We start from the raw sequence: 115,343 nt of genomic DNA on the forward strand, positions 1-115,343 counted from the left end.
ATGCAAGAAGATCAGGTGACTGTATGGAACAACTGTCTCAAAACTATCCGCGAGCACGTGGGTGAGCAAGCCTTTAATACGTGGTTTGCCCCTATTAAACCGCTTCGGTTGGCCGATAAGACACTTACCATCCAGGTACCTAGTCAATTCTTTTATGAGTGGTTAGAAGAGCATTTCGTATATGTACTCCGTAAAGCAATTGATGCTGAGATTGGTTTAGACGGACAGTTAGAATATTCAGTAGTTGTAGATAACGGTGATCAAAAGAATAAGCCGGTTGCTATTAAACTCCCTACTGCTCCCAAAGCAGAAACTAAAAGAAACAATTCGCGCTACCAAACTCCCTCTACTGATTATAAAGGTCCATTCTCATTCCCCGAGATGGAAAACCTAAAAGTAGAAACAAACTTAAATGATAAGTATAGTTTTGATTCATACATTGAAGGAGACTGTAATCGGTTAGCCCGATCGGCTGGCTTTGCGGTAGCCCAAAGTCCGGGAAGCACCTCTTTTAACCCACTTATGATTTACGGGGGTGTTGGTCTGGGAAAGACGCATCTTGTGCAAGCAATTGGCAACGAGATTAAACGCAAGCAAGGTCATCAGTTTGTGGTCTACGTCTCTTCTGAGAAATTTACCAGCCAGTTTATTGAGGCACTAAAAAACAATAACGTTCAGAAGTTCACTAACTTCTACCTTCAGGTTGATGCACTAATTCTGGATGACGTACAGTTTCTGGCCGGCAAGGAGAAAACGCAAGAGATATTCTTTCATATTTTCAATCATCTTCAGCAGTCGGGCAAACAGATTATTATGACCAGCGATTGCCCTCCCCGAGACTTGCACGGTTTAACCGAACGCTTACTCTCGCGCTTTAAGTGGGGACTGACCGCCGATTTGCAAACCCCTGACTTCGAGACTAGAATTGCCATTATTGAACGTAAATTGCAAGCGGAAGGAGTGAGCCTCCCCTACGAAGTGGTAGAGTACCTCGCCTACAACGTAGATACCAATATTCGCGAACTAGAAGGAATCTTGATCTCACTGATGGCTCACGCTTCTTTAGATAAGCAAGAAATTTCGTTAGCACTGGCGAAAGATATTCTGCGAAACATTATTCAGAACAGCGTTCCGGAAGTAGACATTGACCTGATTATTAAAACTGTATCTCGGCACTACAACGTTACCCTTCCTGACCTAAAGTCTAAGACCAGAAAAAAGGAGGTGGTAGTTCCTCGTCAGATTGCGATGTACTTCTCCAAGGAATACACCCAGCACTCGCTGAAAGCTATCGGCTATCATTTTGGTGGGCGTGATCATGCCACGGTTATTCATGCGTGCCGAGCCGTGCAAGAACATATCAAAAGCAATGCTGATTTCTCGCTGGAGATAAAAAGTCTTCAGAAGCAGCTACAGGGGAAAAGCCCTCGCCGTTAAATTACGCCCGAACTAATTCCAGCATCGTTATCTCCGGGCGAATCCCTAACCTCCCAGGATAACCAATATAGCCGAACCCTCGGTTCACGTAAAGATGCTGGTTACCCTCCTGATAAAGACCTGCCCACTGCTTATAGCGATACTGCACAAAGCTCCAGCGTAAGCTCCCCCACTCTATCCCCACCTGTCCACCGTGGGTATGTCCTGAAAGCGTTAGTTCAATATCTTCGTGTTGAGACCGCACTTGAGCGTCCCAGTGGCTGGGGTCGTGTGATAATAAAATACGAGTATCAGTATCTTCCGCACCTTGGTACGCTTCGTTAAGGTGCCCGTACTGAGCAAACCCACCCGTGCCCCAATTCTCTACTCCGATAATTGCCAGACGGTTATTATCAATGGTTAGAATTTCATTTTCATCTAGTAAGAGTTTCCAGTTCATTAACTGATGCGCTTGTTTCAGATTTTCCAGATTTGCCCGTTTCACCTGGGGAGACGACCAAGAAGTATAGTCACCGTAATCGTGATTTCCTAGAATAGAATAAATACCTAACGGTGCTTTAAGCTTACTGAAAACCGGAATATAATCTTCTACTTCCGTTGCTTTGTTGTTCACTAAGTCGCCAGTAAAAAAAATCAGATCAGGCTTTTCAGCTAGTAGCATTTCAATGCCGTGCATCACCGCTTTTTTATTAAAAAAGCTGCCTGAGTGAATATCCGAAAGCTGAGCAATCTGCATACCCACTAAACCTTTGGGTAAGTTAGCAATGGGCACCTTCACCCGATGAATTCGGTAATCGTGGGCACCTGAGGCAATGCCGTAGCTCAAACCAATAGCCGGAACCACCGTAGCAACTACCGAGGCTTTCACCAAAAATTCGGAACGGCTAATGCCGGTTGCACTTTCATTGCTAGCCTCGCTTACATTAGGGGAAAACTGAGTGTACGCCCACTGGCCCAGACGAACCACATCATCAATCACCAGCACCAGACTTCCGAAAAACTTGGCAGCGTAGTTCACAAATATCCAGGCTAAAAGAAAAGTGCGTTGATTTTCAGTTATTACACCTTTCCCGCCCAAGTTGTAGAAGAGAAACCCACCTAAGGCAGATAAGCTGATGGCCCAGTACACCGCGTAAATTGTGCGCCGGGGGTAGGTTGCCAGATCATCTATGAGCACCCGAAATGCCTGAAAAGCATAGTAATCTAGTAAGAGAAAAAGTACAGCGAATATGAGAAATGAAAACATTCGTGGCATGTGGTTAAATCAAAAAACCCAACGTATACTGTTGGGTTTTAAGACGATTACTAATACGCTTTATTTTGCGACAGCTACCGGTTTTTTACTGGATGTCCGCATTTTGATTTTATCAACTAGCAGGTACATGACCGGCACTACCACCAAAGTAAGGAAGGTAGCGAAGATCAAACCGAAAATTACCGTCCAAGCCATCGGCCCCCAAAAGTCGGCATTAAAGCCTCCGTAGTAAATCTGGGGATCAAAATCAGAGAGCATCGTAGCAAAGTTGATGTTGAGCCCTATTGCCAGAGGAATAAGCCCTAAAACCGTGGTAATGGCAGTAAGCAACACCGGGCGCAGACGCGTTTGCCCTCCCTCAATAATACTGGTAACAATTTTTTCGTAGGGAAGTAGTTCGTCTTCTTTTAAGCTAAGTTCAGCGCGATGCCGCTCCCGAATTAGGTTGGTGTAATCAATAAGCACAATCGCATTGTTTACTACTACTCCCGCTAGGGAAATAATACCAATCCCGGTCATGATTATTACAAAGTTCATATTAAATACCACCAGCCCTAAAAATACACCGATAGTACTTAGCAGCACCGACATCATGATAATGAACGGAGTAGCAATGGAATTGAACTGAGCCACAATAATCAAGAAGATCACCATCACAGCAATGAACAAAGCTTGCAGAAGAAATTGACCAGATTCCTCTTGCTCCTGTTGCTCTCCGGTAAATTTCACTTCATAGCCTTCGGGAATGTCTAAGTCGTCTACGAGTTCTTTCAGATCGTTTACAATTTCAGTGGCATTGTAGCCTTCCAGCACATTAGATGATAGTGTAATTACCCGATCCAAGTCTTTCCGCTTTACCGAACCGTAAGTAGAAGAATAGTTTAAGTCTGCTACTGATGAAATCGGAATCTGACGCAGGTTTCCAAATTTATCGCGGAAGGTAATCTTCTGATTAATTAATGCGTCAATATCGTAACGATATTCGTCTTTTAATCGGAGCTGAATGGGGTAATCATCTTCTCCATCCTTAAATTTAGATACCTCAGAGCCAAACAGCGCCGTTCGCATTTCAGTCGCGATAGTGGCGGTAGACAAACCAAAGCGCCGGGCTTTATCCCGATCGATATTCACGATTACTTCGGGCTTTCCAGTTTCTAGATCCGATTTAAGTTCTTCAATTCCCTGAATACTGGAATTCTCAATTTCAGCTAGTAAACGCTCAGTGAAAGAGATTAATCCACCGTAGTCTTCTGATGATACTTCAATGCTAATGGGCTTACCAACTGGCGGTCCAGTGGGTGGTGCAGACACTGTGACTAATACTCCTGGATAGCCACTCACCGCTTCCCGCACTTCTTCCATTACGTCGGTGGTAGAAATTTCACCGCGCAATTCGTAGTCAATAAAAGATACATTCACTCGAGCCTTATTCGGAGTTTCGCCCGGACTTGCTCCTTCAGCCGGATCATTCGTGTTTTCACCTACCTGAGAAATTACGGCCTCTACAATATGATCGTAGGGCTGTAAGGTCTCAAAAATATTTGCTTCCATTCGTTTGGCAATGGTATTGGTCGCTTCAATATCAGTACCCACTGGAAGTTCTACAAACACATTGAAGTAATCAGGGTCACTGCTTGGGAAGAACTCCACTTTCGGCTGCTTGACCCCTACCAACATAATGGAAAAGATAAGCAGACCTACGGTGCCAAAGAAAACAAAGTAAGGCGTTTTGCCATTTAGCGCCCAGCGTACCGTGCGGGTGTAAGTTCGCTCCAGACTAACTAGAAACGAATCTTGAAACCACTGGATAGCCGGAGTAAGTACATAAAGGTTAAATGGGATAAGCAGTGCTCCAATAGTTAGCAGATTAGCAATAGTAAAGCTTCGGAAAATGTAGAATAGAATGGCGACCAAGATCATACTGCCGGCAATTATCACTAACCGTCGTTTCTTCTGAGCAGTTGTAGTACTTTCCACTTTCATAAACATAGAAGTGAGCACCGGATTTATGACTAGCGCGACAAACAACGATGATGATAGGACGATAATTAGCGTGATAGGCAAGTACCGCATAAACTCGCCGATGAGTCCTGACCAAAATGCTAGCGGAAGAAAAGCGGCCAAGGTAGTTGCCGTAGAGGTAATGATCGGCCAAGCCACCTCACCTACTCCTTCTTTAGCGGCCTGCACCGAAGAATATCCTTCTTGCATTAATCGGTAGATATTCTCCACTACCACAATTCCATTATCTACGAGCATTCCTAATGCTAATATCAGGGCAAACAGCACCATGAGATTAATTGAAATACCAAAGAAGCTAAGTAACATGAACGATAAGAACATGGAAAGAGGAATGGCAATTCCTACGAACAAGGCATTCCTTAGATTGAGAAAAAACATCAGCACCAGAATTACTAATATCACTCCCATGATAATACTATTCTCCAGATTGCTCAACTGAAGCCGGGTATATTTGGATTGATCGTTGGTAATAATGATTTGCAGATCGGCTGGAAACCGATTTGCCTGAGCATCTTCTAAAATCACCTTGATTTGATCTGAAGCGGATAGCACGTTTTCACCTTTTCGTTTTACTACCGAGAGCGTGACCACCGGATCGCCATAGTTACGCGAGTAGCTGGAAGCCTCTTCGTACGTATCGCTCACTTCGGCCACGTCGCGGAGATATACTATTCTATTCTCTTCATTTTTTATGATGACATCTTCGAGCTGATCTACCTCCGTAAACTCTCCGATTACCCGCAGCGAACGGCGAAAATCATCGGCTTTAATATTTCCACCGGATATTGTCACGTTCTCCGCAGCTACTGCGTTCTCGATGTCGGAAAAGGTGACTTCCCGCGCATCCATCTTGTAGAGATCCGCATCAATTCGAATTTCCCGCTCTAGCGTACCACTAATACTGGCCTCCTGCACCTCCGACAGAGCTTCAATTTCATCTTGAAGATATTCGGCGTAATTCTTCAGTTCATCGATGCTATAGTCACCCGAGATGTTGATGAACATAAACGGTAAATCTTGCAGGTTAACCTCAAATACGTTGGGGTCTTGATCTAAATCAGTAGGAAGTTCGCTCTGCGCTTGGTCTACTGCATCTTTCACATCCTGTAGGGCCTTCGATATATCAACATCAGGATTAAACTCAACGATAACAGTAGAAAAGTCCTGAATAGAAGTTGAGTTAATCTGATCTACTCCGGTTACTCCTTTAATTTCTTTTTCAATGGGACGGGTAATCAGATTCTCAATATCTACCGGAGAGTTGCCCGGATAAGGTGTGCCTACGTAAATGGTGGGAATCACCACCTCCGGGAAGTTCTCCTTCGGCATAGAGAAGTACGAAGTAACTCCCAGCACAACAATAATGAAAGTAAGAATCAGGACGCTGGTACGATTATTAACGGCGCCGGAACTTATGCCAAAGTTGCGAACAACGCGCTTAGAATTTTCTTGACTTGTCATGTGGTATTATTTGTTAAGCGAGAGATTTGACGCCTCTTCGGTCGCTATACTGATTCGTACTCCCTCCGCCACCTCACGAAACCCTTTGTCAATTAGCGTTTCATTACCTTGCAGGCCTTCGGAGATTACCGTTTCATTGTTATAGGTTTGTCCCCGATCAATATGTTGCTTACCGGCTACTTTTCCCTCGCCTTCTTCAGCGTTTTTCGCCACAAACAGAAAGTCACCTTTGGCATCTTCCAAAATAAGTTTGGTGGGCACCACTATAGCATCTGGCTTTTGGTAATCCATAATCCGCAGTACCGATAGCAAATTAGGACGTAGCAAATCCATATCGTTAGGCAGTTTCACTTCAATTTTAAACGTTCGATTATTTTGATTAATCACCTTACCTACTGAGCTAATGGTACTTTGAAGGGATTTGTCTAAGGACGGAAAATCAACATCCACACTATCTCCGCGCTGAAATTCACCCAGAAATGCCTCCGAAATATCGGCTTCAATAAACATATCGGTCAGGCTTACCAACCGCAAAACCGGCACTCCGGGTTGAGCAATCTCTCCTTCTCTAACGTATATTTCGTCGACAGTACCCGAAAAAGGAGCACGAATAATGTAGTTGTTCAACTGTGCTTGAAGAGAGGCAACGCGACGCTCCAACGATTTCACTCCATTTTCAGCCTCCAGGTACTGAAGCTCCGTACCAATATTTTGATCCCACAAGTTCTTTTGCCGATCATACCGGGTTTTGGCTAGCTCCAGTGATGTTTGTAATTCCTGAATATTCCGGCGGATGGTCTCGCCATTCTGACTCACCAACACCTGTCCCTGCCGAACGGATTCGCCTTCGGATACCGATAACGTGGTGACCATAGCGGGTGCTTCGGCACTGATAGTAATATTTTTTCGGGAAGTCACCGAGCCTCGCACTTCAATATAGTGCTCAAATGTTTTTTTAACCACTGGGAGGGTAGTAACCAAGGTGGTTTTTTGCGTTTGTTGCGCGAATGAAGGATCAGCTTCCGCGATCTCATTCTCCAATGTAGCGATCTGATCTTCCAGCGATTTTAACTCCTGCTGGTACGTTTTCAATTGCTGCTTTTTTTCGGCAAGCTCACTGTTGTCGCTTCCACAAGCCAGGAGTAGGCTTATCGCAATCAAGCTTACTAGTACTGTTTTCATAAGTATATTATAAGGGCGGTAATTATGGTTGAACTAAAATTCCTAAGGCTTTCTGTAAGTCTACTTTAGCAATTAACGCATCGTAGAGAGCGGTAAAGTAGTTGGTTTCCGATGCTTGAAGCGCATTATCAGCCTCAATTACTTCGAGGTTAGAACCTACGCCTTCTTGATATTTGATGTTAGTAATTCGGAAAACTTCTTGAGCCAGAGCCAGATTTTCTTGTTGCACCTGCAGTGCCTCTACTCCATTCTGCAAAGCTACCCGAGCTTGAGCAATTTCCAGGTCAATTTGGTTGCGTAAAAAGCGTGATCGTAGCTCAACCTGTTGAGCCTGCACCTTATTTTTCTGAATTGTATGGTGCTTTCGTCGTCCAGCAAATATGGGAATATCCATCGTAATTCCCCAAAAACCGTACTCAAACCATAGCTCCTCAAAGTTGGTGATTTCACTGAAGTCATTTACTCCGGTATTGTAGCCAAAAGCAGCGTTTGCCGTGAGTTTAGGCAGGTACTGAAATCGATTGTTTTTCATGTCTAGTTGCACGAGTTCCTGATTAATTAGCACCTGAGCGTACTCAGGACGCCGCTCATACTTGAACTCTGACTCAGCCGCTATTTCAGGGTCAAAATCAATATCAGCAATATCATCTGCAAGCGTTATTGGCTGCTCAACGGGTACGCCCATCTGAAATTTTAGCAGATAGTAGCTCAATTCTGTTAAGCGATCAATATTGCTTCTTTCAGTTTTAGCGTTGTTAAACTGAACCGAAAGCCGGTCCACATCTATCTTTTCTACAAACCCATTCTCAAACATCAATTTTGTCTCCCGAAGTAGTGTATCTAATCGATTATAGTTACTGGCTATCAGCTCCTGCCGCTCACGGTTGACTAAAACCGAGTAATAGGCTTTAGTAACTTGTTCAGCTACCTGCGATTTGTTCTCCTCAAAACTCTTCTGAGCCAACTCTGTGTAAGTGCGAGCGGCCTGCAAGCCTACGAAATAGGAACCATCAAACAGCATTTGGGAAAGTGTAACTCCTGCCGTACTGGAATGCTCTACTCCGAACGCAGCCGGAACAATACCTGGTTCAGGAATCTGGCTTCCGTCCGGAAGCAATTGCTCTTGTAACAAAACCTGATAAACTGTAGGTGAAATGAAGTCCGGAAAAAACTGTCGCTGTATTGCAAAGTTATTATTATAGTTAATAGAACCATTGAGCTGAGGTAATCCCTGAGCCTTTGTAATACCCACATCGGCTTGAGAAATTTTGTTTTCCAGATCAGCAATTTTAATAGTTTCGCTGTTCTGAAATGCATAGCTCAGACAATCGTCTAATGTTAACGATTGAGTAATATCAACTTCGTTGGTTTGGGAGTACCCGTTGTAACTGGTAACCAGCCACAATAAGACCCCAAGAATACTAATTTTTGGTAGCATGAGTGGTGAGAGTTTTAGCGTATTTTTCAAAAAGTTCAACTCCTTCGGTGGTCAGTAAGCCATAGCAGAAGTTGTAAAAGATTTGGAGGTGGACTTCAGTCCAATCAAATTCATGTTTAGGAAATATTTCATTATTAAAGGCGAGATTTACCTGCTCAATACGTAGTTTCGCTAGTATTTCGGGTTTTATATCGGCACGGAAATGCCCCTCTTCCATACCTTTACGAATAGAGCTTTCTATAGTCTGTAAAAACACCGAACCTTTGAAGTCTTGGTAAATTTTCCAGGCCCCACGGTGGTATTTTTGAATATCGAATAAAATAGATGGATTGACTTCTACAATATGTTGCCGGATGTACCTGGTGAATAAGTACAATTCATGAATGGCGTTCTCTGATCGCTCTTGAACCTCCGCCAGTAACTTCTTTTCTCGTTCCAATATCCGAAGCGTAGCCAATTCAACTACTTCATCCTTATCCGCAAAGTACTGATAAATTGTTTTCTTAGAAATGCCTAGCTGTTTGGCGATATCATCCATGGTGACACTACGAACGCCGTACTTTAAAAAAAGCTGCTCAGCGGCGTTCGCTATCTGTTCTTTACTTTCCAATACTTTTACTTATGAACGAAGGAAACTTTTAAAATTTCGTCAGTTTCCTATTGCCAACGACGGAGAGTAGATTAGGTTGGGCTTTTTGAGAAAATTTTCTCAAAAATTTTGGGTGCTTGGGGCTAAGCAGCGGATAGAAACAGTTGAAAACCTCAACCGAGCAACCCAAGCAGGAAATATCGGCCTCAGTTTCTGATTTCTACCCTAAAGTAGAGGATATAATCTATTTTTTCTTCTTATCGGTGCTTTTGCCCTTATGACTCATCTCGAATAAGTCAAAAGAAAAAAGGTAAGCACAAGAAAGTGAAAAGCCATGAAAGGTATGATCCAAAGTCATGTCATAAAATACGAAAGGTGTATAAGTGGAGTTAGATTTTGCCATATTGGTATGTCCCCACTCAAACCGTGCATCTACTTTTAAAGAATTTCGCTGAACCGGAATTGTGGTTCCCAGCCCAACTTGTAGTCCTAATTGCCATCGATTGGGGTCAGAAACTAAGAAGCGATCGTTCTCTGGTATCCCATCGTACGCGATGGTATAACGCTGTCCACCTTCTAAATCACCTTCTACCAATTCAGGCACTAAGGCCTCCCCTCGCCCCGAAATCCAGTAGTTAATGGACGGGCCAACCATAAAGTTTAATTTGTAGTATCCTACCGGATATGAATATTGAAATAATACCGGAGCTTTTATAAAGTTGAGTGACTCTCTAAAATAAGAGAACCCATCATTGCCATTGATAGTCTTTCGCTGATACTGGTACAGTACCTCAGTAGAGAGACTAAAAGAATTATTAGCAATAAAAATGGCCGAAATACCACCACCGCCCCCCGGAGCCCACTGACCTTGGTTATTTTGCGCAATCACTGGATTGTCAAAAACCGGACGGGTAAGCAAGGCTGATACCACGGGGCCGACCTTGATTTGCTGAGCGTGAACCGTCAGAGAAATAAATAAGAATAGTACAATTAACAAATATCTCATTTTGCCTTCGTATCTAAACAAAGATATAGATTCTTTACCTAGATTATGCATTCTTGCTCGTGCGGATCACTACTGGGGAGTCATTTTTTAAGTGTCTTAGTTCGTAAAAATCTACAAAAAATGACTATTCACTAGTATTTAGTCTATTCTAAGTACAGAAAATATGATCTGTACTTGAGTGAAGAAGCAGGCTAAATAGCTTACTAGCACGCCTATTCGCATTTAATCTATCTATTTACCCCAGTAAAGCAGTCATTTTTCTACAAAATTCTAACATTTCTCACATTGTCTTATTACAATCATTTTATGTATTTATTCAAGATTTAATTATACCGTACTTTACAATATTCCAAAGAAGACATAAATATTGATACGTTTTCTTTTGCAAAGTAGGGATTATGAAATATTGGTATATCGTACTCGTAACTTTCTCATTACTTACTGTAAATCAGCAGCTGAACGCTCAAACAATTAACCCTAATTGTTTTGATCCTGGTCATCCTGAATATAGATCTACCCGTTGCGTAGTTCAGCGGTTTGAAGGTGATGATGGTAATGGTAACCTCTTCAACTGCGACGATGATGTTGATAACGACGGTAATGGATTAACCGATTGTGAAGAGCCTAGTTGTAATTGTACTCCACCTCCTCAGCCTGATACTGAAACTGACTGTGGCGATGGAATTGATAACGATGGTGATGGTGATATTGATTGCCAGGATCGATTGGATTGTGGTGGTTCAGTTCTTTGCGAAAATGACTGTGGCGACGGAATTGATAACGACGGCGACGGCTTTTTTGACTACTATGACGGTGACTGCCTAGCTGATCCCGATAATCCCAATAACTTTATTGTTATTCAACCCGATTGCGAAGCTGTACCTACCGGTAATGCATTTAGCATTCAAGTAGCCGATTCGTCGGCTAACCGAACTAGTGCCGCGCTGGGTATGCCTATGGTGGCCGACGTAGATAACGATGGCACTCCCGAAGTAATTACAGCTAATAGCGAAACTGGAAGGATACATGTACTGGATGGCTCTGATCTGACAAGTATTGAAGCCCAGGCAAATTTTGGTTCAAATGTTCGGGCGTACCCAGTTGTAGCCGATGTTGATGGCGATGACTTGGGTGAGATATTTATTGTAGGCAATAATAATTCTGTCCGCGCCTATCACCATGACCTTACTCCTTACTGGAACCAAGCCTCATCGGGATTCCCGAGTGGGCGAGTTATTAATGTGGCGGACTTTAACCTGGATGGAACCCCTGAATTATATCAAGTTAACGAAATACGGGATGCTACTACCGGTGCCGTGCTAATTGCCGGTAGTCATGGATCAACCACGTATCCATCGGCCAATAATTGGCAAAATGACTTAAACTCGGCTTCGGTTGCCGTCGATATACTTCCTGATGCTGCTTGTGCCGATTGTAGCGGATTAGAGCTAGTAGTAGGACATATTATCTATTCAGTCGATATTGACAATAATCAACTTACTGAGGAACTGAATATGGATGATGCTACCACCCTTCCGGCAGATTATCGGGCTGGGGGATATCACCCTAAAAATGCTAACTTTACTAATCAAACGTGGAGCACTACTAGCACAGTAGACTTTAACCAAGACGGTCATCTGGATATACTGATGGGGGGAACGACTGGCAATCAGAACGGTCCAACTTCAGTCTTTTTCTGGGATATACAGAATAGTGAAGTCAGCATGTTTATTGTTGCTCGCCCGGGCAATACAATCGCAGCTAACCGAGGAAATTTTCGGGACTTGAACGGCGGTGGCTGCGGAAATTCTAACGAGCTATGTACTTGGCGAAGAGGAGTAGGAACACTAAATATTGCGGATATTGATGCCGATGGCCAGCTAGAAGTCACCTTTATGTCCGGTTCCAGCCTGTACGCACTGAACAGTGACTTTAGTTTGCAATGGGAAAACCACGATGAGTTTTGGGAGTCATCATCCGGCTTTACGGGTACTACTGTATTCGACTTCGATGGCGACGGTGCTTCTGAGGTAATTTACCGTGATGAAATCAATCTCTACATTGTGGATGGTGTCTCGGGGCGAATCGTAAGTGGGTTCTTAGACGGCTCATTCTGTAGCTCACAAACCCAAGGTGAGTACCCCATTGTAGCCGACGTAGACGGCGACGGGGAAACTGAGATTATTGTCTCTTGTGGACAGGAGAGAAATGAATATGGAGAAGATCCGGTGACCTCCGGTACTCGTACAAACGGTCATATCAAAGTGTATAAAGCGGCTGATAATAATTACTGGGTACCGGCTCGCCAAGTGTGGAACCAGTTCTCGTACTTCAACGTCAACATTAATGATGACTTGAGCGTACCGAGGTTTGCCCAACCACATCATTTAAGCTTTTCTCAGCTATGTAATGATCCAACCGCTGCCACTGCTTTTCCACTCAATAAGTTTCTAAACCAATCTCCTCGCATTAGCTATTGTGGCGATTTGGTATTTCCGGCGGCTAAACTAGACTTTGCGCCCGACAGCACTCGTATTTTCCCTCCTGAATGCCCTAACCAAGAATTTAGGGTTCGTTTGTTCTTTGAAAATAATGGTGATGAAGAAGTATCTTCTCCCATTCCCATTTCCTTTTATAGCGAAAACCCCGAACAAGCCTACGCTGATACCGATCAAGACCCACATTTTTCGGTAATTGAGATTGACCCACCCGCAGGTGGTTTACTGCCAGGAAGTTTTATTGATACCACCCTGACGGTGACTGGCCCTCGAGGGGATTATACGCTGTATGCTTCCCTGAACGATATTGGTCCTTATGATGAACTAGGCAATAAAATTGCCAATTCGGCATTTTACCCGCTAGATGAAATCACTGGCCCTATCCGGGAATGCGATAATACGCCTACTATTGTTTCAATTGACGTTACTCCCACACCCTTTAGCGTGCAGGTTCAAAAGATTCAAGATAACCGTAACTGCCCCGGTGCCATCACTACTGAAAATAATGGTGAGGCCCAAGTACGCGCAGCAGATGGTTCGGCCTTACCCGAGTCTGAGTATAATTTTACTTGGACCAATATTGCTGATGGTACTGTTGTCGGTACATCTTCGTTCGTAAACCAACTCGATTCGGGTACGTACGAGGTAATGATTGAATTTGATAATGGTGTGTACACTTGTCAAGGTGTACCCGACACCGTACGTATTGAGCGCTTGGAGGATTGGCCTACGGCTGATTCGGTAACTATTGAAGAAGTGCAAGCGGTATCAAGCTGTGCCCCTGGTATAGCCGACGGCCATTTACGAGCGTTGCTCAACGGAAGCCCCCCTGACCTTACCAACTACAGCATATACTGGACGGATGAGCAAGAAGGTGATACTTTAGCAATAGGTGCTGAAGCAACCAATTTGGTGCCTTTACTTTACAAAATTGTTGTAAACAACCTACTTACCGGGTGCTCGGAAACGGTTACCTATGATTTAACGCTGGATATTCCCCAGATTGATAGCTTGACCGCCACGGCTAATACCAATTGTACCAACCCCAATGGGACAATTGCAGTGGAAGTAGTAGGTGACGAAGCTGATTATGACTATATGCTCATTCAGCTAAGCCCCGCCCAAGATACTACTTTCAGTACCGTTCCTTCGTTCAGCAACCTCAGCGAAGGTATCTACGAAGTACGCGCCTACAATCCTAGTAACGATTGTGGTTTATACACCCAAGGCGAGGAAGTGACTGTTGAAAACACGTCTACCATTAACAATATTCCGTTGGTGGTAGAGCGAGAGCAAACGGCTTGCCGGGCTCCGTTCAACGGACAGTTACGCGCCAATGTTCCTGACCCTGCCCAATACAGTTGGGTATGGTACCGGGGTACCGATACTTCTAGCCCTTCGGCAGTGGTAGTGGGTAATAACCATATCACGCCAGATACCTTGAGTACCAATCTTACCATTAGGTATACCGTGGTTGTTACGGATACCGTAACTGGTTGTACTTTCACTACTTCTATTGATCTACCGAATAACCCTACTCCGCCTGTAGTGTCTAATGTTAATGTTTTGCAAAATCAGACCACTTGTAATCCAAACGGGCAAGCGCAAGTTACCGCTTCTGGCGGAGGGGCTACCCCCGGCTATCGCTACACTATCCGACGGGGAAGTGTAGATATTGCTACCAATACTTCGGGACTGTTTACCGGATTAGAAGCGGGGCCGTATACTGCGGTAGTGGAAGATACTACTACCAACTGTGTATCGCCAGCCTCTAGTATTTTCAGCATAAATGCCAATATCGTTCCTTTTGGAAATGTAGCATTCTCCCCTACCCCGCAGACTAATTGTAATGCTACTAATCCTGATGGTGCATTGAGCGTAACGGTTGACGGTACTACGACGGGATACACTTTCCGCTGGTTTGTAGGAGTAGACACATCTTCCGCCTACAGCCCTCAGCCAAATTCTAACCAGTTGACCGGAATTGCTGCGGATGACTATGCAGTACGCATCTATAACCAGACCACAGGCTGTGATACTGTAGTGTATACTACTTTGGCAGATAATTCAATAGATTATCAGGAAACGATTACAGCGACAAAACTAAGTGATCAGATTTTTTGTAATGGCACATTTAGTGGCAGTATTGAGGCTGGTTTACAAGCTTCAACCTCAGGCGGAACACCTGATACTGCTAACTATACGTATTACTGGTACCAAGGCACAAAAAATGATGTTCGAAATGCAAGTGCTACACTCATCACCGGACAGAATAATTCCGTAATTACCGGATTAGACGTAGGTTGGTACTCGGTGCGAGCCGTTCGTAATGATGGCTTTGGGTGTGCCGCTCTGGATACAGCCGAGGTATTTATTCGTGATGAACGAGACTTCCCAATTTCTAATATCAACGTGACTATTATCGAACAGACCTCCTGTGATTCTAATGATCAAAACGGTGGATTACGTGGTGATGTAAGCGGCAATACTACTGGCTACACCTTCCGATGGTATCAGTTAGATAATGGCGTAGATATTCCAGTGACCACTAACAACCCCGGTGCGGTAGCCAGCGGAGCTAGCCTGGATAATATTGGGGTTGGCACCTACATTTTAGAGGTAGAAAACGACTTAACAGGTTGTACTGGACGAGCCCAAGTATACTTAGGAGATAATATTATTAGTGGTGATGAAATACGGTTGAATTTGGCTTCTACTGATGCTACTAATTGTACTCCACCAAACGGAGTAGCCCAGGTCACTTCGATTGATCTTTCGGAGGATGATGGAGCTACATTTACCGACACTGGTAATTTGGCCGACTTCACGTACCAGTGGTACCGGGGCGATGATACCACCGATCCGATTTTATTAGGTGAAAACGCATCGGCTCAGTCGGCTCAACTAGTAAATGTTGAACCGGGTGAGTATACCGTAGTTGCTACTAATATTAATTCTACTTGTGTATCCACTGCGTACACTGTGGAGGTAAGTAGCAACTTAATTAATAATTTAACCTTTGACTTCAGCGTTGTACAGCAGCAAAGTGACTGTATCAATCCTGACGGTGGATTAGAAGTAATTAATGTAGCGGGCGGTTCTGGTAACTATTCGTACCAGTGGCACCAAGGGGCTACGCTTGATTTTCCAATCACTGGTGCTAATACGACCTTATTAAATAATATTCGTTCCAACCAGTATACAATTCTAATAACTGATAATAACACAGGCTGTACTAAAGATAGTACCTTTACGCTTCCTTCCAGTGTTACACCTATTCCACCTCCAACACTTACAATCACTGATGTAGATACTTGTGTTCCTGGAAATACAGGGCAAGTAGTTGGTCAGGTTGACCCAACTATTTTGTCGGGTATTCCTAGGTACTCGGGATATAGTCAGGATGACTTCTTCTACTACTGGTTCGAGGGGCGAGTGGAAGACGGAGCGGTTCAATACAATGACCCATTGGGAGATTTAAATGACCCCACCAATTATCAAACCTTCGGGCCTGCCCCAACGTTGGGTGGTGGTAATAATAACCGAAGAACCCTTAGTGGGCTGGAACCGGGCTGGTACACGGTAGTAATTGTTGATGCCCGAAACTATATTCTCTCGGGTGGCACCGACCCTTTTGAGTGTCAGTCTGACCCACGTTCATTTGAGGTAAAGGCTATTGCTCAGTCGCCGCTAGTAACTGAGAACCTAAACGCAGCCGACTCGCTTTGTGTTGGTAATAGTGGACGTACCATTCTAGAAGTAACTAAGCGAGCTACTGATGTTACTGCTTATGGTAATTACCAATTAACCTCTGCCCAGAAAGATGGAAGCACATACACTTTTAATACTGGCGATGTGACCGAGAATCATACTGATCCAGTATCTACTTTCACTATTATTAATTTAGAGTCGGGAACTTATGACTTTGAATTCCGAGATCCAACCACACAATGCGATACGGTAGTGACCGTAAATATTGCTGATAACAGAGTACCGCCTGTGCTTGCGCCAGATAATATCCAGGTAAATAGTGATCAGACTCAGTGTAACCCTGCCAATGGCGAAGTAGAAGTTATCGCTTCGGCAACAACTGGGGTTACCAACTTGGCTGATTATGACTTTTACTGGCACGATCAAATTGCCACTACCTCGGCTGATATTATTGACCCATTAGTCTATGTTGGTGACAATGCTGTGCTCTCTAACTTAGATAGCGGCACCTACTATGTCTATGCAGTAGATCGGGTTACCGGATGTATCTCTAGCTACCAAAGTATTGACGTTGACTTCAATGTAACAGAAACCCAGGTAGAAATTACGGCTACTTCTCCAGTAGTGGATTGTACACCGGGAGCTACCGATGGAAGTATTTCGGTAGTAGCTAGGGATATTGATAACAGTGGAACGGTAACAACCCCATTGGCTACCTATTCATTTACTTGGACTATGAGTGATGGCTCTCCGCTACCGGGATCAGCTATTGTCAGTCCGCCAACAGCTAACCCAAATACCCTATCGAATGTACCCGTAGGTATCTACCGAGTAGCAGTAAGAAATCAAGACGTAGATTGCGAAACAGTGTATGCTTACGATACTATCCGCTTTGAGCCAGTTTTTCCAGAGTTCACTGCCGCTAGTGTAAGCAAGCAGAACGTTACTACTTGTACCCCAGGTGATGGTATGATTACCATTACGGAAATTAGAGAAGGGGGAACCACCATCCAAAGTACCGATGCTAATTTTAGCAATTACGATTTTACTTGGTACCGAGGTAACACCAGTACCGTAATTTCAGGGGAAACTAGCAACGTATTAAGCAATCTCACAGTAGATACTTACTTCGTGACGGTTACCAATACTAGCACCGGATTCTGTGGCTCACCCGATACCCTACAAGTGGTACTGGTAGATTCTATCGTTCAACCTCTGATCTACGAATTAAATGTGGAGGATTTTATCGATTGTACTGGAGCGTTTGAAGGAGTAGTCAGCGTTAGAGGAGAGGAAGCCGACGGAACAACTCCGGCTGGTGGCTATACCTTTAGCTGGAGCTATAATGGCAACCCTACTTTACCGAGTTCGCATATGTTAGACACTTCAGTACCTAATACTGAGACACTAAGTAACCTACCGCCCGGACAGTATGAAGTAACCATACTAAACCCGCTCACTGGCTGTGATGTAACAGATACCTTCCAGGTTCGCACTCAGGTGATTAGACCTATTCTAACGGCTACTAAAACCTCCGATCAGTTCAATTGTGATCCAGCCGGAGGGGCGGCCGAAGTGGTAAACGTTACGCTTAACGGAAACGTAGAGGCTTCGGGTGATTATCAGTATGTTTGGTATACCAATGATCCTACTGATCCGGCAAATGAATTCGGGACTGCCGATGGATATGGCTTGGCAACTGATTCACTATCAGCCAATGCCCTTCCAGCCGGAACGTATTTTGTAAGAGCTGTAAGCCGACTTCCCGGAGGATGTGCGTCGTTACCTGTGCAGATTACTATTGCCGACTCTACCCAAGATGTAGTAGTAGTGCTTGATAATATTGCTGACCCCATTGTGGCTTGTGAGCCTTCCGATGACCCCGAAGGGTTTATTGAAGTAGAAGTACGCAATAGTACGGATGTTATTACGCGCTGGTACGAAGGGGCAGTAATTACTAATCCGGCTGATAGCTTGATCGGACTCAGCAATCTGCTCGAGGTAGAGAATTTGGTTCCGGGCACCTATACTGTCTGGGTACAAGACATGCTTACTGGGTGTGAAACCACCCGCACGTACACTATTGAGGGAGTTGCCATACCACTAATTTTGAGTGCTTCTTCCTCGCCGTTTACTAGTTGCGTGGCTCCTAATGGTCAGGTAGCTGCCAATGTAAATGGAGGTAGTGGTAACTACGTATACCGCTGGCTCGATAGCAGCGGGAACGCCGTCTCATCGTCTGATGATCAAAACTTAGTAGAAGGTCTGGAAAATGGTACCTATACCGTGCAAGTAAGCGATCGGGATGAGCCAGATTGCGAAGTGGTAACAACCACCGTTACGGTAGATGATTTGCGCGGCAACGTTATGACGGTAGAGGTGAGCAATGACTTTAACATGACCAACTGCGATGAAGGGAATCCGAATGGGCAGCTATCAGCCACTGTAGCGGGCAATCCTTCTCGCTACGATTTCTTCTGGTACGAAGGCGAGGATATTTCTAATCGCCCAATCGCTCAAGGACCTACTGCGGCTGAACTAGTGCCGAACACCTACTCAGTGGTAGCTAGAGATAAAATTACCGGTTGCTTGAGTGATCCGGTCACGGGGATGGTCATTGCCGAAAATACTGATTTCCGCTTACCCATTCCGAGTACGGAAGTACTTTCGGCGGTTACTCACTGTGTAACTCCCAATGGTTCGGCCATCGCGGTACTGGATAGTACCCAGCTAGATTCTACAGCAGTGTATCAATACACTTGGTACAATGAGGAAGGTGACGAGATATTCCGCAGCACAAACACCAATATCATTACCGGATTGATGGCCGAAGAATACTCAGTTGTAGTAATGAACTTGGTAACCGGTTGCTACTCGGAACCTGCAACGGTAGAAATTCCGGAAGATATTCGGGTTCCTGATTTTGAAATTGTCACCACCCCGTCTACCTGCTTTGAGGCTAGTGGTTCTATCACCGTTCGCTTTAACGAAGAGGTAAGAGTGGCTGACATTGAGTGGCTCACCCCCAATGGCTTCGTCAACGGATTCTTCCTTACCGATCAGCCACCGGGAGTGTACGAGGCTACTATTATTGACGATAAGGGCTGTAGGTTTACCCAAACCGGAGAAATTGAAAGCACTATTTATACCTTCAATGGTATCTCCCCGAATGGTGATGGCAACAATGATCGCTTCATTATTAGCTGTATTGAGAATTTTGAGGGCAATATTGTGCGGATTTACAACCGGGCAGGCACGCTGGTCTACGAAAATGAAAACTACGATAATGAGACGTCTTACTTTGAGGGGTACGGTAATAAAGGATTGTACATTGCGGGAGATAAACTGCCCGACGGTACTTACTTCTACATTATTGATAAGCAGAACGGAGACGAACCTAGCTCAGGCTATCTAGAACTGATTCGGTAATAGCCATTTCGCAACCTAGCCACTGGAATGCTTGCACCACTATGGTGCAGTATTCCGTACTGCATATATTTTATATTATGAAGAGATTACGTTATAGAATTAAAATATTATTATTCACTATTGGATGGATTGGTCTGTTACTAGGTCTTGTATCTAATGAAGGATACGCCCAGCAGCGACCAATCTTCTCTCAGTATATGTTCAACGGCTTGGTGCTCAATCCGGCCTACGCTGGTAACCAGCAGCAATGGGAAGTAAGCTTAGTTCATCGAGACCAGTGGGTAAACGTAGAAGGCGCACCTAAAACGCAGAGCTTAGTAACCCACACCGCTTTGGAAAATCGCCCAATGGGGGTAGGTCTAATAGTATCTCGCGACCAGATTGGTATTCACGATGACTATAGCATATACGGAAGCTACGCTTATAAAATTAAGCTCTTGGTCGGTACGCTTTCGCTAGGACTACAGGGCGGGTTTAATTACACGCAGTCCAATTTTGAAAAGTTAAGGAGAGCGAGTCCCTTTGACCCTGTACTTTCGGGAACACAGACTCGGTTTAGCCCTAATTTTGGTACGGGTGCCTTTTACAGTAATAGTAGAACCTACGCCGGAATTTCCGTGCCTTACTTACTGAATAATGATGTATATAATGCCGCCGATGTGCTTAGCGAAGCGAGGGAACGGCGGTACTACTTCCTTACAGGTGGACATGTTTTCACGCTCAGTCCATCAATTAAGCTCATGCCATCTACGCTTATTCGCTACCAAGAGGGACAGCCCGTTAACATGGATTTGAATGCTAATGCTTTCTTTCAAGATGTTATCAATCTGGGCGTATCGTACCGTAGTGGAGATTCTATGATCGGTCTGCTGGAAATTATACTGAACCGAAACTTTAGCTTCGGTTACACCTACGATCATACCATTTCCAGAATTAGTACCTTCACCGATGGAACGCACGAATTTATGCTAAGCTACCGACTAAATATTGGTAACAGTAAGTGTCACAGCTATTTCTAGCCGAGCTGCTTCCAGCCGAGCTGCTTCTAGCGGGTAGCTAGCAGGCTATCTTCTTTCAACAGGGTTTGCCTTCGCTTAGGCCCTAAAGAAACAAGGTTGATGGGCACCTTTACAAAATCTTCAATAAATTCGATGTAGTGGTGAAAAGAAGCGGGTAGATCGGCTATGTTGCTGGCGTTGTTTAGATCAAAACTCCAGCCCTTCATGGTTTGGTAAATTGGCTTAACTTCTTCTTCCCTCAAATCATACGGAATATAATCAATCTCACTTCCATCGGATAGTTGGTAGTGGGTACACACTTTAATTTCATCCATACCATTCAACACGTCGGCCTTCATCATGAAGAGCTGAGTCACTCCGTTTAGCTTCACTGCGTAGTTCAGCGCGGGCAAATCCAACCAGCCACACCGCCGGGGTCGACCGGTAGTTGCCCCGAATTCGCAGCCTTTTTTTCGCAGTTCTTCCCCGAGTGAGTCATGTAGCTCAGTGGGAAATGGGCCAGAGCCTACCCGAGTACAATAAGCCTTAAATATACCGAATACCTCGCCAATATGACGAGGAGCAATACCTAACCCAGTACAAGCCCCGGCTGCCGTGGTGGTAGAGCTAGTTACAAAGGGATAACTTCCAAAATCGATATCGAGCAAGGCTCCCTGCGCCCCTTCCGCCAGAATAGGAATTTGTTGATCTAGCTGGTCGTGTAGGTATATCTCACTATCGATTAAGTTCAGGGTCTTGAGAAAATCTGCCGCTTTCCAGAAGGCTTGTTCCAGTGGCTCCAAATCGTAAGAATAATTGTAGGAAGCCAGTTTCTTTTTATGTTCATCTACCCGAGAGCGATAAAATTCTGCAAAGTCATTCCGCAGAACGTCCCCTACACGCATTCCCAATCGACCAATTTTATCTTGGTAGGTAGGGCCAATACCTTTCAGCGTTGATCCAATTTTTTTATCACCTTTAGCTTGTTCATAAGCCGCATCAAGCAGCCGATGCGTAGGCAAAATCAGTTGGGCTTTTTTAGAAACATAGAGATTTTGGGTAGGGTCAACTCCCTTGTTCTGTAAGTCTACAATTTCCTTTTGCAAAATTACCGGATCAAGCACTACTCCGTTGCCAATCACGTTTTTGGCTTCAGGGCGAAAAACTCCCGATGGAATTTGGTGAAGTACATGTTTAGTTTGATCGAACTCTAGGGTGTGCCCCGCATTAGGCCCACCTTGGAAGCGGGCAATCACATTGTATTTGGGGGCTAGATAATCTACTATTTTCCCTTTTCCTTCATCTCCCCACTGGAGTCCTAGCAGCACATCGACGCTCATATTGTATTAGTTGACAGTTGAAAATGTAAAATTGATAGCGGTTTCTAAGAGTTTAAGAAGAAGTGCTTTTCGAAGACCCGGTAGCGAAACTACCTAACTTGATTTTTCTACATCCGACAAAGGTTCAGCCGGGCGTTTTTCGCAATTTTCTTTATTGCAGCTTCCGTACAGAATTAACGAATGATGATCTACCTCGTAACCTAATAATTCCCCCACCATTTTCTGAATATTATAAATACGGGGATCACAGAATTCCAGTACCTGATTACAGTCGGTGCAAATTAAATGATCGTGTTGCTTATACCCATAATTCTTCTCGTACTGCGCTAAGTTCTTCCCAAATTGATGCTTGCTCACCAAATCGCACTCCACCAAAATATCTAAAGTATTGTATACCGTTGCTCGGCTCACTCTAAACCCTTTATTTTTCATATTGATATAAAGAGACTCTACATCAAAATGACCGCTTCTTGAGTAGATTTCTTCCAGAATAGCAAAGCGCTCAGGTGTTTTTCGGTACCCTTTCTGCTCCAGATAAGCAATAAACGTGTTTTTAACTTTTGAAAATACTTCGGGGTTTAATGCCATAACCAGTCTCTAAATTGCAAAGATATAATTTTCGGGCGTAGTGCCACAACAGAAACGAAATTAGCGATTACAAAGATACGTTACGAGTGACTTTCTCTACGCCAGCGACTCGCTCTAACCGCTTAATCAACTTATCAAGATGCCGCCGATCGTGTACGTACAACATGATGTTTCCTTCAAAGATTCCTTCGTCTGTATCCATCTGGAAGGAGCGCATATTTACTTTTAGTTCTGAAGAAATAATATCGCTGATGTCGCTAATTAGACCCACCCTATCGGTTCCGTTAATGCGTAGGCCAGAAAGGAAAGCGGACTCTTTTTTCTGGGTCCATTCTGCCTGAACAATGCGGTAGCCATAATTTGACATTAGCTCAGGTGCATTGGGACAATCAGTACGATGAATTTTAATGCCTTCGTTTACAGTGACAAACCCAAACACATTGTCACCCGGTATCGGATTACAGCATTTAGCAATTTTATAGTCTACAATATCCTGATCTTCGCCGATCAGCAGCATCGCCTGCGCCTCACCTTTTAATTTGGAAACTGTCTTCTTAAAGGTTTTAGCATCATTGATCTGACCATTGGTCTTGGCTTTTTCTCGTTCGGTATCTTCTTTAAATCGCTTCAGCGAAGTACTAGGAATTACCCCCTCTCCTACCTGATAGTATAATTCTAGTGGCGTCTTCACATTAAAATAGTCGGTCATTTGCTCAATCACCTGACTATTCATTTCCATTTTCATTTGCCGAAGCTTACGCCTAATAATTTCTCGGCCTTCGGCTGCTTCCGCTTTTTTCTCTTCTTTTAGTATCTCCTTGATTTTCCCCTTCGCCTTTGAGCTAACCGCAAAGCGAAGCCATCCTTCATTGGGTTTCTGCTTGTTAGAAGTGATAATCTCGATCTGGTCACCGTTCTGGAGGATGTAATTGATAGGCACCAGCTTTTGATTCACTTTAGCCCCCAAACAATGAGCCCCCACTTCCGTGTGGATGTCAAACGCAAAGTCGAGAGCCGTTGCTCCACCGGGTAGTGTTCGTAGCTCGCCTTTGGGCGTAAACACAAACACCTCCTCGTTAAAGAGATTAGAGCGAAAGTCATCGACAAACTCAATGGCCGAAGCAGCATTCTCACTTTTGGCTTGCTCTAAAATAGTACGCACCTGCGCGATCCACTCTTCTAAGCCCGATTGACGGCTAGCCGTAGGCTTGTCTTTGTACTTCCAGTGCGCGGCGTAGCCTTTCTCCGCAATTTCATCCATTCGCCGGGTTCGAATCTGCACCTCCACCCACTGCCCACTAGGGCTCATCACCGTAGTATGCAACGACTCGTAGCCATTTGACTTGGGAGTACTAATCCAGTCGCGTAAACGCTCGGGGTTGGGGTTATAAAAATCAGTAATCACTGAATAGGCTTTCCAACAAGCGGCTTTTTCTTCCTCAATAGGCACGTCCAGTATAATGCGAACGGCGAACAGGTCATACACCTCCTGAAACGGAATTTTTTTGGTGTTCATCTTATTCCAGATAGAATAGATGGACTTAGGGCGACCCAAAATAACGAACTGATCTTTGCTAAAATGCTGCCGCCCAAACGCAGATTCAATGGGTTCAATGAACTTACGAATAAACCGGCGACGGGCATCTTTACTGCTACTAATAGCTTTAGCAATATCACGATAGACCCCGGGCTGGGTATACTTTAAATATAAATCTTCTAGCTCTGATTTAATAGCGTAGAGCCCCAGTCGGTGAGCCAGTGGGGCGTAGAGGTAGATAGTTTCGGAAGCGATCTTCAATTGCTTATCCTGGGGCATACTATCCAAGGTTCGCATATTATGCAGACGGTCGGCTAGTTTTACCAAAATCACTCGAACATCATCCGAAAGTGTAAGCAACATCTTACGGAAGTTCTCCGCCTGCTGAGAGCTCCCGTAATCAAAAACTCCCGCAATTTTGGTAAGACCATCAATAATCCGGGAGATTTTCGGACCAAACTCCCGTTCAATATCTTCCAGTTCTACGTGCGTATCTTCTACCACATCGTGCAGTAGGGCAGCAATAATAGAGGTAGTTCCCAGGCCAATTTCCCGAACGGATATTTCCGCCACCGAAAGAGGATGGTAAATATACGGTTCACCAGATTTACGGCGCATATCTTTATGAGCCTCTACCGAGAGGTTAAACGCTCGCTTAATCTGCTTAGCATCGTCTCCGTTCAGATAAGGCTTAGCTAAACGTAACAGACGACGGTACCGCCGAAGAATCTCTTTCTTTTCTGCTTCTTCGTTAATGGCCTGCATAATACTCCTTTTTAGAGGGTTTGCTTTAATGAAGATAATGAACCTACTGGCAAATAATAACAAAAAATATGATTAATTCATTCGAGAATGAAGTGTTCTGGTGTTTGGGTGTTTAAAGTGTGTCTATTACTAAAACACATGAATACATAAACACCCGAACACAACTTAAATAGAAACTCTCCTCAATATTTTTACGTTTGCCCATTGAAATAATGGCAAATAACACTAGATTTGCATTCTATTTTTCTGGAAGGCGGATGTGGCGAAATTGGTAGACGCACTAGACTTAGGATCTAGCGCCGCAAGGCATGGGGGTTCGAGTCCCTCCATCCGCACATCTTTCTGCAACCCTCTTCTCATTAGCCCATTGTTGAGAAGAGGGTTTTTGTTTCATACCAAAAACCTATTGTGTTGGATATTACACTCGACAAAAAAGAAAATAACGAAGCTACCCTTAACATTCGCCTTTTTCCGGGAGACTACGAGCCTAAAATAGAGCAAAAGGTAAAGCAGTACCGCAAACAGGTAAACCTTAAAGGCTTTCGGCCCGGTAAAGTTCCGGCGGGAGTGATTAAAAGAATGTACGGTAAAGCCATTAAAGTTGAAGAGATCAACGAATTACTTTCTCAGTCGGTGCCCCGCTACATACAGGAAAATGACTTGAAAGTAGTGGGCGAACCGCTACCCGACCTGAGCGATGCAGAAAACATTGACTGGGACAACCAAAGTGAGTTTTCTTTTAGCTACGACTTAGGTCTAGTCAATGACTTCTCATACGACTTATCCGATCAAGTATCTATTACTAAGCATACCATTGAGTTGACCGATAAAACTGTTGATGAGTCTATCGACAATTTACGTAAGCGGTTTAGCACTAACGAAACAGTAGAAGAAAGTCAGGCGGAAGATACGCTCATTGGTGCTATTCAGGTAGATGAAGAAACCAGCCACGAAACTGAGATTAATATCAACCTGGTGCCCGAAGAAAAGCGAGAGCAATTTACGGGCTTAAAAGCGAATGACTCGGTAACGTTTGATATACGGTCGGTTTTTCCCGAAGATACTGATGTTGCTTTTCTGCTGGGTAAAGAGCACGGAGAGGTTGCTGACATTACCGGTGATTTTACTTTTACTGTATCGGAAATCACCCGCCCGGCTCCGGCTGAAATCAACCAGGAGTTCTTCGATCAGATTTTCGGAAAAGATGCTGTAAGTACCGAAGAAGAGTTTCGCAATAAAGTGAAAGAGAATATTAAAGAAAACTACGATCGCGAGAGTGATGCCCTATTATCCCGTAGCATTCGTAATCATTATATCAATCAAACTGATATTCAGCTTCCTGCTGACTTCCTCAAACGCTGGATACTATCGCGCCAGGACGAAGAAGTGAATGAAGAGCAAATCAACGAGCAGTTTGATGATTACTTGCAAGACCTACGGTGGAGCCTAATCAGTGAGAAAATTGCGAAGGACGAAGAAATACAGGCCAACCATGAAGATGTAAAAAAGAAAGCCCGCGAACTAGTTTTATCGCAGTTTGGTATGTACGGCTCAGAATTTGGCGAAGACGAACGTTTTGACCCAATTGTAGATAACTACCTCAAGGGTGAAAATGGCAACAATTACATGCAAGTATTCAGTCAGGTACAGGCTGAGAAAGTTTTCGATTATATAAAAGAGAAGGTTACCGTTGAAGAAAAGGAAGTGAGCATAGATGACTTTAACCAAGTTGCCGAAGAGACTAAATAACTTCTAACCTAGCCGCGCGTTACAATATGCATATCACGTAGTCGTCCTACTGAATAATATTCTATTTAAAACCACTATTTCATGATTAACAAAGAAGAGTTTCGCAAATATGCCGTAAAGGGCCAAGGCATTAATGGGCTTACATTCGATAGCTACGTGCAACGGGTAGAAAACATGACTCGAGCGGTTATTGAAGAGCGTCCTACTAACTTCCGGGAGATTGATGTATTCTCGCGTCTAATTATGGACCGAATTATCTTTTTGGGTATGCAGGTGGAAGAGGGAATTGCTAACATCATTACCGCCCAGCTACTGTTCTTGCAATCGGTAGACCCGAAAAAGGATATTTCTCTGTACATTAACAGCCCCGGTGGTTCGGTATACGCCGGATTAGGCATGTACGATACCATGCAGTTCGTTACCCCCGATGTAGCTACTATCTGCACGGGTATGGCTGCTTCTATGGGAGCGGTGCTTTTATCAGGGGGAGCACATGGTAAGCGTGCGGCACTTCCTCACGCCCGTATTATGATTCACCAGCCCAGTGGTGGAATGCAAGGGCAGTCGAAGGACATGGAGATTACGCTACGTCAAACCCTAGAACTCCGAAAGGATCTATACCAAATTCTGGCCGACCATAGCGGACAAACTTTTGAGAAAATTGAACAAGATTCGGATCGCGACTACTGGATGCGGCCTACCGAAGCCAAGGAATACGGTCTGATTGATGAAGTGCTTGACCGGGGTGTTGCCTCGAAGGTTCGGAACGAATCGTAAATTTTACTAACTTACCAGTCCAGTGAACGGGAGATTATTTTCTCGTTCACTGATTTTACCGATTAACAATCGCTGAGATTATGCCCCAGCAAATTACGTGCTCCTTTTGTGGCCGGACAAAGAAAGACGTTGACCTGATGATTTCCGGCATCAATGCCCATATCTGCAATTTCTGCATCAACCAAGCCCAGCAAATTTTAGAAGAGGAATTAAAGATCAAAGGAAAGACCGCTAATCCGGAGTTTTCACTGATTAAGCCTAAAGAAATTAAGAAGCACCTCGATGAATATGTAGTCGGTCAGGATGATGCCAAAAAAGTGATGTCGGTGGCCGTTTACAATCATTACAAGCGGCTTATGCAACGCGACGACAACGAAGAGATTTCTATTGAGAAGTCTAACATTGTAATGGTAGGTGAAACCGGCACCGGAAAAACCTATTTAGCCCGCACGTTAGCCAAGATCCTTCAGGTTCCGTTTTGCATTGCCGATGCTACGGTACTCACCGAAGCCGGTTATGTGGGCGAAGATGTAGAAAGTATTCTAACTCGCCTGCTGCAAGCAGCCGACTACGAAGTGGAAGCCGCCGAACGGGGAATTGTGTATATTGATGAGATAGATAAGATTGCTCGTAAATCTGATAACCCTTCTATTACCCGCGACGTGAGTGGTGAAGGAGTGCAACAAGCATTGCTTAAACTCTTGGAAGGCACTAGCGTGAATGTTCCCCCGCAAGGTGGCCGAAAGCACCCGGATCAAAAAATGATCGCCATCAATACCGAACATATTTTATTTGTGTGCGGGGGAGCCTTCGACGGAATTTCTCGCCTAATTGCCAACCGTCTGAATACCCAACCTTTAGGTTTCACCGGAGCAAAGGCCAACCGTGATGACGTTCGGATTGATAAAGATAATTTGTTACAGTACGTCACGGCTCAAGACCTAAAGCAGTACGGATTAATTCCCGAATTAATTGGTCGCTTGCCAGTACTTACCCATCTTGATCCGCTGAGCCAAGATACACTTAAAATGATTTTAACTACTCCTAAAAATGCGCTAACCAAGCAGTACCACAAGCTTTTTCAAATGGAGGGTATTGAAGTTACCTTCCACGATTCAGCGTTGGACTACATTGTAGATAAAGCTATTGAGTACAAATTAGGTGCCCGAGGCTTGCGTTCTATTTGTGAGGCGATTATTACCGATGCGATGTACGAATTGCCGTCTCAAACCGAAATTAAGGAATTTACTATTGATCGGGACTACGCGCAGAAGCGTTTTGAAAAGTCCAAATTTAAACAGCTTACTGCTGCTTAATTCACCAGCTTAATTAAATATCTCTACCCATTTAACAAAAAAAGGAGCTCTAAGGCTCCTTTTTTATTGAACGAAAGCAGTACTGGGTATCAGAATTTAGAGTTAATTGGCCTTATTAGACTGATTTGCTAATTTTTACTTAAAAAAGTGGGTAGATTAACTCAAATTCAATAGATTGCATTTTTACTTCCCACTGTTTACTTCTTCATTACTGGGAAAATAGGTAGTGCATTCGCCTACCTATTTTTTTTACAAAAACCGCACCATATCCCGAATCTGGTTTATTTATTTTCAGCCACAGTATATTTTTCCAAACTGGTCAGTTCTGGGCCTCCTCCTCGGTCTCCGCTACCAGCGGCGATGTAAAGACTCTCCTTGTGGAGAAAGCCTTGAGTTCCATGACGCCCTTGTTTCAGCGAAGGCCACACTCTCCAGACGAGTTTCTTGAGGTCTAAAGCTTCAACCTCACTGTGAGCAGGAACTTGCGAGCCACTTTCACCTCCAATAACAATGAGTTGATCGTCAACGACAATTGAGGTAGCCCCCGCTCTTTCGGTAGGAAGTTGGTTCTCTAGGGTCATCCACTCACCAGTAGAAAAATCATAAACGTCTACTTCATCGATGGTAAGTTCCATGGTCTGCTTGGTTTTCGCGGAGGTGTTTCGTCCACCAGCCGCATAAAGTTTAGTCCCTTTCACTGCGCCCTGAAAGTGGTCGCGAGGGCGTGGGGCATCGGGTAGCTCTATCCATTCTCCCGTAGCCGGGTTATATTCATCAAGCCAAGCAACGTGTCCGTCGTAGTGTCCGTCCTGAATACCACAAAGCACATAGATTTTGTCTTGGTAAGCAACAACTCCGGCAGCCCCTCGTCTTCGGCTTTCAGGAATACTTGCTACCTTTTCCCACTGGTTAGTAGCTGGAACATAGGCGTACACATCGGGGATCGGAGTTTCGTGGGGGAAGCCTCCTGTAAAGGCACCCAGCACGTATATTTTATCTTGAAATGGCAGTGCCTGAAAATGATGCATTTCTAAGGGCGGCATTGCTCCTTCCGACCACTTATTAGTTGCTGGGTCATAAATATTGATTGGCTTATTCTTTCTTCCTCCAATTAGATAGAACTTACCGTTAAGTTCAGTAAAAGCATTTTCATGACGAGCTAAGGGTTCTCCTTCGGCGTTAATTGTTGTCCATTCGCTTTCCGCTACGGGCTGAGTAACTGGTGGATCTTCTGTTTCAGTCTGAGAGGAGTCAACCGATGTACAGTTGATAAGAAAAAGTATTCCTAGTAAAGGAAAAAAAGTCTTCATAGATAGGCTATTAAATTAACATGAATTATTACTCGGATGCAGTCATTATGCACCTAACTTACTGATTAGTATAAGTTTGCCCTACCCTGGCTATCTATCATTATCCTAACTATCTGGGCTGATAATTTCAACAAACACCGGAAAATGATCTGACGGATAAGTGCCGCCTCTTTCCTCACTAATTATTGCCATGCGGGATACCTTTAGTGAGGCACTCACAAAAATATGGTCAATCCGATCGCCGGGCAAGTCGGGCGTTACCGTAAAGCCACTAAAACTTTTTTCTGGTCCCACCGGAGGTAATTCACTTTTTTTCCAAGCGTCTTGCAGTGCTTCACTCTCGTCAATAATGCGGTACGGAGCCGACTGCGGATTGCTGTTGAAATCGCCCATCAGAATAATGGGAATGTTGGAAGCTAGCTCAGGAAGCTTGCTGGCAAGTAATTTAGCACTTTCCTGGCGAGCGGTATCGCCCCGATGATCAAAGTGGGTGTTACAGACTAGTATTGTATCAGAAGTAGACCTATTTCTGAGCATAACCCAGGTCGCAATTCGGGGTAACGCAGCATCCCAATCTTTGGTTGGCATATTCGGGGTAGTAGATAGCCAAAAGGTGCCTTCTCCCGTACTTTCAAAAATAGTATTATTGTAAAAAATAGGCGAATACTCTCCAGCCTCTTTTCCATCATCTCGCCCTACTCCCACTCTGCTAAAATCCGAGAAGTTTTCTTCTAGGTAGGTGACTTGGTGGTGCAATGCTTCCTGCAACCCAAAAATATCAGCTTGGTAAAATTTAAGCAGATTCACTACCCGTTCTTTACGATTATCCCAGCGATGCTCACCATCTTGCGGATTATCATAGCGAATATTGAACGTGATAACTTTCAGCGTTGAAGAAGGCTCAACGAAGCTCATGGTGAGTAGTAAAAAGAGAAGTAAAATGATCTTACTAAACATACGGTTGGTGGTTGTTAAGTTGGTTTCGCAAATTAACAATCTCCTGAAAACTGGCTAACCGATATTCGTCCGGCTTTAGTTTCGAGAATGCTATTTTGCTAGTAGTAGTGGTTTGCGAAACGGGTTGCCGAGCCGAGGCATGGACCTCAGCAATTCCGGCATCCAAGAGCTGAGTCACGTTTTGACTGATGACACCTCCCCCAGCTAAAATCTTAACGTTTGATGGCTGCTCTTTCAGTCTTTTGAGCAACGGAATTCCGTCAATAGCGGCTGATTTCTGCCCCGAGGTCAGTACTCGAGCCATATCTAGCTCATTAAGTTGCTTAAGAGCTTTTAGCGGGTTCTCTACTACATCGAAAGCGCGATGGAAGGTTATTGACATTGATGAGGCAACCTCTCGCATCTCTAGCAAAAAATCTTGATCCAGTTCATTCTTCGGGCTGAGCGCACCAATCACTACCGCATCAGCCCCGTGCTGACGGCAATACTCAATGCTTCTCAAAATAACCGTCTGCTCTACCGCAGTGTACACGAAGTTTCCGAGCCGAGGCCGAATGAGCACGTGAATGGGAATTGATAGCTTTTCTCGAGCGAGTGAAAACAAAGCTGCATCAGGCGTAAGACCACCTACTTCCAAGCAACTGCATAACTCAATACGATCTGCTCCAGCTTCCTGAGCGATCAGGGCTGATTCTAAAGAATCCACACATATTTCCAGCACTCTCTTCATAATGCTTTAAAATTAAAGCAAAGAAAAAGGGAAACCAACCTAAGCTGATTTCCCTTGCGTAGTGGCGTGAGATTATAGCCTACTATATTCTCAGATCTGATTTTGTGCCCACATTTAGTTAGCCTCACTAAACCACATCGGTCTGGTCTGGTAGTCATTATCAAAGCCCCCGATAGCCTCCAGGGCCTCCTGGTTCCAGTCGTACTCTGAGAACTGCCGGGGTAGCCACCGTTCTGAGGGCAATCCGTTATTATCGGGAACTAAATTATCCGGAAGGGTGAATCCAGGAAACACTTCGCTGCTCCAATCGTAGCGGCGCAAATCCGACCAGGTTTCGTTGTTGGTGTACAGGGCAATGTACTTTTGCCACATAATATCGCTGAGGGTCAGTGCTTCAGCCGTAGCGGGTAATACACCAACGATGTAGGCATTAGCCTCGTCGGGAGCTACGCCCACCATATCCACATGGGCCTGCACTGCCGTCAGGAAAGCGGAGTGGGCTGTAGCGCGGTCGCCCTTAATGAATGCTGCTTCACTCTTAATAAACTGCATCTCGGCGTAGGTCATCAGCGGGTAGGGCACATCATCCTGGAAGAGGTATTTTCCGTAAAGAAGGGGGGCTATCCCGGCGGTGTCCCCCGCGGTAGGTGCAATGCCCACGTACACGCTATCTTCGTTAGTATTGAACATCAGCGGTAAGCGGGGGTCTTCTGTTCCACCAGCATAGGTGCCATCTAGGTAACTGATAATAAGTTCCGAGGCTAATCTTTCCTCAAAATTGGCTCGAGTGGGTCCCATAAAACTACTGTTAGCCGAGCCATCCCCGGCAAAAATCACACTGGCGTTATCGTCGTTGCTGGTAAAAGATTGGTCTACAAACGAGATAACCTCATCGGGGTTATAACTCGCTTTATTAGACAGGTGGTGGGCGTTACGAGCTTTTATAGCGTAGGCAAATTTCTCCCATTTAATTAGATCTCCCTCGTACATGAAATCGTTACCGGCTAAGCGGGAGTCTACGGCAAACTCAGGCTCGTTCAGTAAGGCAATCGCTTCGTCGGCCAAGGTTTGAATTTCTCCGTAAATAAGTTCCTGCGAGTCGTATTCAAATTTGGTTCGGGTATTATCCCAAGCTTGCCGGTAGGGCAATTCACCGTGGTGATCGGTTACTACCTGCCAGCTCCAGGCCCGGACCGCCTTAGCAATGCCCTGATAGCCACCTAGCTGCCTTTCCCGAGCCTGCTCTACCATCTCGTTTAAGTTAGACCCCGTAGACCAGTAATGGTTACGAAATTTTTGAGTACCACTTCTAGCACTAAAGCCATGACGGTCAAAGTACTCGTTAGGATCTAGCGAAACCCAGTTTTGGGTGTAAGCTCCTACATAGCGACTGTCAAACATTTCCCCTTCGGCCATAGAGTAGACAATCTGCGGCAAGTAAAGATGCGGTGAAGCCGTTTGGGGCAAATACGGGTCATCGTTAATATCCAGGTAGTCTTCGCAAGAAGCTAGGAATAATACGGTCAGGATTAAGTATATCTTATAGATTTTCATAGTTGCTGAATTTAGAAGGTTACTCGTAAACCGGCTGAATATACTACCGGAGCTGCTAAGGAGAAGAAATCAAAACCACCAGCGTTGCTTCCCCGCCCCGAAGCATTTAGCCCGTTCACGTCGGGGTCGGCCCCAGTATAGTTGGTAATCAGCAGCAAGTTGTTACCGGTAATGTGTAATGAAGCCTGGCTTAGAAAGGTATTTTGCAGTAAGGCCTTCGGAAATTCGTAGGCCAGGGTAATATCCCGGAGGCGAACCCAGTTGATATCTTTCTCTATGAATAAAGACTCTAAAGCACCCTGACTGCTAGTTTGGTAGTAGTCCTGGTCTAGCACCACTTCTTGGGTGTTTACTTCGCCACTCTCGGTCACTCCTTCAAATACGACCGTCTCGCCCCGGTTAGCCGTGCGCGGATCTAATCCGTTAACGGTAAGGCTTCGGGCGGTGGCGTTATAAATATCGCCGCCTCGGCGCATATCTAGCAAGAACGATAATCGCCAGCCTTTGTACTCTAAGGTATTGGTGAACCCTAGGGTAAAGTCCGGTTGACGATTCCCTATCTGGTTGAAATCCGTGTTTTCTACCGGATAACCATTGTCACCCATAATAAATTGGCCGGCTTCGTTTACCTCGCGAGAGTTACCAGTAATAGTATAGAATGTTTCGCCAGGCACATACCCCCCGCGGGCATTACCCGAGAGCCAGGTATCCGATAGATAGAACTCTTCAAAATCGCCAGGCAGAGAAAGCACTTTATTCCGGTTGAGAGAAAAGTTGGCAACTGCGTTCCAGCGAAAACTAGAATTCTTTACAATATCAGCGTTAATCATTAGTTCTACTCCTCGGTTTTCAATGGCTCCGGCATTCAATAACTGTAGAATGTAACCTGTGGCGTAACTCAAGCGGGGCGAAACAATTTGGTCTTCGCTCTTCACATAGTAGTAGGTAGCATCTACTCCAATACGGTTCTCAAACATCCGCAAGTCTAGCCCAAATTCGTAAGAGGAAGTAGACTCAGGGAGAATGTTTTGGTTAGCACCGAAAAAACCTACGTTAAACCCACCGCCAGTACGGGTAAACTCATTGAGCGAAGGCTGAGTACGATGGGGAGGCGCATCTTTACCCACTTCCGCGTAAGAGGCTCTTAATTTCAGAAAGCTAATCGGGGTATTCACATCAAAATCGAGCATTTCTGAGAGTACTACACTAGTGCTGATGGATGGGTAGAAAAAGCTATTGTTTTGCTTGGGAAGCGTAGACGACCAGTCGTTACGGGCGGTAATATTCAGAAAGATCATGTTTTTATAATCTGCTCTAAAATCTCCGAATACCCCGATCAGTCGGCGCTGATACCCACTAACACTCACCTCCCGAGTGTCTTGCTGCGTATTTACAATGGTGTACAAATCTGGTACTAGGATATTTTCGCCGTAGCGGGAATCTACCCGGTAAGTACGGTCTTCCAGATTGTGCCCTAGCGTTAGTGAAGTGGTAAAATCCCCAAATGTTTTATTCGCGTTGAGTAGCAAGAATGAGTTAATCAGGCGACTACGGGCTTCATATTCAGCCATCAGCCCGCCTACCGAGGCCGCGATGCTTCGGTTAGGATACCGCTGGAAAGACTCATCGTCGTAAGCCGTAAGCCCCAAAGTATTGTACACGTCGGCCCCAATCCTTCCGGTAACGCTTAACCAATCCAGTAGCTGATAGTCTACACTTCCGTTAAGCAGGAATCGATCAGTTTCATCGGTATTGATGTTGCGGTTGGCTGTAAAGTACGGATTATCAAAATTATCATTGCCATTTTCAAAGAACCTTCGCGGGGTACCATCCGGGTTAAGATAATTGCTCATGTTATCGGTCACTGGCCAAAGCAACGCACTCTGGTACAAGCTACCGTTGCCCTTTGAGGTACGGTCGGCCTGTGATTTTATGTAGTTAGCCGAAGCGGTTAGCGAAAGTCGCTCACTGGCTTTTGAGGTAAGATTCAGCCGAAATGAGTTACGATTGAACCCGGTATTAGGCACAGTACCCTCCTGATCTAATAGATCGGCTGAAGCCCGGTAGGTAAGGTTGCCTGAGCCACCACTAAGCCCTAAGCTGTGGTTTTGGGTAAATCCGGTCTCAAAGAATTCTTCTACATTGTTGTACACCGGGGTACCGGCTTCAATGGGTGCCCCCCAGTGCGAACGGGTTAAATTATTGTTGATCCCCTCTTCTCCCGTATTAAAAGTGGTGAGCCGGTCGGGAAAGCGGGTCATGTTTTCCAGCCGGAAATCATTGGTATAGGTGATAGTTGATTGGCCAGCTTTCCCTTTTTTAGTGGTGATTACAATAGCACCGTTGGCGGCATCAATTCCGTACAGCGCTGCCGCAGCAGGCCCCTTTAGCACCGTAATACTTTCAATGTCTTCCGGATTAATATCCGACCCCCGGCTGGTGTAGTCAAAGTTACGATTAGGAGTATCAGAAAACAGAAACCCGCCGTCGAGCGTGGTATTGTCAATAGGAATACCGTCTACCACAAACAGGGGTTGGTTATTACCGTCTAGCGATGTGCCTCCCCGAATAACAATGGAGGTAGAAGAACCCGGCAGGCCATTTGTACTGGTTACATTCACCCCAGCCACTCGGCCCTGCAATGATTCTATCACATTGGGGCGGGTAGTCTCCGATAATTCTTCCCCGGACACATCCTGTACGGCGTATCCTAACGACTTTTTTTCTTTTTCTACCCCAAAAGCGGTTACTACTACTTCGCCCAGTTGGCGGGTATCGGGTGCCATAGAGATATTCACGGTAGATTGGTTGGTAATTTCTACCGTTTGCGCCTCATAGCCCACCGAAGAAAAGATTAACACGGGGTTATCGCCTTGAATAGCAATAGAATAGTTCCCATCAACATTAGTGACCGTACCTACGGTTGTGTTCTGTAGCAAAATGTTTACGCCAGGAAGTTCATTGTTATTTTCGTCAGTAACGGTTCCCGAAACTGTACGCTGGGCGTAAGCTTCTGTACCTACTACAAAGCAAGCTAACCAGAATAGACAACTGCTTGAAGTGAGTAGTTTTTTAATAGCTAGATGTTGATTCATAAAGAATAAGTTAGGTTTACGGTGAATAATAATGAGCAATATCATAAAATAGAATCACTTAAACAATACTATATTTCGCGAGTAGCAAGAACCAGCAAAGTATTAGCAAAACTATTGTGCGCTACACCGAATTTTTATCTTTGGTTTAGCCAATACATAAGAATATGGCACGCTGGCTCTGAGAAGATATGCAGTTGAAATTTGGTTTTGAAAAGATACTGGCGTGCCCAATGTTCCGGCAAAGGCGAATTTAGAACTCTTTATCGCCGAACTCACTCTTAATCAGCCTCGATTTGCCAACTGGTTGATTGATGCGATAGCTAAGGTTTAGCATAACTACGTCTACCTCGTACACGTAGTTGGTGGTAGTAAAGAACTCGTCGTCACGTCCGGTACTGATCCGCTGCTCGTTGGTAGAAAGTAACCCCAAGTCCATGTTAAGCCACTGAGCGGTGGCGGTAATTTTGCCATCCAGCCAACTTTTTTTCACAGTAAGATTAGGAGAGTAAAATCGAGAGTCTTCTCCTTGCGCTGTGTTTCGGGCTGAGAGGTAATTAAATGCCCACTGCAAGTTCCAGGTGGGTGCTAACTTTACGGTGATGTTGGCATTAATCGAGTAAATCCAACTTTGGGTATTCACCGGCTGATTGTCAAAAGTGCCTTCAATGCTGTAGCGATACAAATTCCCTCCAGCGTAGATTTGCCAATCTGATGTAGGATTCAGCTCCAATCCGGCCTCCAGCCCTAAAGAACCGCCCTGCCCTACATTGGAATAAATGCGGTTTAAAATTGTGTCATTGTATACGGTGTTCACGCGGTTAACCAGATTTTCTACGTGGCGAAAATACGCCGTAGCAAACAAAGAGTTATCGCCAAAATCCCGAACAAGTCCGGCCTCGACCAGATTGATAAATTCGGGTCGTAATTCGGGATCGCCCTGCTCCAGTGTTTCGGAATGCTCCCGCTCCGGGAACGGATTCATCTTAAACGTAGTAGTGCGTTCCACCCGCCGACTGTAGGCCGCTTTGAGCCTAAACTGGTCGTTAAGTTGATACACCAGGTTTGCCGACGGATATAGCTGAATAAAATCATAATGGTAAGTGGTATCAACAAAATCGTTGGTTAGCACCAAATTACGACCCATTACTTCAACCCTAGCTCCTAGCGAATATGTTAACTTATTCCACTGACTACTGTACAGCCCGTAAACGGAATGAATCTGCCGACGAAGGTCTACTTGACTAGAAAACTCTGGGATCAGCTCAAACTGATTTGTACCAATAGTTCGCTCTTGGTAAACGAAATAGCCCGTATGATCTAAGTAACGATACTGATAGCCCGCTTCTATGGTTCCATTAGCTAGCGGGTGCACGTAGTCCGCCTGGAAGCGAATTCCATGTAGCGGATTATCATTCGTATTAAACTGATCTTGTAGTGTGTCTTGCAGGCTCGGCCAAGATAAATTCAGGTTAGTAGTTGGCCCGCCTAACATCGTGTACTCATACAGAAGCGATGCGCTTAACTGAGATTCATTGGTGAAAGTATGCGCGAAATCCAGACTACTAATCAAGAAATCGCCCCGGCGGATACGGAGGTTTTCGTTGAAATAACTGATCCGATTAATGGTATCTTGCTCGGGCTGGTATACTGTGAAATTGTTATACAAAATATCGGCGGTACGATCTTTACTCCGTCTTCCGGCGTAGAACCCTAAGTTAATTGAATTGAACCGATTGGGTGTGTAGCCAATCGTGGCCCGGGCGGTATAAGCCTGTTCATCAAAACTACGCTCTCCATCCGAGGGAAAGCGGGTTAAAGTATCGTTGATGATGGTAAACACATCGCCCTCACGTCTTCCGGTAATATCATTGCGTAAGTAACTCGCCCCCACTGATACATCCCAGCGGTTCTTACGATAATTGAGTGTAAAATCACCTCCGTAACGTTGGGCTTGTTCAGCATTGTCATAATCTTCAATACTGGGCAAACCCACTTGTCCGTTTACCAGCAGATACAACCCATCTTCTGCTCCCTGGCGAGTAATAATATTGATAATTCCTGCTTTACCTTCGGGATCATACTTGGCCGAAGGTGCCGTGACAATCTCTACATCCTCTACTGCATTAGCCGGTAGTTGACTAAGAATGAGGGAAGGATCACTTTGGATAGGCTTACCGTTGAGCAAAATGGTAAAACCCGACGAGCCTCTTACTGTCAGATTCCCGTTGGCATCAACCGCCACTGCGGGGATATTCCGTAGTACATCGGTAGCTGTACCTCCAATAGCTGCCTGAAACTGCTCCGCTTGGTACACCTGCCGATCAACTTTATGGTAGACCGATACCTGCTGCCCTGTTATTGAAATCTCATCAAGCAACTGCTGGGTAGCTTGCAGCGAAATACTTCCGATGTTTCTTTGCTGGTTTACCTCTACTTTCAACGATGAGATAAACGTTGGTTTGTAACCCACAAACTGCACTTGTAACAGGTACGTACCCGGCTTAACATCAGCCAATACAAATGCTCCATCAGCTCGAGTAACGGTTCCCTCCAAAACAGAAGAGTCTTGGGGCGAGCACAGACCTACGGTGGCATACTCTAACGGCTCTTGGCTGCTTTCGTCTAGCACCTGACCCGACAGTATTGTTTGCTGAGCAAAGACTGCAAAGGAAAAAAACACACTGATTAGCGTTAGCGTGAACATTGTTGCTAAACAGCGAAAAAAAAAGCTTAGGATAATCAAGAGAGGTGGCTAGTAAAAGTAGTGGTAGTATGTAAGAATAATTATAGGACAAACCAATAGTTTAGATCGGTTGAATATACGCTCCGGTGGGGGAAGTTCCCAAGTAAATCTCGTGATTATTAGGAGTAGTGTACTAAGAATAGCAACTACCCAATAGCATGTTATAAACTACACAACAAGTGCTTACTACACTAACCTAAAAAATTACAGGTAGGACAGTGCAAGAAAAGGTGTTAAGTTTTTGTGAAGTATGCGCTTCACTATTAAAATAAAGATAATACATCTACCTACTCGATCGCTGAACATTTAAAATACCTTCGCGAGATAATTTTGTAGCTGAGTGGCACCCTACCACTTCACTCAGTTGACTAATATACCTTCGATTCTATCTTTTATACTAACCTAAATTATGCACTCTATTTTTAAAGTCGCTTCACTCCTTAGTCTTCTGATGATCTGCTTAGGTCATCCGGGTTTTTCGGCATCAGTGCCTGAGCTACGGCATAACTTTCTTAACGATGTACTTGCTGAAAAGACTACTAACCCACCTGCTTCGGTTGATGAAATTACTGGAACCGTTACCGATGAGAACAACCAGCCGTTAGTGGGAGCTACCGTTAGTATCAAGGGCACTACCGTCGGCACCATTACAAACACTAATGGTAACTTCACTCTCAATGCTGCCCCCAACGACGTTCTACTGATTTCTTTCGTAGGGTACACTACCCAGGAAGTACCGGTAGGTAACCAAACCAACTTTAGCGTACAACTATCCCCCGACTCCCGGCAATTGCAAGATGTGGTAGTAGTAGCTTACGGCACCCAGAAGCGATCCGATGTAACCGGATCAATTGCTTCGGCCAATGCCGAAGACTTTAACAAAGGGTTAGTAGTCAATCCGGGGCAGCTACTGCAAGGAAAGGTGGCGGGAGTAAATGTTTCTAATGCCAGTGGCGAACCCGGAGCCGCGCAAAATATCATCATCCGAGGAGTAGGCAGCTTGCGCTCCGGTACTACTCCTCTTTTTGTGGTAGACGGGTTTGTGCTGGACAACTCCACCACCGGAGTAGCTACCAACCCACTTAACTTTATTAATCCGCAGGACATTAAAAGTATTGACATACTTAAAGATGCTTCGGCAGCAGCCATTTACGGAGCTAGGGCGGCCAACGGCGTGGTGGTGATTACCACTAAAGAAGGCCGAGTAGGTAAGACGGACATAAACGTATCCCTATCTACCGCTCGCTCTACTATTGCCAACACTGTTGATGTTTTTGGCGCAGATGAATTTCGCCGACAGGTAGCAGCCGTGGGAGGCACTTTGCTCGATGCCGGGGGTAATACTGATTGGCAAGATGAGTTGACCCGAACCGCCGTCTCTAACAATGTGAACCTATCGTTTAGCGGAGCCGGAAGTGACCAGTTTTCTTACTACGTCTCGGGCGGCTATGAAGACCAGGAAGGAATCCTGGCTAACAGTCATCTCCGACGCTACTCGGCTCGAGCCAACCTTAACCAAACCGGATTAAACGGACGCCTGAAAGTTGATTATAATTTGACTGGAGCACGTACCGAAAACTTACGACCCGATAATACTGCTATTGTTGTAGATATGCTACAGCTCAATCCCACTATTCCGGCTTACACCAATGGTGAGCCTACGGTGCTAGAGGAAATGCTCAATCCCCTTATTCGCAACGAAATTTACAGTGATGAAGCTGAGAATAATCGTATTCTGGCCAACATTTCGCCCTCTCTGGAAATTATTCCGAACTTGACCTACAAGCTAAATCTAGGGATTGACTACTCAGTGACCAACCGGGATGTTCAGCTCGAGCCTTATGTGCTACTGGAGGGCTTTGAGTTTGGTGAGTTAGATAATATTACCACCACTAATGAGAATCAACTGGTAGAAAATACCCTGACCTATAACCTCGAGCTCGACCAACATAACGTCACTTTCTTGGCCGGGCACTCTTACCAGCGAACATTTGTCCACCAAAAAACTTTTGAGCTATCTAGCTTTGCTAGCAATGGTATTGAACCTCGGTACCAGGATCAAATCAGTACTCAAGAACAACCAACTACCTTGAATACTTTTGCCCGAGAAGATGAGTTGCAATCTTTTTTTGGTAGAGTCAACTATGCCTTTGCCAGCAAGTATCTGCTTACTGCTACCCTTCGGGCGGATGGCTCATCTAAATTTGGAGAGAATAACCGCTACGGCTACTTTCCGTCTTTTGCCGCCGGTTGGAACCTTAGCGAAGAGGATTTTATGACCGCTCTTCCGTTTGATAATCTTAAACTTCGGGCAAGTTGGGGGCAAACGGGCAACCAGGAGATTCCTTCCAAAATTACGCAAGCTAGTTTCTTAGAAAGCAAATCCGAAAACGATACTTATCCGCTTGACCCCAACTCTACTACCCTAGACGATTATCCGTTTGGAACCATCTTTACCCGCTTAGCTAACCCCGATATTCAGTGGGAAGTGTCTACTCAAACCAACATCGGGTTAGACTTCAGCCTACTTAACTATCGCCTGAGCGGTACGATAGACTATTTTAATAAAGTGTCTGAAAACATACTATTAGAAGTAGTCCCCGCCGACCCAATACAACCTACGGCTACCTTCTGGACAAATGTGCCGGATATGGAGATCAGAAACTCCGGCATTGAGCTGGCGTTAGAATACAGCGACGATCTACCAAGTGGTCTTTCCTACACCATTGGTGGTAACCTTACCTACATCCAGAACGAAGTGGTGAACTCGCCTTTTGCGGTACTGGCTACCGGACGAGCTACCGGAGCCGGACAGACGGGAGCTACTATCAACGGTTACCTTAACGGCGAACCCATCGGAGCCTTTTATATGAAAGAGTTTGTAGGTATTGGGGAAGATGGTTTAAATCAATTTCGGGATACCAACGGCGATGACCAAGTGCTAGAAAACGATCGAACCGTAGTGGGTTCCGCCCTACCCGACCTGAACTACGCCTTTCAATTTAACCTGCGGTACCGAGGCTTTGAGTTGGGGGCTAACTTCAACGGAGTTTCCGGTAACCAAATTTACAATCATACTCGCATGTCGCTCTTCAACCGGGGCAATCTGGCTTCTTCCTTCAATACCACTGACTTTGCGGTGCAATTTCCTGACGAGGATATTACCAATTCTAATGAAGTATCGACCCGCTACTTAGAAGATGGTAGTTTTCTACGGCTCAACAATGCCACCCTCGCCTACACCCTTCCTACCACTCAGGTGGGTCTAGGCGATTGGGTGAACAACGTTCGCGTGTCGCTGACGGGTCAGAACCTGTTTGTCATTACCAACTATTCTGGCTTTGACCCCGAGGTAAACACCGGAAGCTCAATTGACGGTGTGCAGACTTTCGGTATTGACCGTTTTACTTACCCCACAGCCAGAACTATTCTACTGGGCGTAAACGTATCTTTTTAACCTAATTCAACAACTAATTATAGCTAGCTAAGGCGATTCTAGGTAGCCTTTGGTCCGGCAAAATAAATATTCAACGAGATGAAAAACAGTATTCTAAGCATAGTAGCTCTTATCTTACCTGCCATTGTAAACTGGGGCTGTACTTCTCTAGAAGAAGACGTTTTGGACGAATCGCTAACCGGTTCAGGGCTCGCCGAAACGGTTAATGGGGTGGTTGCCCCGGCCTACGGGCAGATTTCTTGGGTATGGCGCCATACCAACTACTACGGGCTACAGTTACTGGCTGCTGATGAAGCCATATTACCTTATCGGGGCGGTACCGACTGGTTTGACGGCGGTAAGTTTATGGCCGTGCATCAACACCAAATGACCTCCGGCAATGATCTGATCGGAGATTCCTGGAATGAGCTAGCCAAAAATATATCGCGTACCATCTTAGCCATCGAAGTGCTTCGGCCTTTATCATCGGAAGGAGATACCGAGGCAGGAGAAGCTCTGCACGAAATGCTAGCCCTACGGGCGTATCTAAACATGCTGATGTTAGAAAGCTGGGGCGTTGTTTTTGCCAAAGAAACATCAGATGAAATCTCGGAAGTGCTACGAGGGCAAGATGCGATTGACTACATTGAGAATGACCTACTATCGGTGGTAGATGTCATCAATACTGACCGCGGACCAGGACGAATCACCCAAAGTGCGGTGTGGGGATTCCTCGCTCGACTGTACTTAAACTCAGCCGTGTATCGCGATCCCTACGGAACCCCTGAGTTTACTACCGAAGATATGAATCAGGTCATTCAATACACCGATAATATTATCAACTCCGGTCAGTACTCCTTGTCATCCGAATACTTTGATCTGTTTAACGACGAGAATATTGGCAACCCTGAAATCATCTTTTCCCTCGATCAGCGAGGGATACTACGCCGAGAGCATAGTCGTTGGGCGTACTGGTCAATCGCTGGCTCAATGTTTCCCCGGCCAGAGTTTACCGGAGCTGATGGTACCGACGGCCCGGCTGTTACATCCGATTTTTACCAAACTTGGGAGGAAGCTTACGGCGATGTTGATCCGGCTCAGGCCGATGCTCGGTTTTACCAACAGAATACGATGGTTCCCACAGTATTACGAGACCTCAGTGGGCTGAACACCGAAAACGACGAAGACCACTTCTACTGTGTAGAACCACTGGAGTTTGAAATGGATCGGGGAATTTTGCGCGGAGTGCAGTGGGGACCCCGAAAAGGGCCGGATGGCGAATTTCTTACCTGCGATGGCGGAGTACGAATTTATCCCGTACAGCAACTCAAGGGCAATGGCCCCGACCGCGATATCGGGTACGTGAACCACGTAGAGCGAGTAGATTTCAGCAATGAAGGCAGATTACACAACACCGGTTACCGCGTGTCTAAGTATCAGTTTAGCCGAACTTCCCCTAATGGCAACAACTTCAGCAGCGTAGACTTGGTGCTCATGCGATTAGCCGAGATTTATCTGATGCGAGCCGAAGCCAAACTACGCAACGGTGATGCCGCCGGGGCACTAGCGGATGTAAATACCGTAAGAACCTCCCGAAACGCCCGTCCCGATCAAACCCCACCTCCCCTAGCGAATGTTGATCTGGATATCTTGTTTCGGGAACGAGGGTTTGAATTATACTGGGAAGGTTTCCGGCGAGGCGATCAAATCCGGTTTGGTAAGTACGAAGATACATGGACTGAAAAAACTAGTAGCGAAGTGGATAAGCGATTATTCCCCATTCCGCAGAACGCTATCGATGGAGCTTCTAATGTAGCTGGCTTCTTAGAGCAAAATCAAGGGTACTAGGGCGTGTTGACATTCAAACTTAAACGGCGTTTTTGGTCTCTTTTCAGGCCACTATGCGTTACTTTCGGCGACCGATGCTAGGCATCGCTCTTCTCAAGTGTCGCGCCACGATGGCCTTTATCGGCCCAAAAATAGCCTCAAAACCACTTGTTAGCATGAATGTCAACACGCCCTAGACAAACCAAGTGAGGCAATAGAAGACCAGCCGCATCTCTCTAAACGACTGTTACTCTGGACAGATATATAAAGTTGGCTATTCTTTCGTTTGAACCTAATATGGTTTGGTGTACTTACACGCTTTCTACCATTGCCTTGCTTGCCTTCAAATATACTTGAAACATAGTTCCTATACCCACTGCACTTTCTACTTCTATTTTCCCTCCTGCATTTTCAACAATCTTCTTGACCATATAAAGTCCAATCCCAGTACCTTCAACATGACTATGAAAACGATGAAACATGGAGAAAAGCTTATCACTTTGGTTGAGGTTCATTCCTAAACCATTGTCTTTCACAGTAAGTAGCTGGTAGCCATCTACTTCTTCACAGCGTATCTGAATAATAGGATCACGCTGGGGGTTGCGATATTTCAGAGCATTGGATAATAGATTATACACTACACTACGTAGATTTTTAGGCGCAAAATAAACAGGAGAGCAGTCTATTAATTGAATGTCAAGGCGGGCGTTGGCTTCCTTAATGGTCATTGCCATATCTAAGCGTACACTCTCAATCACTTCGGCTACACTAACCAATTCTTCGGGTAAATTCGCTTGTCGTTGTAGTCGGGTCAGGTCACTTAGGTCGGCCAGTGTATCCTTAAAACGTGCAACCGATTTGTCAATCATGGTCAAAGACTTTTGCATTTCGACTGATTGCTGATTTTCCGGGGGGAGGTGATCCTTTAGTATTTCCAGAAGCCTTTGAATATTAATAATGGGTGCTTTGAGGTCGTGAGAAGCCATATAGACAAAATTATCTAAATCGGCATTCACGCTCCGAAGATGTTCATTGGTTTGCCCTAGGTCTTCATTAACAACCATGAGCTCTTCATTGAGTGAGGCTAGCTCCTGATTAGTATGATAGAGCTGTTCACGATAGTTCTCTAGCTCAGCTTCACGTTTCTTACGCTCAGAAATATCCTGGGAGATCGTGGCTAGTGCTAAAACCTCGTTAGTTTCCGGATCATTTACAGTGAAGCAGTTATAGAATACATCAATACGCTGATTAGTTTTAAAGTGCCGAAACCGAAAATCCCCCGACCAACTTCCTTTCTTAAACTGAGCAGGTATAATAGTATCTTGTAAGAAAGGCACATCTTCTTTGTAAATAAAATCCTCGATCTTTATTTCAGCAGCAGAGCGCGAGGCTGAAATTCCCGTCATAGCCCGTCCGGCAGGGTTAATGTAAATACCCTGCCCCTCCGGCGTTGCTAGCCCAACAAAGTCGTTACTGTTGTCGAGTAATGCCGTGAGCTCATGCGCTTTTCGCAAAGCTTGTTTAAGTTCGTTATTTTTCGCCTCCAATTGTTGCCGGGCCTCTACCCTTTTCGTGACTTCCATAGCCACAACCCCTACTCCTACTACATTACCTTCATCGTCCCGACTAGGGTAGTATTCTAAGTCCCAGTAGGCAGTATCCTTACGACCGTAGCGATTAATTTGAGAGTATTGTTCGTAGACAGTGCAGGGAACACCGGTAGTTAATACCCCATCCAATAGTTCTTTATAGCCTTGACCGACTAATTCTGGTAGTAATTCGAACAAAGGGGTACCCAGAGCTTGCTCAGGAGTACGCCCCAACACCTTACAAAAAGTAGTGTTAGCTATATCAATTCTATACTCACGCCCCACGTACAAAGCAACGGCCATCATCGATTGCTCAAAGAGTACTGATAAAAGTCCTTTTTCGTTAGCATCATTGGCAAAGGTATGCGCCAGAAGATTTACGGGACTTACCCCCTTTATCTCATGAATGATATAGCGTACATTTCCTTGTTCATAAAACACCGGTGTATTAAGTAGTTCAGTGTAATTTTCCCAATTATCCTCACCAGAAAGTAAGGGTTGTTCGTTTTTATCGCCTCCTCTATGAGTTCCTATAAGCTTTATTTGGTGAGGGTTGCCAGTATCCAATACTTCTTGCAAAGAAGAGTGTAGTCCAACTACGTACATGGGAGCAACATCTGAGAAAATATCTTTCGGTTGCTTTCCAACAATTTCCTCGCGTAGGGTACCAGTTGCCGCTAAATATGTGTTACTAGCGGTAAGGATAGAAAATGCCGGCGAAAGAACTAGATACGATTCAGGAAGAGTCTCAAATACTGCTAATTGGTCAGAAGTAAGGGTAACGTCAGAATCCATAGTAAAAGTGAGAGTTAAAAATTATTACCTACAAAATGGCAAAATGTGGGTTTGTTTAAGGTCAAATTTTTCATAAAAGTAGTTACTTATACTCAACGAAAAAATGAGCTTTTTTACTTAGATGCCATCAACTACTAGCTCCTATTGCAAAGAAACCAATCGGTACTTATCTTAGAAGCCTCTCTAATAACAAACCTTATGAACCAACCTCGTCTTCTCTTCCTACTCACCCTAGCCTTTTACTACTTATGTGTGCTAGATGCTACCGCTCAGCGTAAGAAAAAGCAGTTGGCTACAACAGTTAGCTACGATGACTCTCTTTACAACGCTATTCAGTACCGACTTGTAGGCCCGTTTCGGGGCGGACGTTCATGTACGGTTACGGGTATACCCAATGATCGGGACACATATTATTTCGGTTCTGTAGGTGGTGGAGTATGGAAGACGAGCGATGGAGGAACCACTTGGAAAAATATTTCCGATGGCTTCTTTGGTGGTTCGGTGGGTTCTATAGCGGTGTCAGAGTCTGACCCCAATGTGATCTACGTAGGCTTAGGTGAAAAGACTATCCGCGGTAACGTCTCCTCTAACTTTGGGGTGTGGAAATCAACTGATGCGGGCACTTCCTGGAATTTTATTGGCCTGAAGAATACCCGGCACATTGGTCGCATCCGGGTACACCCGACCAATCCGGATGTAGTATACGTTGCCGCTATGGGTGACCTCTGGCAATCCAGTGAAGAGCGAGGCGTTTATAAAAGTACCGATGGAGGCGAAACTTGGAATAAAATTCTATTTGCTAACGTAAATGCTGGGGCAGTTGACTTAGTATTAGATCCGAATAACCCCCGCATTCTTTACGCCAGCACCTGGAATGTACATCGTACTCCGTACAGCCTATCCAGTGGTGGGCCCGGCTCTGATCTTTGGAAAAGCACGGATTCGGGAAAGAACTGGGAAAAGCTAACTGAGAAAGAGAACATGCCCGATTCCCCGCGCGGCATAATCGGAGTCACAGTGTCCCCGGCCAACTCGGACCGGATTTGGGCGCTGATTGAAGCGGAAGATGGTGGCGTATTTCGTTCTGATGATGCCGGAAAAACCTGGAAGAAGATCAACAGCGACCGGGCACTTCGCTCCCGGGCTTGGTACTACACCCGGATTATTGCTGACTCCCAAGATGAAAACAAAGTGTACGTGATGAATGTCTCCTACGCTAAATCAACCGACGGTGGAAAAACGTTTACCCTACACCGCGCTCCCCACGGCGATCATCATGACTTGTGGATTGACCCCAGTGATAACACCCGAATGATTATTGCCGACGATGGTGGCGCACAGGTTTCTACCGATGGTGGGGATAGTTGGACTACTTACTACAATCAACCTACGGCTCAGTTTTACCGCATCGCTACCGATAATCATTTTCCTTATCGTATTTATGGTGCCCAGCAAGACAACTCGTCTATTCGTATTGCTCACCGTTCGGATGGCCCAGCCATTACCGAAGATAATTGGGAGGTAACCGCAGGAGGCGAAAGTGCTTACCATGCCATTGACCCGGAAGATAACGAAATCATCTACGGTGGCAATTACAAAGGATACCTCTATCGATTCAATCATGAAAATAACCAACGCCGTTCCATCAACGTTTGGCCACTCAACCCGGCGGGTTCGGGAGTGGAAGTAATGAAGTACCGCTTCAACTGGAACTTCCCTACTTTCTTTTCTCACCACAATCCCGATAAACTCTACGCTTTCTCGCACCGAGTACACGTAAGCAACACCGAAGGCGAAAACTGGGAAACGATCAGCCCCGATTTGACCCGAGCCGTACCCGAAACGATGGTATCATCCGGTGGCCCTATCACCCAAGACAATACTGGAGTAGAATTCTACGCTACGATCTTAACTGCGAATGAAAGCCCTTACCAAGAAGGGGAGCTCTGGACAGGCTCTGATGATGGGCTACTGCACCTAACCCAGGACGATGGTTCAACCTGGCAGGATATTACTCCGGCTGATGCTCCAACTGACATTATGTGGAACTCTATCGACATTCATCCTACTGTACGCGGTGGGGCTTACGTAGCTGGAACACGGTACAAAAGCGGCGACTTTCAGCCGTATTTGTATAAAACTACCGACTACGGTCAGTCTTGGACGAAGATTACGAGTGGTATTGATGATCTGCACTTTACTCGGGTAGTTCACGCTGACCCCAAACGAGAAGGATTGCTCTACGCCGGAACCGAATACGGCATGTACGTTTCGTTTGACGACGGAGCTAATTGGAAACCATTTCAGCTAAACTTACCGGAAGTTCCCATTACTGATTTACAAGTTCGTGATAACAACTTGATTGTAGCTACTCAGGGCCGGAGCTTCTGGATGATTGATGATCTTACACCTCTGCACCAACTGAACGAAACGGTAGCCCGAGCTGATTTTCATCTGTATCAACCCAAACCTAGCTATCGTATGAAGCAGCAGGGTTGGGATCGGTACAACGCACTGTTGCACGGTAAGAATCACCCCGAAGGAGTGATGATCTACTATCATCTACAGGATGGGTTAGATACTACTGATATAATCAGCCTGGAAATTTTGGAAGAAGACGGTGATGTCATTAAAACATTTGCTAGTAATTCAAAAAAGCCCCAACAAAAGCTACGCGCTAAAAAAGGCAGTAATCTGTTTGTGTGGGATATGCGCTACCCGGATGCCGTTTCCTTCAAAGGCTTAATTCTTTATTCCTCCAATACCGATGGCCCCCAAGCCGTACCAGGCAAGTACACTGCCCGGCTAACCCTGAACGGCGAAAGCCAGGAGCAACCCTTTGAAATACTGAAAGACCCTCGAGTAAAAAGCACACAAGAAGATTTACAAGCGCAGTTCAACTTTCTGATTGACGTGCGTGATAAACTTTCCGAAGCCCATCAGGCCGTAATTGACATCCGTAACTTGCGGAAAGACCTGGACTACGTAAAAGCAAAGCTCAAGGACAACCCCAATAGCAAAACCATTTTAAAGGCTACTCAAGAGTTGAATGATGAAATGACTATCATCGAGAACAATATTCACGAAACCCGTAACGAAGCCTACCAAGACCCGCTCAACTTTGGTATTAAGCTAAATAACCGATTAGCTTACTTAGCTACCCACGAGTCGGCCGGAGAATTTCGCCCGACTGAGCAGGCGGTTGCTTACAAAAAAGAGGTGTCAGCCCAAATTGATGGCGAGATTATGGCGTTGCAGAATTTACTGAACGAACGTTTACCCGTAATCAACCAGATGATGGAAGAACAGAATATTGAAGTGTTGACCCAACCAAAATCTGAGAATAACGAAGTAGAAGTAGGCTATTAGAATAAGATAGAATTAAGTGCCTACTATGAGAGATAAAAAAGTATACTAACTACAAAAGCCCACTTAACGGTGGGCTTTTCCTTGAGTCTACTGCTCCAAGAAACAATTTATCTTCTTAATTTCTACTTTTGAAATGACCACCGCCTACGGTTAAGCGTACATAGAATCCGTCCAGGTCATTGTTGGGCAAATCAGTATTAGTAATCTCACCTCCGTAGTGTCTCCACTCATTTCCGCGAGAAAGTGATAGGTTGTAGCCTGCCCGAAGGCCTAATTTGATGCCCTTTTTTCCGGGGAACCAGTCCGCCCCGACCCCTAAATCAATCGTAGGCGTAAACGTAAAATAATTAGCTTCCAAGAAACGGTTGGGTTCGTAGGTAATGTCTTCATTTACTCTACGGCTGATCCCTAACGCATCGGCCCCGATGGCTACGAGGGGGAACAATAAGAATTCATCTTGCTGGTACAACACGTAGCCTACGTGAACGTAGCCACCACCTCCGTCCAGTTCATACAGCTCAGTACCCTCTTCTGCTTCGTCCCCTCGACTGTAATAACCACCTCCGCCAAGGACCCACCGATTAATTAGCAAATAGCCTTCACCACCTATTTGAAGTAGATTGTTGCCGATGGCTGGGCCACCTTCCCGCACGAAGTATTGATACGCCGATGTATTGTACGACTTATACCCTACCATAAAACCACCTGAGCCACCTATTTGCCTTTCTTGAGCGGTCGCTTCAGACAAGCCAAAAAACGATGTGGTCATTAAAAACATGATTGCTACTGAAATCTGGTTAGAACTGCTCGGTCGTGTACTGCTTCGCTTTGCTCCCTTTTTATTAAAAAACTTGGGTTTCCACATCCAAAAACCTGTTAGGGTTAAAGCAGGTATCACTGTCAACTGCATAAGCAGTGTAAACCCGTTGAGCTGTGACCAAGGCGAATAAACATAAGTGCCAATTAAGGCTGCCCCTATCAAGTGAATCCATCGAAGTGTGTTTATGGTTTTCATGACTTGTATAATTTTAGTTACAAGTCAAAGATCGCTCAGCCGCAGGTAGCAAACATTCACCTAGGTGAAGAAGAGATAGATGACCGATCTAATATTTCTTGCCAGAAAGTTTCGCTCTAATGCGACTGAGGCTTTGGGGCCGGACACTCAAGTAAGAAGCAATATGATGCTGAGGAATGGTTTGAAACAGTTCAGGGTCTTGAGCCAGTAGCTTTTGGTAGCGTACTTCTAAAGACTCCCCTTGCAACTGCCGGAACCGTTCAGTGGCACTAACAAAAGCTTGCTCAGCCATAATGCGACCTACCCGTTCAAAACGGGGGTGGATGTCATAAAGCGAAAAAATGGTATCTCGGGAAAACTCCATGTACTCAATGTCAGCAATTACCTCGAAAAATAATGGGCTCGGAGTTTTAGTGAGAAAGCTATGGTAGTCGACCGCAAAATTTTGCTTGGTAAAAAAGAAGAATGTATAGTCTTTACCGTCTATAATACGAAAAGCGCGCATCATTCCGCTTTCTATAAACCAGATTTTGTTAAAAGTATTCCCCGCCTGAAATACAAGTTCTTTCGCTGTAGCTGTCTTCCGATGACCCTCACTAAGTATGGCATCAAGTTCTTCTTCGGTAAAGGAGGCTAGGTTGCATAAAAAATCTCTCATTACACTAGAAAACACATTGTAAAACGAGATAATTTCAAGAGAATAATAACGGATATCTTCCTAAACGAGCTGACTGTGTAGCAAAATGTAAAGAATACAATGAGAATACTATATCCGCTGATGCTTCGTCATACCACCCATTACCAGGCTCATCATCCGTACTTTACCCCAGCGAGGTAAGATACTAAGTGAACCTACCAGTAGTTTACTGAGCCACCCTGGCAAAACAGTAGATTTTCGACCTAATGCTCGGAGTATGGGTACCCCCACATCTTCGGTACGAAGCGTTTGATCCATTTGCATATTGGCTCGGGAGGCAAACCCACTGGAAACTGGTCCAGGAGCAGCAGTGAGCACATCAATGCCTTGAGGTTTAAGTTCAATAGCAAGAGCTTCCCCTAACGACTGAACGTAGGCTTTAGTAGCTGCATAATGCGCGGCGTAAGGCACTCCCTGAAACCCCACAATGGAACTAAGTAGAACAATACCACCACGTTGTTGAGTCTTAAATCGTTGGGCAAAGTGGTGGGTGAGAGAAAGTAGTGCCGTACAGTTTACCTGTAGCATGGCTAATTCATCATCTAGCGCAGAGGTAATAAAATCTCCTGAAGTGCCAAACCCGGCTGAGACAACGATTAACCCTATCTCAAAATCCTGAGAAGCATGAATCAGCGTGTCAATTCCGATTGCCGTCGACATATCCGCGACCACCACCTTGGCCTGGGTACTATACTTTGATTGCAAAGATGCGGCAAACTCGGTCAATTTTTCTTCGCTTCGGGCGGTCAGTAGCAAATTTAAACCAGCTTCGGCTAACCGCTCGGCCAATTCATAACCAATACCCGAAGATGCCCCGGTGACTAGTGCCCAGGAACCGTAATTCGTCTGTAAGCGTTTTTTTTCTTTTTCGGAGAGATGCATAGTAGTTAGATTTATTGAGTGATAGGTTCCAGCTTATTTTCTTTAGTAAACCAATTGTACAGCACCGGAACAATAATTAGGGTTAGTAGCATAGAGGAAACCAGACCACCGATCAATGTCCAGCCCAATGGCGACCACAGATTAGTGCCCGAAACAGTGAGTGGAATAAGTCCCAGAATGGTAGTTAGCGTAGTTAGCACAATGGGTGTAAAGCGGCGTTCACTAGCCTGCCGGATGGCCGTAGCTTTTTCCAGACCTTCCCGCATCAGTTGGTTAGTGTAGTCCACTAAAATGATAGAGTTATTAACTACAATGCCGACCAAACTGATAAAACCAACGAAGGCAAAGAAAGAAAATGACCATCCCGTGATAAACAAGGCCACAAACGAACCAGTCACCGCCAGTGGAATGGCCGAGAAAATAATCAGTGGCTGCACTAACGAGCGGAATTGTAGCACTAAAATCGCAAAGATTCCCAACAGGGCAACGGCTAGTAGTGTACCTAGATCACCAAAGCTTTCTTGCTGAGTTTCGTATTCACCTCCAATGTAGTAGCTATATCCTTCGGGCCACTCGTAACTGTCTAATGATGGAATAATGGCTTCAGTAATGTCTTTGGTGCGATCAGGGTCGTCTACATTAGCCGTGATGCCCAGCGAGCGGGTAGTATTGAAGTGAGATATTTTGGCGTACTCCGCCTTAAACTCCACATCAGCCACTTGCCGAAGCGGCACCGATTGCCCATCATCTCGAGCCAGGTAAACTCTCCCAAAATCATCTAAGGTTGGCTCATCGGTAAACGGAATACGAACGACCATTGGATACGTTTCATCATCTTCCTCCAGCACCACCTCGTCTACCTGAATACCGTTGAGGCTGGCTCGTACCGTTTGATCTAAATCTAGCAGGGAAATATTGTACAACGAAGCTTTATCACGGTTAACAGCTACCTTCACATCCGTTTTGGCTAAGGCCATCGGATTATCTACATCTTGAGTACCGGGCGAACTACGGATAATATCTTCAATATCGTAGCCGATACGTTTTAGCGTGTCCAAATTATCCCCTAACAACAGAATCTCTACTGGGGCTTCAAATGGGGCACCATTGGTTAGCTCCCGAAAGGTAATCCGAGCACCGGAATACTGGGCGAAAGCGTTACGCAGCTGGGCTAGTGTAGCGTAAAAGGTAGCTGGATCCCACTCCTTGAAGTTGATGAGCACTTCACCGTGGTACTTTTTATACTCCTCCGGAATGCTGTTGTAGTACACCTGAGGGTTACCGTGGCCTACATTCACCGTATAATTCTTCACGTAATCCGTCGTATCCAGTACTTCCTCTACAAAGCGCACAGCTTGCTCGGTTCGTTGCAAACTGGCGGAATAGGGCAAATCAACTTTCACCAGCAATAGACTCTTATCCGCTGTAGGAAAAAAACTGACCCCAATACTGGGAAACAGGGCACTTGCTCCAACTAGTAGTAACACTCCGGTTACCACTGGAACCCAGCCTCGCCGTAAAGCAAAATTCACCGAAGGACGATAAGCCTGGATTATCAGCCAATCTATTTTTTGACTTAGCCAAGTACCTTTTTCCGTATGCGTAGTAGAAGCTGGTAGTACCCGACTGGTAACAATCGGTGTAAACGCCAATGCTAACAATAAGGAAGCCGATAGTGCGTAGATAACCGTTAGTGGCAACGTACGCAAAAACTCACCCGCACCGCTGGATAAAAGCGCCAACGGAGCAAAAGCTAGTATGGTAGTGAAGGTAGAACTGACAATGGCGTAGCCCACCTCCTGAGTCCCTTTTGCCGCTGCTTCTCGCAGTGGGTACCCCTCACGCCTGAAGCGCACAATATTCTCAATCACCACAATGGCATTGTCTACCAGCAGCCCCAATGCAATTACCAAGGCCGCAATACTAATTTGCTGAAGAGCATACCCCGAGAAATCTAAGGTAGTAATAGCTAGAACGATAGATAAAGGAATAACCGTCATGACGACTAACGCCGAACGCCAGCCTAAGAAGAGTGCAATAACTACCCCCACCAGTATAATTCCTTGTAGTAGGTTATTCACAAAATCGCTGATACGAGCCTCTACGGCAGGGGCTTGCTCGAAAGCAGTTGCTAGCTGAACTTCGGCGGGTAATGTTTCCTGAAACGAGGTTGATACCATTTTCAACTCGTCGGCCAGGGTTAGAATGCTAGTGTTTCGCTTTTGGTATACATTTACGTACAGACAACGTTGGCCGTTGAAACGGGCTTTCCAGCGCTCATCTTCATAATCGCGAGTGACCTTGGCAAAATCACGCAGATAGACAATCTGACCATCCGAAGAGCGAACAGCCGTATTGCTAACATCTTCCAGAGATTCGTAGCCGCCGGTAGACTGAATGTTGAAACTCAGATTGCCCGAAGTAATATCGCCCCCGGGGATATTCGCATTATCACCTTGTAAAATTCTTAATACCTGCCTTAGTGGAATACCCAGTTGTGCCATCTTTTGAAAGTCTACACTTACCCGGATTTCTTCCAATGGATAGGCTTCTACTTCGGTTCTCTTAACAAAAGCCAGTTGCTCGATTTCTTCTTCTAAATCTTCAGCCATATCGTATAACTGCTGGAAAGAAGCGGACTCGGATACCAAAGCAAATTGCTGAATAGTGACCCGTTCTTCGGGTTTAAACTGATTCACTTCTAGTGAGTATAGGGTCGGCAGTTCGTTACGGATACCGTTTACTTCGGCGAGTATTTCATCGTACTTATCGTCGGCATCAATACCAAACTCACCTTCGACCTGCATTACGACCAAGCCGTTGGTGATTTCAGTGCGTATCTCATCAATGTCATCCAATGCATCAACTACATCCTCTATCGGATCAGCAACTAGCTCCTCCATATCTTCCGGACTTGTTCCCGGATAAACTGCAATGATCGTGTAGCTTGGTGTAGATAAAAATGGATCTTCTGATTTGGGCATAGACACAAAAGAGCGAATGCCAATGAACAGTACGAGTACGACTAGTACGTACACAAATTGCTGGTTTTTTATAGCGAGTTTGGGAAGTTTCATAATTCAATTGTTAAATTGTTCGATTGCTCAATTGTTGAGTGGCGACCGTCGCGCGGCTGAATTGCTGGTTGTTAATTGATGATTGTTGTTAGCGGTCGTGGCGCCCACCGCGTGGCGCCCACCGCGTGGCACGGTCACTTGTCAATTTTCCAGTATCTATTTTCAATTATCAATTGTAATACTATCTAAGTCGTTCAGGTACGCATTACCGTCTAGCACTACCCAAGTTGAGGGCTGCACTGTACCTTCGGTCACGGTGAAGTAGTTGCTGTGGATGCTGGAAACAGGTAACCTTTGTCGCTTTACAGTTTGCCGGTCGGTAGAGACGAAGACTGTCGCTTGCCTTTGGTCGCCCTCTACCAAAGCGGCCATCGGAATTTTAATGTGGCTGGGGGTAAGCGAGGGGTATAGCGCAACTTTACCAACAAAACCGTTTTTGAGTTCGGGATAATACTGCGCGTCTAGCGTCAATTCTACTTCAAACGTTCCGGTAGCCGGATTAGCCGCTTCCGCCACTTCGGTTACTCGCGCCGGATAGTTTCGTTGAGGGAAAGCATCAAAGTTGATCTGAGCCGAATCGCCCAAGGCTACTTGCACAATGTCCTGATCGGCTAACCCGATTTTAATCACCTGAGCTCCTTGCGTACCGGAACTTCCGAGTACGAACGAAGGTTGACCGGGAGAAATCAACTCACTGGCTTCTACCATTTTCTTAAGAATCTTACCTGTTACCGGAGCCACAACCGTTGCATAGCGTTGGTTGAATTCGGCAATCTCGAGATTAGCCTGAGCTACTTCGTAAGCAGTTTCAGCATTTTGCTTTTGCTCCAGCGTAGCTACCGTATCCCGATAGAGGTTTTCGGCTCGCTGCAAATCACGCTCGGCCTTTTTGAACGCATTGCGAGCTTGCGATACCTGGGCGTTGATCTCAGCTAAGTTTAGCTTTGCTAATAACTGTCCTTTCTTCACTGATTGCCCTTCCTGTACTAATACAGCCTGGACAATACCGCCGATCTTAAAGGACAGATTCATTTCCGATTCCGAAGCCAGTACGCCACTGGCAATCAGGGTAATTGGTTCTGAATCAGGGGTCAGCTCCTGTACCACCACTCGTTTGGTAGTTGTTTGGGCTGCCTCATTTTGCGGAGCGTATTCCTGTTTACAACTGGCTAAGCCTAGCAGTAAGAAGCTGCCGAGAATTAAATAATTAGTTTTCATGCTAAAATGTATTTAAGGGAGATTAATGGCTGCTTCTAGGGCAGCTTCTTTGATTTTAAGATCGTAGCGAGCAATCGACTCACTGAGCTGAGCCGTCGTAAAATTGGTACGGGCTTCCTGAAGCTCGACCAGAATGGCTTGGTCTTGACGATATTTCTTGCTGATTATCCGAAAGGTTTCTTGCGCGAACTGCCGTTCATCTTGCCGGAACTCCAGGATTTGCTGAGCTTCCTGCCATTCGTAGTAGGATTGGGATACCTCCAGCGTAATACGTTGCTGAAGGTCTACCAACTCAGACTCTAACTGCTGCTGCCCCAGTACGGCTTGCTGAACTCGGCTTCGGTTTTGCCCACCCTGAAAAATAGGCCAAGTCAGCCCCAGTTGTACCAACCAGAAGTCCTGGTCATCATCAAAAGTATAATCAAAGCCCTGAAAGCCTACATCAGCTACCGCAGTAATTTCAGGTAGCAGAAAGCTGCGGTTCAATTTCACTGCGAGGTTGCTAGCTTCCATCCCGTAGCGCAGTTGAGCCAATTCGTGCCGATCAGCTAGAGCTTGCTGCTGTAAACTGTTTAATGATAGAGAAACGGATGACGGTGGGCTGGTAGTCGTAGCATCTACCAATATACTATCACCCAAGTCACGGCTTAGTAAATAGTTGAAGAAGATACGAGAAGTATTTATCTGCTTGCGAGCGTTGGCTAGTTGACTTTCAATTTCACTCACGTCAGCCCGAGCTGCGTAAACAATTTCGGGGGTAGCTTTGTCATTAGCCACCAGCCGTTGGTTCACCCGAAGTAATTCTTCTAGTAAGTCTTTGGTATCAGTGAGAATGGATAGTTGCTCCCGAGCGGCCAGATGCTGAAAGTAGGCGGTTTTAATCTCCTTGATCAGCTGATTTTCGTAGGCTGCTTGCTGAGCCTGTTGCGCCGACCGCTGAGCGGTTTGGGCTTTGTAACCGTAGTAAATCCGACTATTTAAGATGGGTTGAATAATACGGATTTTAGTTTCGTGAAAGTTATTGGGTAAAAACTGTTCACTAACGTTCGGGATATTCGTGGGGTAGCGATTCTCACCCAGTATTTGATTGAGCCCTTCGTAGGCCGGATTTACTAAGTCACCAGCCGGAACGTCGATAATACGCCCGCCTTGCGCCCAAGTGTAGGAGGCATCGAGAGCAACATCGGGCAAATAGCGGCCGCGGGCTTCTTTCTCTTTTTCGGCAGCCAGTTGCGTGCCCAACTGCTCTCGGATTAATTGCTGGTTATTTTTTAGCCCTAGCTCAACGTAATCATCGAGCACTGTTTGCCCGTAGGCAGGTAGAATGGTTAGTACCATCAGCACCACAATTGGTATTCGGTTCATAGCTTTTAACACTTTTATTTAAATTATCATATTTAATTTAATGAACACTGTTTAGTAAGATCGCAAAAAAATTTAGAGACTGCCTAACATATTGTTAAAAAGGGCTAACGCATCATAAATAAACTCTTCATGATCTTGATTTTCATACATTTTCATCCGATCCCTAATTTTAAACGATACTAAACCGTGTACAAATGACCATACCATGAAGGCTACCGTATCGGGGTCTTTTTGCTGAAAATAACCATACTCAATACACTCTTTTACCACAGAAGTAAGTATCCCATGACTTTCCATGCCCAAATCCCAGCTCTCCCCCGTATGGTGTGATTCCATCGGCGAGCGCATGATAAACATTAGATCGTAGTACACCGGATTTTCCAGCGCAAAGCGTATGTATATTCGCCCTAGCTCCTGCAATCTTTTTAATGGATCTTCCTGCGGAGGGAGTGATTGAAAGTAAGCGAAGAACTTCCGGAACCCTTCTTCGCTCAGCGCGTAGAGCAGTTCGTTCTTATCTTTAAAGTACAAGTAGATAGTCGCCGGGCTGTACTCCATCACTTCCGCAATATTTCGCATACTCACACTTTCGTAGCCTTGCTCAACAAATAGATTGATAGCAGTGCTCAAAATAAGCTCTCGCATCTCTCTCCTTTCTCGCTCTTTACGTTCAGTGATACCCATTTTTAAACATTATTTATTTACTGAACGGTGTTCATAATATTTAGTTTCTTTATTTATCAAATTTTTTTAAAATATTTTTTGGGTCTTACCCAAAAAAAATATCACTGATTAAACCTTTAGAGCTTTGGCAGCTCTAAAAGTAGTAGACCTAACCGATATATGATTTCACGACTACTTTTACCGACTCTATTGCTGCTTATCTTTACCACTCTACCTACCAAAGCTCAGCAACGTCAAACTTCAATTAGTATTAGCGGTAATGTAAAGGAACAATCTACCGAAGAAACCCTGCCCAACGCTACTGTACTCATTGAAAGCAGTGGCCAGGGTACGGTGACCAACCAGGACGGCTACTTTACCCTACTGAACGTTCCCAGCGATACGGCTACGCTGCTGATCCGCTACGTGGGCTATCAGAGCCAACGGATTAAGCTTACGCCTGAAACAGCCCGACAGCCGCTTACGATCTATTTAGCCGAAGCAGCTAGCGAGCTAAGCGAGGTGGTAGTGGCTGCGCCCGGAAGCGGACAGATGATGCGAGCTAGTCAGAATATCAGCCAGATTTCTATCTCTCCGGCGCAAATGGCTGGACTACCTAGTTTGGGGGAGAAAGATATTTTTCGTTCGCTGCAACTGCTGCCGGGGGTGAGTGGTAGTAATGAAGCCTCCGCGGGACTGTATGTGCGGGGTGGCACTCCCGATCAAAACCTGATTCTGCTGGATGGCTTTACCGTTTACCACGTAGATCATTTCTACGGCTTCTTCAGTGCTTTCAACGCCGATGCCATTAAGGATGTACAGTTATATAAAGGTGGGTTTGAGTCTCAGTTCGGGGGACGTATCTCCAGTGTGGTTGATCTTACCGGAAAGGCAGGGAATATGAATGAGTTCTCGGGGAAAATTGGATTGAGTGCCGTTAATGCCAATGCCGTGCTGGAAGTACCGCTGGGTGGTAAAGGCTCTATCCTGGTAGCCGGACGGCGTTCCTACACGGATATTATTCAGAATGGTTTGTACAACGATATTTTCGATCTGTACAACGATGAACCAACTCCAAATCAAACTGGAGGGCAAAATCCAGGAGCGGGCGGTGGCCGATTCGGACGTAACCGTCAGCAAAACACAGTAGAACCTACCTTTTACTTCTACGATCTAAACGCTAAGCTAACCTACAAACCTTCTCCCAAAGATGTGCTAGCGGTATCTTTCTACAACGGTGCCGATAATCTGGACAACTCCCGAAATACCGAAAATACCTTTGAAGGCAGAAATGGAAACGGAGGCCGAACGATCAACAACAACACCAGTGACGTACTTAATTGGGGTAACTGGGGAAGCAGCCTACGCTGGGCTAGGCAGTGGTCGCCTCGGTTCTACAGCAATACCATTGTAGCCTACTCTAACTACTTTAGCGAGCGCGACCGGATTACTGATATTACCACTACTACCGAAGATACGGTGCGTAACCGTCGCTTTGGCACCGTGGAAAACAACAATCTGATTGATTACACCGCCCGTATTGATAACGAATGGGTGCTCGGTCAACGTCACCGGATAGGGTTCGGAAGCCAGGTGACATACAACGAAATTACCTACGATCTTCAGTTTAACGATACGCTCAATATTTTGAGTAGAGCCGACGAAGGCATCCAAGCGGCTTTTTACCTTCAAGATACCTGGTCGCCTACTGACCGCCTCACCCTGACCGGCGGGCTGCGCGCCACCTACTACGATGTGACCAATCAGTTTTACTACGAACCCCGAGCTTCCGCTACGCTACAACTAACCGACCGACTGAAACTCAAGGGGGCCTGGGGAGATTATTACCAATTTGCTAACCGGGTAGTGCGCGAAGACGTGACCCAGGGCAGTCGTGATTTCTGGCTGTTAGCTAACGATCAGACCAACCCGGTGAGCAGTGCCACGCACTACATTGCCGGACTGAGTTACGAGACGGATACCTACCTGTTTGATGTGGAGTACTACGAGAAAGATATGACGGGACTCTCGGAGTTTTCGCTGCGGTTTAGCAACCCCGGAAGAGATCCAACGGAAGGACAGCTCTTCTTTGAAGGAACAGGAATCGCGAGAGGAGTTGAATTTCTGTTACAAAAGAAAGTGGGCGATTTCACCGGCTGGGTGAGCTATACGCTGGGCGAAGTAGTCCACAACTTTCCTGATTTGAGCGAAAATGCGTTCTACGCTTTGCACGACCAACGCCATGAACTAAAGCTGGTAGGCAGCTATAACCTGGGAAGCTGGACATTTGCTAGCACCTGGATTTACGCTACGGGCAAACCTTACACCGCCCCCTACGGCGAGTACGAGCTAACCCTGCTTGATGGCAGCGATTACCGCTACATCAGCGTAGGTGAGAAAAACGCCTTCCGCCTGCCCGACTATCACCGTCTGGATTTGTCGGCTTCGGTGAATTTTAATCTATTCAAGGCGAAGGCTAATACGGGTTTATCCATCTTCAACTTCTACAACCGGGATAACATTTGGTACAAAGAGTTTGAGGTATCGGAAGGCGAAGTGATTGAGACCGACGTGAATTTGATCGGCTTCACCCCCAGTCTGTTTTTCAATATCAGTTTTTAATCTACTACTAACTAAACTTATGTATCAACTATTAACGTCATTGCGACCGAGGCACGAGGGAAGTAATCTCATCATCAGTAGATTGCTTCGTCATTTCATTCCTCGCAATGACGCTAAAAAACACTTAACTACACAGAAAGATGATTGCTAAAAAATACGCCATTGGCTTAATCTTACTTACTATTTTCTCAGCCTGTGAGGAAGTACCTGAGTTTCAGATCGGAGAAAGTGCCCCGGTAGTACAGGCCTACCTGTACGCCGGAGAGCCGATAGATGACGTTCGCTTAACTGAGCTGGTGCCGTTTGTGAGCGATGTAGAAGAAGTTCCGGTGATTACCAACGCGGAGATTATAATCATTTCTGAAGGAAACCGCTACTCGCTTAGTCCGGCTTCGGAGTTGGAAGGAACCTACCGCTACGAGGGGGACGACTTAGCTATTACTTCGGGTAATACCTACGGACTGGAATTCACCTACCAGGGCGAGCTGGCTACCGCGGAGACGACGGTTCCTTTCCCACCCGAAGAAACGCAGATTTCGCAACCTGAGATTTCGGTACCCCAGATTCTAACCCGCCGTGATCTGCTTCAGATCCGGGATTCTTTTTCCGAAACTATCGACGTGACTTGGGATAACAACGAAGGTGAATATTACTACGTGCTGATTGAAAATCTGGAAGAAAGCCCCGAAGCCATTGATGTGAATAATTCGCTACCCCGTCAATTCTCCTTTGTCTCCGAGCCTACCCAGGAAAATATCTTTCCCCTTCGTCTGTTTGTACACTACCAACAGTACGGATTGCATCGGGTTCGGCTGTTCCGGGTGAACGAAGAATACGCCAACCTTTACGAATCACTAGAGCAGGATTCCCGCAACCTGAACGAGCCCTTTTCCAACGTCCGCAACGGCCTAGGCATCTTCACCGGCTTTGCCTACGATGCAGTATATTTTGAGGTGAAGAAACGTTAGTTATTAATCTTACTAATCGAAGTTTCTCGTAAAACGGCCGTCTATAGACACTAACTCGAGCCACCTGATAAGCGTAGCTTTTCTGCATCGGGTAGTACGTCTTTAAGGCTCAAACTAGAGATCGGTATATCGTTCTCAGCAAATAAATTTTCAAACGCCAGCCGGCTTAGGTTGGCTATCTGAGCGGCCTTACCTAGCGTGACTTTTTGCTTACGGTACAGTTGAATAGCCAGAGCTTGTTTTATTTGCTACTTCAGATCCTGCTCATCTTCATTCAAAGTAAGCAGAATATCTGCGGGCAGTTCTATCTGAATTGTTTGTACACTCATAGCCACAATTTTGCACAAAAGATACAGCCTTTCTAAAGCTTCTCTATCTGCTCTTTGGTTAAACCTGTTGTATCGGCTATTACTGCACTATCAACGCCTTTCTGCTTTAATTTTTTTGCAATCTCAACATCTCTTTCTTTGAGAGCCTCAGAAATGGCATAGTCCATTGTGTTTTTATTGTCGCGGTACGCTTTTAAGCTTTCTTGATATGTTTGCATATCTTCTGGTTTAATTTGGCAATTTCAGCCCAGCGTGGAACGCCTCTTCAAATAATTTTTTGAATACTCTCTCCTGTAGTTTTACGGATTTTCAGTAGTAGAAATTAATTCTGGTGGAGATGAAATTAATATTTCTTTAGCTGTTTTAATATTGCGTATGAGGTTAAAAACTTGTTCAATCTCATCATCAACATTGTCAAGCATTATAGATTCTAGGAAATCGTTATTATTTTTAGCATGTCCTCCATAGTTTCTTAGATTCCTCATACTTTGAATTTTTAACTTTACGTTCTCGCTAGTGCTTTGATCGTTAAAAATGTTATGACTATCAATATATGAAGCCTTATCGTTTAAAGATTTCTTGTTTTTGAAATCTTTAAAGTTACGCTCTTGAGCTGTTGGATTGTTGAAACTTGAAGGTGTCTTCCAATTTTCAGTTTCGTATACTTCAATAATCGAATTCAACATACTCTCGATAATTATACCCAGTTGTAGAAATACCTCTTTCTTATACTCCGTGCAATACAGTAGTTTACATAGTTTAATTTTCTCTATATCCTTAGCACCCACATAACTCTTTATTTCTTCAAATTTATGGTGAAGAGGAAAGTCTGTTTCCATTAAACTTCCAATCTTGTCATTGAAGTAATTGAGATCTGTATCATCTATTCTCTTCTCAGGATACGATACTTTAGAACCTGATTTTCTTTTTTCTCCTCTCATACTACTAAAGAATCTTTTAAACTATCTATAGTGTCTCCATCTAAAACATAAGACTTATCTACGATTCGTGCTAAATTATTGCTAGATATGAGTTGTCTAATTTCTCTTTTTTTAGGTAGAGTTAGACTTTTCTCAACTTTGTTTATTCCTACTTTTCCACCAAGGAAAAATAAGTTGAATATGAACCTGATTTTATTTTCCGTGACTTCAATATCAGATTTTACTAGCAAAGAGTTAATCTTTTCACGAAGTCTACCAAGCAGATAATCTTTCATTAAGGAATTATTTATCTTGCATTTTCTTTCAGCAGACAAATTCCACAAATCTCTGGAAACACTTTCGACTTTCCTTATGTTACCACCAGTTATATTGAGTAATTTTTTATAAATGCTGTTATGAAAAGGATAGTGACCAACATAACGTAATTTTTTTCGAAATTTCTCTCTTATATATTTTTTCAAATCCTCTATTGCTAGACTACTCTTTTCAATAACATAGAAGCGTTGTTTGTAGTCATCAGATAACTCATCTATCGTCGCTTCGCAGTTTGGTGTTCCAGCAACAATTAGTGAAATAGAGGTAGAACAAACATCAGCAATAGTTTTAATTGTTTCTAAAAACTTCCTCTTGCCATTTTCATCGATTTCGGAAATAACGATTTTGTCAAGCTCATCAATGAAGACGTAAACCAATATATCTAGCTCTTTGAACGCCTGATCAAAGTCTTGTAAGAATTGTCTAAAATTTTTTTCATTTTTCAGATTATACTTCGCGATCAGATCAGGTTTACTAGTGTATAAGTCTGGGTCAATCCTGTCAAAAAGCTTTTCTATATCTTCCATGAGTTGCTTTTCAAAAATACTAGTGTCTTTCCGATAAGTAGAACTTGCTAAACCTAATGTATAGCATATTATACCCCCATTATACTCCACATAAATTTTATCTTGAATGACCTTAAGTGAGAAGCTTTTACCTTGCCCATATTCACCGATTAGAAATATATGGTTCGGCTGATTTGATTCTTCTATTAGTTTAACTCGGTCACTTAAATTTTTGAGCAAACCTATTTCAATATGCTGATGATTTGATTGTACATAATTATCGATTTTATCATTGTTACCGGAAGGTTTTAGATCTTTCATAAAACAACCATCAGCTATAGCTACTGACCTTACACTATGAAATGGATTATTTCGTACAGTTATTAGAGTACTTTCAAAATTCCTCATTCAGTTTCTAATCTATCCTTGATATAATAATATACTCTTCCCCTTATTTTAAATACAGTTTTATCGTCTTTGACTACATTAGGGTTTATTTCATAAAGTTTAACTAAATTGTTCCTTTGCATGATATTGAGGTAATCAACAAATTGGTCTCTTGAAATAAGATAACCGTCGTGAATATCCTCAAATATTGATGAAAGCTTGATTTTACCTTTTTCATTTAGATAGTTCTTTACTATTTTTTTAAACTGATTATACTCAATAACTTCTCCTTTAAACTTTTTTGAAAAGTAGGTTCTCGAGTTCAAAAAGTTCTTCTTGTTACCTTCTTTAAGAATTTTCAGAAAACTTGATAGGGTCTGTTTACGTCCAATTTTGTAATCCTGTTTCTTAAGTGACTCGATGAGTTCATTTAGCGTTTCAACGTTATCTTTTTGTACTGAATCTTTAAGTATTTTTAAGTCTGGAAAAGACCTGATACTATGGCTATATAAGTTTTCATATAAACGTTCAACTTCATCTTCAATTAGCTTTTTTCCTGCCTTAGTAATAATCGTATTTTCGTCAGTCCCCCTTTTTGCCAATTTCATATTTCTTAAAGAATGTAAATATTCATAAGCTGTTCTTCTTGATTTCCCAACTTTCTCGTAGTAAGCAAAAAATTTCTCGTCACTATCCACAGAATCTAAAACCTTTAAGATGGTGGGAAGGGATTCAATTTTAATCCCGATATATGGTAACTCTAACTTCTTCATTAATATTTCATCCCGGATACAACAAATTCAAAACTAAATACATCTTTTTTATCAGGGTTAGAAGTAAATTTTCCTTGCTCATTTCTATAAGGAGTTAATATTTTAGACTGCACTTTTCTTTTATAAATTTCAACATTTTTGAATCCGTTATCTTGCATACATTCAATCAAATAATTGGCGTTATCAATCTTCACCTTTTTGTAAGAAGTATTACCGATGACAAAAATACTAACACTTTTTTTTGACATTATTTTGTAGCATTTACTTACAGTACCCTCCAAGTCGATGAAATATTTAGCAATTGTTAGTGCCTTTTTATTATCAATAGTGCTCATCGAGTTGCAAATATGTCTTCCTGTTTTATTTAGAGATTTTATGTTATGATTAGATATATTCGTGTGATACAGGCTTCCTATTGTACCCTTTCTTAGAGTCCGATAATTATCAGTAAAACCAAGCCAAAGCGTAGACAACTGATGCAAATCGGCATACTCATATGCAGTTACGTATGGAGGACTAGTAACTAATAAATCAATAGGTGGTATTTTCTTTTTAGTCTTCAAAAAATTACAAGTAACAATATCAGCATTAGCTTTTTGCATCTTCAACGTAGAAATCTGGTAGATGGCTTTTAGCGTAGCTACAAATTGCTTCTCAAAGCTTGGAATAACATCGGATACCTCTTTCGTTTTGTCTATTTGTGGTTTAATTGATTTAGTTAACCAACGAGATGTAGGCTTTAAAATATTAGAAAAACAGCATAAAAATAAGTTTTTATATTTTCCATTTGGGATATTAATTTCTATACTGTTCAGTAGATGATTTAGGTCTATGATACTTTTTTCTTGATACCAATAATTTATTCTTTCGTCTTTTAATAATCTAAAGTCCTGATTCTTTACAGTATCATGATAATACTTTACAGTTTTATTATAATACCTTTGAACTGTTTCTGTACAGTAGTAAGTACTTTTCGCTTTAGCTATCAATGTAGCAACCGGATTAATGTCACAACCCCAAAAATTCTTTGCGTTAATTTTTGATTCTAATGATGTAGTACCACATCCGCAGAAGACATCACCTATTGTATCTACCTCAATACCATTATCTTGTGCATATTTTATACTTTTATTTACTATTAGAGAAGGAAATTTTGCTGGATAAGAATGAATTTTATGCAACCATAATTCTTTATTACTTGCTTCACTCCAAAAGCTATTGATAGGGATAGAATCTACATTTACATTCATTGTCTCTTAGTCTCGTATTATCGCTGCTAATATATTCGCTTCTTAAGCTTTTTTCGTATTGATAATTGATTTCATTTTCCAGAAAATAAAAGTACTCATAAAACACAATTCTTAGCAGAGCACAAACTACTACCTCATCCAGGCTTCGGCTTCAATTTCTACGAGGTAGCCTTCTCCTACCAGTTTGGCTTCTACCAGGGTGTTGGCGGGTTGGATGCTGCCGAAGCGTTCGCCGTGGGCACGGGCTACGGCTTCCCAGTCGTTAATGTTATTCACAAAAATGCGGGTACGCACCACATCTTCCGGCGAGCCACCCAGCGACTCAATGGCTCCCTGAATTTTATCAATCACAAAGTAGGTTTGAGCGGCAGCGTCACTTCCACCGATCTGCTGAGAGCCGTGCGTAGCCGTAGTGCCCGATACCGAGATACGATCACCGCTGCGCACCGCCCGGCAGTAACCGGCCATATCTTCCCAAGAGGTGCCGCTAAATACCTTTTGCCGACCACGGTAGGTAACTGGCTCATACGGTCGAGGCATAGAATCCAAGTGATGACTCAGGTCGCCGGAGGCGGTAAGGAACGGGGGCTTACGGTATTCATCGCCGCAGCCTCCTGGAATGGGATTTAATAGCTGCTGAGCTTGCTGTAGTTTCTGATGGTCTTCAATGTCTAATTGGGTTGAAAAGATTTTCAAGTTCTCCTCAACATATTCATTTTGTCCAAGTCTAGCTCCTAAAATTACTCCCCCTACCGCCGGTTGATCTAAAATGAAGCGAGTAGCTACGGTAGCCATTGGTACTTGATGCTTTTCGGCTACTTGCTTTAGTGCTTGCAGCAGCGGCTGGAACTTCTCCCAGCCCCCCGCCACATCAATAAAGCGTTTGTACTTCATCTGCGACCAGGTATTTTCTTCATCTACCTTAGGTTCGGGCTTATCCAGCCACTTCTCAGTCAGAAAGCCTCCGGCCAAGGTGCCGAAGGCCAATATCTTCACTCCGTACTGCTGGCAAACCTCGGTCATAGCTCCGTGCGCTCGCTGGTCAATCAGTGAGTAGCAAATCTGATTAGAGACAATCTCAATACCACTGGCAACCGCTATCCGCAGATGGGCGGCATCAAAATTAGTCACTCCCAAATGGCGGATCAGCCCTTCTTCTTTTAACTCTTGCAACCAAAACAGACTATCCAGCCATACTGGGTCAGCGTAGTTCCAGGCGTGGAACTGTAGCAAATCCAGCGAATCTGACTGCATTCGGTCGAGGGAAAGCTGTACTGCTTCTCTTACTTCATTCTTGGTAACCGGACCGGGTTTTGGCACCCACTTAGTAAGCAGTTGTACCGGGTTATCTGGGTTTTGCTTGCGGAACGTACCGGTAATCACTTCAGCCGAGCCGTAGTGGTCGGCCATATCGAAAGTGGTAAAACCCGCTTGTACGTAAGGTTGCATTGCCTGGGCAGTAGTCTGAGCATCCAGGGTTTGCCCGTCGCGCTCCATATCGGCAATCTGCCATAGTCCGGTGAGTACTTGAGAGATTTTTAGGTTAGAGGCTAGTTCAGTGTAAGTGACCATTATTCGGGAGGTAAGTTTAAAAATTGCTGACGGAGGTTAATGCCTTGTTTCTTTAGTCTAAACCAACGAATGAAAAAGAATACTGACGCTAATAGCATCACAATTAGCCAGATATAGGTAGAATGAAAGTACCAAGCGTCAACCTCATTATGTAGATCTTTCCAGGTATGAATAATTAGGAAGCCCGTAAGCACAGCCGTTCCACCCCAGCCCAAAACCAGCTGAACGCTTCGACTTTTCACTATTCGGATGTTTTGAGCGAGCATCGGGTTTACGCGGGTGATTGTAACCAAAGTAAAGCACATTAGCAGGAAATTCACCATCATAGAGGTGACCATAATATCGATTCCTAAAAAGAAATCACCCGCAAAGTGACTGCCCAAGATACCCACCGTAGCCATTCCTCCACTTAGCAACAAAGCTACGTGCGGAGTGTGCCAGACTGGGTGTACTACTGTAATTCTTTTCGAAAAAATACGATCTTCTGCCCAGGCAAACATTAAGCGAGATACCGATAACAGCATAGCTGGAAGATCGTTAATTAGCGCGATAGCTGCTCCGGCTACAATGGCTACCGCTAACCCGGCTGGTAGTACGTAGCGCAGTAATCCAGGGGCAGAGATGTCCTGCTGCATCGCTTCTTGAGCGACAAACTGCCAGGGAACAATACGGTAAACCGATAGCGTGAATAGAAAGTAGAAACAGCCGACCACGGTAATAGCCAGCGCAATGGCTAAAGGTAGGTTTCGGTTAGGGTTCTTAGCCTCTCCCCCAGCCTGCGCGATAGAATCAAAGCCAATAAAACTAGAAAAGAGCAGAGCGGCAGCGGCCAAAAAAGTTGGCCAATGAAACACAGCTTCCGACTCTACGGGCAAATTCCCTCCGGCTTGTTGCACCCCTGTTGTAAAATCATCGGCACTAAACCAAAAACCAGCTACGATTACGATAGCCCCCAATCCAAACATGAGAAACATCAACGGAATCAGCGTTCGCTCGTAAGATTTTGCTCCACGAATATTGATGAGTACAAACGTCCAAAGCAGTAGCACGGCCAAGCTTATTCGCACCCAGCCCACTTCTAACCAAGCAGCCAAGCCAGACCAGCCTAGTCCGAGGGCAATGTCTCGGAAAAAGGGAACGACTACGTAGGCAATCACTCCAATAACAATTGATAAGCCGAACCACTGAGAAAAGCTAGCCACAAAACCTAGATACGGATGCAACCCTCTACTGGCGTACAAATAGCTCCCTCCGGCCCGAGGCATAGCTGAGGCCAGTAAACTGTAAGCGAAGGCAGCTAAAATAGCCGGAACCGCCGCTAGTAGAAACGCCGGAAGCACGTAAGGGCCGATACCCGGTACGTTACGCTGAATCATAAAAGGCACTACGTTGATAGAGGCTCCCAGCATGGAGCATATTCCGGTAGCGGCTAAACCAAGTAACCCTAGTCGGCGGACTAATCCAGTAGAAGACGTTGAGGTAGTTGTGTTAATCATTGAAAAAGCGAAAATGCAACTTTTTGCCAATCAATGCCAATAAGAATTGAAAATGGATAATTGATAATGAATAATGATTGATGATTAATGACTGATGTTTACTTGCCCCTTAACAGATAAACTGCAATTAGATCTGTGGACTGTGGACTTGCCAAACTAAAGTACATAATTAGTAAATAGCTTTTCCAGCACTGATTCGGGATTGGAACACAAGCCAGGGTGAACTTTGGAGCTTTGGATGATGGTACTGCGGGTAGCGGTTAGCCAACGAAACCGACTGGCAGGATCGAGCTGGGCGATGGGCTGATCTTGGGCTTTGCCCTGGCAAATTATATCCCAAGCTTTTAAATATTGCTCTAATTCGGTAAGATTTATCTCAGACGAAAAAGCCTGTAACCGTCGGGAATTGATCTGGTACCTCATTTGAAGAAATCGCTTACCTTTGCAAAAAAGAATCACTCCTACGTTCAGAAACTCTTCTCGCTCTACCCGAGGAACGTAGCGGATGAAAGCATATTCATACACTTGTTGGTCGGGCATCGGTAGCTTCTTTAACGAGTAAATCAATATTGGACAAACGAGCGATGAGAACCTCAGCGTAAACTTCTTTTCTTTTTTGGGGAGTAGTAGACTCACCTTCTTCTAACAGCCAATCGTCGGGAATGGTGGCCACAACAGCCTGAATAGTTTCTAGGCTTAAGGTTGATTTTATCTCCTGAGATGCTAAATCTAACTCAGTTGCCCGATAAAGCAACACATGATCTTTCACCAACGGAAAGGTGCGTTGAGTATGATCCTGCCAGTTGTCCCAGGAATGGTGAAAATATAGACTAGCTCCGTGGTCAATCAACCACAGCTCCCGGTGCCAGTTTAGTAGATTAGTGTTTTTGTAAGTACGATCAACGTTCGAGATAATACTATCTAACAGCACCACCTTGGAAGCGGTCAGCGAATCAGCTACTGAAACTAACGGGTCATACGTGATGGCTCCTGAAAGATAATGCAACCCCAGATTTAGCCCCACACTAAACTTTAGCAGATCTTGTATTTCCTCGTCAGGCTCAGTTTTACTGAACGAATCGTCCAAATTCATAAAAACCAGCTCTGGTACTTTTAAACCGATAGCCCGAGCCAGTTCACCACCAATTAATTCAGCAATCAGTGCCTTTTTCCCTTGCCCTGCTCCCCGAAACTTTAGTACGTACAAAAAACCATCATCGGCCTCCACAATAGCTGGCAGCGATCCGCCTTCGCGCAGCGGCTGCACGTATCGGACTACATCTACCGTTCGTATCTCGGGTTGGTTCATACGCCCCAAGATAATGAATAATTGACAATTGATAGTGGATAATCCCCAACCCCCAAAACCATCAAAATACTATAGCACTTAACCATACCGGACGTGTTCCTGGAAGCCAGCCGTCAATTATTCTGTCGGTAGAACCTTATGAAAAACATTGAGCCAGTTGGTAAGCTGCTGAAAGATTAAGAAATGATCTAGCACCCGTTTCTCGGCACTGAAACTCATTTCTTCCACCATCTTCGGGTTGCTCAGCAGTTCTTCTAAATAGTGAGCAACTTCGGTAGGGTCGTCCGGATGAGGCAACCGCCGACCATCAATGTGGTTCCGAACTTGGTTGCGTAAACCACAGGCACTACTGGTCAGTACGGCAATGCGTTTACCCATAGCCTCGGTAGCGGTTAGTCCAAAGCCTTCTTGCAAAGAGTTCTGTACTACCACGTAGGAGCTGCGCTGTAGAGCATTTACAATCAAGGCGTTTTCTTTAGGGGAACGCATCGGCAGCGTGAGTATTACTACATCTTCTTTTAGTGCATCCGGCAGACCTACGTAAGCCTCTATCAGGTTTTGCAGCACCTGCTTTCCTTCGGGGTCATCAGCAACTGATGCAGGATCGGGCCCCGCTAAAACGAGTCGGGCATTTTGAATCCGCTGATGATTTCGGTCGGACGAATTTTTCGGTGTACGCTTCTTCAGTTCTACGAACCCTTCCATCAAACTGAAAAAACCTTTCAGCTTATCCCACCGTGACACTTGAGTAAGAATAGGACGAAATAGTAAGCCAATATCCGTTCCATTTTGAGCGGGCCCGAACGTACCATCGGGCTGTATACGAGCTACCCGATGCTCATAGTGAGGATAAAGATACGGCTGAGAAGAGGTTAGTAAGCCCGCGTTATTCAAAATACCGGTAAGCTTATGCAGTGAAAGCGGTCGGTTTTTGTGCGACAGCGGATCAAGACTAGGATGAATCAGGGTAACGTTGCCCGATAAGCCTTCGGGGATATACTCAGGGCTAGAAAACACAAAATGATCGTAAGCTTGAAGGTGAGGCGATAGAAACGACCAAGCGGCATGGGTGCTGGCGTTAGAATAATCAAGCCCAATATGGCAGCGCCAAATGGCTGTAACATCCACCAGTTTTTTTAGCTCCTGCGCCATTCCCGCCGGCTGAGGATCGTGAAATACTACAATATCATTCTTCTGAACGTATCGCGCCAGTTGCTCAGCGTTCTCTTTGTTTATTTGTTCGTATAAAGCGGTATCTTCGGCAGTAATTTCAGCCCCCGCTTGACCATGAATAAGGTTATGAATATTTTTAGTGAGAGAGAAGAAACCTTGTTCGTTGGTCTCCATGACTAGCCAATCTGCTTGTAAACCCAATTGGCGTAATATACTAATCATGCGGGGCAGCATCTCGGCTACTCCACCACCGTGCTCGGTAGAATTAATCATCCAGATTTTTCGCTCTTGCAACGACCGCTTCAGCAGTAAAGCTTCGTTGTAAAAGGCATTGAAGGCCGGCACTAAGGTAGCGTAAGAACGGTAGTCGTCTAACCGCACTCCTTCTTTTATATCTACTTGGTACATGAGGGTAAAAGGTTTGGTGTTACAATAGTGTATGGTTGCAAGCCACCGATAATACCTGCTTCAGTGGCGATCTGCCAAATAAACTGAATGCAGCTTTTAGTTGGTAACTGACACTCCAAAGGTCAGGTTCTTCCCTTAGACGACTGATGACTTGAGTTAGTTTTACTTATGACCTTAGTCATAATTACAGGTCAATATCTTTGAGTAATACCAGTAAAAGCATAAATCACTGAGAGAGTGGCTTAAGCTTTCGGCAAAGTTGCAGTATTTGGCAAATAGTTTCCCATCTTTTGTTACTGTAGAGTGAGTAGAGGTCATGGTCAGTATCAAACATGATCTAGGTCATATACTGTGCGCAGGTTTGGCTGTAAATTAGTGTACTAAATCTAATTGCCATGAACGCCCTTCCTCGATATCAGCCCCACCTTATTTATCTGAGCGATATGATTGTTCCTATTGCTAGGTACTTAGGGTTTTCAGAAAATACCGAACAGGCACTTACACTGGTAGAGTCGCTTTTGAGTACTATTTGTCGTATTTTGCCCTTTTCAAAGGCAGTACAATTTTTTACACCTTTACCACTCCCGCTACAAGCACTTATCGCTGAGCATTGGAAAGTAGATCAATACCTTCCATCACCCATCCATTCATTTCCCGATCTGCTTCATAAAATTGTGAGTGCTGACCAGCAGGTATACTCTTCGGACGAAATTGGTACAGAGCTGGTTAAAAGAACATTACTAGCTACTATGAAAGCGGTTTCTAATCATGTTTCGCCGGAAGAGATGAAGCAGATTATCAGCGTCTTTCCTGATGACGCACAAGAGCGTATTGATGTCTACATTCAGATGGAATAGCACCAGTACTATTTATCGGGTCACCGTTCTTATTCCTTTACTCCACCAAATATTTTTCTAAACCTCTGGGGCAGTTCATCAGTCACGTAGATTTTCTGAGCAGTTAAAGGGTGAATAAATTCTAGTGAATAGGCGTGTAAATACAACCCCTTCCCTGTCAAAACTAAGCCCTCTGCACCGTATTCCCTATCTCCCAAAATTGGGTTTTCAATACCGGATAGGTGTTTGCGTAACTGGTGCCTTCTCCCGCTTTGAGGTGTTAACCGCACTAGGTTAAGTTGACCAAACCTTTTAGATGGCACCGATTGTTGCACCACATAACCTGATCGAGACTGTTTACCATCAATTTCAGAAGCAATTGTTCCAACTTCGCTCATTTCGCCAATGGCGATAGCATAATAGGTTTTCCCCACCTCTTTATTCTCAAACATGTTGTTTAAAGCCCGAATGCTACTACGCGTTTTCCCAACGAGTAGAATACCTGTGGTAGCGTAATCTAGCCGGTGCACTGGTTGAGGTAAAGTAGCGTCGCTCAAAGTACTTGGCGCGAGGTTCTGGGGTAAAGCGTGAGTGATTGTTTTAAATCGGTTGCCACTCACTAAAACCCCAGCTGGTTTATGAATTAGCGCTAAGTATTCATCCTCAAACAGCACTTTAAGAGGTAAAATCAGCTTTTTTTTGGGAAGTGTTTTTTCCGATACGGATAAACGAATGGTTTCACCACCGTAGATATAAGTTGCGGTAGATGCAGTAGCACCGTCTACTGTAACGTATTGCTTTTTTAACGCCTTTTTCCAGGCTGATTTCGTTTGTGCTAGCGTAAAAACACCAACTCCGTACTCTTGTAGGCGAATAGGGTTGGGCTGTTTGGGAGCGATATGTGTTTCGGTCTGGTTGATAATATCTCGATAATTGGTATTCTACAGCTTATTCTCCTGGTTTACGATACCAAGTAAGGAAACTATATCCCCAACCAACTGGCTACTGTTTTTAGCCATTCGTAAGCGGGAGCTGCCGCTTGGCACTCTGGACACTGGCTAAACATAAACAGACAATCAATAAAATCAGTTAGCAGATGGAGTAAAAGCCCTAAGCCAACAATCCGTAGTGGATAAGGAAAAAATAGCATGACAAAATAGATTACCGAGGCATAAAAAGTGTGCAAATAGTGAAACCCTACGCTACAGCGGTTCGGTTGAAAAATTGGATTTGCCAACAGATGATCCAGATCAACCAGCATGGTCGCTAACATCCATAAGTACGCTTGCTTCCACTTCTTTCTAAAGAACATTAATGCAATCGCTGCCGGAAATACTAAGTGCAAAAAATAGTGAATGAATAGCTGCATTACCTTGAAACGGCTAAATACCTCGATTGCTCGATTGTTCAATTACTGATTGCTGAAGTTGTCGCTAGGCTAGAATGCTGGTCACTTAATTACGAGGTTCAAGTTTGGAAAAACAACGCATCAAAAATAAATTCCGGTCTCCGGTTTCCATCACTCCTTGCCCCAAGCTCCCAGCCCCAAGTCCTACCTACGTAGCCAATCCCTGTTCCTTGGCGCGCTTCTCCCATTGCTGACGAGCGTGACGTTGCATATCTTCCACCGTATCGCTCTCGTCCATAATTTCCAGACCAAGTATGGTTTCTAACACGTCTTCTAAAGTAACCAACCCAACCACAGTACCGTACTCATCGTGTACAATGGCAATGTGCTCGCGCTGAGTAAGTAACTGGTCAAACAAAGTAGGTAGTATTTCGGTATCTAGCACACTTTTTATATCACGACGTAACTTGGTCAGTGTTAGTTGATGCTGATCTTCAGCTAGCCCTCGTAGCACTTCGTCTTTCAGTACCATACCCACCACTCGGTCTTGACTCTCTTCAAAAACCGGAATGCGCGAAAATCGCATAGGCTTATATTGCTCGTAGTACTCACTCAATGTTTGACTAATCTCGGCCATTACCATTACGGCCCGAGGGGTCATTACGTCGCGCACCCGCAGTTTGTTTAAGCGTAGCAAATTCTTAATAATCTTCGATTCGTCTTTATCAATTGCCCCGCTTTCCTCACTAGCCTGCGCCATTGCCGTTAGGTCTGCCCTACTAAGCACCGAACGCCCTTTCTCTTTCTTTAGCCCCTTTGTAATTGCTTGGCTGAGCCAAACAAAAGGAGTCAATAATAAAATCATAATTCTCAGGGCTTGCACGGTAAACGGAGCTAGCGTACGCCAATTATTTGCGCCAATGGTTTTGGGTATAATCTCCGATAATATCAGAATGGCCAACGTCATTACTGCAGCGATAATAGATTCCATACTGATGCTGGTAAAGCCTAGGCCAATTTCCGAGTCGCCAAATAGTTTACCTGCCTGAGCACCTACTCCAATCGCCCCTACGGTGTGGGCAATAGTATTTAGGGTAAGTATGGCCGACAGCGGCTTATCAATATCTTGTTGGTACGATTTGAGTAGTTCGCCGGTAGTAGCCCCTTCTTGCACCTTCCGGTTTACATAAGAGGGGGTTACACTAAGAATAACCGCTTCTAGAATAGAGCATAAAAATGAAAACGCGATAGACAATACGAAAAAAAATATGAGTAATCCCATAGCAATAGTTTAATAATTCTCTGCTCAAATAAACTAAACTATTGCTAAATGTTTATTATGATGATCGTTTTTTTAGTATTGCGTAGTATTGATTACATACATTGAGCTTTCATCTTGTTAATATTAGCCGAGCATCCCCCAAATTGCTAAATACTGTAAGAAATATTTCTTACCTTTCCGGTTACGCACAATATATCCAATCTATGAATCGACGCCATTTTTTACAACAATCTACCTTGGCCGCAGCTACGCTAGCCTCAACTACTTTTACTTCATCCGCTTCACCTCAACTAAAAACCCGGAAATTTACCATGAGTCTCGATACCGGGGCAATTGGAGTGAAAGCTGATCAGTCACAACTTATTGATTACGCAGCGCAATATGGTTTTGAGGCAGTTACCCCGATTTCTGATTTTCTAGCGAAGCTATCGGACGGAGAGCGTAGCACGCTTCTAGAAAACATGCAGCAGAAAAACATCGGCTGGGGGGTGGCCGGACTCCCGGTAGAATTTCGGAAAGACGAAGACACACTGCGCGATGGGCTGAGTAAACTACCCGCTTTAGCAAAAGGACTACAGCAGGCAAACGTCACCCGAGTGAGCACCTGGATTATGCCCACCCACGCCGAACTTAATTATTTGAAAAACTTACGACAACACACTAACCGCCTGCGAGAAGTTGCTAAAATATTAGCCGATTATGATTTGCGCTTTGGCTTGGAGTACGTAGGCCCAACCACCTTGCGACACGCCAAAAAGTATGCTTTCGTTCATACGTTAGAGGAAACTCAGGCCTTGATTGAAGAAATTGGGCAAAAGAATGTAGGAGTTGTGCTAGATAGCTTTCATTGGTTTACAGCACAGGAAGATGTAAAAGACATTTTGACGCTTTCCAATGAGGATGTTGTAGCGGGCGATCTTAATGATGCCCATGCCGGACGAAGTGCAGTGGAGCAAATAGATGGTGAGCGGGAGCTACCGATGGCTACTGGACTTATTGATACTCAGGCTTTTCTGGATGCCTTGGTAACCATTGGTTTTGATGGCCCGGTTCGTGCTGAACCCTTCAACCAAACCCTACGGGACATGCCTGATGATAAAGCAGTAGCTTCTACTGCCGAGGCTATGAAAAAAGCATTTGACCTAGTTGGATAGATAAATAGAAGAATTGTCAAATGATAGGGAACTTATCTATAAATATGTAAGTTTACTTGTTAACTATCAATAAGTCTGCTGTTTTCCTAAGCGAGTTTGTAAACTCTATTTGCAAACAGTTTTTAACTATCTTTTATTACTAAAGTTACTTATGAGTACCGAAGAGAAACAAAGCCATTTTATTGAAAAAGCTATTACCTTATTGGAAAAGAAAGGGTATGATCAGATAAAGGCTAATCATCCTGACTACGAACAACCGGGCAAATTCATTCAGCAGGGCACTAATGAAGAAATTATGCCTGATCTGACTGCCCGAACATTGTTGGGTAAAGACTATTTTAAAGTGGTAGAAGGTGATAAAGAACATGAGCAGTCTGTGGTTAGTAAATGGAAGCTCTTTTCTAATATTGCCCAGATCAAAAACGGCCAATTCTTCTTGTTAGTACCCTACGGAAAAAAGAAATATACTAAAGAATTAATGGATCGCTATAATATTCAAGCCAACTTACTTTCTCTTTCTCGTTAAGGTGAAGAAAGATCAGTAACGCTAAAGCCGGACTCGAACGTATAACATTTGAGTCCGGCTTTTTTTATGTTCTATTTTCCTTAGTAACTGGCATAGCCTTTGTGATCTACTAAGAAACACCTAATCTATGCGCCTCACTCTACTTCTGCTTTTTGTTTCATCATCTCTATTAGCCCAAGAATTCCCCTCCGATTCAGTTCAGTTATGGTTAGTACAAACGGCTGATGGGAACGAATACGTAGGAGAAATTATTGAGCAAACCCCTGGGCAAATCCGACTACTTACGCGCAATCTGGGGGAAATAATGATACGAAACGATGATATTGAGTCAATGAAACCCATTGACCCGCAAGGCTTCGCTAACGCTCAGTCTTGGCGACGAGGGCCGTATAGCACTCGGTACTTTATTACCCCCAGCGGATATAATCTAGCTCGGGGCGAAGGGTATTACCAAAATACTTGGGTGCTATTTAATCAGGCTAGAGTAGGCCTCACCGATCATGTGTCAGTTGGATTAGGATTAATCCCTCTGTTTCTATTCGCCGGTGCACCCACCCCTATTTGGATAACCCCTAAAGTATCTATTCCAATTAGTCCTGACCGAGTAAATCTGGGAATTGGGGCACTCGCCGGAATCATTGCCGGAGAGGCGTCTACCGCCTTCGGTACCGTTTATGGGGTAAGTACTTTTGGTTCGCGCAATAAAAATCTGACTGTAGGTTTGGGCTATGGCTTTGCCGACGAAAGTTGGTCGGATATTCCGTTAATAACAATTAGTGGAACTGCTCCTCTTGGCAAACGATCATACTTTCTGTCGGAGAATTATATTGTATCAGGTGAGGGCGAGACAGTAGTAATTGCCTCGCTGGGAGCCCGTTCACTAACTCGATCAGTCTCATTTGACTATGGACTATTTTTCCCTTTGGCTACGCTTGACTCCTTTATATTCATTCCTTGGTTGAGCATTACGGCTCCTTTCGGTCAGTAGTGTCTGGTACGTACACCTGAACCAGAAGCTCTACCGAAACTTACTTTATCAGATACTGCTTATTAGTCGGGATTAGGTTGGTAGTAACTTGATGATCAAACCGATTTGCCCGAGATGGTAGCAGTCGTGGTGTAGTAGCCCTTCGATTAAGTACCCAAAAGTTTCGTTTTCGGAAGAATGCTCATCGACCTGGTTCAAAAATTCATCATCGTTCGCTCTCAGTAAAGCTAGCAGCGACTCCTGATTCTCAGCTAGCTGTAATTTAAGTGTGCGCCACCCAACTGACTGTAATTCTTCGCGGTCAGGCCAATTGGTAGAACTTTCCATAGATACTTGGCGAGGATTGCCTTGCAACCGATGTAACACATCATTACGCCACGCTATTAGGTGAGAAATAATCTCGGCTACGCTGCGTAAATTAGATGATGGACGAGTGAAGGCTTGCGTTTCAGTCAGACCATTTAGTTTTTTAGCGAAGGTTTCGTCTAGCCAAGGTTCGCCCTCATAAATCGCTTCAAACTGATTTGCCAAAGCATTGGTGTAGGTTCGGTTCATACTGTAGAGTCAACGATTACTTCCCCCTTGAACCCGCTCATTTGCCGCTGCCTGAAAATCAGCCGGATCATCCAATTGAGGAGATTCCAGCACCGCTTTCCAGTCAAACTGCTCGTCAAATGGATCAAGAGCTTTTTGTGGATCAAACACTAATGGGTTGACTGGTAAAGCTTGATAAGCTGAAGTATCGGGCTCGGAGGTAAATAAGTCCGACAGATCAGTCGCTCCATAATCATATTGATTTAAATGAGGAACACCGAGGATATGCCAGAATGTTTTAAAAATACTACCGAAGCTGTAATGCTGATGGCCTATGTAGTTTCTCTTGGCGTAGGGAGAAATAATCATGAGAAGACTACGATGGGCATCCACGTGATCAACTCCATCCTGAGAGTCATCTTCGGTCACGACAATCGCCATATTCTTCCAGTACGGAGTGTTAGAAAGAAACTCTACTAGTCGCCCTAGAGCCAAATCGTTGTCTGCCATATAACTTTCTTTAAATGGATACCCCGCGTTAGGGCGGTCACCCGCTCCGTGATCGTTGGGCAAGATAATGGTGAGCACCGAGGGTAAGCCACCTTCGCCCCATTTCTCTTCAAACTCCTCAATAAATGTATCGGCCCTAAACTGATCGGGAATTCCCATATTGTAGGTGGCATAGGCGCGCGATGTCCGCTCGTAGAGTGGGCCGGGAATGGGGTAATTTACGAGCGGACGTACCCCAAAGTACTTTAATGTAGAGTCCGCGTAGCTATTCGCCAGTTCTACTCCAAAACCAAAGTTGTAGAATTCGATATCGTTGCGTTCCATATGATCCCAGATAGAACCTGCTTCGTTGTAATCTTCGGGATAAATTGCCCCGGACGAACCAACAACCCCATAATTTCCCGGTGCTTCTGAACCGGGTACCGACTTTCGCTTTCCGCCGTAAGCCGCCGCCACGTGGGTTTCTACCCATTCGTTTGGATAGGTATTGACCAGCCAACGATGACCATCGGCAGAATGATCGGCATCCACGTAAAAATTATCGCTAATGGCAAAACGTTCGGCTAAAGTCAGATGATTGGGCATTACGGTCGCGTTTTCTATCGTTTGGGTATTCGCATCATTACTAAAAGTCTGATCACGACCGTAACGAGCCAGAGATGCTTCTCCTTTCCCACCTTTCAGTTGTCCAAAAACTTCATCATACGTACGGTTCTCCTTACTGACAAAAATAATGTGTTTGATAGGCGATTCTTTCTCACCCGGATACGCCGGAATTGGATTTTCTTCTTGATCCTGAGCTACTTGTTCGGCTTCACGAAAATTGAAATTATTCTCAACGACTTGCTGGGTAAACTCCACTAGTTGGTCATCAGTCGGAATATCTAGCACCGTGATTGAACCTTTCATAAGCGCGCCGATGTAGCTTCCCTCCTCACCTAGCTCAAAAGTAGAACCACCGTTGGGACCACTCCCATAACCTTTAGCATTGGCGACTATTAACTGTTTGCCGTCAGGACTAACCGCTAGTTTGGAAGGAAACCAACCGACGGGTAAATGCCCAATTAGCTGCTGACTTGGTACATCAATGACTCCTACCGCGTTGATTCCCGCTTCAGCTACGTACAGTCGCTGCTGGTCGGGTGAGAGGGCTAAGCCGAACGGAATAATTCCCCGCAGATTACCCAAACGTTTATCGGGTTGTAATCGAATATTTTGCACTACGGTATCCTGCTGAATATCAATTACCGAAACGCAATCGTTATTACCGTTGCTCACAAATACAAATTTGTCCGTGGCTACCAATGAGTTAGGGCTAGCTCCACCCACTGCCGGAAAATCTTCCACCATTTGTCCTACCAGAAATCCAGTTTTTACTTTAGCAGTTACTTCACCCGAAGCAGCATCCACCGTCCAGACTGAAAAGGCTTCGTCTATATTGGGATCTCCCAATCCCGGAATACTGAGCGAATCATTCTGAATGCCTTCCTTCATTTCATCACTACCGTAGGCAGTAGCGGGAAAGCGCAAGCCCTGTTCTTTCAGTTCTTCAGGTGATAAATCTTCACTGGATACAACTGGCTGATACTCAAACATACCGACATTCGCCACGTAGACTTCTAACTCATCGGGCGAGAGAGCTATTCCGAACGGATAGCGCCCTACTGAAGTATTATTGATGATCGCCTGGCTATCCACGTCAATCGTTATTAGCCGAAAGCCAATTTGATCGACCGCGTAAAGCGTGTTTCCATCCTGACTTAGCACCATATCGCCGATGTAGCCATTATCATAAACGACGCTATCAGCATTGCGCCAGGTACAGTCAATCTCACCCCGAGGCTGACCACTGGCAATATCAAATAAGTAAATTTTATTCTGCTGTCCCCCAGCTACGTACACTGTTTGGTTATCCAGGGAAATCGCCAAGCCCATGAATACAGCTCCCAGCAAATCCTCATCGTTCTTCGCTCCCTCTGGTATTTGCCGAATTCGCGGACTGCCAGAAAGTGGCTCCTGAAAAATGGTTATAGAAAACGGAGATGTACCTGAGTTGGCACTTATCGCAATACTTCCATCATCACTCATGACCAAACCATAGGGATGCGGGGCTACTCGATAGGTTTTACCCATCGGTTGAATTATTCGCCCATTGGGAATGATAGTCTGTCCAGCGGTATCAATTACTGCATAATGGTCGCCCGCTGGAGCTTGAGATATCCATTGAATATTGTCAGCAGCCTCCTCGGAAGAAGGAGTAGATTGGCAAGCAGCGAGAATTGATAGAAAACTGAGTAAGAGTAGACAGTGGCGAAACATGGTAGGGGATGTGGTAGTGGTATTAGTAAGGTTAGCGTAAATTAAACAAAGCGACACCAGATTACAATCCGATGCCGCTTTTTCAAGATTGTGATAAGTTCACACTAGTTCGCTTTGTAGCGGATGCTTACTGAACTCGCATCAGCACTAACTCGATCAATTGCATTAAGCTGTAATACAGCGTACTCCGCTGGTCCAGTTCTGCTACCCACTTGTACCAGCACAGTGACGTCAGTCGGCAAATTAGCTATATCTTCTACCGTACTTACAGCGGTACCCGCTGCAAAAGCATCTCGTACCGACTGATACGTGGCGGAAGCAAAATCAAATTCTTCGCTTACCACAAAGGTGGTTCCGCTCTCCGGATCAGCTTCCAGATTCAGTTGGTTGTCAGCTATGGCCAAACGAACATCAGCCTGTTCGTTAGCAAATGCTCCTGTATCAAGCTGGGCAAAGTTGAATGAAGCATCTTCGGTATTCGTCAAATCAAACTCACCTTCGGCTGCTAAGGCTACGGCTAAGTTTTGTATCTCAATGATTTCTTCGTAAGTCAGTCCATTCACCCCTTCCACTGTCGCTCGTACAAAAAGACTTTCATTTAATCCTAGCGTAGCTTCGTCAGGAACTGTGAGTGAAACTTGTTGCTGTTCTAAACTGGTAGCATTTACATCCTGACTAATCAGCGGGGCAAACTCCCCTTCTTCGCCAATACGCTGGGCGAACGATACGCTAGCAATTGGAGTGTTCGCAGTAGCTAGCTCGTAGTAGACTGAAACGGTAGAGTCATTATTGGTAGTGCTAGGAGTTACAAAGTCGGTACCATCAGCTAAGTAGTCCAGCGTGAAGGGAGCTACTTCGGTTAACTCCAGCCGCTTAGTATATGGTTGCTTACTATCGGGTGCCCCGGTAAAATCAATCCGATCTAAATTACCTAACTCACTCCAAGATGTTTGTAGTACCCCTTCTTCGTTTGCAATTGGCAAACGCCCCAGCGAAGTACTTCCATCGCTCTGAATAGCAGTTACTTGCAACTCATTAATATTCGTTGCACTTACGGTGATCTCGATATCATCAATTGAGCTGAACACCAGTCGGTTTTTTAGTAGCGGATTGGTACTTTGGGGAAAGCCACCATCAAAAAGAATGAGCGATGGCACGGAAAACCCTCCCGTATCAAACTCATCGTCATAACAAGCCGTCAGCGATACGCTCAGAACGACTAAAAGATATATTATAGATTTTTGCATAATTGGTGAATTAAAATTGTTCAATAGTCAATGGGTTTTGGGGATTAGGGGTTGGGTTTTAGATAGGATATTTACAAACCTTTAACCTTTCCCGAACACATATTTTCCATTGCACATTGTTCATTGCTATTTGCTAATTGTTCAAAAGCCACATCTGAGTATTGATATTATCTTCTCCCTGGCGGGCAATAGCCGCCTGGTAGTTCGCCGTGTTTAACGTTTGCTGATCGTCGGGATACAAGTAGCGTACTGGAACTTGATCGCTATTTACATTATCCGGACCCGGGGTGATTGCAGCAGGAAAACCAGTACGTCGGTGGTCGTAGTAAGCTTCATAGCCATTTAAGAATAGTGAAAGCCACTTTTGATTCATAATTGTCTCTAGGGAGTTGTCGTAAGCTACACCACTTTGGCTCAGGTAACCGCCGGGCATTGGAACCTCCCAATAATCAAATGAGCTAGTTACCCCTTGCTCGTAGAAAGCCTGGGCATCGCCTGAGACCAATCCGCGTTGAACCGCTTCTGCCAGCAAAAATTGCAGTTCGGCGTACTGCATCAGTACCGCGTCTACGCTGTTAGGTTCTTCGTATAGAATACGGCTACAGCGAGATACATTTTGTGCTCCACCATTGAAAGTTGATGCATTGTTTTCGCTCAGACCGTTGGGCATTCCAACGTAAACCGCGCCTTCAGTGCCAATAGTACGATCCGTTGGACGAAACCATCGGAACAAACGGGGATCATCAAACCCCCTCAGAATACCTTCATTGGTTAGGCTCAACCGATACTCATCAAACGAACCTACCCGAAAAGTATGAACCGGCCAAGTATTAGGTTGACTAGGCAAATATTCCATCAAGGCATTATCATCATTGCTTTCCATCAGGGGCTGATTAGCAATGATTTCTTGCAAATCCGAAGACACGTCTTGCTTACCGGAAATACGCATCAGTACACGAACCCGTAGCGAGTTGGTAAATTTCTTCCACTTGGCTAGGTCACCCTGAAAGATCAAATCACCCGCAACAGCAGCTCCATCCGTCTGAAGTAGATCGTTGGCTTGCTGTAGGTCATCTAGGATTCCGGCGAAAACTTCGGCTTGGGGAGTGTACTGTGGTTGCAGAATAGGTTGTTCGGCGCGCCCCTGAATAGCTTCGGTAAACGGAATGTCGCCCCACAGGCTAGTTAGCTCGACATACGTCCAGGCTTTCATCACCAACGCTACTCCCTCGTAGCTAGGATTGGGGCTTTCTTCATCGCGGGCAATAGCCAGGATATTCTCAATATCCCGAAGGTTGCCGTATAGGTCATTCCAGTAGCCACCATTGTCTTCCCAAAGGTATCGGTCGAAGTCAGTAAAGTTGATTTTGGCGGTATACTGCGCAGCAATATTTCCCCGGTTCCAGGCTTCCAGCGCATTTTCATTCGCTGCGGTACTTAGCACTTTAGAGAGTAGCAGATCGGCCGATACCTCTTCGGGGCGGTTAGGATTAGTATTAATCTCTTCAAAGTCGTCGGTGCAACCTGCCAGATTGATAATGAGCAGCAGAATGCCCCAGGATAAAATCTTATTATGCATAATTGTGAAGTTTTTTTAGGAATAAATTCTAAAACTCAAAGCTGATGTTAAAGCCAATACTGCGAGTAGTTGGCGTAGCCATATCTTCTACTCCGGGCACGACTTCACCGCCGTCAAACGATATCACCTCTGGGTCAAAATGGGTATTCTCCGTCCAGAGGGCGAGGTTGCGCCCCACCACCGACACCTGGAAGTTTTGGATGGGCACCCGTCCGAATACTTCGCTTGGGATGCGGTAGCCTAAGCGTACTTCCCGAAGCTTGACAAAAGAAGCATCGTAGGTTCCGATTTCTTCATTACCTCGGTTGTAGCGCGACCAGTAGAAATCCCGCCCGGAGACAATTACATCGTTAGTCACGTATTCAGGGTTTTCATCACTTCCGACATTTTTCACCCCGATACCCACCAAACCATTTTCGCGGCTTTCAGCCGTAAAGTCCATCATGCCGGAAGTACCTCCAATCAGAATAGTGCGTGACTTTACAACTCCGCCATGTCGCCAGTCAAACAGAAAGCCTAAGTCAAAGTTGCGGTAAATAATAGTGTTGTAGAAGCCCATCATAAAGTCTGGGTTGTAGTTTCCTAGCAAACGTAGGTTGTTATCCCGCACTGGAAAGCCATTTTCGTAGATCGTTTGTCCGTCAGGAGCTTGCTGAAAGCCGGTACCGTACATATCGCCCATTTGCCCACCCTCTTTGGCTAGAATCTGGACATAGTTATTAGAAATCTGGTAAGTATCCTGATCACCGAACAAAGAAACTACTTCGCTACGATTACGAGTGAAGTTGATATTGGTATTCCAGCGTAATCCGTTGTTAAGTTCTAGCAGCGTAGCGTTCAACATAACTTCAACCCCGCGATTACGAATCTCCCCAGCGTTAATCACCTGGCGGCTGTAACCAGACGTAATATCTACCGGAAGTTCCAGAATCTGATTTTCGCTAGAAGTGTTATAATATGTTGCATCTAACTGCAACCGACCGTCAAAGAATCGCAAGTCAGCTCCAACTTCCACTGAGGTTTGCCGCTCGGGCTTCAGATCGCTGTTGGCAATGATGTTAGACTCGGTTACTCGTTGCGTGTTACCAAACGGTTCCTGGAAATTAAAGACATTGCGTAGCTGATACGGATCAGTGTCGTTACCTACTTGTGCCCAACTGGCCCGTAGCTTGGCAAAGGAGAGCATACTGTTGGAAGAAATATCCAAAATATCGGTCATAATGGCGGAAGCTGATACCGATGGATAGAAGTAAGAATTGTTATCAGCAGGTAATGTGCTTGACCAATCGTTACGTCCAGTTATATCTAGGAATAGTACTCCTTTGTAACTAATATTGGCAAATCCGTACAAACTATTAACCCGCTTACGCTGGTCAAATTGGGTAGTTGCTAACGGGATACGGGAGTTCTCAAAGTTGTATACCTCGGGAATGGATAGTTGATTAGCACTTACCCGGTTGTAGCGGTCGGTCAAATCCCGGCGGTTACCGCCTAAGCTTACGGTGAAGTCAAAATCTTCGTTGACTTCCTTATTGTAAGTCAGCAAAAAGTCCGTGTTTCGCTCCTCAAAAAAGATTTTATCCTCCCGATACTGCCCAAACGGATAGCGCTGGGTACTAAAGGCCCGACGGTTAGTACGCAACTCATTAAAGAAATCGGTACCGCTGCGGAGCATCAGTTGTAAATTATCGGTGAAGTCATAAGTCACCATGATATTACCGATAATCCGATCCTTATCCAGACCATTAGTATTCTCAAACATGGTAAAATAGGGGTTGTCGTGCCAGTTGTAGTTGTACTGCTGTACTCCTTCCAGTCCGGGTTGCCAGTAGTTCTCCAGACTATTCATTTCAATCTGACGACCGAACCATACCCATAGATACATAATGTTCTCAGTACCATAGCTATTGTTCGGGCGATTATCGCTACCACTAGCAATGTAATTGACCGAGGCTGTTGCTTTCAGTTTATCAGTCAGGTTATATTGTGCCGAAAGGTTCAGCGTATTCCTTTCCAGATCGGTATTGGGTAAAATTCCTTTACTAGCGAGGTTAGTGTACGATAGGCGGAAGCTTCCATCTTCATTAGCTCCGGTGAGCGCAACGTTGTTGGTGAGCGTATAGCCGGTTTCAAAGAAGTTATCGATGTTATTAGGAGCCGATGTCCAGGGAGTGGGGGTAATATCACCTCGATCAATGCTCGGATGACTATCCCCACCTCGGAAGCCGTTGGCAGTCGGCGAATCGTGCTGGGCGATATTGGTTCCCTGATCCAGACGGGGGCCCCAGCTTTCGTCAATATTATCATTCACTCCTGCGCCGAAGCCGTCGCCGAAGGCAAAATCGAACCCAGCACCCTGACCGTACTGGTTTTGGTAATTCGGAATCCGTAGTGGACGTTCAAAGGTAGTAGTAGAGTTTACGCTCACGCCAATACCTTTTTGTCCCTTACCTGATTTAGTAGTAATAAGCACTACTCCGTTAGCCCCGCGAGAACCATAAAGTGCGGCGGCACTCGCCCCTTTTAGTACCGAAATATTCTCAATATCGTCGGGATTAATCTCCGCTGCCCCGTTACCATAATCGGTTTCCAGATTGCCTTCCGAGCGGAACGAGCGGGTCTCGTTACTGATTGGAATACCATCTACCACAAAGAGCGGTGAGTTATTTCCGGGTACTAAAGAATTCTCGCCCCGAATGGTAATACGCGATGAAGAACCAACTCCTGAAGCACCATTAGTAATTTGTACTCCGGCAATCCGTCCCGATAATGAGTTGAGTAGATTGGGTTCCCGGGCTTGGGTCAACGTATTCCCTTCAATTTCCTGTACTGCGTAGCCCAAAGCTTTCGTTTCCCGCTCTACCCCCAAGGCAGTTACCACAACTTCACCGAGCTGCTGAGCGTCTACTGCCAGATTGATATCAATGGTACTACGCCCATTAATAGCAACTTCTTGGGTTTCATAACCCACGTAGGAAAATAGTAAAGTCTCGCTGTCTTCGGGGGCATTTAAGCGGTACTGACCGTTAATATCGGTGATCGTTCCTTGGTCGGTACCCTTCACCAGCACGTTGACCCCCGGAATAGGTTCGGTGTTTTCGTCGACTACTTTGCCTTCAATTACCCGCTCTTGAGCAAAGGCAATGGTAAACGTTAGTAAGCATAACAAAATACAGCTTACTACGTTCTTGATACGCTGACTCTTGCTTACCTGAGTAAAAGTCGTCCGTAAATTGTCTCTCATAGTTATATAGATTAATTGTGATTAGACATAAAAAGGCCATTGACTAAGCAACTTAGTCTAGCGTTTGTACAATTGGTGTTTGCGCGCTACCGTATGAATGGGTCTTTTGAGGAACCGTTTCGGGTGGCCGCCCTTTACGGTTCCTTTTTTATTGCATAAGCCTATTATTACACAGCAAATTTAGACTTTCAGTGTCAATCGAAGGTCTTTGTTTTATTAATTCTAGGTTAACTTACTGTTACTAAAGGATAATATTAGAACTTGATGATTGATGAATAGGGAGTAATGATGAATGGGAAGACAGGAAACTGATAACTAGGAACACTAGCCTTCCGGCGGTTATTATTCATCCATCATTCTAACTCATTAGTTAGTAGCTCCTCGGCCAAGCCGAATGAAAGGGTCATACCAGCTCCCCCCAAGGCGTTTACGATGGTCACTTCGTCAGTAGGTTGTAGAACCAGCTCGGTAGCCCCTGGTAGCTTAGGATAAATGCCGTGCCAGCGTTGGGTAATCTTCAGATCAGGCACTTCAGCAAAGGTACTTAAGTAATCTAGTATCAGTTGATCTACATCTTCCCGATCAAACGGATCGTGGGTAAGCCCGTACTCGTGGGAATCTCCGATGACTAGCTCACCAAAATGATTTTGGGTAATCATTACGTGAATGCCCCACTCTTTGAATAGCGGCTGCTCCTCATCAAATCGCCTATCTAAATCCGGTAGAGACGGACAATCGGCAAAGGAAGCGTAGTGACGTAACGTAAGCCCTCCGCAAAGAGTGGCTCTAAGCTGCCAGCCCTTAGGTTGAGGGACAGTTCGCAGCATTTGCAGCTTACATTTAGTAATTGGAACCTGCTGGAATTCCTCAGGAAACAGAGTTTCGAAGTCGGCTCCGCTACAAACGTAAATATGATCAGCTCTATACTTCTTCTCTCCTACCCGCAAGGTATTTCCTTCTACCGATTGCACGGCTGAACCAAAATGAAATTGTACCCCATAGGTATCAGAAAGATATCTAGGTAGTTTGCGAATGGCTTCACGGGGGTCAACGGTGCATTCGGTAGTGCTAAACAGCCCACCGAGCAAACCGTCCATTTTCGCCGCGGGGCTTTTTTTTCGGATTTCTTCCTGCGATAACCACTGACACTGATAACCCTTGTCCGACTGGTTGAGAAACTCTTCAATCACTGCTTGTTCGTCGGCATGATACGCTAAGTGCAGTGACCCATTTTCTTGTAAACCAAAGCCTACTTCAGTAGAAAGCTCTCGCCAGGTTGCCTGACTACGCTTGGCTCGCTCCAGCAAAGATCCAGCAGTCTGACCAATTGGCCAAATCAGCCCGAAGTTCCGAACGGAGGCGCCCACTGCCCACTGATTTCGCTCAAATACTTGCACCGATTTTCCTTGCTTCGCTGCATGGTACGCAATAGCCAATCCCACGATACCTGCTCCCACCACTATAATATCAGATGAAGTAAAATGAGGGGCTGCTGAAGAAGATTTGAGTATAGATTGATTTTCCATAGTGTTATGCATGAGGGTGGAGATAGTAGTTAGCTGGCACTTGCTAAACTATTTATTCACTTAGATTCATCCAAAGGTATTAAGTTTCCGTAAAGCTGCGGGAAGTTTAGTTTTATCATTTTGTTAAGGGCATTGAGCACCTTCAGGCAAAAAAAGCCTACAGAATATCTCTGACTGCAATTTCAAGCAACTCGGCGGTCTATCTAAAGATTGAGAGACCAAACCTTAACATTTAATTAACCTCCGTTCGATTGGGTAGCACTATTTTCATCAATCTGAACTGACCCGGGCTACCATGAGCTACCTTAACAAATGGTTGAAACAAACTCACACGACTATCTTCTCGTCATACGCAATAATGGCGTCCTTCTCGACCTACGTTTGCATGTATGCTTTTCGTAAGCCTTTTACAGTGGCTACTTACGACGGAATGGCTTGGGCAGGTATGGATTATAAGATACTGTTGATTACTGCCCAGGTAATTGGTTACATGCTCTCGAAGTTTATTGGAATAAAAGTAGTATCCGAGCTTCCTCCATATAGGCGGGCGAGCGGTATTTTGTTACTAATTGGTTTGGCCGGACTTGCCCTTTTAGGCTTTGCCCTTACCCCTCCCCCCTACCAATTGATCTTTTTGTTTATCAATGGTTTACCACTTGGGATGGTCTGGGGATTGGTGTTTGGCTATCTAGAAGGACGCCAGACTACTGAACTATTGGGTGCCGGACTATCGGCAAGTTTTATTGTGGCCTCAGGCTGGGTAAAGACCGTAGGCAAGTGGCTACTACTATCGGGGATACAGACGCATTGGATGCCCCTACTTACCGGACTTATTTTTACTATACCCCTAGTTATATCCGTTTACTTACTACACCAACTACCCCCACCTAGTCTAGAAGATGAACAGCAACGTACCCGACGAGCACCTATGAACCGTGAACAACGCTGGCAGCTATTACGGGCACTGGCTCCGGGATTGACCTTACTAATATTCGCTTACGTTTTACTGACTGCTTTCCGAGACTTCAGAGATAACTTCATGGCTGAGTTGTGGCAGTCATTAGGCTATGGCAGCAATGCTCTGCTATTTACGGCTACTGAAGTTCCAGTAGCTGTGGCCGTACTAGCCGTCATGAGTATACTGATGCTTATCAAAAATAACCACCGAGCCCTGCTGTTATATCATCTACTCATCGGACTTGGGTTTATATTGATCGGATTTAGCCTATGGGGACTAGAGTATTCCCACCTGCCCCCTCCGTTAGGGATGACAATGGTGGGTTTGGGGGTATATCTAGCCTATGTTCCGTTCAATAGTATTCTGTTTGACCGCCTGATCGCAACCTTTCGTTACGTAGGCACGGCTGGTTTTCTGATATACGTGGCCGATGCTTGCGGCTACTTAGGTAGTGTAGGTGTGTTGTTTTACAAAAACGTTGGGCAAAGCGACTTAAGTTGGTTCAACTACTTTGTGCAGTCCGGTTACATAATTTCCGGATTGGGCATTCTATTAATAAGCGGGGGCGGATTCTACTTCTTTCGTCAGTCCACCTCTTCTCTTGCTGAAAAGAAGCGATTGGTATAAGTACTTGGTAGTTCATAAGGCGATACTTCTACTTCCACCCCATTTTTATTCGCCACATACTTGTTAAACTGATAAGCCTAGAATCGGTAGTAGTTCCGGTAGTTGTTCAATAAGATGAGTATGAGGTTCTTTTTCCAAGTCGGCGGCAGAGTAGGCTCCGGTAGTTACTCCAACTACCCAACCGCAACCGGCAGCAGTGCCCTGTTGCATATCGGAAGCCGTATCGCCTACTTTGGCTACCTCGCTCACATCTCCTACTCCGGTACGTTCCATGGCGGTAAATATCATATCCGGATGAGGTCGCCCCTGTTTCACTTCATCGCTGGTGACACTAGTGTTTATATAGTCCTGCCAGTGAAGCCGCTCAATGATAGCATCGGCGATAGGTCGACTAAACCCGGTATCTAGCGCAATAATCACCCCAGCACTTCGTAAGGCCTGCCACGTTTCCAACACGCCTTCCTTCGGTCGTACATCTGGAGCATTCTGATAGTGCTCTACCATACTTAATACGAAATCATCGTGTATCACCTCAATCCGTTCTGAAGTAATCACTGAGTGATCTTCCCAGTGGCCTTGAAGTAGTAGACGTATAGCCCGAGGTTTTGGATAGCCCATGACCCGGTTAGCTTCTTCGTAGGATATTGAAACATCCGCTCTAGCGAGTGCTTTTTGCAAACAATGATGAACCTCTTGATGGTCAGCCAGGGTAGTACCAGCTACATCAAAGACAATTAATTTAACCGAAGGAAGCATATTATTGGTATTTACAGCAAGATAGGAAGAAGCTCCCGGTACAATCATTCTACCGAGGTTACTTAATTGTTAATTTTAATATCGTAATCAATAGCCGAGGTGGCGTGACCTTCAAAAATACTCTTTCAAGGGGCAGGAAATAGCCTACATTTAGCCAAATATTCCTTAGATCCAGCCGGAAATGAGGTGTTTTTCATCATTTTCGGATAATTTCCTTTAGACAATAAACTAATTTTCTCCAAAACCTTGACTACTTATATCTATTGCCCCTGATAGGTAGACCTCTTCATTCGCTGTTCCTCGAGGCTCCTTACCCGCGCAAAACTTTGCTTAAGCTACATCTTATATCGCAACCCCATGCAGTTACTTTATTACCCAAATCCTTGAGGGTACCATTATGCAAACCGCTTACCTTTCACCTTTTACTCTTAGTTCTTCATTTCTAAATATTTCAGTAATGGGTTTTCCTATCCAGCAATCGGGAGCGGTAAGGCCGAGGGCGTAAGCGATGGTGGCGGCAGTATCGTAGATTTCTATGTCTTGCTGAATAGCGTGATTGGTGCGAACGCCCACTCCGGCTACAATCCAGGGAATAGTACGCTCTTCGGGAGTGTCACCGCCGTGGCTGGTTTCCTTACCGCCGTGGTCAGAAGTCACCACTACTAACGTATTTTCGGCAGTACCTGACTCCCAAACTGCCTGTAGTATGTTTCCAATCAGCTGATCGGATTTTTCTACAGCTTCATTATAGTGATTGGAGCCCCATTTGTGGCTATGCCCAGCATGGTCTACGTGGTCGAGGTGCACAAACATGAAAGTAGGCTGATAATTTCGCCAGTAATCAGCCGCCGCTTCAGCCGTTTTATCCTCCCCTTTAGTGTCACCCTTCATGGTAGCTACGCCGTTTTCTAGCAATCGGCCAAAGCCAGACCAATCATAAAACGTAGCAATATCAGCATCAGGCTTTTGTTCACGAACTACCCGAAAGATAGTAGGCCAGAGCTGTCCTTCTTCCCCATCACACAAGGTAGTATCGGCAATATCAGTGATTTCCCAGGCGTTGCTGGTAATCGTATGCTCGTTGGGCGTGGCTCCCATAATCATCGATGCCCAATTGGGACTGCTACTAGTTGGCATTACGGCTTGGGCTTGCATAGAAGAAGCTCCGATAGCGATTAAAGAGTCAAGAGTTGGTGTATTAGCCTGTTTAATGCCGAAGGGAGCAAGTCCATCTACGCCAATCACTAGTACGTGTTTGGCAACCTGAGGCATTTGGGCAAAAGTAACGTTGAAAACCGCAGTCCCTAGTAGGAAAGTGGTGGAAGTTAGCAGGTAAAAATAGCGTTTTGGTAGTAGGACTAGGCGAGTGATAGTCAGCATGTAGTAGGTACGTTAATTTTCTTGGTGAAGATAGTAGAATTATAAGTATACTCTTGCTGCTTCACTGTTAGGAAATTGTTACTAAATGTTTGATTAAAAAATGGTATTGTCTCTTTACACCTAAAACTGTTATGAACAGTTAAATTCTTGCATTAGACGGGCTTTTTGCACAGAAATTGCGACGTGTTCTAGCAGAAAAATAAATCGCGCGTTGAAAGAGTCTTTAAATATCAATATTAGTATGCGTAGCACGCTAGGAATGACACTAAATCTAATGGGTGCATTTTTTTACGCTTGGAAAATAAAACTGTGCAAAATATGTTCAACATAGCTTATTTGACAAAATATGATGTGTATTACCCCTGAAACGTACTATTACTGGTGATTTTTAGGTGATTTTACCCCTACAGCAAAACTTTTTTCACGAAATATTCTTCAAATCACCCCTTCCAGTTTATTATTATCGTCTCAAAATAGGCAAAATCAGGTAAGTTTTTAATTTTTACTGATGCCCTTACGCACGTAAGATTTTCTGCTGAACTAGATTTTTTGAATATCTATTAGTGATTTACTTTGCCGGAAGTTATACAAAGTTCATTATATGAAAGTCTCAAAATTGAATCAGGAAGAGTTGTTGGTGCAAGTTGACGTAGCTGTGCAAGCTGCCCTTACCGTATCTGAACTGACTAACGCTTTTCAGTCAGGGGGATTTGATCCCGACAAGATCAAGGTAGGGCTTACCCTAGCCAAAGAAGTAACTGATTGGCAAGACCGACAAACGGCTACCGCCAACAATGTGCGCGTTACTCAGCGGGCGTACCGAACCGCCAAGGAAATGATTAACTCTCTGTATTTTCGTCATCTGGAAGCCGCTCGCTTCATGTACCGCGATGATGAACCTATGAAGTATACTTTGCAGCTACCCGGCCCCCGCCAAACCCGTTTTGCTGCTTGGTTTGAGCAAGTACGTTCGTTTTATACTAACGTAGACCCGAAGGCATTAGGACCTTTTGGGGTACAAGCCAAAGAAATAAATGAGGTAAAAAAACTACTAGATCAGCTATCTGAACTGCAAGTACTCCGTAACGACGCCCGTCGGCAGGCACAGCAGTCTACCCGTGGTAAGCAATTAGCAATAAATGATCTACGTACTTGGTTCCGTCGCTTTATTGATGCTGCCAAATTTGTCTGCCACGACGATCCTCAACTGCTAGAGTCTATGGGTATTGTGATACCCAGTAATTCTTAGGCAATAGATAAAAAAGCGCACACTTAACTATACACGGATATGTAAAGAATATCCAGATTTATCGTGTAATAATCAGCTTTTACACTGACTTATATCATGGTGGTTAGCAAAGGAAGAATTTACCTTATGGGTAATCAAATACTCACTACCATGAAACCAATACAATCCATACTATTTACTACAGATTTTTCTCACACAGCTAATAATGCGTTGGTTTACGCTCAGGAGCTAGCCAAATCTGTGAACGCAAAGCTGTATATTTTGCACGCTTGCCGTATTCCGAATGCTTCTACCGCAGCGTATCCCGCTGGCTACTACGAGGCAGTCAATATCAATGAATTGAAGCTAGAGGCTGATAAAAAAATGGGGCAGCTTCAGCATGATTTCCTTTTTTCTCCCGCTATTGAGTACGAGTGCATAACACTGATGGGACCCGCCTCAGAAGTTATTGGAGAAGTAGCCGAAGAAAAGCAGGTCGACCTTATTGTTATGGGTACCCGACAGGCAGATGGCCTGCTAGAATGGTTGGGTAGTGTTACTTCAGATGTAGCGGAGAAATCAACCTATCCCTTGTTGGCTATTCCGCATAATGCTCAGTTCTCTATACCTAAGAAGTTTCTGCTGACTACTACGCTCAGCAAACACTCTTCACTAAATTCATTGGATCAGGTCAAGGAACTGGTACAGCTATTTGGTGCTGAGCTTGATGTGCTCTATATTCACCCACATGGCAAAGAATTTACGCCGGGGCAGGTGCGCTTTCAAACGGCACTAGAGAACTTTCTGGAAGACATTCCGCATCACTTACACATTGTTGCCTACGATGATGTAAGCGAGGGCATACAGAAGTACGTAACTCAAAATGAAGTTGATGTACTTACTATGATTCCGCAGCAACATAGCTTTTTTGCTCAACTCTTTCGAGCCAGCAAAACGCGTCATATGCTGTTTCATACGCACCTGCCACTACTATTGGTTCAAGACTAATACTAATATTAGCTATTTGTATGCTCTCCCAATAAAATCCGTAGGCAACACTTTCCTACCCTCTTGAAAAGGGGGATGGATTTATTGCCTATCTATCAGAAGTGTAATAACTAAAAAAGGGTAACTGTGATGTTACCCTTTCTCTTTGATGTAATATTGCTAAGATAGCTTAGTATCGGCTGTTGTACCCTCCGCCGCCACCACCAAAGTTGGAACGACGTTGACCACCACCCTCTCCTTTCGGACGGGCTTTCTTTACAACGATGTCACTACCGTCAAACTCAACTTCATTAAGCTCAGAAATAGCACGGTTGGCCGACTCATCGTCAGGCATTTCAACAAAACCAAAGCAACGAGAATTGCCAGTTTCTCGATCAAAGATCACTTTGGCAGAATCGACCTCACCGTATTCGGCGAATAGGTCATTTAAGTCCTCGCTAGTAGTTGAAGGACTTAATTTGGCTACGAATAAATTCATAAAAAGAATAAATAATAATAAATAAAGTAATAAGATAGCGTATTAAGTATGAGGACGCTTCAAAGAGAATCGTCAGCTACACTGTATCTATCCGGCAAAGCTACATTTTCTTTTCTATAAAGGTTCAGGTTTATCTAATTGATTACCTAAAACTGCTATTTTATTTTTCAAAACTTGTTTTAGTACTGTTTTATTGATTATTGTACAACTTTTATTAGGAAAAACGATGAGTATATGATGATATAAGCAATTGAAAATCAGGAATATTTAGAGCATCAACTAGAAAGAAGTATCTATTACTCCACTCGCTTTCCAAAAATTTAAATTATCATTAAGCAATACCTTTTATAAAATTATCAGAACGCCCTTAATTGTATAATCAAAGACTTCAGTCTGTTAGCTTGGTCTGCACTTCTCATCATTTAGCTTTGTTAAAAGACTTACTGAAAACAATGAATAAAACACCACAAAGTAGCCAAGCTGGTAGCGTAACAAACGAAAGAAATACGTCGAACTGAAGCGATATAAAGTAGAAAACTCCAAAACTAATTGCCCAAGCCAGTAAAACAGACTTGTTGAACCTCGTTTGGGTTGCTTCAGCATAGTTTGGTACAATGCCAGCCTGTTTGGCGAAAAAATGCTCAAATACAATGATTGCTCCAAAAGGGGCGAGAATAAATCCGTATAAGGCAACAAATCCTAATAATTTCATGGCAAAAGCCGGAAAGATGCCTGCTACAGTAGCGATAGCTCCGGCAATGATGGTTACTTTAAACGTTGATAGTTTAGGCATAATGGCTTGGAAGGCCAACCCTGCTCGATAGATTGTTGGATTGGCCGTGGTCCAGCCAGCGAGAACCACCGCAATAATTCCAAAAAGGCCTATCGCGTTATACGCCAACGGACCCGGGGCTACCGGAGGGGCTTCTCCGGCTGCCAAGTAAGCCTGAGCTTCGCCAGATTTTAGATACACAGCATACAGCAGCGCAGCAGCAATCCAAGCCATGTAATGCCCCACGTACATGCCCGCCGCGGTTGTCCATCCGGCACTCGCATCTTTGGCAAATCGAAACACCGAGAGGTCGGACATGCCAATATGCATAGCAGCATTAGCAAACCACGACCAGATAACTACGTGCCAGAAGGTGTATTCTATTTGTCCGGGGAATGGTTCCGAACCCTCTCCCCAGATTTCCCAGAAGTCAGAAAAGCTAGCCACCCCCAGTTGGCTCATTGCCACAATACCACAGGCTAGAAACGCCAACACAATAAACGGCGACATCCAGTTAGCCGCTTTGGAAACGGTATCGTAGCCCTTTGCGGCAATAAGTGATATTACTGTACCAATTACTACTACAATTACCACCCAAGTTACTCCGTTGGGCATGGTATCGGAGAGCTGAGGCATCGGCATATTTAGGGGTACTCCTACTGCGGTAGCCGACACGGTAATCATCGCTCCTGCCAGAAAGCAAAAGAGTATACCATTGGCCAGATTATAACCAGTGACTAACCCTCTCCCACAAATTTTTTCTAACTGAAAGTATAGTGTCAGCCTGTTTTTTACCGCAATCTCAGCCGTCAAAAAGCGCCAGCTTACCACTGCCAGTAAATTGCCCAGTAGCAATCCAAAGATCAAATCGAAAGCACTGACCCCAGCGGTGAGGAATAAGGGGCCAATCATAAACTCAGTACCAGCGGCGTGCTCTCCAGCGTACATTCCTAAGAAACTTTTCCAGCCTTTATGTTTAGCAGCCGGTACTGGTTCTCGTTCGTATTCTCCACTTCCCTTCTCTGCAATAGTTTCTTTATAATCGCCTACTGTGGTTGCCATTCGTTTTTTATTAGATGGTTAGGTAGATCTGAGACTTTTTCGCAACAAAGCTGATCCATAACCTGCTGGAATTGGGTCTTTAGCATCGTAATGGTATGTTCTCCTCCTCTGGCTCCCAAAGCGGCAGCTCCGTACATAAACGATCGTCCCATAAAAGTAAACTTCGCTCCGCAGGCCATTGCTCGGGCAATGTCAGGACCCGACCGCAGCCCACTATCCATCATAATCTCTATCTGCTCGCTGTACTTAGCCGTAATATCTTTCAACGAATTAATGGTAGACTGAGCCGCGTCCAACTGTCTCCCTCCGTGGTTGGAAATAATGATTCCGTCAAACCCCATTCTAATTGCATCTTCTGTATCTCTTTCGGAAGCAACGCCCTTTAATACCAGTTTCCCCTTCCACTTGTCGCGGATGGGCTTAATCTTTTCTTCGTTTAGTCGGCCTGAGAATGTTTTATCCATAAACTGACCTAGCTGCTTCAGGTTTAGTCCCTTGGGAGTGTAGCGTTTAAGCGTTTCAAAAGTAGGTTGTCCGTACCTTAAGGTATTCAGTGCCCAAGTAGGGTTACCCAGAATCTGAATGATATTTCTGAGACTCATCTTGGGCGGTAGGGCTAGTCCATTCCGAATATCGCGGGGGCGGTAACCAAAGGTTGGTACGTCGCAGAGCAGCACCAGTACCGGACATCCGGCGGCTTCCGCCCTACTAATTATATCGTCGCGCAGCTTGTCTTCTACTGGGTTGTACAGTTGAAACCAAGCCTTCCCTTCGGTAATCTCGCTAGCCTGCTCTATGCTCATGGTGGTTACCGTACTTAAGACAAAGGGAATATTGTGTTGGAAAGCAGCTTTAGCTAGTATTTTGGGGGAATTAGGCCACATTAATCCCTGGAGACCAACCGGGGCAATCCCGAAGGGGGCATCGTATTCCATGCCCAACACCGAAGTTTTGGTAGAAGAAGTGCCATAGTTCTGAAGGTACCGAGGCTGAAGCTGTACATCTCTGATTTCGGCAGTATTCCGACTGAGGCTAACATCTTCGTTACAGCCTCCGTCTAGGTATTCAAAAGCAAAAGAGGGAACCCTTGCTTGGGCTTTTTTTCGTAAACGTTCTACCGATGGATATTGAGGATAAAATTTAGTGGGCATTTAATCTAATTCACAGTAAATTAATAGCGAGCTTACACTCACAGTTTTTGAGTAAAAGGTTTAGTCGTTGAATAGCAAATTTGCGTTTTAATATAATCATCTTTTTCAGAGAAACCATCACGGTGTTCCGTACACTAATTTTTCGCTTAACTAAAGTACTATGACAATTGAGCATATCGCCATCTGGACAAACCAACTAGAAGCATTGAAAGACTTTTACAGTCAGTACTTCGGGGCAACGGCAGGTAAGAAGTATCACAATCCAAACAAGCGGTTCACCTCCTACTTCCTTAGCTTTTCTTCGGGGGCTCGTTTGGAACTTATGCATAAGCCTGATCTTGCTCAGGCTAATCAACAGTTCTCAACGGGACTCGCGCATTTTGCGATCTCACTGGGTAGCACCGATGCAGTTGATCGCCTTACAGAAACTTTGAAGGAATCTGGTGTATCTCATTTGGATGGTCCCCGGCGAACAGGCGACGGTTACTACGAAAGCACCTTTCTTGATCCCGATGGAAATGTAATTGAGCTAACTGCGTAAAAAATATGAGATGCGAGATAAGAAATAAGAAAGGGCTGGCTCGGAAACCGAAATTTAATGACTAATGATTGATGACGAATGACCGTGCAAAAAGCCCGAATAGCTGTTTCAGTACTTTTCTTCGTAAATGGAGCTGGTTTTGCCAGTTGGGTACCCCACATTCCGATGATACGTGAACGGTTCGAGTTGAGTGAAAGTGAACTAGGGCTAACACTGCTAATTATCGCCATTGGTGCTATCATTGCCATGCCTTTGGCCGGGGGAATTATTGAAAAACTGGGGAGCAAACGGGTAATCAGCTTCGCCTCAATAGGTTTTTGCCTACTACTATCCGTTCTACTGCTCATGCCTGACTATTTTAGTCTTGGGGCACTGTTATTTTTGTTTGGTATGGTAAACGGATCAATGGATGTTGCTATGAATGCCCACGGAGTGCTGGTAGAACAAAAGTACCAACAACCTATTATGTCGTCCTTTCACGGTTTATTCAGCTCCGGAGGATTGGTTGGAGCCGGACTAGCCAGTGCCTTTTTAGCAATGGGGTTCACTCCCGCGCAGCATATGCTGATTATGCTAAGCACGCTATTCGTATTAGTACTTATCGCACTAAAATTCTTACTACCCTCTGAAAACAGATCAAAAAATACACCTAATAAGAGAGAGCCGCTGTTGGCGTTTCCTTCTCAGACGTTAGTTTGGTACCTGGCATTACTGGGATTTTTCATATTGATGGTAGAAGGAGCTATGGCCGACTGGACCGCTATCCATATTATGGATTTACCGAATGCTACCGCTTCATTGGCCGCTATGGGGTTTGCCGGATTTTCGTTTACAATGGCCATTGGCCGGCTATTGGGCGATAAGATTGTCCGGGTAGTTGGCCGCTCACGAGTTCTCCGGTTTGGTAGTGTAATCGCTGCTTTAGGATTACTGCTCGTCGTACTAATACCAGAAGTCGGCGGGGCGGTTATTGGGTTCGGTTTAGTAGGAGTTGGCTTAGCAAACGTAGTGCCCATCATTTTTAGCTCGGCCGGTTACGCCAACCCCGATGCTCCCGGACGCGGCATTGCTGCCGTCACCACCATGGGCTATTTTGGTTTTTTAATTGGCCCGCCTTTAATTGGTTTTATCGCGGAAGGTATTTCACTTAATGGTGCTTGGCTAATGCTAAGTGTTTTTCTGAGTGTGGTAGTAATTATGGCTCCTCGCCTAATTCGTCGCCTACCCCACCGAACATAATTAATTCATGATTTATAGGCACAATACAATGAATTTTTCATCTAAGAATATTTATTCCTTTTTGGTAGCAATTTGGAGCTAAAGTTGTAAGTTTAACTTATAACTAAAACAGTGGGTGTATGAATTGATAAGAGCTAATTTTTTACTTAATCAATTCACTTATGAACCCTTTTCACGCGTCTCTTCTCGTCCGAAAATCGCTGATTTTCATTGTTCCAGTCTGCATTGGCTTTGGCCTTCTTTCCTACTGTACCGATCAGGTTACATCTACGGTTCGCTTTCACCGAATGACTCCTGTTTATACTACTACGCAAGAGATTCGGGAGGCAGTAGCCATTATGCCGCCTCGAGCCATTCAAGGTACAGGTAAGATTTTTTCGCACGATAATTACCTTTTTCTGAACCAACCGGGCGAAGGGGTGCATATTATCGATAACACCAACCCATCTCAACCCCAAACCACGGGTTTTATCAATATTCCGGGCAACTATGATTTGGCCGTAGCGGGAGATATTATGTACGCCGACAGCTACATTGACTTGCTGGCCATTGATATTAGCAACCATCAGTCTATTCAGGTGTTGCACCGGGAAGAAAATGTATTTCCCAAGTTTAATAGCTTCGGTTTTTACTCGGATAACGATAAAGGGGTAGTTACGCAATGGGAAGAAGTAGATGTTACCGAAACATTTGAGGGTGAATTGAATGGAACCAAGTGGGGGCCGGGAGTTTATCAGTACATAGATCATTTGGGTATCTCGCAACAAGCCCGCCACGATTTTGTGCAGCAATCTAATGTACCAATACGAGAACTGAATAGCACAGCACCTACCCCTGTGGGTCGAGGAGGCTCTATGTCGCGCTTTGCCATAAGCACCGATCACCTGTACACGATTGATGATGAGAATATGCAGGTGTTTGATTTATCTTCCGCAACAACTCCTACCTCAGTGAATGAGTTTTCGGTTGGGTTTATGATTGAAACGATTTACGCTCATCAAAAGCAATTATTCGTAGGAGCGCAAAATGCTATGTATATCTACGATAAATCCGTGGCGGCCTCACCCAACCTTCAGGCTACTTACTGGCACGCCACCAGCTGCGACCCCGTAATTGCTAACGATACAATGGCCTACGTCACGCTTCGTACCGGAACTACCTGCGAGGGTGACCAAAATGTATTAGAACTAGTAGATATTAAGCAAGCAAACCTTCCCCAAGAAGTAGCCCGCTACAATATGGACAGTCCCCACGGTTTGGGTTTGGACGAACATTTGCTTTTTGTATGCGAAGGTGCTTCCGGAGTGAAAGTATTTGACGCTCGTTACCCTTACGCCCTAGACAATCATCTCATCTCCCAAATTGATGGGTTGTTTGCCTACGATGTTATTACCCAAGACCAGCACCTTATTGTTATTGCCGAAGATGGTGTGTACCAGTATGACTATACTAACCCTGAGCAAATTACGCTTCTCAGCAAAATGACGCGAGCAGCACTCTAATTATTCAAGGTCTCAGAACAGTTTCTGAGACCTTTCTTTTCTCTTTATGAAGTACCTACTCACACTGTGCCTTTTTGGGTCGCTATTGGTGATGGCTTTGCCAAGCCTTGCCCAGAATGACACTACATCGACTCGAGAAATAACTGTTTATCTTAGAAACGGAAGTTATGTGCACGGTCGAGAATCAATTCTACGATTTAAGGGCTACCTAACTGTAGATACTGATAACTTTTCGCAAAAGCATATTCCCAATAAAAAGATTATTTATATTCATTACGGCCCACCGCTACCCCAACCACTCATTAAAATGTGGGGAATAGAACCTGCTTTTTTTGTTTCTATGTTAGCAGGTATTCAGTTTGGTGACACTGGCAGCGAAAATAACCGAGCCACAGCCAGCATTCTGGTAGGCTATATGTTCCACCCGTTGCTTCAGCCCAGCCTCGGCCTTGGCTACATGCAATACGAGCCAACCACCGCGACGACACCCTTCTTACGGTTACACGGAGTAATACCGGAGTGGAAATGGAGTCCGATGTATTTTATGGAAGTTGGGGCAAGCCGATTACGCACCAATGTTTACGATTTCAATGTTGAATACCACAATACTAAAGGAGGGTTGATGCTTCACCCCGGAATTGGTATTCAGCGGAGATTCCGCACTGGAGCCGTATCACTCCAAATGGGGTACCGCATTCAACAGGCGGAGCTTGATTATTCGGTACAAGAATTTTGGGGAGGCACTTTGCGCGTACAAGAAAGTATTACCTACCGTCGGCTTTCGGCCGTAATTGGATTTACTTTTTAGTTACAAAATTTTCATTCCCTTCCAACCTACTGCTTCACGATTGGTGTCTTATCAGTACAAAAACTATTTCACTACCATGAAGCACCTATCTTTAATTCGCCCCCAGGTCTGGCTTGGTTACGTTACTTTTCATGCAGCCGCTATCGGTTACTTGCTTATGCTGACCCAATGCTCTGACAAAGTAGAAGTGACCCGTACATATCGCTACTTAGAACCGGTTTACACAACCACCGACGAAATTCGCAATTCTTTTGAAGTTGCTCCCCCGGAAGAGCTCAGCACTACCGGCAAAATTTACTACCTGGCCCCCTATGTATTTATCAACAAACCGGGGGAAGGTATTCATGTACTTGATAATACTGATCCGGCCAACCCAATCAATCTAAGCTTTATCAATATACCCGGTAATTTTGATATGGCCGCCCAAGGAAATATACTGTACGCTGACAGTTATATTGACTTATTAGCTATCGATATTTCTAACTTAGACGATGTGCAGATTACCAAACGGGTAGAAAATGTATTTCCTCGCTTTACCACTTGGTCAGGATTTGCGGCTAGTGAAGGTAGTATTCTGACTGACTGGGAGGAGAAAGAGGTTGTTGAGGTATTGGAAGGTGAATTAGATGAGTTTGCCCCCGGCTTGTACCACTACCGGAGCGGTATTGTTACCGAGCAGTGGGTTAATTTTGCTACGGTTGACTCGAGAGTACTAGCAAATACAAATAGTGGTGGTTCTACCGCTCAACCTCAAGCAGGTATTGGAGGTTCAATGGCTCGTTTTACGATCAGCAGTGAACGGCTCTATGCGGTTGATGATAACAACTTACAAGTGTTTGACATCACGCAAATAGACGACCCCATTGAAGGAAATGAACTAGTTGTTGGCTTCGGTATTGAAACAATATTTCCGTACAAAGACAAATTATTTATTGGGTCTCAGGCAGGTATGTTTATCTACAATAATACTGACCCTGACAACCCTGAGTACGAAGGCGAGTTTATTCACGCCCGGGCTTGCGACCCGGTAGTAGCCAATGATACGGTAGCCTACGTTACACTACGCGATGGTAATGATTGTTGGGGAGCTAACAATCAGTTAGATGTTATTGACGTAGAAAACGTAAGCAGTCCTCAGCTTATTCAATCCTACTCAATGGATCATCCGCACGGGTTGGCCATTGACGGTACTACTCTGTTTATTTGCGAAGGCGAATTTGGTTTGAAGGTATTTGACGCTAGCAATTCCCGAGAAATTTCCCAAAATCAATTAGTACATATCGAAGATATCCACGCTTTTGATGTGATTCCGCTGGACGGAGTGCTTATGGTAATTGGAGATGACGGACTCTATCAGTACGATTATACCGACCCGGCCAATTTGCAGCTACTTAGTAAAATGACGTTGGTAGCACTATAATATTATACGTTTTGGGGTGAATGTTTTGAGCTTGAAGTAACCTGGAATTAACAGCTAATTTTTCAAATGGGCTATTCATGAAAAGAATACTTTTACTTTGTTGCACCATTAGTTTGGGGGTTTCAGGCTTACTACTTGCTCAGGATAAACATTCGGAAGTAACGGTTTTTCTGAAGAATGGACGCAAAGTTTCGGGACGAATGCTACCCTCGCTTCACGAAAGCTTTATCACGATAGAGCACGACTCGCTCTCCCGAACAAATTTAGCCTACCACACAGTCAAGAAAATACACTTCGGAAGAGTTCCAGCAGAAAAACCCAAAGCCTATTTTAAGCGCGAACGAGGGTTCTTTCATCTTTCAGAAATAGGCTTACATGTTGGTGATAATAATTACAACGGTAACCTTACGCCCACCATCCATACGGTGAACGGATACGCATTTTCACCCTACCTCATGACTGGGCTAGGCATTGGACTAGACCGTCACGTTAGCGTAAATAGCCTGCCACTATACGCTAGTGTGCGAGGAATTATCCTGCATCGGAAAGTTAGTCCATTTTATTTTGGTAATATTGGCGGAAGCTGGGTTAGACCCACTAGCGATAGCCCGGGCATTAATTATGAGAAGACACAGGGAGGATTATACTTGCATACTGGTATAGGCTACCAAATTAATGTAGCAAAATCAGCGTTCGTGCTAACGGCCGGTTATAAACAGCAACAGACGGAATTTGTGTATACCTTTGAAGACTGGCAGGGTGAAAACCGGATAGAGGAAAACAGAACTATTCGACGCTTTGTCATCACGTTTGGATATACGCTATAGTCTACTTTGTTTGCTGAGGAACACGATCTACCATAGCTTCCCAGTGGTTAAGCGTATCGAGCAACTCATTTACTTTTTCAGGATGATTGACTGCCAGATTTTCTTGCTCGGCAATATCTTGCTGAAGGTCAAATAGGTAGGTAGTATCTTGCTGCACTAGTAACTTCCAATCACCTTGCCGTACTGCTTGCTGCCCTCGGTACCGCCAGAAAGTGGTTCGTTCGGGTAGTCCTTTACCAGAGAAAACCGGAGAAAAGTCTACCCCGGTTGTAGAAAGATCAGACGGAATATCTAATTCAGCCAATGATAACAGCGTGGGCAACACATCCATACTCAACACGGTGGCATCAGTACTTCCCGGATTAATTGTACCCGGCCAGTGGGCAATGGCCGGAACGCGATGCCCTCCTTCCCAAAGTTGGGTTTTATGGCCTCGCAGTACTCCATTGTTACCTAATGAATCAACTGCTCCGTTATCTGAGCAGAAAAATACTAACGTATTCTCGCTTAGCTGTAAGCTATCTAATGTTGCCAGCACCTTTCCTACACTCTCATCCATCACTTCCACCATCTCCTGATAAGCCTCTGAGTAATCTGGCCGGGAACCCAAACTATTGAATTCAGTATTGGGAAAGCGATCAGCCGGATCATTTCTTCCCTGGTACGGCCAGTGAGGGGCTTCGTGCGCTATGTACAGGAAAAAAGGCTGTTGGTGATTCTCTTTGATGAAGCTAGTGGCATGTTGGCTGATTAAATCCGTTACATATCCGGTTTCGCTTACTGAATCTAGTCCATTCCACCAGTCGTAAATGCCAGCATTGTCGTAATGAGAGTGATAGTCAATATTACCACTCACGTACCCTCGAAAAAAATCAAATCCTTGATGCACCGGATTATACTCCGAGCGATAGCCCAGGTGCCACTTTCCTACTATTCCGGTAGCATAACCCGCCGATTTGAGTAACTCAGCCAGTGTAACATGTGCGGTATCTAATCCGGTTTGTCGAGTTTCTCCTCGCACATAGATCACACCTTCCATGCCTACCAACTGCTGGTATTTTCCGGTTAATAATGCCGCTCGAGTAGGGCTACACACCGCTCCGTTGCTATGGTAATCAGTAAACTGTAAACCGTTAGTCGCCATACTATCCAAGTGAGGAGTTTGAAAACTCGGGTGACCGTAGCTCCCTAAATCTCCGTATCCCAGATCATCCGCCATAACAATAATAAAATTGGGCAGTGGTACAACAGTGGTTTCGTTCCGTCTAGATTCGCAGGCAAGGCAGAACAAGCTGATAGCAATAAAAAACAGAGCTTTGGTTAAGAATGTAGTGTTATAGAGAATTGAGGTGATCGCTTTCATGCAGGAAATTACCCAAGCTACCTAAAAAAAGCTACTCCAACTCGGAATAGCTTGTTAAGTAGCGTAGTGTAGTGACTTTATAGCTTAATAAGACGGTACTGCTTCGTATCGCTCAGTAGTTGTAACTGAAGAAAGTACGTACCGCTTCGCTGGTCGGCAAGATCAATAGCAGGGTTCGCTGATCGCAACGTACCTTGAGTAACAACGGCTCCCCGTAAGTCAAATACTTGATAGGGCACTGATTTTTGCTCCTTTTTCAGCCTGACCTTAAATATTCCTTCACCAGGGTTGGGATAAACAACAATTTCTTTTTCACTTATTTCTCCCCCCAGGGAGGTAATTACCTCGGTAGTCAGCTCACGGGTGACGGGTTCAGCCGCCTCGTAATTGGTGTTGCCTTCCTGCGATGCTACCAACATGATTTTGGGGCTTATCGCAATCAGTGTATCTCCGCTAAGCGTTCCTTCACCCTCACTCACCCTAAGAGTCACAGGTAGCCCCGCATCGCTGCTTGCTTGCACTTGAAAGGTGTTGGTTCCGGTAGGTGCCACCGCTAAGGTGATAGCCTGGGCAGCTTTGCTAATGGTAAATGAGAACGCAACTGTATCGCTGGGGGCATACTCTTCATCGCCAACTTGAAATGCCCGGACAGTCACCTCTCCAGCACCTGTAATTGTTACTGTACCGTTAGAAATTTCAGCAGGCCCTTCTACTTCATACGTAAGCGGTAATTTAGAAGAACTCTCAACCGACAGCGGAAAGGGAGCATCACCAAATACAAGATCTTCTGGCTCCTGATAAGTGATTGTTTGGGTAGTAACACCCAGTGGCTTTTCAGCCTCAGAGGGTTCCACCACTACAAAAGTATGGGTAACTGTTCTAGCAGGATTGTACTCGTTGTTACCCGGTTGGGCAATAGTTAGTGTGACTTCACCCGCTTGAGTGAACGTTAGCGACTGACCGTTCCGCACCGCTGTTCCGGCTACGTCGATATCGAGGTTTAATTCGCTACTCACCGAGATTTCCAAATCAACAACTTCGCCTACCTTTACCGTATCGGGTAGAGCTCCTAATGTAATCACTTGGTTTTGTTTACCCGGCTCAGCTACTACAAACGATAATCTTTCCTGCTCGGCCAAGTAATTTTCATTCCCTTCATTGGAGGCTTCAATAATAACCTCACCACTTCCGGTCAGAGTAACCTGATTATCATTTAAGGTAGCATTTCCACTAACTAAGGTAAATGTTACTGGAATATCGGCATTGGAAGTAGCTTCTAGAGCAAATGGCTCATCACCAGCCGCCTTATCCTCAATCTCGGTGAACGTGATTATCTGAGGAGCTTTCGTAACCTCAAAGGATTGCTGAACCGAAGCGGTCGCAAAGTTCTTATTACCCGCTTGGCTGGCCTCAATTGTTACTTTTCCAGCCCTTTGCACCACGAGCGTTTGCCCTGCCAGATTAACGCCGCCTTCCACCACTGAAAATGTAATTGGCAAATTTTGGTCAGATGTGGCTGTTAGTCGAATTTCTTTGTTAGCCTCGTATACTACATCGTCTAATTCGTCAAACTCAATAGTTTGAGATGCCTTCTGTACTACAAATGAAATAACTTCTTTTGCCCCGTTGTACTTGTTATTCCCAGCTACTGACGCTTCTATTTCTACCTCACCTGCTTCGGTAATTGTTACGGTATTATTCGCGATGGTTACCCCTCCCTGGTTTACTTTATAAGAAACAGGGAAGTCAGGAGTTGATGTTGCTTGAAGTGTAAAAGGAGCGTCGCCGTAAGTCTTGTCAGTTACTTCGGTGAAGGCAATTGCAGGAGTTGCTTTGTTTATCTGAAACTCAATTTCTTGTTCAGCAGCAGTAAATTTATCGGTCTCCGTAACCGTAACCTTAACTCTAGCCGTTCCAGCCCCAGTAATACTTATTTGTTTACCCGAAAGTTCAATGGGCCCTGAAACTCTTTCAAAGCTGACTTCGCCCTCACCCTGAAAAGTTACTTTCAGATCGAACGAGTTGTCGCCGTACGTTTTTGTTGGCACAGTTTCTACCGCGAGAGCCGGGTCAGTTTTTTCGTTGCCACTCTCATCGTCAGTGTTTCCGTAGTTAAACGATATAATGCCGCTACTGAGCTGAATATTGGTAATAGCTACTTCGCTTTCTTTTCCATTACCCTGATCCTCGTAAAGATCGGAGCTAGGATCAGAATCTTCATCAAACTCAGTACGCTTACTGCTTCCTGGGAATAAATCACCCTCATCGCCTCGGTTACGCTTAAAGTCCAGATCGTTTTGTCCGTCCGCCTCTTCTAAGTCCACTCCTTTAAAATCTCGGCGGGTATTCACGGTATTGCTCGCCGGATACCGACTAGTACGCCTTGAGTCAATATGCCATACTGCCAATCCGCTCCCGTTCAAATATTTATCGGTTGCTTGCTTTTGCCGATTCTCCAGTAAAAAGTATTCGTTATCGTTAGGAGTAGCAATCTTATAGATTTCTCCGCTGCTGTGAGCCGGGTTTAGGGTGTACTTTCCCGTTTTCTCGGTAATATCTTGAACCCTAGCCCACCCTAGTGCCTCTTTTGAGAACGCTGACATCCCAGCGGGGTGATTTTCCTTACCCAGCCACCCCCCTAATCCCATCAGTCCCCACTCACCAATACCATAGTGTCGGTCATCCGATGTATCGGTATCGTATAGGTCAGGTAAACCCAAAAGATGCCCAAATTCATGGCAAAAGATGCCTATCCCAACAATGCCTTCATTTCTCACCCGAATTTCCGGTTGAATAGTATAATCTTGCAGAAACTCTCCGTCAACAAATTTTGCCGAAATTGTTGAACGATGCGACCAAACGTAATCCTTATTACCCCCTTCCTCCGCTCCCGGTCCGGAGTGGACAATTATCACTCCGTCAATATTGCCTTTACCATCATTGTTAAACTCGCTAAAATCTACGCTCTTATTGGCAGCATCAATAGCCTCGGCTACTAGCTCTCTAGCCCGCCCTTTTCCGTATTTTTCACCGTAGTATTCGTAATTATTTTTGGCCTGGAACCATCCGGCTACTTCTACCGTAGGGTTGAATTTACCGTGGCTATTTCTCTGAAAATAACTTTTAAACGTTGGTTGATCCGAAGGGCCATTGAATAACTTCTCAAAATCTTCTTTTTTGTACTTATGCTTCAGGTCAGGATACTCAATCAAAATAGCCAGTATTTTTACATCACCTTGGGTTGGTACCACCGCTGCTGCATTTGAACGAGCACGCGCATCGATGGGCAATAGTTGGTCAACCGCACTACCTTGAGAGCTTACCAACGTCTGAGGAATTCCTTTCCGAATACTCAACAATTGGCGTTGCTGAGCAATTGACCGTTCGGTCGGACTAGCGGCAGTGATACCACTCGCCACCAGCTTCCCATTCTCGGAAGTCGCGTACTCGTAGTACCCGGCTTGGTTCTTTACTACAGCATAGCCGTCTTCAGTCTCCGTCCAATTATTAAACGCATCACCTCTACCCCTCACCTGTAGTTCTTGCCCATTAGGCTGGGTAACTGTAACCAAATAAGGAGCAGCAGGTGTAGTACAGTGTGTGTGTTGAGCCTGTAGAAAAGTGGAATAATATGCCAAAAAAGTTAGCCAAAATATAGATAATCTAGCCATAGACTTACTAAATCTTAGATCGTTCTCATACGTTCACTAAAAATACATTACTAATTAAATAAATTTTAGAAAAAATAGCCAAAATCTAAGTAATATAATTTAATAATTACTGAAACAGTACGTAATAAAATCAATTTATTCTAGTACATACTTTTACCATATTCAAAGCGTTGGAATATAAATTTTCTTTATTTTTACATATTTGGCTGGTATAGTTCAATATGAACTACTTGTTTTATTCAAAAACTCATATATTCTTACATTGTTATCGTTGAATTATAGTTCAACAAACCAATGTAAGTTTATACCTAAAATAGTATTTTTTTTAAAGGAATTCTAGCGACTTAGCAAAACCTAACTAAGTGGAAAAAACACAGAATTAAGGGAAGGTTTTTAAAATACAAAAGATCAGCCCGAATAGACTGATCTTTTGCTTCTACCATATAAACTACTACCTAAATATGTACTCCCAACGCAGGTTTTTTGGCAAATGTTGGTGAACCATCGTAATTCAAGTAATTATCACTAAGCATTTAAGTATACCTGACGATAATGGTCGTAACAATTTAGAATTATAGCTATTAGTAGCTAATTTATTGATTGGGGACGATTGATTTCGCTCATTAGCAAATTCACGGTCTGACGAACTTTCTCCTCTGCTTCATCAAACCGAGCCATGAGTTCGTAATACTCCCGATCTAGCAGTAGATCGCGGGTTACAGTTAGGTACTCATTTACAAATATTGAGAAGAGCGCCGCCCGGCGCGAATTGTCGGCATTCTCCGAATAAAATTTACGAATACTCTCGCCCAAGCGATAAAAACTTTGACCATCCTTCAGTAAATATTTATTAAAAGAATAGTGAAATAAGTCACAGCTAAGAGCAAAATTAAATCCAGCGAGTAAGCTTTTATCTGGCATTACCCCTTTGTATTCATTAAAAAACTGCTCAGCACATTCCGGCTTTTTTATTAGTTCAGGGTACTTTTCCATATCTGTAAGCAATTCAAAAGTTTTAATTCTAACATTTCTTCAAAGATATAGCATAAATGTAATAAATACAATAAAAAATATTATTTTTTTTACATAATAAGCTTCTAATCGCCTAAACTAGAAGTTACACGCTTCAGTTGACGTGTAACCTGCATCCAAAAGATTAATATTATGAACGCTTCGTATACGAAAGCTTATAATTATTACATTAGTTTGTTTACGAGCTTCCGATAGTTGATTTCAAAAAAGATAGATTTTAAATTCCGGTCTCCGGTCTCCACGCTCAATAGAATGCCGAGTGTTATGAGTTATTACATGATTCTACTGTTTAGTTGGGTATTTATTGGGATAATGCCCTTGGCTGTTCTTGGTCAGGAAGCGCCCCCCGATACCCTTATTGAAAGTGAAGTTGCTACACTAGCTGAACGATCTCGTATGGCTCAGGCTCGGGCCTACTACCGACAGGCTGAACGGTATGAACGCAACGATGCATTCGCTGAAGCAATAGTAGTACTGAACCAAGCCATTGCCCTCAAGCACGATTTTAAAGAGGCTCTACGACTCAGAGCTCGCCTACATCAGCGGAAAGCAAGCTTTACTAAAGCACTTACTGACTATCAATCTCTGCTATTTTTAGATCCAGCATTGGTGGAAATCCGATTCGAGAAAGCTCAATTACTCTATCGGCTTAATCGCTACGAAGCAGCCATTGCAGATTTTAAATTTTTATTGGAACACGATTTAGGGGAAACCACTACCGTCTACTTCCGAGGAAATACCCAGGCTAATGTAGACGGCAATACTTCCTTTTCGGCAACATCAATTGGAACGATTCAATCCGGTATGAAGGCTGATATCTGGAACTTTCTAGGGTTATCGTATCTTGCTCTGGAGGATTACAAAAAAGCAGTACTGTACTTTGAATTAGCCCTTAGTCACCAGCAGGAAGATGCAACTATCTATAATAACTTAGGATTGGCATCTGAACATTTAGGCGATACCTTAGTGGCTATTGATTACTATCGGCAGGCGTTGCTCATCCAGCCCGATCATGCTGATGCCCTTCAAAATTTTTCTTTCCTCATCCGAAAGTCGGACAACTTAGATGTGGCTCAAACTACCTTCGCCCAGCTTAACGAAGAGGGTTCTTCTGCCACCCTACTACATCAAGGTATGATGTTGCACCAAGCCGATCAGTTTCAGCAGGCGATTGCTGCATACAACAAGGGGTTACGGCAGTCGCCCCAAGATGCTGACCTTTACCTGCAACGAGGGTTTTCCTATGAAAAGCTACATCAATTTCAACGAGCCTTAACCGATTACACCCAAGCTCTTACGCTGAATCCTACCCTGGAGAAAGGCTACCTAAACCGGGGCAATATCTACTACAAACTAAAAAAATTTGATACGGCCGAGCGAGATTATCTCACCGCATTGCAGCTAACACCCGACAACTCTAAGACGCACTATAACTTGGGATTAGTGTATCATCGTAAGAAGCAGATAGTAGAAGCTTGCCAAGCACTAGAGCGAGCTGTGGCATTAGGCTACAAACCAGCTCAAGAGATAATCAATAAGATTTGTAGCAGCCAGTAAGCAAACTTCATCTCAACTTTTAAGTTACAGTAGAAACAACCACTTTTTAAACTACATGACTACTATTACCCAGCAACTATCAGTTGTAAAGAGAGCCAACCCGTTTCTCTTGTTTCTATTGCTATTTTTTGGTGCCTTGTACTTGGGCAGCTCCTTTTTAATTCCACTAGCCATTGCTGTACTGATTTCGTTGGCCTTGGTATCCGTTAGTCAATGGTTAGAACAGAACGGACTAAACCGGGGGCTGAGTAGTTTTTTGGCGGTGCTGTTAGTATTTCTTTTTTTCGTGGGAGTATTTTCTCTAGTGACTTACCAAATATCTAGCTTGGCCGACAACTGGGAACAGACAAAACAGCAGGTAACCAAAACCTTAGAAAATATAAAATCCTACCTAGATCAAAGCGGTATTTCTACCCAGTGGATGTCCGAACGACTGGATAAAATTTCGGAATCCAGCAGTGCTGATGTTAAGAATATGGTGTCTGCTACTTTTACTACATTAGGTAAATTTTTCCTCATTCTTATTTACACGTATCTACTTCTTTACTATCGGGATAAGTTTAAACGCTTTATTCAAAAGCTCACTCCTAAAAACGCCACTAGAGAAACCAACGAAGTAATTACCCAAGTTAGCAAGATCGCCCGAGCCTACATTTCGGGGAAATTTCTGCTGATTATTATTCTTGCGGTACTCTATGGGGTGGGCTTCATAGTTATTGGGATCAAATACGCACTAGTGATTGCTGTAATCGCCGGTGTGCTAAGTATCATTCCGTATTTTGGAAATATTATCGGGGGCGGATTGGCTCTTTTATTTGCTTTAATTACCAGTAGCTCATTAAACAGCGTCATTGGAGTAGCCATTGTCATGACGATTGCCCAATTGTTGGAGAACTACGTACTTACTCCTCTAATTGTTGGGAAGAAAGTAGATCTGAACCCTTTCTTTACCATTATTGTGGTAGTGCTGGGTGGTGCCGTTTGGGGTATTCCTGGTACGGTGGTAGCGGTTCCGTATTTAGGAATTTTGAGAATTCTCTTTGATCATACTAATTCACTGAAACCTTATGCTTACCTGATGGGTGATAACTCTGATGATGATAGCTCGTCTATTGAGTCTGCGAAAGAATGGATTGAGGAAAAAGTTAGTTGACAACGTTGGGGTTGCTGATACTAGGTATAAAAAATGGCAGCCCATCCGATGGTTAGGCTGCCATTCAAAAATTTTGTTATTGTTAGGCACTAGCAAATTTGCCAAACAATTCGTCTTCAATACGCTTTAAATAATCTTTTGCTTGCTTTAGTGAGGCTTTGTCTTTCCGACTGATTGCCTTGTTTATGGCTGAAATAATACGGCCTTTATGCATTTGTAATCTTTCCTCTTTAGAAGAGAATATCGGA

General features: G+C 44.5%; 78 protein-coding genes and 1 tRNA gene (1 of these 79 running past the window's edge). 27 read left to right on the top strand and 52 right to left on the bottom strand.

The genetic code is table 11. The features are described 5' to 3' along the window. Positions 1–1,437 carry a chromosomal replication initiator protein DnaA gene (gene dnaA / locus P0M28_RS00005; RefSeq protein ID WP_302207274.1) on the top strand — a complete coding sequence of 479 codons (1,437 nt, stop codon included), beginning with the start codon at positions 1–3 and terminating at the stop codon, positions 1,435–1,437. Between the two features lies 1 nt (position 1,438). Here the strand turns inward: dnaA and P0M28_RS00010 are convergent, their stop codons facing one another. From P0M28_RS00010 to P0M28_RS00035, 6 genes are all read right to left on the bottom strand, one after another. Next, a complete protein-coding gene (locus P0M28_RS00010; protein ID WP_367281889.1) occupies positions 1,439–2,683 on the bottom strand; it encodes a metallophosphoesterase in 1,245 nt (414 codons plus the stop codon). Between the two features lie 69 nt (positions 2,684–2,752). Beyond that, positions 2,753–6,175, bottom strand: a complete 3,423-nt coding sequence (locus P0M28_RS00015; protein ID WP_302207276.1) for an efflux RND transporter permease subunit — start codon at positions 6,173–6,175, stop codon at positions 2,753–2,755. Between the two features lie 6 nt (positions 6,176–6,181). Further along, positions 6,182–7,357 (bottom strand): efflux RND transporter periplasmic adaptor subunit, encoded by a 1,176-nt coding sequence (locus P0M28_RS00020; RefSeq protein WP_302207277.1) that lies wholly within the window; start codon positions 7,355–7,357, stop codon positions 6,182–6,184. Positions 7,358–7,379: 22 nt separating this feature from the next. Then, positions 7,380–8,795, bottom strand: coding sequence for a TolC family protein (locus P0M28_RS00025; protein WP_302207278.1), 1,416 nt, complete (start codon positions 8,793–8,795; stop codon positions 7,380–7,382). Then, on the bottom strand, positions 8,779–9,405 hold the full coding sequence (locus P0M28_RS00030; protein ID WP_302207279.1) for a TetR/AcrR family transcriptional regulator: 627 nt from the start codon (positions 9,403–9,405) through the stop codon (positions 8,779–8,781). Before P0M28_RS00030 ends, P0M28_RS00025 begins: the two co-directional genes overlap by 17 nt. A 223-nt stretch (positions 9,406–9,628) precedes the next feature. After that, positions 9,629–10,390, bottom strand: coding sequence for a porin family protein (locus P0M28_RS00035; protein ID WP_302207280.1), 762 nt, complete (start codon positions 10,388–10,390; stop codon positions 9,629–9,631). Between the two features lie 398 nt (positions 10,391–10,788). Between P0M28_RS00035 and P0M28_RS00040 the strand changes: the two genes are divergently transcribed. Further along, complete coding sequence (locus tag P0M28_RS00040; protein ID WP_302207281.1) at positions 10,789–20,028, top strand: T9SS type B sorting domain-containing protein; 9,240 nt, start codon at positions 10,789–10,791, stop codon at positions 20,026–20,028. A 77-nt stretch (positions 20,029–20,105) separates the two neighbouring features. Beyond that, entirely contained in the window at positions 20,106–21,047 is a 942-nt protein-coding gene (locus P0M28_RS00045; protein WP_302207282.1) for a PorP/SprF family type IX secretion system membrane protein, read from the top strand. 26 nt (positions 21,048–21,073) lie between these two features. Here P0M28_RS00045 and P0M28_RS00050 read toward each other — a convergent pair whose 3' ends face one another. From P0M28_RS00050 to P0M28_RS00060, 3 genes are all read right to left on the bottom strand, one after another. Beyond that, complete coding sequence (locus P0M28_RS00050; RefSeq protein WP_302207283.1) at positions 21,074–22,366, bottom strand: adenylosuccinate synthase; 1,293 nt, start codon at positions 22,364–22,366, stop codon at positions 21,074–21,076. A gap of 93 nt (positions 22,367–22,459) precedes the next feature. Further along, positions 22,460–22,954, bottom strand: a complete 495-nt coding sequence (locus tag P0M28_RS00055) for a Fur family transcriptional regulator (RefSeq protein WP_302207284.1) — start codon at positions 22,952–22,954, stop codon at positions 22,460–22,462. A gap of 67 nt (positions 22,955–23,021) precedes the next feature. Beyond that, the gene (locus P0M28_RS00060; protein ID WP_302207285.1) at positions 23,022–25,256 is read right to left on the bottom strand and encodes a RelA/SpoT family protein; all 2,235 of its coding nucleotides are present in this window, start codon (positions 25,254–25,256) and stop codon (positions 23,022–23,024) included. A gap of 253 nt (positions 25,257–25,509) precedes the next feature. On the opposite strand from P0M28_RS00060, the gene P0M28_RS00065 reads away from it, so the two are divergent. The 4 genes from P0M28_RS00065 to clpX all read left to right on the top strand — a co-directional run bounded on the left by P0M28_RS00065 (position 25,510) and on the right by clpX (position 29,098). Next, positions 25,510–25,591: transfer RNA gene (locus P0M28_RS00065), tRNA-Leu, on the top strand. Positions 25,592–25,667: 76 nt separating this feature from the next. Beyond that, the gene (tig, locus tag P0M28_RS00070; RefSeq protein WP_302207286.1) at positions 25,668–27,005 is read left to right on the top strand and encodes a trigger factor; all 1,338 of its coding nucleotides are present in this window, start codon (positions 25,668–25,670) and stop codon (positions 27,003–27,005) included. A gap of 81 nt (positions 27,006–27,086) precedes the next feature. Further along, positions 27,087–27,782 carry a ClpP family protease gene (locus P0M28_RS00075; protein ID WP_302207287.1) on the top strand — a complete coding sequence of 232 codons (696 nt, stop codon included), beginning with the start codon at positions 27,087–27,089 and terminating at the stop codon, positions 27,780–27,782. Between the two features lie 80 nt (positions 27,783–27,862). Then, positions 27,863–29,098 (top strand): ATP-dependent Clp protease ATP-binding subunit ClpX, encoded by a 1,236-nt coding sequence (clpX, locus tag P0M28_RS00080; protein ID WP_302207288.1) that lies wholly within the window; start codon positions 27,863–27,865, stop codon positions 29,096–29,098. Between the two features lie 281 nt (positions 29,099–29,379). Here clpX and P0M28_RS00085 read toward each other — a convergent pair whose 3' ends face one another. The 6 genes from P0M28_RS00085 to P0M28_RS00110 all read right to left on the bottom strand — a co-directional run bounded on the left by P0M28_RS00085 (position 29,380) and on the right by P0M28_RS00110 (position 39,448). Further along, positions 29,380–30,408, bottom strand: a complete 1,029-nt coding sequence (locus P0M28_RS00085) for a Kelch repeat-containing protein (RefSeq protein WP_302207289.1) — start codon at positions 30,406–30,408, stop codon at positions 29,380–29,382. Between the two features lie 105 nt (positions 30,409–30,513). Beyond that, entirely contained in the window at positions 30,514–31,365 is an 852-nt protein-coding gene (locus P0M28_RS00090; RefSeq protein ID WP_302207290.1) for an endonuclease/exonuclease/phosphatase family protein, read from the bottom strand. Next, complete coding sequence (locus tag P0M28_RS00095; RefSeq protein ID WP_302207291.1) at positions 31,358–32,095, bottom strand: copper homeostasis protein CutC; 738 nt, start codon at positions 32,093–32,095, stop codon at positions 31,358–31,360. The genes P0M28_RS00090 and P0M28_RS00095 overlap by 8 nt, the downstream gene beginning before the upstream one ends. A 114-nt stretch (positions 32,096–32,209) precedes the next feature. Continuing rightward, positions 32,210–33,649: a SusD/RagB family nutrient-binding outer membrane lipoprotein gene (locus tag P0M28_RS00100; protein WP_302207292.1), complete on the bottom strand. Its 1,440-nt coding sequence runs from the start codon at positions 33,647–33,649 to the stop codon at positions 32,210–32,212. 11 nt (positions 33,650–33,660) lie between these two features. After that, a complete protein-coding gene (locus P0M28_RS00105) occupies positions 33,661–36,744 on the bottom strand; it encodes a SusC/RagA family TonB-linked outer membrane protein (RefSeq protein WP_302207293.1) in 3,084 nt (1,027 codons plus the stop codon). Positions 36,745–36,994: 250 nt separating this feature from the next. Continuing rightward, positions 36,995–39,448 carry a TonB-dependent receptor gene (locus P0M28_RS00110; protein ID WP_302207294.1) on the bottom strand — a complete coding sequence of 818 codons (2,454 nt, stop codon included), beginning with the start codon at positions 39,446–39,448 and terminating at the stop codon, positions 36,995–36,997. Between the two features lie 448 nt (positions 39,449–39,896). Between P0M28_RS00110 and P0M28_RS00115 the strand changes: the two genes are divergently transcribed. Beyond that, a complete protein-coding gene (locus P0M28_RS00115; protein ID WP_302207295.1) occupies positions 39,897–42,944 on the top strand; it encodes a SusC/RagA family TonB-linked outer membrane protein in 3,048 nt (1,015 codons plus the stop codon). A 78-nt stretch (positions 42,945–43,022) separates the two neighbouring features. Beyond that, positions 43,023–44,771, top strand: a complete 1,749-nt coding sequence (locus tag P0M28_RS00120; protein WP_302207296.1) for a RagB/SusD family nutrient uptake outer membrane protein — start codon at positions 43,023–43,025, stop codon at positions 44,769–44,771. A 290-nt stretch (positions 44,772–45,061) separates the two neighbouring features. On the opposite strand, the gene P0M28_RS00125 is transcribed toward P0M28_RS00120, so the two are convergent. Then, positions 45,062–47,134: a PAS domain-containing protein gene (locus tag P0M28_RS00125; protein ID WP_302207297.1), complete on the bottom strand. Its 2,073-nt coding sequence runs from the start codon at positions 47,132–47,134 to the stop codon at positions 45,062–45,064. 198 nt (positions 47,135–47,332) lie between these two features. On the opposite strand from P0M28_RS00125, the gene P0M28_RS00130 reads away from it, so the two are divergent. Beyond that, entirely contained in the window at positions 47,333–50,503 is a 3,171-nt protein-coding gene (locus P0M28_RS00130) for a WD40/YVTN/BNR-like repeat-containing protein (protein ID WP_302207298.1), read from the top strand. Positions 50,504–50,618: 115 nt separating this feature from the next. Here the strand turns inward: P0M28_RS00130 and P0M28_RS00135 are convergent, their stop codons facing one another. The 7 genes from P0M28_RS00135 to P0M28_RS00165 all read right to left on the bottom strand — a co-directional run bounded on the left by P0M28_RS00135 (position 50,619) and on the right by P0M28_RS00165 (position 59,441). Then, positions 50,619–51,518: a hypothetical protein gene (locus tag P0M28_RS00135; RefSeq protein WP_302207299.1), complete on the bottom strand. Its 900-nt coding sequence runs from the start codon at positions 51,516–51,518 to the stop codon at positions 50,619–50,621. 88 nt (positions 51,519–51,606) lie between these two features. Further along, entirely contained in the window at positions 51,607–52,176 is a 570-nt protein-coding gene (locus P0M28_RS00140; protein WP_302207300.1) for a Crp/Fnr family transcriptional regulator, read from the bottom strand. A gap of 108 nt (positions 52,177–52,284) precedes the next feature. Further along, positions 52,285–53,097 (bottom strand): SDR family NAD(P)-dependent oxidoreductase, encoded by an 813-nt coding sequence (locus P0M28_RS00145; RefSeq protein ID WP_302207301.1) that lies wholly within the window; start codon positions 53,095–53,097, stop codon positions 52,285–52,287. Positions 53,098–53,108: 11 nt separating this feature from the next. Then, a complete protein-coding gene (locus tag P0M28_RS00150) occupies positions 53,109–56,174 on the bottom strand; it encodes an efflux RND transporter permease subunit (RefSeq protein ID WP_302207302.1) in 3,066 nt (1,021 codons plus the stop codon). Between the two features lie 162 nt (positions 56,175–56,336). Beyond that, complete coding sequence (locus P0M28_RS00155) at positions 56,337–57,392, bottom strand: efflux RND transporter periplasmic adaptor subunit (protein ID WP_302207303.1); 1,056 nt, start codon at positions 57,390–57,392, stop codon at positions 56,337–56,339. Between the two features lie 12 nt (positions 57,393–57,404). Then, positions 57,405–58,757: a TolC family protein gene (locus P0M28_RS00160; protein WP_302207304.1), complete on the bottom strand. Its 1,353-nt coding sequence runs from the start codon at positions 58,755–58,757 to the stop codon at positions 57,405–57,407. A 72-nt stretch (positions 58,758–58,829) separates the two neighbouring features. Continuing rightward, complete coding sequence (locus P0M28_RS00165; RefSeq protein ID WP_302207305.1) at positions 58,830–59,441, bottom strand: TetR/AcrR family transcriptional regulator; 612 nt, start codon at positions 59,439–59,441, stop codon at positions 58,830–58,832. Between the two features lie 159 nt (positions 59,442–59,600). On the opposite strand from P0M28_RS00165, the gene P0M28_RS00170 reads away from it, so the two are divergent. After that, positions 59,601–62,042, top strand: a complete 2,442-nt coding sequence (locus P0M28_RS00170; protein ID WP_302207306.1) for a TonB-dependent receptor — start codon at positions 59,601–59,603, stop codon at positions 62,040–62,042. Between the two features lie 140 nt (positions 62,043–62,182). Continuing rightward, the gene (locus P0M28_RS00175; protein WP_302207307.1) at positions 62,183–63,010 is read left to right on the top strand and encodes a DUF4249 domain-containing protein; all 828 of its coding nucleotides are present in this window, start codon (positions 62,183–62,185) and stop codon (positions 63,008–63,010) included. A 50-nt stretch (positions 63,011–63,060) separates the two neighbouring features. On the opposite strand, the gene P0M28_RS31020 is transcribed toward P0M28_RS00175, so the two are convergent. The 11 genes from P0M28_RS31020 to P0M28_RS00225 all read right to left on the bottom strand — a co-directional run bounded on the left by P0M28_RS31020 (position 63,061) and on the right by P0M28_RS00225 (position 73,469). Beyond that, positions 63,061–63,255 carry a UPF0175 family protein gene (locus tag P0M28_RS31020; protein ID WP_367281928.1) on the bottom strand — a complete coding sequence of 65 codons (195 nt, stop codon included), beginning with the start codon at positions 63,253–63,255 and terminating at the stop codon, positions 63,061–63,063. A gap of 116 nt (positions 63,256–63,371) precedes the next feature. After that, positions 63,372–63,557, bottom strand: a complete 186-nt coding sequence (locus P0M28_RS00180; protein WP_302207308.1) for a hypothetical protein — start codon at positions 63,555–63,557, stop codon at positions 63,372–63,374. Positions 63,558–63,638: 81 nt separating this feature from the next. Beyond that, on the bottom strand, positions 63,639–64,280 hold the full coding sequence (locus tag P0M28_RS00185) for a hypothetical protein (RefSeq protein ID WP_302207309.1): 642 nt from the start codon (positions 64,278–64,280) through the stop codon (positions 63,639–63,641). Continuing rightward, on the bottom strand, positions 64,277–65,422 hold the full coding sequence (locus P0M28_RS00190; RefSeq protein ID WP_302207310.1) for an ATP-binding protein: 1,146 nt from the start codon (positions 65,420–65,422) through the stop codon (positions 64,277–64,279). The genes P0M28_RS00185 and P0M28_RS00190 overlap by 4 nt, the downstream gene beginning before the upstream one ends. An 83-nt stretch (positions 65,423–65,505) precedes the next feature. Continuing rightward, entirely contained in the window at positions 65,506–66,261 is a 756-nt protein-coding gene (locus P0M28_RS00195) for a hypothetical protein (RefSeq protein WP_302207311.1), read from the bottom strand. Beyond that, entirely contained in the window at positions 66,261–67,511 is a 1,251-nt protein-coding gene (locus P0M28_RS00200; protein ID WP_302207312.1) for a DNA methyltransferase, read from the bottom strand. The genes P0M28_RS00195 and P0M28_RS00200 overlap by 1 nt, the downstream gene beginning before the upstream one ends. Before the next feature lie 129 nt (positions 67,512–67,640). Beyond that, positions 67,641–69,083, bottom strand: a complete 1,443-nt coding sequence (locus P0M28_RS00205) for an aldo/keto reductase (RefSeq protein ID WP_302207313.1) — start codon at positions 69,081–69,083, stop codon at positions 67,641–67,643. Then, positions 69,083–70,579, bottom strand: coding sequence for an APC family permease (locus P0M28_RS00210; RefSeq protein WP_302207314.1), 1,497 nt, complete (start codon positions 70,577–70,579; stop codon positions 69,083–69,085). Before P0M28_RS00210 ends, P0M28_RS00205 begins: the two co-directional genes overlap by 1 nt. A gap of 156 nt (positions 70,580–70,735) precedes the next feature. Further along, complete coding sequence (locus P0M28_RS00215) at positions 70,736–71,119, bottom strand: DUF3037 domain-containing protein (protein ID WP_302207315.1); 384 nt, start codon at positions 71,117–71,119, stop codon at positions 70,736–70,738. Then, positions 71,097–71,888 (bottom strand): HipA family kinase, encoded by a 792-nt coding sequence (locus P0M28_RS00220; RefSeq protein ID WP_302207316.1) that lies wholly within the window; start codon positions 71,886–71,888, stop codon positions 71,097–71,099. The genes P0M28_RS00215 and P0M28_RS00220 overlap by 23 nt, the downstream gene beginning before the upstream one ends. Before the next feature lie 117 nt (positions 71,889–72,005). Beyond that, positions 72,006–73,469: a glycosyltransferase gene (locus tag P0M28_RS00225; RefSeq protein WP_302207317.1), complete on the bottom strand. Its 1,464-nt coding sequence runs from the start codon at positions 73,467–73,469 to the stop codon at positions 72,006–72,008. A gap of 395 nt (positions 73,470–73,864) precedes the next feature. On the opposite strand from P0M28_RS00225, the gene P0M28_RS00230 reads away from it, so the two are divergent. Continuing rightward, positions 73,865–74,326, top strand: coding sequence for a DUF2267 domain-containing protein (locus P0M28_RS00230; RefSeq protein WP_302207318.1), 462 nt, complete (start codon positions 73,865–73,867; stop codon positions 74,324–74,326). Positions 74,327–74,355: 29 nt separating this feature from the next. Here P0M28_RS00230 and P0M28_RS00235 read toward each other — a convergent pair whose 3' ends face one another. The 3 genes from P0M28_RS00235 to P0M28_RS00245 all read right to left on the bottom strand — a co-directional run bounded on the left by P0M28_RS00235 (position 74,356) and on the right by P0M28_RS00245 (position 76,935). After that, positions 74,356–74,979, bottom strand: a complete 624-nt coding sequence (locus P0M28_RS00235; RefSeq protein ID WP_302207319.1) for an RluA family pseudouridine synthase — start codon at positions 74,977–74,979, stop codon at positions 74,356–74,358. A gap of 308 nt (positions 74,980–75,287) precedes the next feature. Beyond that, positions 75,288–75,716 (bottom strand): DUF6122 family protein, encoded by a 429-nt coding sequence (locus P0M28_RS00240; protein WP_302207320.1) that lies wholly within the window; start codon positions 75,714–75,716, stop codon positions 75,288–75,290. A gap of 145 nt (positions 75,717–75,861) precedes the next feature. Then, positions 75,862–76,935 carry a hemolysin family protein gene (locus tag P0M28_RS00245; RefSeq protein ID WP_302207321.1) on the bottom strand — a complete coding sequence of 358 codons (1,074 nt, stop codon included), beginning with the start codon at positions 76,933–76,935 and terminating at the stop codon, positions 75,862–75,864. 203 nt (positions 76,936–77,138) lie between these two features. Here P0M28_RS00245 and P0M28_RS00250 point away from each other — a divergent pair, with 203 nt between their 5' ends. The 3 genes from P0M28_RS00250 to P0M28_RS00260 all read left to right on the top strand — a co-directional run bounded on the left by P0M28_RS00250 (position 77,139) and on the right by P0M28_RS00260 (position 79,603). Beyond that, positions 77,139–78,089 carry a sugar phosphate isomerase/epimerase family protein gene (locus P0M28_RS00250; RefSeq protein ID WP_302207322.1) on the top strand — a complete coding sequence of 317 codons (951 nt, stop codon included), beginning with the start codon at positions 77,139–77,141 and terminating at the stop codon, positions 78,087–78,089. Positions 78,090–78,240: 151 nt separating this feature from the next. Beyond that, positions 78,241–78,615: a hypothetical protein gene (locus P0M28_RS00255; protein WP_302207323.1), complete on the top strand. Its 375-nt coding sequence runs from the start codon at positions 78,241–78,243 to the stop codon at positions 78,613–78,615. 127 nt (positions 78,616–78,742) lie between these two features. Next, the gene (locus tag P0M28_RS00260) at positions 78,743–79,603 is read left to right on the top strand and encodes a hypothetical protein (RefSeq protein WP_302207324.1); all 861 of its coding nucleotides are present in this window, start codon (positions 78,743–78,745) and stop codon (positions 79,601–79,603) included. 72 nt (positions 79,604–79,675) lie between these two features. Here the strand turns inward: P0M28_RS00260 and P0M28_RS00265 are convergent, their stop codons facing one another. From P0M28_RS00265 to P0M28_RS00290, 6 genes are all read right to left on the bottom strand, one after another. After that, a complete protein-coding gene (locus tag P0M28_RS00265; RefSeq protein ID WP_302207325.1) occupies positions 79,676–80,158 on the bottom strand; it encodes a DinB family protein in 483 nt (160 codons plus the stop codon). A 9-nt stretch (positions 80,159–80,167) separates the two neighbouring features. Further along, a complete protein-coding gene (locus P0M28_RS00270) occupies positions 80,168–82,966 on the bottom strand; it encodes a bifunctional YncE family protein/alkaline phosphatase family protein (protein ID WP_302207326.1) in 2,799 nt (932 codons plus the stop codon). Positions 82,967–83,070: 104 nt separating this feature from the next. Then, a complete protein-coding gene (locus P0M28_RS00275) occupies positions 83,071–84,213 on the bottom strand; it encodes a hypothetical protein (protein ID WP_302207327.1) in 1,143 nt (380 codons plus the stop codon). A 133-nt stretch (positions 84,214–84,346) separates the two neighbouring features. Next, complete coding sequence (locus tag P0M28_RS00280) at positions 84,347–85,792, bottom strand: SusD/RagB family nutrient-binding outer membrane lipoprotein (protein WP_302207328.1); 1,446 nt, start codon at positions 85,790–85,792, stop codon at positions 84,347–84,349. 28 nt (positions 85,793–85,820) lie between these two features. Continuing rightward, positions 85,821–89,036 carry a SusC/RagA family TonB-linked outer membrane protein gene (locus P0M28_RS00285; RefSeq protein ID WP_302207329.1) on the bottom strand — a complete coding sequence of 1,072 codons (3,216 nt, stop codon included), beginning with the start codon at positions 89,034–89,036 and terminating at the stop codon, positions 85,821–85,823. A 353-nt stretch (positions 89,037–89,389) separates the two neighbouring features. After that, entirely contained in the window at positions 89,390–90,562 is a 1,173-nt protein-coding gene (locus tag P0M28_RS00290) for a TIGR03364 family FAD-dependent oxidoreductase (RefSeq protein ID WP_302207330.1), read from the bottom strand. Positions 90,563–90,920: 358 nt separating this feature from the next. Here P0M28_RS00290 and P0M28_RS00295 point away from each other — a divergent pair, with 358 nt between their 5' ends. Beyond that, a complete protein-coding gene (locus P0M28_RS00295) occupies positions 90,921–92,147 on the top strand; it encodes a DUF5690 family protein (protein WP_302207331.1) in 1,227 nt (408 codons plus the stop codon). A gap of 63 nt (positions 92,148–92,210) precedes the next feature. Here the strand turns inward: P0M28_RS00295 and P0M28_RS00300 are convergent, their stop codons facing one another. Beyond that, positions 92,211–92,951 carry an HAD family hydrolase gene (locus P0M28_RS00300; RefSeq protein WP_302207332.1) on the bottom strand — a complete coding sequence of 247 codons (741 nt, stop codon included), beginning with the start codon at positions 92,949–92,951 and terminating at the stop codon, positions 92,211–92,213. Between the two features lie 360 nt (positions 92,952–93,311). Further along, positions 93,312–94,283: an alkaline phosphatase family protein gene (locus P0M28_RS00305; RefSeq protein ID WP_302207333.1), complete on the bottom strand. Its 972-nt coding sequence runs from the start codon at positions 94,281–94,283 to the stop codon at positions 93,312–93,314. Between the two features lie 601 nt (positions 94,284–94,884). On the opposite strand from P0M28_RS00305, the gene P0M28_RS00310 reads away from it, so the two are divergent. Together P0M28_RS00310 and P0M28_RS00315 are read left to right on the top strand one after the other, a co-directional pair. Continuing rightward, positions 94,885–95,532 carry a PQLLE family protein gene (locus P0M28_RS00310; RefSeq protein ID WP_302207334.1) on the top strand — a complete coding sequence of 216 codons (648 nt, stop codon included), beginning with the start codon at positions 94,885–94,887 and terminating at the stop codon, positions 95,530–95,532. Positions 95,533–95,682: 150 nt separating this feature from the next. Next, the gene (locus P0M28_RS00315) at positions 95,683–96,519 is read left to right on the top strand and encodes a universal stress protein (protein ID WP_302207335.1); all 837 of its coding nucleotides are present in this window, start codon (positions 95,683–95,685) and stop codon (positions 96,517–96,519) included. 169 nt (positions 96,520–96,688) lie between these two features. On the opposite strand, the gene rbp is transcribed toward P0M28_RS00315, so the two are convergent. The 3 genes from rbp to P0M28_RS00330 form a co-directional block, all read right to left on the bottom strand. Beyond that, positions 96,689–96,997: an RNA-binding regulator gene (gene rbp / locus P0M28_RS00320; RefSeq protein WP_302207336.1), complete on the bottom strand. Its 309-nt coding sequence runs from the start codon at positions 96,995–96,997 to the stop codon at positions 96,689–96,691. Between the two features lie 418 nt (positions 96,998–97,415). Beyond that, a complete protein-coding gene (locus P0M28_RS00325) occupies positions 97,416–98,831 on the bottom strand; it encodes a purine-cytosine permease family protein (protein WP_302207337.1) in 1,416 nt (471 codons plus the stop codon). Continuing rightward, on the bottom strand, positions 98,816–99,982 hold the full coding sequence (locus P0M28_RS00330) for an alpha-hydroxy acid oxidase (protein WP_302207338.1): 1,167 nt from the start codon (positions 99,980–99,982) through the stop codon (positions 98,816–98,818). Before P0M28_RS00330 ends, P0M28_RS00325 begins: the two co-directional genes overlap by 16 nt. Before the next feature lie 160 nt (positions 99,983–100,142). Here P0M28_RS00330 and P0M28_RS00335 point away from each other — a divergent pair, with 160 nt between their 5' ends. The 6 genes from P0M28_RS00335 (at position 100,143) to P0M28_RS00360 (ending at position 106,319) form a co-directional block, all read left to right on the top strand. Further along, a complete protein-coding gene (locus tag P0M28_RS00335) occupies positions 100,143–100,523 on the top strand; it encodes a VOC family protein (protein WP_302207339.1) in 381 nt (126 codons plus the stop codon). Positions 100,524–100,601: 78 nt separating this feature from the next. Continuing rightward, positions 100,602–101,762 (top strand): MFS transporter, encoded by a 1,161-nt coding sequence (locus tag P0M28_RS00340; protein WP_302207340.1) that lies wholly within the window; start codon positions 100,602–100,604, stop codon positions 101,760–101,762. Between the two features lie 161 nt (positions 101,763–101,923). Beyond that, positions 101,924–103,264, top strand: a complete 1,341-nt coding sequence (locus tag P0M28_RS00345) for an LVIVD repeat-containing protein (RefSeq protein WP_302207341.1) — start codon at positions 101,924–101,926, stop codon at positions 103,262–103,264. A 46-nt stretch (positions 103,265–103,310) separates the two neighbouring features. Continuing rightward, the gene (locus P0M28_RS00350) at positions 103,311–104,072 is read left to right on the top strand and encodes a hypothetical protein (RefSeq protein ID WP_302207343.1); all 762 of its coding nucleotides are present in this window, start codon (positions 103,311–103,313) and stop codon (positions 104,070–104,072) included. Positions 104,073–104,148: 76 nt separating this feature from the next. Continuing rightward, entirely contained in the window at positions 104,149–105,492 is a 1,344-nt protein-coding gene (locus tag P0M28_RS00355; protein WP_302207344.1) for an LVIVD repeat-containing protein, read from the top strand. Positions 105,493–105,569: 77 nt separating this feature from the next. Continuing rightward, a complete protein-coding gene (locus P0M28_RS00360; RefSeq protein ID WP_302207345.1) occupies positions 105,570–106,319 on the top strand; it encodes a hypothetical protein in 750 nt (249 codons plus the stop codon). Between the two features lies 1 nt (position 106,320). Here P0M28_RS00360 and P0M28_RS00365 read toward each other — a convergent pair whose 3' ends face one another. The 3 genes from P0M28_RS00365 to P0M28_RS00375 form a co-directional block, all read right to left on the bottom strand. Then, positions 106,321–107,682, bottom strand: coding sequence for a sulfatase-like hydrolase/transferase (locus tag P0M28_RS00365; protein ID WP_302207347.1), 1,362 nt, complete (start codon positions 107,680–107,682; stop codon positions 106,321–106,323). Between the two features lie 77 nt (positions 107,683–107,759). Beyond that, positions 107,760–111,320 carry a M6 family metalloprotease domain-containing protein gene (locus P0M28_RS00370; RefSeq protein WP_302207349.1) on the bottom strand — a complete coding sequence of 1,187 codons (3,561 nt, stop codon included), beginning with the start codon at positions 111,318–111,320 and terminating at the stop codon, positions 107,760–107,762. Between the two features lie 621 nt (positions 111,321–111,941). Beyond that, the gene (locus P0M28_RS00375; protein WP_302207351.1) at positions 111,942–112,346 is read right to left on the bottom strand and encodes a hypothetical protein; all 405 of its coding nucleotides are present in this window, start codon (positions 112,344–112,346) and stop codon (positions 111,942–111,944) included. A gap of 303 nt (positions 112,347–112,649) precedes the next feature. On the opposite strand from P0M28_RS00375, the gene P0M28_RS00380 reads away from it, so the two are divergent. Both P0M28_RS00380 and P0M28_RS00385 read left to right on the top strand, forming a co-directional pair. Beyond that, entirely contained in the window at positions 112,650–113,942 is a 1,293-nt protein-coding gene (locus tag P0M28_RS00380; RefSeq protein ID WP_302207353.1) for a tetratricopeptide repeat protein, read from the top strand. A gap of 55 nt (positions 113,943–113,997) precedes the next feature. Then, a complete protein-coding gene (locus P0M28_RS00385; protein WP_302207355.1) occupies positions 113,998–115,095 on the top strand; it encodes an AI-2E family transporter in 1,098 nt (365 codons plus the stop codon). Between the two features lie 82 nt (positions 115,096–115,177). Here the strand turns inward: P0M28_RS00385 and P0M28_RS00390 are convergent, their stop codons facing one another. Continuing rightward, positions 115,178–115,343: the final stretch of a ParB N-terminal domain-containing protein gene (locus P0M28_RS00390; protein WP_302207357.1), read on the bottom strand. The gene runs 788 nt beyond the window's last position; 166 of the gene's 954 nt are visible here — the last part of the coding sequence; its start codon lies beyond the right edge, outside the window; its stop codon occupies positions 115,178–115,180.

The organism is Tunicatimonas pelagia, from assembly GCF_030506325.1.
Taxonomy (GTDB): Bacteria; Bacteroidota; Bacteroidia; order Cytophagales; family Cyclobacteriaceae; genus Tunicatimonas; species Tunicatimonas pelagia.

What these genes read in the sequence shown, in the direction of transcription:
- P0M28_RS00120 (WP_302207296.1), top strand. Translation starts at nt 43,023, where the DNA reads ATGAAAAACAGTATTCTAAGCATAGTAGCTCTTATCTTACCTGCCATT.
- P0M28_RS00345 (WP_302207341.1), top strand. Translation starts at nt 101,924, where the DNA reads ATGAACCCTTTTCACGCGTCTCTTCTCGTCCGAAAATCGCTGATTTTC.
- P0M28_RS00110 (WP_302207294.1), bottom strand. Translation starts at nt 39,448, where the DNA reads ATGTTCACGCTAACGCTAATCAGTGTGTTTTTTTCCTTTGCAGTCTTT.
- P0M28_RS00250 (WP_302207322.1), top strand. Translation starts at nt 77,139, where the DNA reads ATGAATCGACGCCATTTTTTACAACAATCTACCTTGGCCGCAGCTACG.
- P0M28_RS00185 (WP_302207309.1), bottom strand. Translation starts at nt 64,280, where the DNA reads ATGAGAGGAGAAAAAAGAAAATCAGGTTCTAAAGTATCGTATCCTGAG.
- P0M28_RS00360 (WP_302207345.1), top strand. Translation starts at nt 105,570, where the DNA reads ATGAAAAGAATACTTTTACTTTGTTGCACCATTAGTTTGGGGGTTTCA.
- P0M28_RS00255 (WP_302207323.1), top strand. Translation starts at nt 78,241, where the DNA reads ATGAGTACCGAAGAGAAACAAAGCCATTTTATTGAAAAAGCTATTACC.
- P0M28_RS00330 (WP_302207338.1), bottom strand. Translation starts at nt 99,982, where the DNA reads ATGCCCACTAAATTTTATCCTCAATATCCATCGGTAGAACGTTTACGA.
- P0M28_RS00015 (WP_302207276.1), bottom strand. Translation starts at nt 6,175, where the DNA reads ATGACAAGTCAAGAAAATTCTAAGCGCGTTGTTCGCAACTTTGGCATA.
- P0M28_RS00135 (WP_302207299.1), bottom strand. Translation starts at nt 51,518, where the DNA reads ATGAAAACCATAAACACACTTCGATGGATTCACTTGATAGGGGCAGCC.
- P0M28_RS00280 (WP_302207328.1), bottom strand. Translation starts at nt 85,792, where the DNA reads ATGCATAATAAGATTTTATCCTGGGGCATTCTGCTGCTCATTATCAAT.
- P0M28_RS00245 (WP_302207321.1), bottom strand. Translation starts at nt 76,935, where the DNA reads ATGGGATTACTCATATTTTTTTTCGTATTGTCTATCGCGTTTTCATTT.
- P0M28_RS00315 (WP_302207335.1), top strand. Translation starts at nt 95,683, where the DNA reads ATGAAACCAATACAATCCATACTATTTACTACAGATTTTTCTCACACA.
- P0M28_RS00165 (WP_302207305.1), bottom strand. Translation starts at nt 59,441, where the DNA reads ATGGGTATCACTGAACGTAAAGAGCGAGAAAGGAGAGAGATGCGAGAG.
- P0M28_RS00295 (WP_302207331.1), top strand. Translation starts at nt 90,921, where the DNA reads ATGGCGTCCTTCTCGACCTACGTTTGCATGTATGCTTTTCGTAAGCCT.
- P0M28_RS00060 (WP_302207285.1), bottom strand. Translation starts at nt 25,256, where the DNA reads ATGCAGGCCATTAACGAAGAAGCAGAAAAGAAAGAGATTCTTCGGCGG.
- P0M28_RS00375 (WP_302207351.1), bottom strand. Translation starts at nt 112,346, where the DNA reads ATGGAAAAGTACCCTGAACTAATAAAAAAGCCGGAATGTGCTGAGCAG.
- P0M28_RS00100 (WP_302207292.1), bottom strand. Translation starts at nt 33,649, where the DNA reads ATGAAAATCTATAAGATATACTTAATCCTGACCGTATTATTCCTAGCT.
- P0M28_RS00180 (WP_302207308.1), bottom strand. Translation starts at nt 63,557, where the DNA reads ATGCAAACATATCAAGAAAGCTTAAAAGCGTACCGCGACAATAAAAAC.
- P0M28_RS00285 (WP_302207329.1), bottom strand. Translation starts at nt 89,036, where the DNA reads ATGAGAGACAATTTACGGACGACTTTTACTCAGGTAAGCAAGAGTCAG.
- P0M28_RS00355 (WP_302207344.1), top strand. Translation starts at nt 104,149, where the DNA reads ATGAAGCACCTATCTTTAATTCGCCCCCAGGTCTGGCTTGGTTACGTT.
- P0M28_RS00350 (WP_302207343.1), top strand. Translation starts at nt 103,311, where the DNA reads ATGAAGTACCTACTCACACTGTGCCTTTTTGGGTCGCTATTGGTGATG.
- P0M28_RS00220 (WP_302207316.1), bottom strand. Translation starts at nt 71,888, where the DNA reads ATGAACCAACCCGAGATACGAACGGTAGATGTAGTCCGATACGTGCAG.
- P0M28_RS00210 (WP_302207314.1), bottom strand. Translation starts at nt 70,579, where the DNA reads ATGATTAACACAACTACCTCAACGTCTTCTACTGGATTAGTCCGCCGA.
- P0M28_RS00380 (WP_302207353.1), top strand. Translation starts at nt 112,650, where the DNA reads ATGAGTTATTACATGATTCTACTGTTTAGTTGGGTATTTATTGGGATA.
- P0M28_RS00190 (WP_302207310.1), bottom strand. Translation starts at nt 65,422, where the DNA reads ATGAAAGATCTAAAACCTTCCGGTAACAATGATAAAATCGATAATTAT.
- P0M28_RS00230 (WP_302207318.1), top strand. Translation starts at nt 73,865, where the DNA reads ATGAACGCCCTTCCTCGATATCAGCCCCACCTTATTTATCTGAGCGAT.
- P0M28_RS00045 (WP_302207282.1), top strand. Translation starts at nt 20,106, where the DNA reads ATGAAGAGATTACGTTATAGAATTAAAATATTATTATTCACTATTGGA.
- P0M28_RS00170 (WP_302207306.1), top strand. Translation starts at nt 59,601, where the DNA reads ATGATTTCACGACTACTTTTACCGACTCTATTGCTGCTTATCTTTACC.
- rbp (WP_302207336.1), bottom strand. Translation starts at nt 96,997, where the DNA reads ATGAATTTATTCGTAGCCAAATTAAGTCCTTCAACTACTAGCGAGGAC.
- P0M28_RS00175 (WP_302207307.1), top strand. Translation starts at nt 62,183, where the DNA reads ATGATTGCTAAAAAATACGCCATTGGCTTAATCTTACTTACTATTTTC.
- P0M28_RS00035 (WP_302207280.1), bottom strand. Translation starts at nt 10,390, where the DNA reads ATGAGATATTTGTTAATTGTACTATTCTTATTTATTTCTCTGACGGTT.
- P0M28_RS00225 (WP_302207317.1), bottom strand. Translation starts at nt 73,469, where the DNA reads ATGTACCAAGTAGATATAAAAGAAGGAGTGCGGTTAGACGACTACCGT.
- clpX (WP_302207288.1), top strand. Translation starts at nt 27,863, where the DNA reads ATGCCCCAGCAAATTACGTGCTCCTTTTGTGGCCGGACAAAGAAAGAC.
- P0M28_RS00305 (WP_302207333.1), bottom strand. Translation starts at nt 94,283, where the DNA reads ATGCTGACTATCACTCGCCTAGTCCTACTACCAAAACGCTATTTTTAC.
- P0M28_RS00090 (WP_302207290.1), bottom strand. Translation starts at nt 31,365, where the DNA reads ATGTTTAGTAAGATCATTTTACTTCTCTTTTTACTACTCACCATGAGC.
- P0M28_RS00095 (WP_302207291.1), bottom strand. Translation starts at nt 32,095, where the DNA reads ATGAAGAGAGTGCTGGAAATATGTGTGGATTCTTTAGAATCAGCCCTG.
- P0M28_RS00150 (WP_302207302.1), bottom strand. Translation starts at nt 56,174, where the DNA reads ATGAAACTTCCCAAACTCGCTATAAAAAACCAGCAATTTGTGTACGTA.
- P0M28_RS00130 (WP_302207298.1), top strand. Translation starts at nt 47,333, where the DNA reads ATGAACCAACCTCGTCTTCTCTTCCTACTCACCCTAGCCTTTTACTAC.
- dnaA (WP_302207274.1), top strand. Translation starts at nt 1, where the DNA reads ATGCAAGAAGATCAGGTGACTGTATGGAACAACTGTCTCAAAACTATC.
- P0M28_RS00340 (WP_302207340.1), top strand. Translation starts at nt 100,602, where the DNA reads ATGACCGTGCAAAAAGCCCGAATAGCTGTTTCAGTACTTTTCTTCGTA.
- P0M28_RS00325 (WP_302207337.1), bottom strand. Translation starts at nt 98,831, where the DNA reads ATGGCAACCACAGTAGGCGATTATAAAGAAACTATTGCAGAGAAGGGA.
- P0M28_RS00055 (WP_302207284.1), bottom strand. Translation starts at nt 22,954, where the DNA reads ATGGCATTAAACCCCGAAGTATTTTCAAAAGTTAAAAACACGTTTATT.
- P0M28_RS00160 (WP_302207304.1), bottom strand. Translation starts at nt 58,757, where the DNA reads ATGAACCGAATACCAATTGTGGTGCTGATGGTACTAACCATTCTACCT.
- P0M28_RS00040 (WP_302207281.1), top strand. Translation starts at nt 10,789, where the DNA reads ATGAAATATTGGTATATCGTACTCGTAACTTTCTCATTACTTACTGTA.
- P0M28_RS00085 (WP_302207289.1), bottom strand. Translation starts at nt 30,408, where the DNA reads ATGAAGACTTTTTTTCCTTTACTAGGAATACTTTTTCTTATCAACTGT.
- P0M28_RS00265 (WP_302207325.1), bottom strand. Translation starts at nt 80,158, where the DNA reads ATGAACCGAACCTACACCAATGCTTTGGCAAATCAGTTTGAAGCGATT.
- P0M28_RS00125 (WP_302207297.1), bottom strand. Translation starts at nt 47,134, where the DNA reads ATGGATTCTGACGTTACCCTTACTTCTGACCAATTAGCAGTATTTGAG.
- P0M28_RS00205 (WP_302207313.1), bottom strand. Translation starts at nt 69,083, where the DNA reads ATGGTCACTTACACTGAACTAGCCTCTAACCTAAAAATCTCTCAAGTA.
- P0M28_RS00145 (WP_302207301.1), bottom strand. Translation starts at nt 53,097, where the DNA reads ATGCATCTCTCCGAAAAAGAAAAAAAACGCTTACAGACGAATTACGGT.
- P0M28_RS00300 (WP_302207332.1), bottom strand. Translation starts at nt 92,951, where the DNA reads ATGATTGTACCGGGAGCTTCTTCCTATCTTGCTGTAAATACCAATAAT.
- P0M28_RS00010 (WP_367281889.1), bottom strand. Translation starts at nt 2,683, where the DNA reads ATGTTTTCATTTCTCATATTCGCTGTACTTTTTCTCTTACTAGATTAC.
- P0M28_RS00050 (WP_302207283.1), bottom strand. Translation starts at nt 22,366, where the DNA reads ATGAGCGTCGATGTGCTGCTAGGACTCCAGTGGGGAGATGAAGGAAAA.
- P0M28_RS00335 (WP_302207339.1), top strand. Translation starts at nt 100,143, where the DNA reads ATGACAATTGAGCATATCGCCATCTGGACAAACCAACTAGAAGCATTG.
- P0M28_RS00025 (WP_302207278.1), bottom strand. Translation starts at nt 8,795, where the DNA reads ATGCTACCAAAAATTAGTATTCTTGGGGTCTTATTGTGGCTGGTTACC.
- P0M28_RS00215 (WP_302207315.1), bottom strand. Translation starts at nt 71,119, where the DNA reads ATGCCCGACCAACAAGTGTATGAATATGCTTTCATCCGCTACGTTCCT.
- P0M28_RS00140 (WP_302207300.1), bottom strand. Translation starts at nt 52,176, where the DNA reads ATGAGAGATTTTTTATGCAACCTAGCCTCCTTTACCGAAGAAGAACTT.
- P0M28_RS00310 (WP_302207334.1), top strand. Translation starts at nt 94,885, where the DNA reads ATGAAAGTCTCAAAATTGAATCAGGAAGAGTTGTTGGTGCAAGTTGAC.
- P0M28_RS00290 (WP_302207330.1), bottom strand. Translation starts at nt 90,562, where the DNA reads ATGGAAAATCAATCTATACTCAAATCTTCTTCAGCAGCCCCTCATTTT.
- P0M28_RS00105 (WP_302207293.1), bottom strand. Translation starts at nt 36,744, where the DNA reads ATGAATCAACATCTAGCTATTAAAAAACTACTCACTTCAAGCAGTTGT.
- P0M28_RS00115 (WP_302207295.1), top strand. Translation starts at nt 39,897, where the DNA reads ATGCACTCTATTTTTAAAGTCGCTTCACTCCTTAGTCTTCTGATGATC.
- P0M28_RS00195 (WP_302207311.1), bottom strand. Translation starts at nt 66,261, where the DNA reads ATGAAGAAGTTAGAGTTACCATATATCGGGATTAAAATTGAATCCCTT.
- P0M28_RS00260 (WP_302207324.1), top strand. Translation starts at nt 78,743, where the DNA reads ATGCGCCTCACTCTACTTCTGCTTTTTGTTTCATCATCTCTATTAGCC.
- P0M28_RS00075 (WP_302207287.1), top strand. Translation starts at nt 27,087, where the DNA reads ATGATTAACAAAGAAGAGTTTCGCAAATATGCCGTAAAGGGCCAAGGC.
- P0M28_RS00270 (WP_302207326.1), bottom strand. Translation starts at nt 82,966, where the DNA reads ATGTTTCGCCACTGTCTACTCTTACTCAGTTTTCTATCAATTCTCGCT.
- P0M28_RS00365 (WP_302207347.1), bottom strand. Translation starts at nt 107,682, where the DNA reads ATGAAAGCGATCACCTCAATTCTCTATAACACTACATTCTTAACCAAA.
- P0M28_RS00275 (WP_302207327.1), bottom strand. Translation starts at nt 84,213, where the DNA reads ATGCAAAAATCTATAATATATCTTTTAGTCGTTCTGAGCGTATCGCTG.
- P0M28_RS00385 (WP_302207355.1), top strand. Translation starts at nt 113,998, where the DNA reads ATGACTACTATTACCCAGCAACTATCAGTTGTAAAGAGAGCCAACCCG.
- P0M28_RS00020 (WP_302207277.1), bottom strand. Translation starts at nt 7,357, where the DNA reads ATGAAAACAGTACTAGTAAGCTTGATTGCGATAAGCCTACTCCTGGCT.
- P0M28_RS00155 (WP_302207303.1), bottom strand. Translation starts at nt 57,392, where the DNA reads ATGAAAACTAATTATTTAATTCTCGGCAGCTTCTTACTGCTAGGCTTA.
- P0M28_RS00200 (WP_302207312.1), bottom strand. Translation starts at nt 67,511, where the DNA reads ATGAATGTAAATGTAGATTCTATCCCTATCAATAGCTTTTGGAGTGAA.